Here is a 115343-nt window from a genome sequence, read left to right on the forward strand (position 1 = left end):
AAGAGCGACCAGCGCAAGCTCACCAAGCGCGCCCTGGATGGCAATAAGGGGGGCGGCATTCCGTTGGTCACCCAGCTGGTACAGGCTGCTGCGTTGAAGGCGGCATTATCAGTCGATTGAGTGCACTTATACATTTTGCCATGCACGGCAGGCGTTTTATTAGGATCAAATCGGGGCGGATATGGACAGCGTTTTTCAGGGTGCATTGAGTTGGCTTACGCCGATGGCCGATGTAGGCATCGGCGACTATGTCTTTTTCAAGCTGATCAATGACTACCTCAATAAGGAAATCGACACGTTCGGCATGGAACTCATCGGCCGTGCCATGACGTGGGTGAGCGTGATCGCCATGATTTTGGTCACGCTGTGGGTAATGATCGTTGGCTATCGGCTAGCGACCGGACAATCGCGCAACTCTGCGATGGAGACCATGGGTAAGGCCGCGAAGATCGTCTTTATCCTGAGTATCGCCACCGCAGTGGGAAGCAACGGCGCGATGCTGCACAAGACGATGACGCAGAACCTGGACAAGGAGATCCACGAACTGTTCACCGGCGAAAGCGGTACGTCAGCAGCCGATGCAATCGATGAAAATCTGGGCTACACGCAGCTTGCAATGGCCGCCGTAGATGTGGTGAACATCGACTCCGATGATCCGGAGGCGCTTCAAAAGAAGAGCAACGCCATGCTGCTTGCCGGATTCGGCACAGCAAGTCCCGCGATGGCGGCAGGCGCCATGCTGCTGCTGTTCAAGTTCACGATGGCTTTCCTGGTCGGTGTCGGCCCGATTTTCATCCTGGCATTGATGTTTGATGCCACCAAGGATCTGTTCAAGAAATGGCTGTTCTATGTGATCGGCACCTTGTTCTCGATGTCCATGCTCTCGGTGGTCTCGGCCATCGTGCTCAAGCTCGCCACCAAGGTCGCCATCGCGCTCTGGGTTGCCAAAGGCATCACCGGGCTGATGGGTAACAATACCGAAGGCCTGAGCTCGCAAGCCTTGCAGCAGGGCGGTATCGGCTTGCTGCTGACCACCCTCATCATCACCATGCCTACCGTTGCCGCAGCGCTATGGCAAAGCAGCATGGGAACCTTCATGGCGTACTCGGCATTTGGTAGCGCTGGTGCTAGCAGTGCTTCTCCTGGGCCACAGGGACAACCGCCTGGGTCTTATATGCCAGCCCGCACTGACGACGGGGCGAGATCTACTCCAGAATCTCGACCTGCAGACCTGAGTGCTGGTCGAGTTTCAGGATCTTCTGCTAGTAATGCTGCCACGGCTGCAGCTGGCTCACGCGGTTTAGCAAATTCAGGCACAGATAATCGAATAGCCTAAGAAGTAAATAGAGGCGACACCATGTTAAGACTATTATGCGTTGTGTTCCTAGCAATCCCTTTTTCCGCATCGACGGAACAAGGCTGCCCACCCGGACAATATCCAATTGGCGGGCAGGGCGCAGTCGCGTGTGCTCCTATACCTCAATCTACACAACAGCCGCAGCCGCGCCCAACAGGAAAATGGATTAAAACCTGGGGCGCTATTGCGCTAGGAACTATTGATGGAGTTCCGAATTACGGCGCGCCAACGGGATTACCTAATGAAGCTTCTGCGAAGAAAGAAGCTCTCGCAAGATGCGCAAAGTTAGGCGCAGACAACTGCCATGTTGTCACAACTTATCGCAACCAATGTACAGCAATAGGCGAACCTCAACGCGATGGACGGCCAGATCCGGATGGATATGTTCAGTTCGCACGACAACCAGGCAAGGAAAACGCGATTAAAGAAGCTTTAGAAAGTTGCGAAAGAAGAAATCCCACGATGCAATGCAAAGTTATTTACTCCGCATGTTCAGAACCCATATTTCAGGAGTTTTGAAGGCTGAATTAATTTGGCAGCGTAAAATCTATCCGAAGGCGTTAGCAGGCTGCTGAAATACTTCGAATGGGCCTTGGCAACTGCTCGAAGAAGGTTCAACAACGGTACTCCTGCGCGCGATATGCAGCTTTCTGTACATCTGTCGGAGGCTCAGAATTGGCAGAGAAGCTGCCCTTCTCCAGTCGGCAGGTCGAAATCGTAGTTCACCAGCCTGCTAGGCGGTACACGCGATCTCGTGCGTGACTACACCTATAAGGCACGCCTTGAAGAAATCTAAGTAAAATTCGCGCTGAGCAATCAGCGAGTGGATTCGAGATGACCCTGAGGCAACAAGCAGCGTCGCTCCGATTGGCTTTAGTCGTGGCGCTGAGCGAGCGCTAGGCTCCGCATGCTTTATCCACGAGCGAGGCATCTAGGACCGGGAAGATATGGTAATCAAGCGCGCAGCTAATGGCCTGATCGAGCATACCCAGGCCAAAACAGCGTACCCTCTATTGCTCGATGCGCACAGGCAGCGAAAGCATCTCCAATGAACCCCAAGATTATCGGCCGTTTCGCTTTCCTCCTCATGCCCTTTCTCCTTGCAGGATGCAAACCGATGACTACCCCGTCCTCAAAAGCTGATGCGACGACCAGCGATCCGACTTACCGGAAGAACCCGCATCCGACGCAAGCGTACCGGCTCACGATGACAATCGAGGATGCGCCCGGGCCGTTCGAGTGGATCTCGGGTACGGCGTTCTACCAGATGACCAACCACAAGCAATGCACACCAATCGAGCCTATTGCCGGCGTGTGGAACAAGTCTGATGAAGACGGCATCCCCATCCACTTTGAGAGGATAAATGCATCCACGTATGTTGGCACGATCTATGCCGATGGCATGGTAGATGCGGACTATTATGGCAAGGGGACGTGTTCTTTTGAGTTAGACGGGGTTGGGATCTCCCTGAAAGCGACCGAAAGGCATGAAGACACCCGCTTTCAGCCGGCCCTATTTAAGAACGAGATTTACAGCCAAGCTCCAAAGGTCACTTACTTTTGGAAGGGACGTTACCCAAAGGAAGATGTCGACAACTTCCCTGATAGCGGCAGATCAAGAATCGACCAATTTAATGACAATGCCCGCAATGAAGTCTTTAAAGTCACCCTGACTACTGAAAAGGTGACCCCATGAGCCTTACGAGCCAGCAATATGCCGCTCTCTCTGATGATGTTTATCAGGAGCCGCGAGAGACAGACCCGGTTAGTCGACCTGTAAATATTGGCGGCATTACTTATAAGCGCCTTGAGTATGTAGACAGCCCTTCAGGCTATCAAGGTATGGTCTATCAGCGGATCGACACCAACGAGATCATCGTCGCCCATCGCGGCACCGAGACTGAGCGTGAGCTTAAACAGGATGGTGTCTACACCGATGGCGGCATGGTCGCAGCACGTCACAATCGCCAGGCCGCTGAAGCAATTGAGTTGACCAAGCATGCGTTGGTCTACGCGCAAAAAATCGGCAAGGACGGCGAAGTCCCCGACGTCACCGTCACCGGCCACTCGCTTGGCGGCGACTTGGCCCAGGTGACCGCACACCACTTCGGCCTCAAAGGCGAGACCTTCAACGCCTATGGCGCGGTAAGCCTGGACCGGCGCATTTCCGAAGGCGGTCACGATGTCATCAACCATGTGATGGCTGGCGATGCGGTCAGCGCCGCCAGCAAGCACTATGGCCAGGTCAAGATCTACGCCACGCCACAAGAAGTCGCCACATTGCAGAAAGCCGGGTATGCCAACGACCGCAGTGTGCTGGATGACCGCAACCCTCTGGTCGCTGTGGAGTTGGGCGACTCGCATCGCATGCATAACTTTCTGCCCGTTGACGGCAATGGCAAACCAGATCGCTCGGTGCTGGAAGATCCCAGGTCGCAACAGCTGGCGCAGCAATACGCACCGATGATCGACAAGTACCGCGATGATGTAGCGTTGATGCGCGGCGGCCTGACCCTGGCATCGCGCAGCGCCCAATCGATGAACTTGCCCGATGCCATCAACCACCTACGTGGCACGCTGGCCCCTGGTGCCGGCGCGGCGGAGATGGCGGCCGAGCGCTGGAAGGAAACGCAACAGCGCATGGCGCGCGAAGATAAGCCGGTCTATGTGGCGCCTGGTTGGAAGCTGCCGCTGGGCAATACCCCAGAGCGCTGCGTAGATCCGGGCGCGGCGGCCATGTCCAATGATCCGTTGTACCGCCCCATCCATAGCAAGTTACCCGAAGGTACCTCCGATGCGATGGCCATGCATGCCACCGTCGAGGCCCAACGCGCTGGTATCGTCGACGTCAACCAGCTGCGCAGCGTGACCGTGCACGACGGCAATGCCTGGATCGTCGGCAATACGCCCGGTTTCCGCACCAAAGTGGATCTGGCGGCGGAGGCACCGCCGTTGCAAGAGAGCCAGCAACAGTTGCATGCGCTGGATGCGCAACCGGAGATGATCGCACAGACACCGACGCGTGTGATGTAGGACGATGACGCGGCTGATCGACAACGACGATGTCAGCCATACCTTACCGCCTGCCCATGGCTGGTGAGTTGCACACGAGAGTTAGCTACGTACGTTCCCAATACAGCCCGGAACCAGATCGCGCGTTTCAGCGCGCGATCTGGTCAGGTGGTTGTCTGCCAGAAGGTGGCACCTTGAGCAGCGAGTACCGTAATTACTTCTGTTGCGCAGGAATGAACTGCGTCTCCACCGCCTTGGCCAGCTGGTCCGGTGGCAGCAGGCCCTGGTCGAGCAGGAAGTTGTTGAAGGCCAGGCGGTCGAACTTCTTGCCCAGGGCCAGTTCGGTGCGCATGCGCAGTTCGAGGATGCGGGTGTAGCCGTAGAAATAGCTGCCGGCCTGGCCGGGGGCGCGGACGGTGTAGCGGTCCAGTTCCTGACGGGTCATGGCCGGCGACAGGCCGACGTCGTCTTCCAGTACCTGGCGCGCGCGTTCGCGGTCGATCAGGCCCAGGTTGAGCATCGGGTCGAGCATGGCGCGGGCGGCGCGCAGCAGGCGGAACTGCAGGGCGATGAGCTGGCCGTCGAGCGGTTCGTACGGCACCATCTCCGCTTCGGCATACAGCGCCCAGCCTTCGACGTTGACCGAGTTGAAGGCAAACATGCTGCGCGCCAGCGACACGCCGCGTTCGACCATGGCGGTGAACTGCAGTTCGTGGCCGGGGCGGCCTTCGTGGGCGCTGAGCGTCCAGGCGGCCGAGCCGAAGTTGAAGTCGTCGTACTGCTCTTTCTTGGCGCCATCGGCGGTCGGGTTGCCCAGCGGCAACACGAACTGGCCCTGCTGGCCGGTATTGCCGATCAGCGGGGCCGGCAGGAAATGCGGGGCCGGTTGCGCCGCGCTTTCGGCGGCGCTGCCCAGGCGCATCTGCATCGGGCGGTTGGGCACATCGACGATGCGCTGCTGGCGGATGATCGGGTCGATCTGATCGATCACGCCGCGGTAGTGGGTTTCCAGCTGGTCGTCGGCGATCTTGTTGCCCTTGAGCGCGCGGATCACCTGCACATAATCGCCGCCCTGCACGCCCTTGGCCACCAGCGGCGCCAGCTGGCGCATGGCCGAGCGGGTCTCCATGAACTCCAGTTGCGCGCGCTGGATCAGCTGCTGCGGGGCGATGTCGATGCCGACCTGCTTGAGCTGAAACGCGTAGAGCGGCTCGGGCAGACGGGTGTCCTTGCGCGCCTTGGGCAGCACGGTGCTGCGCGTCCAGGTGGCGTAGTCCTTCAGTTGCGTGGACATGGCCTTGAGCGCCTCGTCGGCGCCGGCGATCTTGTACTTGGCGAACAGCTCGCCGATCCCGGCGACGTAGGTGTCCACATTGGCCAGCGCCTGCTCCACTTCGCGCTGGGTGGGCTGCAGCAACGCGGTGTTGCCCAGCTTTTCCTCGTAGCGCTGGCGCGCCAGCGTGGTGGTGGGCGTGCTTCCCGGCACCAGGCCGACGTAGCGCTTGAGGCGATCCAGCGCCTTGGCGCGGCGCTCGGGCACGGTCTGGTCGGAGAGCAGCCCGTTGAGGCCACTGAAGACCACCTCGGGAGCGTCGCTCCAGGGCAACAGATAGCGCTCGTTGAGCTCGCTGCCTTCGATGTTCTGCTCGGCCGCACCGATCATGATCTGCAGGTCTTGGCGCACGTTGGCATCGCGCTCGGTGGCCAGCTTGGCTTGCAGCGTGGCGCGCGCCTTGCGCATGGCATCGCGATAACGCGCGGCGTTGTCCGGACCCAGGTCGACGACCTGATCGTCGTAGCCGGGCACGCCGAAGAAGCTGGCGTATTCGGGCTGGAACGGCGCCTGCGCGTTGAGCAGGATCTGCGCATAGCCGTTGCTGGTCTGTACCCAGGCCGGGCTGGCGGGTTGTGTCGGCGCAGTCTTGCCAGTCTGTGCCTGCAACGGCAACGAGGAACCGAGCGCCAGCGCAACGGCGAGAACGAGTGGCTTCATGAGGCAGATCCGCGAATTGAGTAGCGCGACCCTACCCATCTGCAACGGCCGCGGCAATCTGCCTTAGGTCATGGCAGGTAGGGCTGCGGTGGCGATGCCATGGCCGGCAACACATCGATCGGGCCTCATCAATGCCGGCGAAGGTCAGCGTCTGATAAGTCCAACGGCCATGCCTGCGCGCGGCCCCCACCTGCACGCGGCCCTTGCCGCGCGGGCCGGGCAGCCCGACGCTGAAATGCACCTCGCCGGTGGGACCGGAATAACGAATGCCGCCGTTGATCAAGACGTCTTCGTTGATTGGCGTGCCCAGCCGTTGCACGACCTGTGCATCGGTCCTGGCGATCTGCAGCGCGTCGCGATACACGTCGCTGGATTTCAACGCTGCAGTGATCACGCAGAGCACACCATCCATCGGCAGCGCCAGGCGCACAAGCAGCGTCACACCAATGCCAGGCACGGCCCGCGTCAGTGCCGGTTAGCACGCAGGCGTTGCGGTGCTGCTTGGGGAAGCGGTGGTGGCCCGGACATGGCACGCCTTATGCGAACGCTGGGAACGCGGGTGATCGGTACGGCGCATCGTTAACGACGCACAGCAGCTGACAACGACTGCACAGCCGCCAGGTAGGCGCGGTAATACTCGAAATTACCGCAGTACGGGTACGCTTCAGTTGCTGTGCGCTGTCCTCGCCCAGTTGGCCACTGCTGGCTACGCTTGCTAAGCCATTCTCAGTCCTGCGCCGGCATCAGGCAGCGCTGCAAGAACGCTTCGGCAGTCTTGTAACGATGCAGCGCCGTTGCACCCGACAACCCATGCTTCGCACCGGGATACGTCATCAATTCGAACGGGGTGCCGCGTTGCTGCAGCGCGCTCATCAGCGCGGTCGAATTGGTGAACAGCACGTTGTCGTCGGCCATGCCGTGGATCAGCAGCAGCTTGGCGCGCAGGCCATCCAGATGCGTGGCGATGCGTGCGTCGCGGTAGCCTGCGGCGTTGCGCGCCGGCAGGTCCATGTAACGCTCGGTGTAATGCGTGTCGTACAGGCCCCAATCGGTAACCGGTGCGCCGGCCACGCCACAGGCATAGGCGTCGCTTTGCTTGGCCAGCAGCATCAGGGTCATGTAGCCGCCGTTGGACCAGCCCTGCACGCCGATGCGCTTGGCATCCACCCAAGGCTGTTGCTTGAGCCAGGCCACGCCTTGCAACTGGTCGTCCACTTCCACCGTGCCCTGCCTGCCGTACAGCGCGCCACCGAACGCACGTCCGCGCCGCGGAGTGCCGCGGTTGTCCAGCGAAAACACCACGTACCCGCGCTGGGCCAGGTACTGGTCGAACAAGGCATCGCCGCGGCTGGGCCAGGCATCGAGCACGGTCTGCGCCGCCGGGCCACCGTACACGTAAACGATGACCGGGTGACGCTTGGCCGGATCGAAGTGCTCCGGCGTGGTCAGCCGGTAATGCAGCGATGTCTTGCCGTCGGCGGCGGTGAGCGTGCCGAATGCGATCGGGCGCTGCGCATCGCGGTAGGTGGCGTAAGGATGCTGCGGATCGCTCAGGTCGTTCTTCAGCAGCGTGGCGATCTTTTCGCCACTGGCGCGGAACAACTCGATCTGCGGCGGCGTGGTGGTGTTGGACCAGGTATCGACGTACACGCTGGCGTTGCTTGCGAAACTGGCCGCGTGCGTGCCGTTGGTGTTGGAGCGCTTTTCGATCGCGCCACCGGCCAGGGGGACGGCGTAAATATGGGTTTGGGTAGGCCCGTCCTTACTCGCGGCGAAATACACCGTGCCGGCCTGTTCGTCGACGGCGAGCAAGGCATCGACCACCCAGTTGCCGGAGGTCAAGGGCGTCAACGTGCGGCCGTCTTCGGATGCGAGATACAGATGCTCGTAGCCGCTGCGCTCGGAGTTCCAGAGAAAGCGGCCATCCTTGAGGAACCGCAGGTCGTTGCTGAGCGGCACCCAGCTGGGCGAGGTTTCGGTGATGAGCGCGCGCTGCGCGCCACTGCCCAGCGTGGTTTCGATCAACTCAAGGGTTTTCTGGTCGCGCGACTGCCGCTGGAAGGTCAGGCGCTGTGCATCGCGCCAGTCCACGCGCGCCAGATAGATGTCCGGGTTCTTGCCCAGGTCGATCCAGCGCGGGGTCGCCTTGGCGCGCGGTGCGATCACGCCCAGTTGCACCGCGACATTCGGCTGACCGGCCTGCGGATAGCGCTGGCTGATCACCTCGGTATGGTCGGCATACACTTCCGGGCGCTTTTGCACGGGCACCTGTGATTCGTCGATGCGCGCAAAGGCGATCGCCGAGTCGTCCGGCGCCCACCAATAGCCGGTGTGACGGTCCATTTCTTCATCGGCAACGAATTCGGCCACGCCATTGCCGATGGTCTCGCTACCATCGTGGGTCAGCTGCAGCGCGTTGCCGTTGGCCAACTCGATGACCCACACGTTGCGTTCGCGCACGAAGCTGACGAAACCGCCCTTGGGCGAGAGCTTGGCGTCGGTGGCAAAGCCTTCCCCGTGGGTGAGCTTGCGTACCGCGGCCGCGCCGGTCTTGCGCAGGTCGTACAGGTACAACTCGCCACCTAGCGGGAACAGCAGCGCTTGCGCATCCGGTGCCCATTGGTAATCGACGATGCCGGTGAATGCGGCGATGCGCTGACGTTCACGACGTGCTTTTTCGACATCGCTCAAGACCTCGGTGCCGGGCAACACGATTTTTGAATCGACCAACAGGCGCGTCTGGCCGCTGGCAATGTCGTATTCCCACAGATCCAGCTGATTGCGATCGCTGTCCTTGCCGCGCAGGAAGGTCACGCGCGAGCCGTCCGGCGCCACCTTGGGCTTCATCAACGTGGGACCGGAAAGCGGCAACGGGCCGGTGATGGCCTCCAGGGTGAGTTTTTCGGCGTGGGCCATGGGAATGGTGCTGAGCATGAGGGCAAGGGTGACCAACAGGGCGCGCATCGATGATCCTGTCTGACGATTGCGCACAGGATGCGGGGGCGTGCGCTATTTGAGAAGTGCAGCGGTCTTGTGTGTGGCAATTGAAAGACGGTGCGCACGATGCTGCGTTGTATCGCGGATGTTGTCGTGCACAGGCCAGCGTGGGTGCCGATAGACGTTTACGCGCGCTGCGGATCGACCATCGCGGGTTTGAGGTGGATCCGGTGATGGGTGAGTGCGGATTTGATGCGAGATCCGTACCCTCACCCCAACCCCTCTCCCGAGGGCAGAGGGGCTCTCGCTGGCTTTTTCTGCCGGGAGAAAGTGGCGCGTTGCGCCGGATGCGGGCGGGCGCCGCCTGTGTTGTGCGATTGAACCGCTGCGTAGTGCGGTGTCTGACTGCGTGACTGCATGAAGCGATGCAATGCAGTGCGACCACCTGCGCAGCAGACCCTGGCGCAGCCCCGACAGCACCGCGCTTCAGCACTCCGCTTCCGCACGCAGCCTCCGCCCCTGCCCAAGCCCTACGCCTCAGCGCTTGCCGAACAGGTGCTTGCGCTCTTCATCGCTGAGCGGCTTGCCGGCATTGGGATTGACCTGCTCCTTGAGCGCATAGGCGCGCTGGGTGGCCGGGCGGGCGGCGATGGCGTCGTGCCAGCGCTTGAGATGCGGAAAGGCGGCGTAGTCCGGCTTGAGGTCGCCATACACTTCGATCCACGGATAGCTGGCCATGTCGGCGATGCCGTAGTCATCTCCCGCCAGGAAGGCGTGGTCGGCCAGGCGCTTGTCGAGCACGCCATGCAGGCGACGCACCTCGGCGTTGTAGCGCTCGATCGCGTAAGCAATCTTTTCCGGTGCGTAGACGTTGAAGTGACCCATCTGGCCGCTCATCGGGCCCAGCCCGCCCATCTGCCAGAACAGCCATTCCAGTGCAGCGATCCGGCCGCGGGCATCGCGCGGCAGGAAGCAGCCGGTCTTCTCGGCCAGATACAGCAGGATCGCGCCGGACTCGAACACGCTCTGCGCACCGCCGCCATCGGCCGGTGCATGGTCGACGATGGCCGGCATCTTGTTGTTGGGCGAAATCTGCAGGAATGCAGGTTCGAATTGCTCGCCCTTGCCGATGTCCACCGGCTTGAGGGCGTACTGCAGCCCGGCCTCTTCCAGAAACAGCGTGACTTTGTGCCCGTTGGGCGTAGGCCAGTAATACAGATCGATCATTGTGCGCTCCAGTCGAAGGTGGGGTCGTTGCGGCAGACCGAACTCAAGGCAACTGCCTGGCATGCACGCATCCGGCCGGCGACGCATTCGCCGCTGACCAACCCGCTTGCCAGGCGCGCATCCGAGGCGTGTGCCCGCGATATCGGTGCCATCGCCTATCGAGATACGTTGCCATCCAAGCGCGATGGTAAGGCCAAGCGTTTGCATCCGGCTGCATGACACGCCTCGCTCGGTGGAACGATGTGTGACGCGACAGGGTCGCGGCCGATGCTGCAGTGCAAATTGACTTTGTTAAGACCGCAATAACAAATGCTCGATTGTTCCATTGACCTTTGCCTGTCCCGCCTGGGGCCGGCCTTATCTTCTGTTTGGGGAAGCAACTACCGTGAGAGAGACTCGCACCCTGCCGCGCACGCGGCGCTTGACGTCTGCCCTGCTGTTCGCCTTGTCGACTCCGCTGGCCGCGCAGACCGCGCCGGCGCCGCAGTCGGCATCCACTGTCCCGGGTTCCAGTCAGGCCGATCCCGCCACCCTCGATACCGTCCAGGTCAGCGGTATTCGCGGCAGCCTTACCTCGTCGATGAACGTCAAACGCGATGCGCAAGGCATCGTCGACGGCATCGTGGCCGAAGACATCGGCAAGTTCCCCGATACCAACCTGGCCGAATCGTTGCAGCGCATCAGCGGTGTGTCGATCGACCGCTCGCTGGGCGAAGGCTCGCGCGTCACCGTGCGTGGCGTCGGCCCGGACTTCAACCTGGTGCTGTTGAACGGCCGCCAGATGCCGGGCGCCAGCATCGAAGAATCCAATGCTTCCAACTCGCGCGCGTTCGACTTCGCCAACCTGGCGTCCGAGTCGATCTCCGGCATCGAGGTGTTCAAGACCAGCCGTGCCAGCACGCCTACCGGCGGTATCGGCGCGACCATCAACATCAAGACCGCCCGGCCGCTGGATAACCCCGGCATGCATGCCAACGTGGGCCTCAAGGGTGTGCATGATTCTTCCAACGAGAATCTGCCCGGCCGCTTGCAGGGCGATTCGCTGACGCCGGAAATTTCCGGCATTTTCAGCAACACCTCGGCCGACGGGCGCTTCGGCGTGTCGCTGAGCGGCAGCTACCAGGAACGCGACTTCGGCTACAGCCAGGTCGGCGTGCCCAATGGCTGGCGCGCATTCCGTGGCGATTCCACCGCCTACGGCACCATTCCGCAGCCCGGTGCACCGGGTTCGGAAAACATCGTCAACCGCCCCGGGCCGAACGATATCTATTCGGTGCCGCAGAACCTCAACTACCGCGTGGTCGGCGTCGAACGCCAGCGCACCAACGGCCAGTTGGTGCTGCAGTACAAGCCGCTGGACAACATCACCACCACGCTGGATTACACCTACTCGGAAAACGAGATCCAGCAGCAGCGCAACGAGATGTCGGTGTGGTTCAACTACGGACCGTCCGCCAGCTCCTGGACCAAGGGACCGGTCGCAGGCCCGATTACCTATTCGGAAATCGTCAATCCGCCCACCAGCGATCTGGCCACCGCCGGCTCCAATGCGGCCACGCGCAACCAGAACAAGTCGCTGGGTTTCAACGTGGATTGGGCGGTGAACGACCAGTTCAAGCTCAACTTCGACATCCACCGCTCCACTGCCGAAGCCGGCGCGGACAGCCCGTACGGGTCGAGCAACTCGCTGGGCGTGTCCGGTTTCTACCGCGGCACCTCGGTGGTGGATTTCAGCAAGGATTTCCCGGTGCTGCAGCAGCAGCTGGGCTTCGGGCTCAATGGCCTGGATCCGTCGCGCACGCTGGTCACCGGCTCGGCGTTCCGCAATAGCTACATGAAGTCGGAAATCGATCAGGCGCAGGTCAACGGCGACTTCACCTTCGAAAACTATTCGCAGTTGAAGTTCGGCATCGGCAGCACCGAGGTCAAGAACCGCTCGGCGTTTTCCAATGTGCAGCGCGACACCTGGGGCGGCAACGGCACGGCAGCCGACTATCCGGACGACCTGTGGATTCCCAGCTCGTTTGCGCAGTACTTCGATGCGATCGACGGCAGCGGCAATCCGGCACAGTTCAACCAGCTGTTCCTGTTCGACTTCGAGCGCGCGCGCCAGGCCGCTGCGCAAGCCGCTGGCGATGAGTCGCTGTACCGTATCTCGCCGGTGTTCACCACCGACCGCCGCGTGACCGAAAAATCCAAGAACGCCTACCTGCAGTGGGGCAATAGCTGGGACGATCTGCGCGTGCCGATCAGCCTGGCCGCCGGCGTGCGTTACGAGGAAACCAAGGTGGAAGCGCGGGCGCTGGTACCGGTGGCCGTGGGCATCGACTGGGTCGCCAACAACGAGCTGCCGATCCGGCTGGCCGACTCGGCGTTCTCCGGTTGCAGCGGCAAGTACGAATACTGGCTGCCCAGCCTGGACCTGAGCTTCAAGCTACGCGAAGACCTGGTACTGCGCGGCAGCTATGGCGAAACCATCGGCCGACCCGGCTGGGGCGACATCCAGGGCGGGCAGACGCTCAACCAGATCGGCCGCATCGAAGGCGGCTCCGGCCAGGAAGGCAATCCCGGCCTCAAGCCATTGCTGTCGCACAACATCGACCTGTCGCTGGAGTGGTACTACGGCGACGCGAGCTACGCCTCGGTGGGCTTCTTCCGCAAGAACATCGACAACTATGTCGGCGTCACCACCCGCAACGACACCTCGCTCGGCCTGCACACGCCGGTGGGCGGCGCCTACTGGAACCAGGCGCTGGCCAATGGCTGCGCCACTGCCGACCTGACCTGCATCCGCAACTACATCTTCCGCAACTTCGCCGGCCAGCCGGGCGTGGTCCGCGGAACCGACGACACCAATGGCAATGCCACCGGTACGATCAGCGGTCAGCCGGGCGACCCGGTCGCCAACTTCTCCATCACCGCGCCGGCCAACCAGCGTTCGGCCTCGCTGGATGGTTGGGAATTCAACGTGCAGCACATGTTCGGCCAGAGCGGTTTCGGCGTGTCGGCCAACTACACCAAGGTCGATTCCGGGCTGACCTACAACAACTACGTGATCGGCGAGCAGTTCGCGCTGGAAGGGTTGAGCGATTCGGCCAACCTGGTCGGTTTCTACGACAAGGGACAATGGCAGGTGCGTGCGGCCTACAACTGGCGCGACGAGTTCCTGGCCGCGCGTTTTGACGGCAGTGGCCTGCCCAACCCGGTCTACACCGAAGCCTATGGTCAGCTGGATCTGAGCATCGGCTACCAGTGGACCGATAACCTGTCGCTGAGCCTGGAAGCGATCAACCTCACCAACGAAATACAGCGCCAGCACGGCCGGCAGAAGAACGAGATCATCTATGCCACCCAGACCGGCCCGCGCTACATGCTGGGGCTGCGCTACAAGTTCTGGTGATGCCGCTGTGGCGATGCAGGACTGACTGCATCGCCACAGCAAGCCGCACGTTCCCCGGCAGCTTGACCGCCGGGGAACGTACACGGCCGTTGCACACTCCCGAGGACGTGAAGGCATCCGGGGCTTGCCGTGCAATGGCGATTCGTTGAAGCATGGGCCACGCGCCCCGCGTGCTGTGCCGATCCCCATGACCAATGCTGTGTTGTTGAACAATCTCGATCACCGCGATCTGCGTGTGATCACCGCGCACGGCGCCGTCTACGGCGATGACGTGATGTCGGCGGCGACCTTTCCGCAGGAATTTCGCCAGGTGCAGGCGCAATACCCCATCGTGTTCCATCGCAGCGGCGAGCGCAGTTTCCAGCCGCTGGCATTGCTGGGATTACGCCTGGGCGAAAACCTGTTCCTGGATGGCGCGCACTGGGATGCGCCCTATATCCCGCTGGCGATTGAGCGCCAGCCGTTCCTGATCGGCGAGCAGCCCGATGGGCCGATGGTGCATGTGGACCTGGACAGCCCACGCATCAGCCGCACCGAGGGCGAACCGCTGTTTCGCGAACACGGCGGCACCACCGAATTTCTCGACCGCATCAGCCAGGTGCTGCGCACGCTGCACGATGGCCTGGTGGCCAGCACGGGCTTTGTCGAACGTGCGCTGCGTTACGACCTGCTCGAGCCCTTCGTGTTCCAAGCCACCTTGAACAACGGCCTGGAATGTCGCCTGGCCGGGCTGTATGTCGTGCACGAAGAACGCCTGCGCGCACTCGATGATGCGGCGCTGCTCGAACTGCACCGTCACGGCGATCTGGAACCGCTGTACATGGCGGTGGCCTCGATTGCGCAATTGCGCCATCTGCTCGAACGCATGAACCGCCGTCATGCCGGCTGAGCCACGCGCCATCGAAGAACGCCACGGCCTGGACCCGCAACAGCTGGACCCGGCCATCCTTCGCTCCACCACGCCGCTGGTGCTGCGCGGGCTGGTACGCGACTGGCCGCTGGCCCGCGCCGGCGCCAGTTCTGCGCAGGCCGCTGCCACTTACCTGCGTGGTTTCGACCGCGGCGAGGCAGTGGTGGCGCAAGTTGGGCCACCGGAGATCGGTGGGCGCTTTTTCTACAACGCGGACATGAGCGGCTTCAATTTCCGCCCCGAACGCGTGCCGTTGGGCGTGGTGCTGGACACCTTGCTGCGCGACCTGGACAACGCGCAGCCGCCGGCCATCTATGTCGGCTCCACCACGCTGGACACCTACCTGCCCGGCCTGCGTGCAGCCAACCCGATCGCGCTGCCGCAGGCCGCGCCGCTGGCCAGCATCTGGATCGGCAACCGCACCCGGATCGCCGCCCATCAGGACCTGCCGGACAACCTGGCCTGCGTGGTCGCCGGGCGACGCCGGTTTACGCTGTTCCCGCCCGATCAGCTGGCCAATCTCTACATCGGCCCGCTGGATCTCACCCCGGCCGGGCAGCCGGTCAGCCTGGTGGATATCGCCGCACCGGACCTGCAGCGTTTTCCGCGCTATGCGCAGGCGCTGGACCACGCCCTGGTCGCCGAGCTGGCGCCGGGCGATGCGCTGTTCATTCCCAGCATGTGGTGGCATCACGTCGAGGCGCTGGAGAGCTTCAACGTATTGGTGAACTTCTGGTGGCGGCAGAGCCCGGCCTACATGGATTCGCCGATGAACGCGCTGATGCTGGCACTGCTGACCATCCGCGACCTGCCGGCCGAACAACGCGCCACCTGGCAGGAAGTGTTTCGTCACTATGTCTTCGAGTCCGACGACAGCACCGCCGCGCATCTTCCCGATGCCGCGCGCGGTGTGCTGGCCCCGATGGACGACGCCAGCGCGCGCAGCCTGCGTGCGCGGCTGTTGCAACGCTTGAATCGCTGAGGATTTGACCATGCCCGACACCACGCCTTCGGACCCGCAACAGCGCCCGGTACGCCACGTCGTCATCGCCGGTGGCGGCACGGCCGGCTGGATGGCGGCGGCAGCGCTGTCGAAATTGCTGGGCCGGCACCTGCAGATCACCCTGGTGGAGTCCGACGAGATCGGCACGGTGGGGGTAGGCGAAGCCACCATCCCCAGCCTGGTTACCTTCCACCGCTTGCTGGAAATCGACGAAGCCGCGTTCATGGCCGCCACCCAGGCCACCATCAAGCTCGGCATCGCCTTCGAACACTGGCGCGATGTGGACCAGCACTACATCCATTCCTTCGGGCATGCCGGGACCGACCACTGGAGCGCCGGGTTCCAGCATTTCTGGTTGAAGGGGCGCCAGCGCGGGGTGGCACGCGACTTCGGCGACTACTGCTTGGAACTGCGTGCGGCGCAGGAAGGCCGTTTTGCGCACCTGCCCAATGGCGGGATGAATTACGCCTACCACCTGGACGCCGGGCTGTACGCGCGCTTCCTGCGCCGCTTCAGCGAAGGCTTCGGGGTGCAGCGCATCGAGGGGCGTATCGGCCAGGTCGAGACCGACCCGGAGAGCGGCTTCCTCACCGCGCTGACCCTGCACAACGGCGCCCGCGTGGAAGGCGATCTGTTCATCGACTGCACCGGCTTTGCCGGCCTGCTGATCGGCAAGACGCTGGGCGTGGGCAGCGACGATTGGTCGCGCTGGTTGTTCGCCGACAGCGCGCTGGCGGTGCAGACCGAGTCGGTGGGTCCGCCGGTGACCTACACCCGTTCGCGCGCCGATCAGGCCGGCTGGATGTGGCGCATTCCGCTGCAGCACCGGGTGGGGAACGGCATCGTGTATTCCAGCCGCTACATGGATCAGGATGGCGCCCGTGCGGTGCTGGAACGCAACCTCACCGGGCGCGCGCTCACCGAACCGCGGCCGCTGCGCTTCACGCCCAACCAGCGCCACCGCGTGTGGGAGAAGAACTGCGTGGCGCTGGGCCTGGCAAGCGGGTTCCTAGAGCCGCTGGAATCGACCAACATCCATCTGATCCAGCGCGGCATCATCCGCCTGCTGCAGACCTTTCCGCAGGTGATCAACGCGGTCGACATCGCCGAGTACAACCGTCAGGCGGCCCAGGAGATCACCCACATCCGGGATTTCGTGATCCTGCACTACCACGCCACCGATCGCCGCGACACGCCGTTCTGGCGCGACTGCGCGGCCATGGACATCCCCGATTCGCTGCGCCACCGGGTGGAGTTGTTCCGCCAGAGCGGGCGGGTCTTCCATCAGGCCAACGAGCTGTTCGCGGAGAACTCCTGGGTGCAGGTGATGCTGGGCCAGGGCATCGTGCCGCAACAGCACCATCCGGTGGCCGACCTGATGGGCGGTGCGGAGCTGGGCCGCTTTCTGGAGACCATCCGCACCCGGGTGGAGGCGGCGCTGGTACGGTTGCCCGCGCACGCGGATTTCCTGCAGCGCTACTGCCCTGCCCCGCCGCTGCCCGAACCGGCCGCGCGCGCACCGGCCCCGCACGTCATGGCGACCCCGGCCGGATAAATTTCGGCGATCTGCAGCGCAACCCTTGGCTTAGACCGCCCCAGCAATGCTAGATTGCGGCATTGCCGTCCATTGCGGGAACAATGGCCGGCGCTCGCCGCAGCAACGTTATCTTTCGCACTCGGGGTAAGGGGGACGCATGTTGGATCTGACACAGGGCCGTATGGCACGCCGGATCGCGCCGGTCATTTTGCTGGTGGGCCTGGCCGCCTGCTCCAAGCAGGAAGACAAGGCCGCCACCACCACGCCGGCGACCGGCGCCACACCGGCGGCAACGGCACCCACGCCGGCCACGGCGGTCTCGCCGCAGGTGCAGTCGATGGCTGCCGAACAATTGCGCGAATCTGCCACCAAGGCGCTGCAGGACAACCGCATGTACGCCCCGGCCGGCGACAACGCGGTGGAGTACTACCTGGCCTTGCGCGAGAAGCAGCCGCAGGACGCCACCGTCAACAGCGCGCTGACCGATCTGCTTCCCTATACCCTGATCGCTGCCGAACAAGGCATTAGCCGCGAAGAATTTCCCGAAGCGCAGCGCTTGATCGCGTTGATCGAGAAGGTCGACCCGCAGGCACCGGCATTGCCGCGCCTGAAGAGCGGCCTGGAAACGGGAATGAAGACCGCTGCCAACCGCTCCGAGCAGGATGCCGAGCAGGCCAAGAAGCAGGTCGAGGACAAGGCCAAGCAGGCGGCCGAGCAGAAGCGTCTGGCCGAGCAGCAGAGCCGTGAGGCCGCCGCTGCCCAGCAGATTGCCGCCCAGCAGGAAGCGGCCCGCCAGCAGACCGCCGAGGCCGAGCGCCAGGCCGCTGCACGGCGCCAGGCCGAAGCGCCGGCACCCACGCCGGCGGCACCGCGCCCGGCGCCAGCCGCCGCCGCTGCAGCCGCGCCGGCCGCGCAGTCGCTGCGTCCGATCAGCACCCCGGCCCCGCGCTACCCCGCCGAAGCACTGCGCTCGGGTACCTCGGGCGAGGTGCTGGTGGAACTGACGGTCGGCACCGACGGCTCGATCACCGCCTCGCGCGTGCTGCGCGCCAATCCGCCGCGCGTTTTCGACCGCGAAGCCCTCAACGCGGTCAAGCGTTGGCGCTTCGAACCGGTGGCCGCACCGGTGACCACGCGGCGTACGCTGTCGTTCAATCCGGGCGATTGATCGCCGGGTCGTTGATGACATGGAAACGCAAAAGCCCGCAGCGATGCGGGCTTTTGCGTTGTGGTGGTGCGTTGTGGCGGTGGTGTGTTGCCGCGGCAATGCAACGTCGGTGTTGCGCGTTGCAGGGTGCCGCCGGGACTTGCCGCAAACACCCACCACAACACCCTCAGCCCGAAATCGCCAGACGCTCCTGGTGATAGCGGCGCACCGCCGCATACCACAGCAATGCCGCCACCCCGAAACCGGCCAGCAGATACACCGCCCAGGTCTGCAGGTTGATGGTCTCGTGACGGATCACCTTCAACAGCATCTGGTTCTGCGCCAGAAACGGCACCGCGAAATGCCACAGCTGCGTCTTCAGCGGATAGGCCATCAACGCGTAGCCCGGCAGCATCGGCAGCAGCAGCAACCAGGTCATGTGCGCCTGCGCTTCCTTCATGCTCTTGGCCGCGGCGGCCAGATAGGTCAGCAGCGAGGTGCCGACAAACAGCATCGGCACCAGGATGAAGAGCATCTGCAGCATCGGCATGAAACCGACATTGAGCTGGCGGCCCAGGTTGGATGTGGAGAGCTGCGCGCTCAGCTTGAATGCCAGCAAGGTGAGCAACAGCGACACCATGCCGATCACGCAGGCCGCAGTGATCTTGCCGCTGACGATGGCGCTGCGCGGCGCAGGCGTGGCCAGCAACGGCTCCAGCGACTGGCGTTCGCGCTCGCCGGCGGTGGCGTCCAGAATCAACGACGCGCCACCCAGAAACGAGGTGATCACCAGCAACACCGGCAGCAGCATCGCCATCATCTGGCCGCGCTTGGCTTCGGCCGTGGCCAGGTCTTGCGCGGCCACTTCCAGGGGCCTGGAAACCTGCGCGTCGATACCGCGCGCCAGCAGCCGCAGTGCGCCGACCTGCTGGCTGTAGCCGGTGAGCGCGGCCTGCAGGCGCATGCTCGGCACATCGGCCTCGCGGCGGGTGCTGTCCTTGATGATCTCCACCAGCGCCGGCCGACCTTCGCGCCAATCCTCGGCGTAGCTGTCGCTGATGCGCAGCGCCACATCCACATCCTGGTTGCGAATCGCCGCGGTCAGGTCGGCTGGCGCATCCACGGCATTGAGCCCTTGGGCGGCCAGAAATCGCACCAGATTCGGGGCATTGCTGCGCCCGAGCGTGGGGATCTCCAACGGCTTGTCGATTTGGGTGCGCACGCGGCTTTCGCTCAGGGCCCCCATGCCCAGGATCAGGATCGGGTACAGCAACGGCGATAACAGCAACGCCAATGCCAGCGTGCGCCGGTCGCACGAGATGTCGCGCAACTCCTTGCGCAGCACCGTCCACAACGTGGACAACAACGATGTAGTGCTCATGCGTGCAGTCCCTCGTCCGAACCGATCGCCTTGACGAAGGCGTCTTCCAGATTGTGTTCACCGGTGGCAGCGCGCAGTTCGTCGGCGCTGCCGGATGCGACCACCTTGCCCTTGGCGATGATGACGATGCGGTCGCACAGCGCGGCGACCTCCTGCATGATGTGGCTGGAAAAGATCACGCAGCGCCCCTCCGCACGCAGCTGCTGCAGGAAACCGCGCATGGCGCGGGTGGTCATCACGTCCAGGCCGTTGGTGGGCTCGTCCAGGATCACGTTGCGCGGGTCGTGCACCAGGGCGCGCGCAATCGCGGTCTTGGTGCGCTGGCCCTGGCTGAAGCCTTCGGTCTGGCGGTCGAGAATGTCGTCCATGTCCAACGCGCTGGCCAGCAGCTGCGTGCGCTGCGCGATCTGCGCACGCGAGAGGCCATGCAACTGGCCGAAGTAGGCAATGTTCTCGCGTGCGGTCAGCCGCTTGTAGACGCCGCGTGCGTCCGGCAACACCCCGAGTGCACGGCGCACCGTTACCGGGTCGCGGGCGGCATCCACGCCATCCACAGCCACGCTGCCCTGGTCGGGCGCCATCAACGTGTAGAGCATGCGCAAGGAGGTGGTCTTGCCGGCGCCATTGGGGCCGAGCAGGCCGGTGATCTGGCCATCGGCGGCGCTGAAGCTGACCCCGTCGACGGCTTTCACCAGCCCGGTCTTGGTCTTGAACGACTTGTGCAGGGTATCGACGACGATCATGCAAGCGCCTCCGTGGCGTGGTCGATGCGGCTCATGGTTCCCATCCGTTGAACGAGGTGAAGGCGGGCACGGTGTTGAGGCTGGCAACGCAGGTGGTATCCAGCGCCTTGGCATCGGCGGTCTGCATGAACTGGCTCAGCACCTTGGGCATGCAGCCCAGCCGGAACACGCCATGCCCCTGCCCGGGCGCGATCACATGCCGGCCGTTGGGCAGGCCCTGCAGCACGCGCTCGGCGTAGCGTGGTGGTGTGACCGGGTCCAGCTGACCGGAGAGCAGCAGCACCGGCAACGTGGAGCGGAACGGCGCGCTCGCGGCGGCCGGCGCCGGCTTGGACGGCCACACCTTGCACGGTGCGAAGAACATCTCGGCCACCTCGTTGCCCAGCAAGGTGGTGGCCTGGTGTGTGGGTGGGCGATAGCGCCCGGCATCTTCGCTGCACAACACCGACCATTGCATCAGGCGATTCATCTGATCGGACATGCCCGATGCGCTCATCTGCGCCAAGGCCATCAACGAGGCATACCGGCCTGCGGCAGCTTCGTCGAGCACCAGCGGCAACAGCGACGCGGTTTCCGGCGCATACGAGAAACCGAACGCCAGGCCGGCGACGGTGTCGGCAGTGACCTGTTCGTGGCGTAAGCCACCGGTGCGCGGGTCGCGGTAGTCCACCGCCACCGGTGCCTGCCGCAACCGCTCCACCACCTGGCGCAACTGGGTGGCGGTATCGACCGGAAAGCGCTTGGCGCATGCAGGCTGCTGCCGGCATTGCGCAGACTGCAACGCAATCGCATCTTCGAAGGTGCGCGCGAACTCGCCGCCGATCACCAGATCGTTCGGCGCCACGCCATCGATCACCACGGTGCGCGTGTGCTGCGGATAACGTGCGGCATAGTGCTGCGCCACACGCGTGCCGTACGAGGCACCGATCAGGTTCAGCGTCTGCACGCCCAGTGCTGCGCGTACCGCATCCAGGTCGCCGATGGCTTCGCTGGTGGTGTAGTAGCGCGGGTCGGCGTCGTTGCGCAAACCATCGGCACATCGGGCCGCATACGCAGTCAATTGCTCGGCGGTGGCCTGGCTGCTGTTCTCCAGCGCCAGCGGCTTGCCGGCCGCGTCGCGACACGCCAGCGGATGCGAGCCACCGGTGCCGCGCTGATCGACCAGAAAGATGTCGCGCTGCTTGCGCACTTCGTGCAGGCCCATGTCCACGATCGCCGCGACTTCGGTGGCCGATTGCCCCGGCCCACCGGCAATGAAGAACACCGGGTCCGGCGTGCTGCCGCCGCCGGCGTCGCTTTCCAGCCAGGCAATCTTCAACGCGATGCTGCGCCCGCTCGGTGCGGCCGGATTTTCCGGCACGCGCAGGCTTGCGCACTGCGCTTCGATATTGCCGGCAGCACCGCCGGCGCTCAGCGTGCACGGGGTGAACAGCAACGTGCCGTAACGATTGCCTGCGGCATTGCCGGGTGGGGTGTGTGCAACAGGCTGCCGCGCAGCCGTACCCGGCGCTGTCGCGGTGGATCTTGCCGCAACGTCCGTTGCTGCGGCCGGCGCTGCAGCGCGCTGGCATCCGGCCGCCAGCATCGCGATCAATGCTGCCGCCACCATTGTGGATTGCTTGACCATCGTCATCCTATCTCCTGGTAGTGCCTGTCCCCTGACGTTGCCTGCGGCCACACGTGACCGCGGCAACTACTGCCCGTCTTCGAAAAGAAACACCTGCTCGATCGCTTCGCCAAACAAGCGTGCGATCCGGAACGCCAACGGCAGGCTGGGATCGTATTTGCCGGTTTCCAGCGCATTGATCGTCTGCCGCGACACACCCAGCCGTTCGCCGAGTTCCCCTTGCGACCACCCGTTGGCCTCGCGCAATTCGCGCACGCGGCTATTCATTCAAAACGACGCGCGTGGATGCTTTTGGTGATGCCGTAGATGACGCACAGCAAGGGAAACACCCACAGCATCGCCGCGCTCGCCGGAACATCGATCAGCTCGGCAGCCTGCAGAAATCCGGCCGTCATGTACGCACCGCTGATCAGCCCGGCGGCAATGGCGATCGCTTCCAGCTCGATCCGCCGTTGCATCTCGTCCGAATGGCGCACGTAGCGCGCCACTGCACGAATGACCAGTACCACCAGCACCGCCGGCAGCAGGGCGATCAACACCCGCGCCCAGTGCGGCCCGACATGCCCGAGCAGATAGCGCCAGAACAGCATCACCAACGCGTACAACAGCATCGGGATGCCGAATTCGCGGTAGTAACGGCGCGCCAACGCCGGGCGGGTGCTATCGCGCAGATCGCCGCGCGCCAGCCAGATCGGCACCGACAGCAGCATGCACGAGCCACCAATGCCGGCACTGACCCCGGCAAGGTAGTTGCTTAACGGCAGCACGTGCCACAGGCCGAGCAGCCCAATGCCGAGGAAGACCAGCCCCACGCAGAACACCAGCAGCGCCTTGCGCTTGCAGGAAGTCATCGCACGGCCTCGGCAACGCCATGACGCGCGCTGTGGGCACGTGCGGCAACCGTGCACACAGCGCATCGCGTTGCACGGTGATGCCTGCATTCCATTTGCCTGTGCTGCCGCCGCATCCCAGTCGCCTGTCAAGTACGCTTGACAGGCAAGATGCGCCCACTGGACGTTGCTGTCAAGCACCCTTTACACATTCGAATGCGGCTTTCTGGATCGGCCTTCATTGCTGGGCCCAAGCGACGAACGCCCGTGGCGGGACGTCGGCAGGCAAGACAGACGACACGCAGCCGCCGCAGCGTACGCGCGGCACATGCCGATGCCGATGCCGCGTTCGCATGGCGGCTGCCCAGCGGTGTGGTTGGCCTCGCTGCATCACCCTGCATGTCGGCAGTGGTCTGCCGCGCATGCGGTAGGCTGCCGGCTGGAACTTCAGCAGGAGCGACGATGCGTTCACCTGTCTTGTTGGCAGCGGCGCTGTGCTGCATGACGCCCTCTGCACCGGCGCAGCACGCGGCGCCGCGCACGATCCAGCTGGATCTGGCCACCGCTGGCGCGCCGGTCGATCGTTTTTACGACCTGTCGGTCGGCTCGGATTTCCCCGGCACCTTGATTCGCAGCGACACGCAGGCGCATCTGCTGCCTGTAGTGCAGGAGTTGGGGTTTCGCTACATCCGCTTCCACGATGTGTTTCATGACGTACTCGGTACCGTCAAACAGGTCGACGGCAACCTGGTATACGACTGGACCAAGCTGGATCAGTTGTACGACGCGCTGCTGGCCAAGCGGATTCGCCCGTTCGTCGAATTGGGCTTTACCCCAAGCGCAATGAAAACCTCGGAACAGACGTTGTTCTACTGGAAGGGCAACACCTCGCATCCGGATCCTGCCAAGTGGACGCAGTTGATCGATGCGTATGTGCGCCACATCCGCGCGCGTTACGGTGCCGAGGAAGTGCGCCAGTGGTATTTCGAAGTCTGGAACGAGCCCAATCTGAAGGATTTCTGGGAGAACGCCGACCAGCAGGCCTACTTCGATCTGTATGCGAACACGGCGCGCACCATCAAGGCGATCGACCCGCAACTGCGCGTCGGCGGTCCATCGACGGCAGGCGCCGCCTGGGTACCCGAGTTACTGGCCTTCGTCGCCAACAACACGCTGCCGATCGATTTCGTCACGACACATACCTATGGCGTGGATGGCGGGTTTCTCGATGAAAACGGCAAGCAGGACACCAAGCTGTCCGCATCGCCGGATGCCATCGTCGGCGATGTGCGACGCGTGCGCGCACAGATCCAGGCCTCGCCATTTCCCAACCTGCCGCTGTACTTCACCGAGTGGAGCAGCAGCTATACACCGCGCGATTTCGTGCACGACAGTTACATCAGCGCGCCCTATCTGCTGACCAAGCTCAAACAGGTGCGCGGCGTGGTGCAAGGCATGAGTTACTGGACCTATACCGATCTGTTCGAAGAACCCGGCCCACCGCCCACGCCGTTCCACGGCGGGTTTGGGCTGATGAATCGCGAAGGCATTCGCAAGCCGGCCTGGTTCGCTTACAAATACTTGCATGCGCTCAAGGGCCGCGATGTGCCGCTGAGCGACACACATTCCCTGGCCGCAGTGGACGGCACGCGTGTCGCCGCGCTGGTGTGGGATTGGCAGCAACCCGTGCAGGCAGTGAGCAATACGCCGTTCTACACCAGGCAGGTGCCCGCCACCGATAGCGCACCGTTGCAGATGCGCATGACCCACGTGCCTGCCGGCACGTACCAATTGCAGGTGCGCAGGACCGGCTACCGGCGCAACGACCCCTTGTCGCTGTATATCGACATGGGCATGCCCAAGGCGCTTGCGCCGCGTCAGTTGACGCAGTTGCAACAGGCAACGCGCGATGTGCCCGAACAGGACCGGCGTATCCGTGTGGGCACCGATGGCGTGCTTGACATCGCGGTGCCGATGCGCAGCAACGATGTGGTGCTGCTGACGCTGGAGCCGGCCGCGCGCTGACGGCAGACGCTCAGGATGGCTGCGCGTTGGAACGATGGGGCGCAGCACGCCCATGCAGACCGTCGCGCGCAATTATCTGCCGACGGCGCTTACTTCAAATAGGTCTTGAGGATCGCCGTGATGTCATCCACTGCGCGCTCGCGCTCGTCCAGGGCGTGGGGTGCGGCAACATGGTGCTTGAGGTGCTCGCTGAGCAGCTCGACCATCAAACCCTGCGCCGCGCCGCGAAATGCGGCGACCTGGGTCAGTAGCGCAGTGCATTCCACGTCCTGCGTCAGGGCTTTTTCCAGCCCTTCCACCTGCCCGCGGATCCTGCGCACGCGCGCGAGCAGTTTCGTCTTGTCCTGATTGAGATGCGTCATGCCATATACCCCCCAGGGGTATTTAGGATACCCTGTGGGGGTACCTTAGCCAGGGCCATCGCCGATGTCGACCACGCACGCCGCGCCGCATTGCGCGCAGTCGCACACCTTTGCCAGCACCAACCCGCTCGCCGAGCGCAGCACCGGCAAGGCGGTGATGCTGACCGTGCTCATGATGGTGGTGGAGATCGTGGGCGGTTGGATGCTCAATTCCATGGCCCTGCTCGCCGACGGCTGGCATATGAGCTCGCACGCGTTGGCGCTGGGACTGGCGTTGTTCGCCTATCGCTTCGCGCGGCAACATGCCGCAGACGTGCGCTTCACCTTCGGTACGTGGAAGGTCGAGGTGCTGGGTGGTTACACCAGCGCGATCCTGTTGTTGGGCGTTGCCGCGCTGATGGCGTTCCAGTCGGTGGAACGGTTGTTCACGCCCAAGCCCATCCAGTATCAGGAAGCAACCGTGATTGCGGTGATCGGCCTGCTGGTGAATTTGATTTGCGCGTGGTGGCTGCGCGATTCGCATGGGCATGCTCACTCCCACGGGCATCGCAGCCACGGCCATGCGCACACGCACGAAGGTCATGGTCATGGTCATGGTCATGGTCATGGTCATGGTCATGGTCATGGTCATGGTCATGGTCATGGTCATGGTCATGGTCATGGTCATCACCAGGATGCGCACAGCGATCTCAATCTGCGCGCGGCGTATCTGCACGTGGTGGCCGATGCCGCGACCTCGGTGCTCGCCATCGTCGCGCTGGTCGCCGGCATGCACTGGGGCATGTCCTGGCTGGACCCGCTCATGGGTCTCGTCGGCGCGGTGCTGGTTACCGTCTGGGCCTGGGGGTTGCTGCGCAGCACCGGCAGCGTGTTGCTGGATGCGGAGATGGACGCGCCGGTGGTGGCCGAAGTGAAGCAGGTGATCGCCGAGCTTGGGCATGCGATCGACATCGCCGACCTGCATGTGTGGCGGGTCGGCAGCGAGCGGTATGCCTGCGTCATCAGCCTGGTCACCACGGCCGACATCGATGCGGAGCGGGTGCGGCGCGCGCTGCAGATCCATGAAGAACTGGTGCATGTCACGGTGGAGCTGCAGCAGCGCCCGGCGCTACTGAACGCTACGGCCTAGAACCGCAGCAGCTCGGCGCCACACGCCGCAGGCCACAGCACGCCTGCCGGCACAGGCGGCATGTACGCGCCGCCTACACGCAATCTCAGGCCTTGGGCGGCGTGGAGCTGACGTATTTTTCGCGGCGAATCTGCGCACTCGGCAGGCCGGCGGCTTTGAGCGCGTCCAGGCAGGTGTCCACCATGTCCGGGTTTCCGCACAGGTAGGCGATGTCGTGCGCGGCATCGGGCGCGAACTCGGCCAGGTGCTGCTGCACGTAACCGTGCCGCACATCGGCGTGCGGCTGGGCGGGCAATTCGCGCGAGAAGCACGGCACGTAGCGGAATTGCGGATGCGCATCGGCAAACGCGCGGAAGTCCTCGCCGTACAGCAGCTCGGTCGGGGTGCGTGCACCTTGCAGCAACACCACCTGCACACCGCGGGTGGCGATCGCTTCGGCCAGCAGCGGCAGCATCGAGCGGTACGGGGTGACGCCGGTGCCGGTGGCGATCAGCACGTAACGCCGGTTGTGGTCGCCCGGCTGCAGGCAAAAGCGCCCGTAGGGGCCGCTTGCCTGCAACTGGTCGCCAATCTCCAGGCCTTCGAACAAGGCCGTGGCCGAGCCGCCGGGCACGAAGCTCACCGCGATCTCCACTGCCTCGCCCGGCCCCAGCGCATGATCGTGGATGGTCGCCAGCGAATAGCTGCGCTTGGTCGGCGTGCCATCGGCGTAGTCGAAATGGATCTGGATGAACTGCCCGGGCTGGAAATCCAGCGGCTGGCCGTCGTCACGGACGAACTGGCAGTGGGCCACGGTGGGCGCAATCATGCGCCGGTCGACAAGCTTGAGGGGGAATTGAACGGGCACGAACGTATTTGGGACAGTCTGTGATCGGGGCAAACCCCAACGGGCTTCTATAATAACGGGCTGCAACTCGCTGCGCCGTCACCCTGGCGCGAAGGACCCGGCTTGAATTCCCCATCTCCCCGTGCGCCCGCCCTGCGCGTGTGCGATCTGCGCAAGACCTACGACAACGGCACCCAGGCGCTCAAGGGCGTCTCGCTGGACGTGGCGCCAGGCGATTTCTTCGCCCTGCTCGGCCCCAACGGGGCGGGCAAGTCCACCCTGATCGGCATCATCAGCTCGCTGGTGAACCTGTCCGGCGGCCAGGTGGAAGTGTTCGGCACCGACCTGGTGGCCCACCGCAGCGATGCGATGCGCCTGATCGGCCTGGTGCCGCAGGAAATCAACTTCAACCTGTTCGAGAAGCCGTTCGACATCCTGGTCAACTACGCCGGCTTCTACGGCATGCCGCGCAGCCAGGCGCAGGCGCTGGCCGAAGTGGAACTACGCCGCGCCCACCTGTGGGAGAAGGCCCAGGTAATGAGCCGCACGCTCTCCGGCGGCATGAAGCGCCGGCTGATGATCGCCCGCGCCATGATGACCCAGCCGCGCCTGCTGATCCTGGACGAACCCACCGCCGGTGTGGATATCGAAATCCGCCGCGACATGTGGCGCGTGCTCAAGGACATCAACGCCGCCGGCACCACGATCATCCTGACCACGCATTACCTGGAAGAAGCCGAGCACCTGTGCCGCAACCTGGCCATCATCAACCACGGCCAGATCGTCACCCAGGGGCCGATGCGCGAACTGCTGGCCAAGCTCGACGTGGAAGGGTTCCTGTTCGATATCGACGGTGAGCTGCCCGCGCAGTTGCCGGTGATCGAAGGCACCACGCTCACCGCCATCGACGGCCACACGCTGGATCTGGACATGCCGCGTGCGATGGACCTCAACCGCGTGTTCGCCACCCTGGGCGATGCCGGCATCCGGGTGCGCTCGATGCGCACCAAGAGCAACCGGCTGGAAGAATTGTTCGTTCGCCTGACCGGGCCCGGCGAGACCGTCGCCGCCCCGGCTCCTGCCGCAGCGGCGCCCGTGCGCCCGGCAGGCCACCCATGAGTCCCTCGGAGCCGTCGATGTCCGCCACGCCCGCCACACCCCGCCAACGCAACTGGATTGCGCTGGGCACCATCGTGCGCCGCGAAGTGCAGCGCATCCTGCGCATCTGGGGCCAGACCCTGGTGCCGCCGGCCATCACCATGACGCTGTACTTTTTGATCTTCGGCGGGCTGATCGGCTCGCGCGTAGGCGAGATGGGCGGCTACAGCTACATGCAGTTCATCGTGCCCGGCCTGGTGATGATGAGCGTGATCCAGAACAGCTACGGCAACATCTCTTCGAGCTTCTTCGGCGCCAAGTTCGGCCGCCACGTCGAAGAGCTGCTGGTCAGCCCGATGCCCAACTGGGTGATCCTGTGGGGCTATGTGTCCGGCGCGGTGCTGCGCGGGGTGATGGTCGGGGCGATCGTGCTGATCATCGCGATGTTCTTCACCCCGGTGCGGATCCCGCATCCATTGGTCACGCTGACCACGGTGTTGCTGGGCGCGACCATCTTCTCGCTGGCCGGCTTCGTCAACGCGGTCTACGCCAAGAAGTTCGACGACGTGGCGATCGTGCCCACCTTCATCCTGACCCCGCTGACCTACCTGGGCGGCGTGTTCTATTCGGTGAAGCTGCTGCCCGGCTGGGCCGAGGCGGCCACCCATGCCAACCCGATCTTCTACATGGTCAACGCGTTCCGCTACGGCCTGCTCGGCAGCTCAGACGTGCCGATCTGGGTGGCCTATGCACTGATGCTGGGCTTTGTCGCCGTGCTCAGCGCCCTGGCGTTGTGGCTGCTGCGGCGGGGTGTGGGGTTGCGGAGCTAGTCCAAGGCACTCATGAAAACTGGCTGCCATAAGGAAGTGGCAGATGCCTTCATTTTTTCTTCTAGTTTTATGAGGTCAACTTTGGCTCCTTTAATGGCCAAGCTGAGATGAGAAGAAATATCGCGCGCTGCATCTGCTAGGTGGAAAAGCTCATTGTAGGTAGGGTCTCGTAGTAGTTGCTCCTTCAGCAAAGTGTGTGCCATTCCGTGATTTCTGAGTTCGCGCAAGAATCGTCGCGTTGATCTACCCTTCGCGCATGAAACCTCGCTTCGATAAATCTCAATGGCCGAAGAAATTGCATTTTTACAGCAGGCGACGTGCTCTTCCTTCAATGCCTCAGATGCATTTTTTCCAGCTTCCTTCGCTTGATTAATTAGTGCTTTTGTGCAGCGCTTTTGCTTCACCAACCGAATTAACAAAGGAATTGACGCGGCATCCCGCCTGTTGACCGGCATCCTACGAGACCCCTGATCGAACACTCTCGCAAGGCTCAGTGCAAAATTGAGAGTCATACTTTGCTTTACCGAATTGTAAGCCGCCGCATTTGGTGGAATTTGAATCGGTGCACTCGATTTAAATTTCCTAACCATGTCGTTAGCAACAGCTAACGTTGCTTCTGCTCTAAGGGCTGTTTGAACATCATGATGATCATATCAATCATTCGATTGATCCTTAAAACGGCCTCATCCCTGGTGATCGAAATTCTCTTTTTTGGATCTACGCGACGTCATTTACCTTCTCTCGAACAACCTAGGAACGATTCTATGAGGTTACTCATCCTCGGCGCCGGCGGCACCGGCGGTTATTTCGGCGGGCGGCTGGCGCAGGCCGGCGTGGACGTCACCTTCCTGGTCCGCGAGGCACGTGCGGCGCAGCTGCAGGCCGACGGCTTGCGCATCCGCAGCCCGCTGGGCGATGCCGATCTGCAGGTGGCGCATGTCACCGCGCAGGACTTGCCGGCGCGGGTGGCGCAGCGGCCGTTCGACCTGGTGATCCTCAGCTGCAAGGCCTACGACCTGGACAGCGCGATCGAGGCGATTGCGCCAGCGGTGGGCGAGCACACCACGGTGTTGCCCATCCTCAACGGGCTGCGCCATTACGCGGCATTGGACGAGCGCTTCGGCTCAGCGCGGGTGCTGGGCGGGCTGTGCTTCATCAGCGCCACCAAGGGCGAGCACGGCGAGATTCTGCACCTGGGCAAGCCGGCAGCGATCACCTTCGGCGAGCGTAGCGGTGACGCGCAATCGGCGCGGGTGCAGGCATTTGCCGCCGCTTGCGCGCAGGCCGACATCACCTATGTGGCCAGCGAGCAGATCGCGCAGGAACAGTGGATCAAGTACAGCTTTCTCACCGCACTGGCCGCGGCCACCTGCCTGATGCGTGCGCCGGTAGGCGCGATCGTGGCCACCGATGACGGCCGCGCGTTGATCAACGGCATGTACAACGAGTGTCTGTGGGCCGCCGATGCGGCCGGGCAATCGATTCCCGAGCCAGCACGCGCCAACGCGTTGCAAACGCTGCTACAGGTGGATTCGCCGCTCAAGGCCTCGATGCTGCGCGACCTGGAAGCCGGCCAGGACGTGGAAGCAGCACAGATCGTTGGCGACATGCTGGCGCGCGTGCGCGAGACCGGGCGCAATGCCCCGCTGCTGATGGCCGCCAATGTGCATCTGCAGGCGTATCAGGTGTTGCGGCATAGCTGATGGGAATGCAGGCGGCTGTGCGCGTGCGACGCATGCATCGCCCCATCCGCCCTTCGGGCACCTTCCCCCGCAGGCGGGAGAAGGAAGCGGCTTGGGGAACAGTGGCTACCGTTGCATCAATGCGCGACGACCCCCAGCACCACTTCCAACAGATCCCTTCTCCCGCTCGCGGGAGAAGGTGGCGCAACGCGCCGGATGAGGGCGCGCCGGGTTAGCGCAGCCTTCGCGCTGCAACGACGCAGTGCACACGATGCTCTGCTTCCCATCGCCCACTTCGCCCCTGATGAAAGCGCTCAGCCACCTGTTTCGTGCCGGTCATTTCGTGATCCTGGCGTTCTTCGTACTGTGTGCGGCGGGCCTGGTGACGATGGCCGGGCTGGAGCTGTGGCACGGCTTCACACCCGGCGGCCACATGGTGGTGCGCGACCGCTTTAACGTCGTGCTCGAAGCAGTCGGCCTGCTGACAGTGGCGCTGGTCACGCTCGAACTGGGCCAGACCATCTTCGAAGAAGAGATCCTGCGCGACGTCAAGGTCAGTGGCCCCACGCGCGTACGGCGGTATTTGTCGCGCTTTTTCGTGGTGATCGTGATCGCGCTGGCGATCGAGACGCTGGTGTCGATCTTCGAGCTGATGCATGCCGACCCGGCCAAGCTACCCTACGCTGCTGCCGTCGGCTCATGCGCGGCCTTGCTGCTGATCGCCTGGGGCGTGTTCGTCAAGCTCAATCGCAGCGCCGAGGAGCTGGAACCGGAGGCGATGGAAGAAACCAAGCGCGAAGACCGCGAAGTGCAGGAATAAGCGCGGCAGACAGAACGTCGCTGGCGGTTGTCAGATAAGCGCGCGCGTTGCGGAGCAACGCAGTGGATACGCGGCACTTGTCCATTTTCGACGGCTAGCCGCGTTTTTTCGCAGCGGCGCAATCGTTTGCTTGTCAGCCGCTGTCCACCTGGTCAGTGTCAGCCAGTAGTTGTTGGCAGCGGCGGCACCGCCGTCGGCTTGCCATCGGCATCGAGCGCAATCATCACGAACTGCCCGCGCGTGCACAGCTCGCGCGCGCCGCTAAGCAGGTCTTCGGCGATCAATTCCACTTCCACCGTGATCGAGCTACGCCCCACCGATACCACGCGCGCGATGGTTTCCACCATCTGGCCCTGGCGGATCGGCAGCTTGAAATCCACCTGATCCGAACGCGCCGTCACCACGGTGCGGCGCGCATAGCGCGAGGCGGCGAGAAACGCGGCCTTGTCCATCCACGCCAGCGCCTGCCCACCGAACAACGTGCCCAGATGATTGGTGTGATTGGGAAACACGATCTCGGCCATGCGGGCTTCGGTCGGTGCAACGGGCGTGGAACTGGTCATGAAGAAGTGCCGTATGAGGAAGAAAGGCCGGCCCGATCAACTGCGCAGCGTCGGCAGGAAACTCAGGTCGATGTGGTACCGCGACGGCCGTTGCGGATCGACGAAGATGCGCAGCGATTGTCCATCGCGCAGGAACGGCTGCGGATCGGTCCACAGGTTGTCGCTGCGGTACTCGGTCAGGGTGTTGTGCGCGCGGTCATGGCGATGGGCCAGGATACGGAACGGGTGCACGCCATTGACCTGCAAAGACGCATTGCGTTCAACGCACACCAAGCGCGCCTCCACCACCGTGCCATGCTGGCGCAACCACGCCGCACGGCGCGCATGCCAGACACGATAGCCGAGGATGCCGCCACCCACGCCGCCGAATACCACGCCCAGCAGCAACAAGATCCAGCGGGCCTGATCCGGCAGCAGCGCCGCACCGGTCAACAGGCCCAGCCCCGCCAGCAGGAAGCTCCAGGCGACGATGGTGACGGTGGTGTTCATCGCCGGGCGCCTTGCATCGACCAAGCGCCGGCCACTCTCACAGGCCGCTGCGGACCGCCGCTTCCACCTGCGCCGGCGACTGGAAGCCCGGCAAGCGCGCCACTTCGGCACCGTCCTTGAACAAGGCAAGAGTCGGCGTCTGCCGCAGGCCCAGACCACGGAAAAACTCCTCGCCCACCACTTCCAGCTTCACCTTGAGCAGTGCGATGCCTGCGGCGTCCTCGCTCGCGGCGAACTTGGTCAGCGACATGTCGAGCATCTTGCAACCAGGGCAATTGTCCTTGTAATAGTCGACCAGTAAGCGCGGATGCGCGGCCAGGGCAGCGGCGTAGTCGTCAGGGGTGGTGGCGTGGAGCGTCTGCATGGGGGGTGTTCTCGAACGGTGTATCGGTGAGGGCAAGAATGTGGTCGGTCCAGCTTTGGATCTTGGTGGCGTCGCGTTCGCCGTGGGGCATTTGTTCGATCTCCAGCCGCGGGTAGCGCGTACCGAAAAACGCGGCCATGCGCCGGGCCGCACCGCAGTAGTTCTCCTCGCCCCACTGCGTCTCTCCGGTGCCGAATACTGCCAGACGTTCCGGTTTACCGACCGCGTCAACGAGCTGTTCGATGAAGCGCTTCATCTCCGGCGGCGTCCGCCCGGCGTTGATGCTCCAGCTGCCGAGGATGTAGAGATCGTGCTCGGCGCCGTTCGGGCATGCCTGCGCAAGCGTCTGGATGTCGGCATCGATCCAGGTCACCGCATGACCCAGTTCCTCACACCGCGCGCAGATCGCGCGCGCAACGTCGCGCGTATTGCCGCTGAGCGAGGTGTGGGCGAGGAGGATGCGCATTTCGGTAAAGCAATTACTCAATAACGAGTTTCAATTCTTCAAGACGAATGGCCATTGCTTCGATGCTGACTCCAAAAGACTCGGACAACGATGCGAAGTGGGAGCCATTGTAATAAATCGAACTCGCAAGCCTCCTAGAGACGTGACGGAGAGTCGGGAGAACCTCGATCACTTCGAAAATAGGCTTACTGAATAGCGCAAATGCAGTCTGCTCATTCAGGGTAAAAATACCAAGAAATCGAGATTTAAATTCTTCGGTTAGAAGTTTATCTGGCAGCAAGAAGTAAGTAGCGAATTTGTCTGCCTCGAGCTCGGTTCGACTGCGCGCTTGACGAATTCCGCTCAATGGCTGATCCCGATGCAAACCAGTTTGATCCGGATGAAGAATTGCGTGGCCGATCTCGTGGGCCGCAGTGAAACGCATGACTCTCGGGTCAGCATCCGTTGCAATTTGGATGGATCGATTCGATTGATTGATCAGACCTGCAACCGAAACTCGGCGGCGGCCACTGGTCATCCAGCCAAGACTGGAATGAAACGTAAGTTCGAAGCCCAGCAACTCAGCGGCAAGCCGCGGGTCTAAAACGTCAATCGGGTGCACGTTCTTACTCAACCCGAGATCTGTCCGCTTCTTCCAAATCGCGCGTTGTAACTCTTTAGCCCGTGCCTCAATCGACTCAAAACTGTGACTTTTCTTTGCAGAGAACGCCTCCCCTTCTGATCTCGCAAAGCGATAACGATTCTGATCGTTACCCGCCTGCCAGCACTCTTCAAGTTCTTCCATGTGCGCGTACGGGTTCTGAAGCCACATGCGACTAGACGAGATGCGTGGATCCAATCGCTTACTCATGGTGCCCCCGTATTAGATGGAAGTATTGAGAGGTGTTGATATTTCCGCGTCAGAGATCGTCGAACCCGTTATCCGAATTCGTCTTCTTGTACGACGCATTGCGCATCTCGAAGAAGTCGGTCTTGGTTTCGGTGAAGTTGTCGGCGTAGGCCTTGATCCACGGCATCACGTTGTCGTTGGCGCCCTCGTACAGCTTCTCGATGCCGAGCATGCCGGCCATCTTGTTGGCGCGGTACTTCACGTAGCGGATCATCTCGTCCACGTCGATGCCGTCGATGCCGTCCAGCACTTCGGCGGTCCACTGGGTTTCCAGGTCGATCGCGTGCTCGAAGGCCTTGTGCACGTAGTCGGTGAGCTCATCGCCCTGCAGCGCCTGATTCTCGCCGATGATGGCGCGAATCAGCTCGCTGATGAACTTCGAATGCGCCAGTTCATCGCGGTTGATGAAGCTGATGATCTTGCCGGTACCGGTCATGCGATTCTGGCGCACCAGATTGTAGAAATACGCAAAGCCGGAATAGAAGTTGATGCCTTCCAGGATCGAGGACTGGATCAGCGAACGGATCAGCGTTTCGGCCGTCTTCTCGCGCATGAAGTCTTCGTAGGCGCCCATGATCGGCGCGTTGCGCTTGATGATGGTCGGGTGCGTGCGCGCGATTTCGAACACGCGGTTCTGGTCGGCCAGGCCGGTGATCGAGGCCAGCACGTAGCTGTAGCTCTCGTTATGGATCACCTCCTGCTGGCCGATGATGGCGGCATTGGCATGCGCGGCCGGGTCGGTGATGTATTCGGCCACGTTGTAGATGAAACGCGTCTGCGGCGAATCCAGCGTGGCCAGCAAGCCGATGATCGAATCGTAGGCATTCTTTTCGCGCGCCGACAGCTCGTTGTACTGGCGCGCATCGCCCTTCATGTCCACCTCGTCGGGGATCCAGAAGTTGGTCGACAGTTCCTTGTACGCCCGATAGAAGGACGGGTACGGGATGTCGTTCCAGTTGAGGATGCCGGAGGTCTGACCGTTGATGATGCCGGTCGAACGGTTGGGGTTGCGCGGCTCAAGGATCTTGATGCGGTCGAGCGGTGTTGCGGACATGGGTTTCTACTCGTGTTTCAGGCGTCGCGCGTACAAGACAGCAACGGCGCAACAAATCGATCTGGAGGAAAGCCCCCTGAGTCAGGGGGCGCGCCAAAGGCGCGGGGTGTGGGAGCTGGTGAAGCAGGGTCCACGGTTCGCGACGCGAACCGTGGAAGCGAAGCGCGAATGCGCTTAGCTACTGCACCACTCGCACTCACTGATGTCGATGTCGTTGGAGCGCACGTAGTACGTGGTCTTCAAACCTTCGCGCCAGGCGGTCATGTGCAGGTCCAGCAGCGTGCTGGCACGGATGGTGCTGGGCACGTAGAAGTTGAAGCTGATCGACTGGTCCACGTGACGCTGGCGACGCGCGTTCTGGCGCACGCTGGCGAACTGGTCGACCTTGTAGGCGCCCTTTTCGTAGTACGGCCAGGTGTCCAGCGACAGGCCAGGCGCGGCGACCGGGCGACGGAAGTCCTTCTTTTCTTCGTAGTAGAACGCGCTGTAGATCGGGTCGATGGAGGCGGTGGAGCCGGCGATCTGCGCGGTGCTCATGTTCGGTGCAACTGCCAGCATCCACGCATTGCGCACGCCATTGACCGCCACCTGCGCCGACAGCTCCAGCCATTGCGGGCTGTTGTAGTCGCGCGCACGGAAGTACTCGCCGTTGTGCCAGTCGCTGCCGCGGAACACGCTGTAGGTGCCCTTTTCCTTGGCCAGCTCCATGCTCGCCTGGATGGTCAGGTAGTTGATGCGCTCGTACAGCTCGTCGCTGTAGTCCTCGGCTTCCTTGGCATTCCAGTGGATGGACTTCTGCGCCAGCAGATGATGCCAACCGAAGGTGCCAAGACCGATGGCGCGGTACTTCTGGTTGGTGATGGTGGCCTGCGGCACCGGCAGCTGATTCAGGTCGATCACGTTGTCGAGCATGCGTACCTGGATCGGGATCAAGCGCTCCAGCACGTCGGCACCCAGCAGATCGGCCTGGTCGGCCTGCACGGTGATCGCGCGGCCCAGGTTGATCGAGGACAGGTTGCACACGACGAAGTCGCCCGCCTTCTTGGTGGTGACGATCTGATTGCCGCTGATGATCTCCTGCATCATCCGCGTCGGGCTCATGTTCTGCAGGATCTCGGTGCACAGGTTGGACGAATAGACCATGCCCTCGTGCTTGTTCGGGTTCTTGCGATTGACTTCATCGCGATAGAACATGAACGGATTGCCGGTTTCCAGCTGGCTGACCATGATGCGCTTGAAGATCTCGATCGCCTTGACGGTCTTGCGCGTGATGCGCTCGTCGGCGACGACTTCTTCGTACTTGCGACGGAAGCTGCCGTTGGCGTCGCCCTTCTTCTCGTCATAGAAGTCCTGCAGGTACCAGCCCTTGACCCGCTTCACTTCGTGCGGGTCGAACAGATACCAGTCGCCGCGGCGCTCGACCGCTTCCATGAACAGGTCGGGGATGCATACCGAGGTAAACACGTCGTGCGCGCGCAGGCGCTGGTCGCCGTTGTTCAGGCGCAGGTCCAGGAACGCTTCGATATCGCGGTGGAAGATGTCCAGATAGACCGCGATGGCGCCCTTGCGCTGGCCCAGCTGGTCCACCGACACGGCGGTGTTGTTGAGCTGCTTGATCCACGGCACCACGCCGCCGGACGAGTTGGACACGCCACGGATCGCCGAACCGGACGAACGCACATAGCCCAGGTAGGCGCCCACGCCGCCGCCGTGCTTGGACACGCGCGCCACGTCGGTATTGGAGTCGTAGATGCCCTGCAGACTGTCGTCGACGGTGTCGATGAAGCAGCTCGACAGTTGCCCGCCGACCTTGCCGGCATTGGCCAGCGTCGGGGTGGCCACGGTCATGTACAGGTTGGACAGCGCCCAGTAGGCCTCGCCGACCAGCTGCATGCGGCGCTCGCGGCTGCCCTTGCCGGTGCCGATCTCGTCCTGCATCAGGTACAGCGCAATGGTCAGCCAGCGCTCCTGCGGCAGTTCGAACACGCCGCGCGAGCTATCGGTGGCCAGGTAGCGCGTCGCCAGCAGGTACAGGCCGTTGTAGGCGAACAGCTTGTCGCGCTCGGGCTCGATCATCTTGCCGGCTTCGATCAGCTCGTCCTTGGAGTAGCGGCGCAGGATGTCGTTGGAATAGACATTGCGGTCGGCCAGGCTTTCCTGCAGGCCGACGAACGAGCCGTACTTCTGGCTGGCGTCGTAGAAACGGTTGCGGCTGGCGCGCTTGTACAGGCGGCGCAGGTACAGACGCGCAGCGAAGTGCTCCCACTCCGGGGTGGTCAGATCGACGCGGGCTTCGGCCTCGCGGATCAGGTGGTCGACCAGGTCGTCGGCGTTGACGCTGTCCTTGCGCTCGACGAACCCGAACACCGAGCGCTTGTAGTCGGCCACGTCCAGCTGCGGGAACTCGGCATGGATCTGGTCGATGGCGCGCTCCAGGCGCTCCGGCTCGAACGGAATCTTGCGATTGCCCGCTTCTTTCGTGATCCAGGTGGAGACGTTTTGTTCTTCGATGGTCTGTGCGTGCATTGCAATGGCTTGGCGGGGAGGCGGCACGATGTCCGACGGGTCGGTCAATTCCGGCGCGCCACAGGCGGGCGCGGCAACGCTGGCAGGAACGCTGGTGGGTGTTGCGGTACCGGCGGCGATCGCGGAAAGGGTGTCGTTGGTGGTCATGCGTCCTCCATGCGTAGGCACACGAACCTGCCGGAGCAGGCAACGACCGAGCGGCGTCCAGGGTGCATTGGCGACACAGGACGCACAGCGCGCAGGCCATGGCCTGCGGCGGCATCACCCACCAATTTCCCTGAACTCCCACGGCCGCCATCACGCGGTGTGCTGTCGCATGATGGTGTTCGGTGGCAACGCGCTGCCGTCATAGGGCCGGAAGCGACCGCGGCAATGCCGGGGCGCGTACAGGTCGCTGAGATGGGAGCCGCAGGCAATGTCGCGCTTGCGCATCGCCTTCGTCTCATTGGTGCCACTTGGGGGCGGTCACCACCGAACCACAAGATAGTGGGGTCCCCCCAGGGGGTCAACACCAAATGTGCTCAGACTGCGGCGAGCCTTGCGCCACAACGGGCTGCGCTGACGAGCGGTCGTCTCGCGCGGCGGGAGGACGAATCCAACTGCGCAGGTCAAGTCGGGAGGGTCCTGATTCGCTCGCCGCACTCACCCGCCGTCAACACCAAGCGTGCTATCGGTCGCGTTTTTTTACTCGCTCGGCGACCAGGCGCCGCCAGCCATTCAGCGGATGCGCAAGCTCGCCGGTGCTCGCTCAAATCTCGGTCGGCCCAAGATGGTGGCGCTTGCGGTAGCGGATCGAGGACCACACCGAGGCGGCGATGAAGGCCACGCCGATCAGGCCGGTCAGCACCTCCGGCACGTGGTAGACCGTGCCCACCAGCATGATGATCGCCAGCACGCCGATGGCGTAGTGCGCGCCGTGCTCCAGGAACACGAACTCGTCCAGGGTGCCCTTGTGCACCAGGTAGACCGTCATCGAGCGCACGAACATCGCGCCGATCGCCAGGCCCAGCATGATGATCACCACGTCGCGGGTGATGGCGAAGGCGCCGATCACGCCATCGAACGAGAACGAGGCGTCCAGCACTTCCAGATACAGGAAGGCGGCGATGCCCGAACGCTTGGCCGGGCCCATGCTGCCGTCTTCGCTCTCTTCTGCTTCGAACAGCGCATCCACGCTGCCGACCAGCAGATACAGCAGGATGCCGCCCAGGCCTGCGAACAGCACGCTCTGGAAGATGCCGGCCGGCAGAAACAACTTGGTGCCCAGCAGCACCGACAACGCCACGATCACCGACATCGCATCGGCCTTGCCCAGCTTGCCGACCAGCCGCTCCACCGGGCCCAGCCAGTGAAGCTTGCGCTCCTGGTCGAACAGGAAATTCAGGAATACCAGCAGCAGGAACATGCCACCGAAGGCAGCAATGGACGGGTAGTTGTCGGTCAGCACCTGGCTGTAGCGGTCCGGCTCCTTCAGCGCCATCTGCATCACCGGCACCAAGCCCATGCCGGTGGCTACCGACACGATCACGATCGGGAACACCAGGCGCATGCCGAACACGGCGATCAGGATGCCCACGGTGAGGAACAGTTTTTGCCAGAACGCGTTCATGTGCTTGAGCACGCCGGCGTTGACCACCGCGTTGTCGAACGACAACGACACTTCCAGCACGCTCAGCACCAGGCATAGCCACAGCGCCTGCCAGATCCCCATCGATGAGGTATGGCCCCACCACGCAGCCAGGCCCAGGCAGATGGCGGTGACCACGAACGACATTCTGAAATCGCGAAACATTGACACTCCCAGGCGGGCCGAGACGACAGCCGGAGCAATAGGCCAGATCGAGGCCTGGCAGTCCGGCGTGCGGTGGAGGATGGGGGACCGCGGCGTGACGCAGGGTCAGGCCGGGCGCGGCTCGCCCATTATAGGGAGTGTCACCGCCATCAGGGTCGCATCGTCCGGATCCGGGCGCACGCCAAAGCCCAGGCTCTGGCACATCGCCAACATGGTGCGGTTCTCGCGCAGCACCTGGCCTTCGATCTGTTTGAGGCCCAGCCAGCGCGCGTACTCGATCATGATGCGCATCAGCTGCCAGCCGATGCCGTGGCCCTTGAGGTCCGAGCGGATCAGGATGCCGTACTCGCCGCGCTGGTAATCGGCATCAGCGTGCAGGCGCACCGCGCCGAGCATGTCGCCGGTCTTGGGGTCGATGGCCACCAGCGCGATGGAGCGGGCGTAATCGAGCTGGGTCAGCCGGGCAATGAATTCATGGCTGAAATGCTTCACCGACTGGAAGAAGCGCAGGCGCAGGTCCTCGTCGGTGACGCGGGCGAAGAACGCGCGGAACAGCGCGTCGTCTTCCGGGCGCACCGGGCGCACCAGCGCATGGGTGCCATCGCCCAGGCCGATCTGGCGTTCCCATTCCTTGGGGTACGGGAAAATCGCAAAGCGCGGATGGCCGCGGCCCTTGTGCAGCTTGCGCGCCGGCGCCACCGCCACGCGCGCGTCCAGCGCAATCACGCCATCGCGGTCGGCCAGCAGCGGGTTGATGTCCAGCTCGGTAATTTCGGGGATGTCGGCAGCCAGCTGCGCCAGCTTGACCAGCACCAGCGCCACCGCGCGCTCGTCGGCGGCCGGCACGTCGCGGTAGGCCTTGAGGATGCGCGAGACGCGGGTGCGGCCGATCAGTTCGTGGGCCAGGCGCAGGTCCAGCGGCGGCAGGGCCAGCTCGCGGTCGTTGATGACCTCCACCGCGGTGCCGCCGCGCCCGAACACGATCGCCGGGCCGAACACCGGGTCGTCGGCAATGCCGGCGATCAGTTCGCGCGCCTTGGGCCGCAGCACGGTGGGCTGCACGATCACCCCTTCGATCACTGCACTGGGATGCGCAGCGCGCGCCAGGATGCCGGTGGCCGCTTCGCGCACCGCCGCCACGCTGGACAGGTTCAGGCGCACACCGTCCACGTCGGACTTGTGCGCGATCTCGCTGGACAACACTTTTAAGGTCACCGTGCGGCCGACCGCCAGTAACGGGTCTGCCAGCAATGCGGCCTCGTTGGCGGTGGCGGCCACCTGCAGCGGCACGATCGGGATGCCGTAGGCCGCCAGCAGGCGATTGGTGGCGACCGGATCCAGCCAGCGCCGGCCGGCCGCCAGGGCCTCTTCCACCAGCGTGCGCGCGATGCCGGCATCCACCACGAAGTCTTCCGGCAGGCTGGGCGGGGTCTCCATCAGCGCCGCCTGCGCCTCGCGGTAACGCACCAGGTGGGTAAAGCCGCGCACCGCATCCGATTCGGTGGCATAGGTGGGCACGCGCGCGGCATTGAGCGCGGCAATCGCCGCATCGTCCTGGCCCAGCCACACCGCAAATACCGGTTTGTCGCGCTGATAGCGGTTGCGCTGGTCCAGCGCGCGGGTCAGCGCCTTGGCCGCATCGGCCGAGGAGGTGAACGCGGTGGGCACGTTGACCACCAGCAGCGCGTCGTTTTCCGGATCGTCCAGCAGCGCTTCGATCGCGGCGGCATAGCGCGCGCCGTCGGCGTCGACAATGATGTCCACCGGGTTGCTGCGCGACCAGCCTTCCGGCAGCGATTGATCGAGTTTTTCCAGCGTCTTGGGCGATAAATCGGCCAGGGTGCCGCCACGCAGCACCAGCTGATCTACCGCCAGCTGCCCCACCCCGCCGCCGTTGCTCAGAATGGCCAGGCGCCGACCGGGGAAACTGCCGAGCCGGCCCAGGGTTTCGGCGGCGGCGAACAGCTCGTCCAGCGCGCCCACCCGCAACAGGCCGGCACGTGCAAACGCGGCGCCGTACACCGCGTCCGAACCGGCCAGCGCCTGCGCGTGGGTGTCGGCATTGGGATTGATGCGGTACTGGCGGCCGGATTTGACCACCACCACCGGCTTGGCGCGCGCGGCGGCACGCGCGGCCGACATGAACTTGCGCGCATCGCCGATGCGTTCGACGTACAGCAGAATCGCGCGGGTGCGGTAGTCGGTGGCGAAGTAGTCGAGCAGGTCGCCGAAATCCACATCCAGCGTATCGCCCAGCGACACCACCGCCGAAAACCCGACCGAGCGCGCCACGCCCCACTCCACCAGCGCGGCGGCAATGGCGCTGGATTCGGAGATCAACGCCAGATCGCCGGCCTGCGGGCAGTGCGCGGCGATGCTGGCATTGAGCCGCGCATGCGGGGCGATCACGCCCAGGCAGTGCGGGCCGAGGATGCGCATGCCTTTGGCGCGCGCGGCCGCTTCCATGCGCGCGGCCGGCGATCCTGGGCCGCTGCCCAGGCCGGCGGTGAGGATGATCGCGGCAGCCACACCACGCCGCGCGGCGATGGAGACGATGCGCGGCACGATGCGCGCCGGCGCAGTGATCACCACCAGGTCGGGCACCCACGGCAGATCGGTCAGCCGCGCCACCGTGCGCACACCGTCGATCTCGCTATAGCGCGGGCTGACCCAGCCGATCTGGCCGGGAAACCCGGCCGCGCGCAGGTTGCGCACCACCGCCCGCCCGGCCGAGCGATCACGCGGGCTGCCGCCCACCACCGCCACGGTGCTGGGACGAAAGACCTGTTGCAGGTGGTACGTACTCATCGGGCGGGGGACGCGAATGCCATCGCGCTACGGTACACGTACTGGCGTTTCAGGGTATGGATGACGGATGCATGCATGCGCACATGCATGCATCCGTGATTGCCCGGGCGCGAGACCGCTACAACAGCGTGCCGCTCAAGATCAGCGCGGCGATGCTGAAATAGATCACCAGACCGGTGACGTCCACCAGCGTGGCCACGAACGGCGCCGAGGCGCTGGCCGGGTCGAAGCCGAAGCGTTGCAGCACGAATGGCAGCATCGAGCCGGACAGCGAACCGAAGGTGACGATGCCGATCAGCGCCGCACCGATGGTCAGCGCCACCATCTGCCAGTGTGGGCCATAGTCGTACAGGCCGGCGGTCTGCCAGATGGTGATACGCACGATCGCCAGCACGCCCAGGATCGCGCCCAGGGTCAGGCCGGTGGGCAGTTCGCGCAGCGCCACTTTCCACCAGTCGCGCAGGCGGATTTCGCGCAGCGCCAGCGAGCGGATCAGCAGCGAGGTGGCCTGCGAGCCGGAGTTGCCGCCCGAGCTCATGATCAACGGAATGAACAAGGTCAGCACCACGGCCTTGGACAGCTCGTCCTCGAAGTGCTGCATCGCGCTGGCGGTGAGCATTTCGCCCAGGAACAGCACGCTCAGCCAACCGGCGCGCTTCTTGATCATCTGGCCGAAGCCAATCTGCATGTACGGCTTGTCCAGCGCTTCCATGCCGCCGAACTTGTGCACGTCCTCGGTGGATTCGGCGATGAGCGCATCGAGCACATCGTCCACGGTGACAATGCCGAGCACGTGGCCGCGCGCATCCACCACCGGGATCGCCAGCAGGTCGTGGCGACGGATCAGTCGCGCCACTTCTTCCTGGTCCAGTGCCGGGTCCACGGTGACCGGGGGGTTGACCTGCGCCACCTCCAGGATCGGTGCCTCCGGCGCGCCGGTGATCAGGCGGCGCATGGTCACCACCTGCTGCAGCACGCGGGTCTGCGGGTCGAGCAGATAGATCGCGTAGACGGTCTCGCGGCTGCGCTCCACTTCGCGGATGTGCTGCAGGGTGCGGCCCACCGTCCAGTCCGACGGCACGGCCACGAACTCGGTGGTCATCAGCGCGCCGGCGGTGTTGGGCGGGTAGCGCATCAGCGCCTGGATCGACAGCCGCGCCTCGGCGCTGAGCAGCCACAGCAGCGGCTGGCGCTGCTCGGCATCCAGGCCATGGAAGATGTCGGTGGCGCGGTCGTCGGCCATCTGCCCGAGCAGCGAGGCGGCCTGCTCGGCCGGCAGCGACGCCACCAGCGTGCTGGCATCGCGCAGCTCGGGTTGTTCGAGCAGTTTTACCGCCCGTGCTGACGGCAACGCGGCCAGCACCTGCGCTGCGTCGTCGCGGTCCAGGGTGTTGAGATATTCCACCGCATCGGCCGTGTTGAGCTCGGCCAGGGGTGCGGTCAGTGCATCGACGCCTTCGGCAAGGCGCAGGGTTTGCTCGTACATGGGGGTTCGCCTGGTGACGACCGTCGTCGATGACAGCCGGCGAACCTGGGCCTCAGGCGCGCGCCAGCTGGGTCATCGACCCGGGTCTAGGGTGACTGTCGCTGGACATGGGTAAGGGCTCCAAAGGTGCGTACCGACCGGTGATCCGGGCGATGGCGCGGCGCAGTCTGCGCGCCTGAGTCGGCTTGGTCAATGCCCTGCGTGTCGGTCGCTTAAGTGGGCTTCCCGAAGCCCGGCGGCGCAGGCCTGCACCCGCCCGGCGCTTGGTCAACACGCCAGCAGGGCAGCACGTGGGGCGTACCGACGCACGGGGCGTTGCGCAGCGCTGAAGCCAGGCTGGGGACGCTCGCGCGGCGATACCCCAACGCCTGGCGGACAGGCGGGTTGCCAGGTGCCGACGCGCCGCTGCGGTGGCGCCGCTGGCCGTCGAGATGGCGCCGCACAACCGCCCGTCGCCGGGCCATGCTGGACGTCACAGTTCATTGCTACAGTCCGCTTCCCGCAACGCCCGGCGCGTTGCCTTTCCGCCATGGCATCGGCCATTGCATTCCACGCAACGCGTTTTCTTCCGGAGTTTTGTGCATGCCCGCTTCTAGGTCGCTTCTGTTACGTCGCATCAGCCCGCTGTGCCTGTGCATCGCCGCCGGCTGGGGCGCGGTGGGCATGGCGCAAACCGCACTGCCCGAGAGCACGCCGGTGCAGGCGCACGAGACCGCGCCGCACAGCGGGCACGAATGGGGCTATACCGGTCCGGAAGGTGCCGAGCATTGGGCCGAGCTGGCCAAGGAAAATGCGCTGTGCGGCAATGGCCAGCAAAACAGCCCCATCGATCTGAAAGGCGCCATCGACGCCAACCTGGGCACGCTGCTGCTGAGCTACAGCGCCGTGCCGCTGGTGGTGCGCAACACCGGCCATTCCATCCAGCTGGATCTGCACGACGGCGGCACCATGGCGACCGGCGGCAAGCAGTATCAAGCGTTGCAACTGCACTTCCATCACTCCAGCGAGCACCTGTTGAACGGCCGGCGTTTCCCGATGGAAGCGCACCTGGTGCATCAGGGCCCGGACGGCACGCTGGGCGTGCTGGCGATCTTCTTCGAAACCGGCAAGGCCAACCCGGCGTTCCAGCGGGTGCTCGATGCCATGCCCAAGGACAAGGACCAGACCCGTCAGGTCGCCAACGCAACGGTCAGCGCCGAGGCGTTTCTTCCGCCGAGCAATCAACGCAGCTTCTATCGCTACGAAGGCTCGCTGACCACTCCGCCATGCAGCGAAACGGTGGACTGGGTGGTGCTCAGCCAGCCGGTGCAGGTGTCGGAGGCACAGATCAATGCGTTCGAACGCGTGTACCCGTTCAATGCACGCCCGCTGCAGCCGCTGGATCGGCGCTTTCTGCTGAAAAGCCATTGATCGCTCGTACGGTGTGTCGACCATGTCCGGCACGCCACGCAGCGCCCGCGCACTGACGGTGCAGGCGCAGGCCGCGCCGGACTGATCCGCACCCACTGCGCGGACAGGTGCCGGGCCGTATCGCGCAGCCGCGCATCGCCGCCGTGCAGATGGCACATGCGTGCGCGCAGGCCAACGGACCTGCGCGGCATAATGCGTCCCTCAACGGAGAGTACGCATGCATAGCGGTGGTCTGGAACTGGCCTTGGTGCTGATGCTGGCCGCCATCGTGGCAGTGCCGGTGTTCAAGCGCTTCGGCCTGGGGGCGGTATTGGCCTACCTGGTCGCCGGCGTGGTGCTCGGCCCCGACGGCGTGGGTGTGGTGCAGGATGCCGAACGCATCAGCGGCGCGGCCGAGATCGGCGTGGTGATGCTGCTGTTCGTGATCGGGCTGGAGCTGTCGCCGGCGCGCCTGAAGGTGATGCGCCATTCGGTGTTCGGCGCTGGCGCCACCCAGGTGCTGGTGACGGCGGTGATCCTAGGCGGCTTGTTGATGGCAGCCCAGCTGGGCTGGAAGAGCGCGTTGATCGTCGGCGTGGCGCTGGCGCTCTCCTCCACGGCGGTGGGGCTGCAATTGCTGGCCGAACGCAAGGCCCTGAGCAGCGACTACGGGCGGCTGGCGTTTGCCATCTTGCTGTTCCAGGATTTGATTGCGATCCCGTTGCTGGCGGCCATCCCGCTGCTCGGCGGCAGCAAGAACGCAACGCTTCAATGGCAGGACGTGGCCAAGGCGATGGCGGCCCTGGCGCTGGTGATCGTGTGCGGGCGCTTCGTGTTGCGTCACCTGTTCAACGTGGTGGCGCGCACGCGCATGCCGGAAGTGTTCACCGCCAGCGCCTTGCTGGTGGTGCTGGGCACCGCCTGGATCATGCAGGAGGCCGGATTGAGCGCCAGCCTGGGCGCCTTCATCGCCGGCGTGTTGCTGGCCGATTCGGAATTCCGCCACGAACTGGAATCGCAGATCGAACCGTTCGAAGGCTTGCTGCTGGGCCTGTTCTTCATCTCGGTAGGCATGGGGATCGATCTCCACCGCGTGGCGGCCGAGCCATGGCTGATCGCAGCGGGCGTGGCGATATTGCTGGTGGTGAAGTTCTCGCTGCTGGTCGGTATCGGCAGCGTGGCCAAGCTGCCGCTGCGCAGCAGCCTGATGCTGGGTAGCGTGCTGTGGCTGGGCGGCGAATTCGCCTTCGTGGTGTTCAACGAAGCCGACCGCGTGGGCCTGCTGGAACCTGCCAATCACGACCGGCTGGTGGCCATCGTGGGCGTGTCGATGGCATTGACCCCGCTGTTGCTGCTCGGCATGCAGCGCATCCTCAACGGGCCGCTGCGCGTGCGCGCGCCCAAGCCCGATCGCCCGTTCGACACCATCGATGCGCAAACGCCCAAGGTGCTGGTCGCCGGCATGGGTCGCTTCGGCCAGGTGGTCGCGCGCCTGCTCACCGCACGGCATGTGCCGTTCGTGGCGCTGGAACACAACCCCGACACGGTGGAAGACCTGCGCCGCTTCGGCAGCCAGCTGTACTACGGCGACCCCACCCGTCCCGAGCTGCTGCGCGCTGCCGGTGCCGAGCGCATCAAGGTGTTCGTGATCGCGGTGGATGACCCGGACACCAACATCAAGACGGTGCGACTGATCCGTCGCCTGTACCCGCAAGCCACCGTGCTGGCGCGCGCACGCAACCGCCAACACGCCTGGAAATTGATGGACCTGGGCGCAGAACCGTTCCGCGAGGTCTTCGCCTCCAGCCTGGAACTGAGCGAACGCGTCCTCACCTCGCTCGGCCTCGGTGAAGCGCTCGCACACGATCACGTCAAACGCTTCCGCCAGCACGACGAAGACCTGCTGCGCCGCCAGCATTTGGTCTACGACGACGAAGCCAAGGTGATCCAGACATCACGCGATGCACGTGCCGACCTGATGAATCTGTTCGAAGCAGACGTCAAGGCGGATGTGGAACCGGCACCCACCACGCAGGACGGCTGAGCCCTTCCGTAGGAGCGCGCCTGCGCGCGAACAGGCGTTTGCGCGTAGGGCCCCGTCGCGCGCGGGCGCCCTCCTACGTGGATGTGGTGCATCGTTCGTCAGCGGTAACGACGCAGTCGTTGCCTCGGCGGCGCCCTAAACGCGAGCGGCCGATTGCGTCCAAGTCATACGCCGATGGGATGGCGAGCCCCCACCAACCACCCACAATCGCTGCGCTGTTCGTAGGAGCGTGCCTGCGCGCGATACGGGCATGACCGGTAACGCCCGTGTCGCGCGCAGGCACGCTCCTACATGGAGTTGCGGAGGCTGTCGGCCGCTCGCCTCCATCAGCGGCGCGTGCGCGCCACGGTCTTGCTGGCCGACTTCTTCGCTGCGCCCTTGCCTGCCGCGGTCTTGCCGGCGGCCTTTGCGACCTTGCTGGTTGCGCGTTTGCGCACCGTTTTCTTGGCCGCGCCGCCAGACGACGTGGCCGCATCCTGCGAGGGCTTCGCTGCGGCGGATGCGCGTCTGGCGGACGCACTGGCGAGCTTTTTGGCCGGCGCCTTGCCGACCTTGCGTGCCGTCTTCTTGGCAGCCTTCTTCACCGGCGTCGCAGCACCAGCGCGCACTTCCGGCGGACGGCGCGGCGGGGGTTTGCGCCCTGGGGTGAGTGCGCGCCAGGCGTGTCCGCCGTTCATTGCCAGCAATGCGTCGGCGGCCGAGGGGCCGGCGCTGCCTGCGGCGTAATTGGGGAAGTCGCTGGGCGGTTGTTTCCATGCGTCCAGGATCGGCTGCACGATGCGCCATGCGCCCTCCACCATCGCCGCATCCTGGAACAGGCCGGCCTCGCCGTTCATGCAGTCCTGCAGCAGGCGCTCGTAGCCCACCGTGTATTCCTTAGGGAACCAGTCGCGGTAACGAAAGTCCATGCGCACCGGCGCCAGTGCCACCTGCGCGCCCGGGCGCTTGACGTCGAACTGCAGCGAGATGCCCTCGTCCGGCTGGATATGCAGCACCAGCCAATCGGGGCCGTAGCCGCCCACCTCGGTGCTGCGGAACGGCGCCAGCGGCGCGGGCTTGAAGCGGATCGCGATCTCGGTGGTGCGTTCGCGCAGGCGCTTGCCGGTGCGCAGGTAGAACGGCACGCCGGCCCAGCGCCAGGTATCCACCTGCAGCTTCATCGCCACGTAGGTTTCGGTGTCCGAATCGTCGGGTACGGTGTCTTCTTCGCGGTAGCCCGGCACCGCATTGCGATTGACCGCGCCGGAGGCATATTGCCCGCGCACCACGTCTTCGGGCTTGATCGGGCGCACCGCCTCGATCACTTCGGCGCGACGGCGATGCATCGCCTCGGTGGTGAATGCCGCTGGCGGTTCCATCGCAATCATCGCCAGCAGCTGGAACAGATGGTTCGGCACCATGTCGCGCAGGCAGCCGGTGGGGTCGTAGAACCGTCCACGCCCTTCCACGCCGATGGTTTCGGCCGCGGTGATCTGCACATGGTCGATGCGATCGCGATTCCACACCGGCTCGAACAAGCCATTGGCGAAGCGGAACGCGAGAATGTTCTGCACGGTTTCCTTGCCCAGGAAATGATCGATGCGGAACACCTGATCTTCGTGCAGCACCCTGGCGACCGTGGCATTGAGATGCTGGGCGCTGGGCAGATCGTGGCCGAAGGGTTTTTCCACGATCACCCGGCGCCAGCCTTCGCCTTCGCGTTGCCTGACCAGGCCAGCCTCGCCCAGGTTGAGCAATACCGGCTCGAAGAAGCGCGCGGCGGTGGCCAGATAGAACAGCACATTGCCCTGCGTGCCGTAGCGCTTGTGCAACTTGTCCAGCACCCCGCCCAGCGATCGGTAGGCGCCCTGATCGGTGAAGTCGCCACGCAGGTAATGCATGCGCTCGCGCAACCAGTCCCAGGTGGCGGTGTCGAATTGATCGGTCTGGAATTCGGCATCGCGACTGCTGAGCAGCTGCGTCATCGACTGACCCATGTTGGTCCGCCACGCGCGCTCGCTGATGTCGCCATGGTCCATGCCGACAATGGCGAACTCATCGCCCAGCGCACCGGAACGGCGCAGGTTGTACAGCGCCGGCATGACCAGGCGCTTGGTCAGATCGCCGCGTGCGCCGAACACCACGATGATGCACGGCGGTGTGGTTGCTTGCTCACTCATGGATGCGTTTCCTTTTCGCCCATGCGTCCGTGCAGGCGCAATGCCGCATTGACCAGGGCCACGTGGGAATACCCTTGCGGGAAGTTGCCGAGCATGCGTTTGCTGCGCGGGTCGTATTCTTCGGCGAGCAGACCGACGTCGTTGCACAGCCCGAGCAGGCGTTCGAGCAGCGCACGCGCCTGGTCGGTGCGGCCGAGCAATGCGTAGTTTTCCACCAGCCAGAAACTGCAGGCCAGGAAGGTGCCTTCGCCGGCCGGCAAGCCATCGGCGCTGTCGTCGGCGCGATAGCGCTCGACCAGGCCGTCGATGGTCAGATCGCGTGCGATCGCATCGGCAGTGGCGGCGATGCGTGGATCGTCCGGCGGCAGGAAGCCCACGATGGGAATCAGCAGCAGCGAGGCATCCAGCCGATCCGAACCATAGCTCTGCACGAAGTGGCCATCCGGGTGCACGCCCTTTTCCAGTACCTCGGCGTGGATTTGCTCGGCAATGCGGCCCCAGTGCGCGCGTTTCTCGGCATCTGCATTGGTGATGCCGTCGCGCGCGCCGCAGTCGAAGGCCAGCCATGCCATCACCTTGGAGTGCACGAAGTGGCGGCGCTCGTCGCGGATTTCCCAGATGCCTTCATCCGGTTCGCACCACAGGGTTTCCAGGGTTTCCAGAATCTTTTCCAGCAGCGATGCAGACGAACCGTCGTCGTCGGACGGCAGGCCCACGCCCTTTTCGCGGGCGTAATGGAACGCACCGATCAACTCGCCATACACATCGAGCTGGAACTGATCCACCGCGCCATTGCCGATGCGCACCGGGCCGGAATGTTCATAACCGGGCAGCCAGTGCGCTTCCCATTCTTGCAAGCGGCGTTCGCCGGCAATGCCGTACAGCGCCTGCAATTGATCCGGCGAACCGGCAATGGTGCGTTGGACCCAATCGCGAAAGGCTGCCGCTTCGTCGCGGTACCCGGCCTGCAACAACGCGATCAGCGTGAACACCGAATCGCGCAGCCAGCAATAGCGGTAATCCCAGTTGCGCGTGCCGCCCAGATGCTCCGGTAACGAGGCAGTGGGCGCGGCGACGATGCCGCCGGTGGGCAGATAACTCAGCCCCTTCAACACCACCAGCGAGCGACGCACCTGCTCGGTCCACGGCCCCACATCGGTACAGCGGCGCGCCCAGCCGTGCCAGAACGCGGTGGTGCGTTGCAGCGCCTGTTCGGCGTCGATCAAGGGCGGCGTGGCCTGATGCGAGGCGCCGTGACTGAGCAGGAACCAGGTGCTTTGCCCTTCGCGCAAGGTGAAGTCGGTTTCGGTTCCCATGTCCTGGCCGCGCAGCGTTTGCGGCGAACGCAACGCAAGTTGATCGGGGCCGGCGATGGCGCGGATACCATCGACGATGCGCGTCACCCATGGCACCGTGCGGCCGTAGTTGAAGCGGAAGGTCAGGCGCATGTGCATCGGCACGCTGCCCTGCACGCAGCGCACGATGCGCACCAGATGCTGATGGACTTCGCCGTTTTCGCTGGCGACCATGAAGTCGATCAGCTCCACCGTGCCGCTGTCGGTGATCATGCGCGTGCACAGCACCAGACTATCGTCCTGGTAGGCGCGCTCGGTGCGGAAGTCGGCGGCCGGCGACAATGCCCATTGCCCGTGTTGTTCGTCGCCCAGCAGCGAAGCAAACACCGCATCGGAATCGAAGCGTGGCAGGCACAGCCAGCCGATGGTGCCGCGGTGGTCGACCAGGGCCGCGCTGTGGCAGTTGCCCAGCATTGCGTGGTCCTCGATACGCACGCTCATTGGTTGGGCGCTTCCTTCCGGCGAAAGAACCCGCAGTCTTGCATGGGCCGTGTCGGGATCAGGTTACGACTGCGCCGGTAAACCCAGCAGCGGTGGCACCGTGTGTTCCAGGCGGCGTACCGGTGCCCGATCCATAGACGCATTGTCACGTTGAATCTGCAGGCAGATCACCCGGCAGTGGCGCAAATGCGCGCCGAAGCGTTGCGCAGCAGCAGATGGCGCCGTTCCATCACCAGCACTACCTCTGCCTGCTGCAACGGCTCCGGGGTGATCTGCACGTGCGCATCGGCGGCCAGCCCGGCCGATTGCGCCTGCACGCCGGGCCAGTCGGCGAAGACGCGCGCGCCGCGCTGGCTCAGCGGCCTTCGCGCAGGAAGCGTGCCATCGAGGAGACGCCCGGCAGCGCCGGTTCGAACTGGCCGGCCACGTCGATGAAGCCGCGCATGATGGCGATCTCGCGCGGGGTGCGGTTGAGCGCATCGCGGCGGTCGGCATCGGCACCGGCGCGCAGCAGGCGCTGCACCAGCAGCGGCAGGCCGTGCAGTGCAGCCAGATGCAGCGGGCCGAAGCCGCGTTGGTCGGCCACATCCAGCGAGACATCTTCGTCGAGCAGGCGTTCGACGCCGGCCAGCACCACCTGCTCGTCGCAGGAGGTGCCCGGCTCGGCACGCGCGCCCAGCAACAGCAGCAACGGGCTGACCCGGCCACCGGCCAGGGAGTCCGGGTCGGCGCCGGCCAGCAGCAAGGTGTCCAACAGAGCCAACAGGCGGTTCTTGTCGCGCGCGGTGAAACCGTACAACGCCGCGCAATGCAACGGCGCCAGCCCCTGATTGTCGGTGGCGTGCACGTCGGCCGCGGCGGTGAGCAGGCGCGCCACGATGTCCGGCAGGCCCAGTGCGCAGGCCAGCATCAGCACGGTCACCCCGCCTGGCAGGCGGTGTTCGATCTGCGCACCGGCGTGCAGCAAGGCGGCCACGATCTCGGTCTGGCGCATGCTCACCGCCGCCGACAACGGCGTGGCGCCGCTGTTGGCCGCGCGCTGCGGATCGGCGCCGCGGCCAAGCAGGTGCGTGACCACGCCAAGATGGCCACCACCGGCGGCACGCAGCAGCGCGGTGCAGCCTTGCGCGTCGACGGCATCGACGGTGAGGCCGAGATCGATCAGGCGACGCACCGCATCGGTATCGCCGGTCATCGCGGCGGCCGGCACATCCGCTTCGCGCAGTGTGCGGCGCGGCAGCGACCAGATGCGCCAGTCCAGCCAGTCGGCCAGATCGCGGCGGCCGATCGACAGCGCCACGCCCAGCGGGGTCTGCCCGTCGGCAGCGCGCGCTTCCGGCGAAGCGCCCTGCTTGACCAGCAGTTTCAGCGAGGCATCGCGGCCCAGCGCGGTGGCCAGATGCAGCGCCGTCATGCCGTGGCTGTCGCGCGCTTCGCGGTCTACACCATGTTCCAGCAACCACTGCTGCAGGCGCAGCCAGCCCAGTCGCACCGCCAGCGACAACGGCGGATCGCCTGCGGCCGACGGCGCGAAGGGGTCGGCGCCGCGTTCGAGCAGTTCCAGCGCGAACTGTTCCAGCCCACGCGATGCCGCATCGTGCTGCACGCAGGCACTCAGCAACCGGGTCAGGCCACCGGCGCCAGCCGGCGAGACGCCATGCCGCAACAACGCCTGCAGCGCCGGTACCGCCTCCACGCCGCGCGAGAGCAGCGCAAACATCGGCACATCGCCGCAGGCGTCGCGCACCTCGGCGTCGGCGCCATGGCGCAGCAGCCAGTCGACCGCCTCGGCGTTCAAGGCCAGATGCGCGTCGTGCAACAGGCCGCCCAGTTCTTCCGGGGCGCATAGCCGCGCCAGCGCGACCAGGCCGTCGCGCTGGCCGAGCTGCAGGCCTTCGCGCAACAACACCAGCGGCGGGCGGTCGGGCAGCACGGCAACACCAGGCGCCTCGCCCTGCGCGTCGCTGACCGCGGCCGGCAACGGGTAAGCGGGATCGAGCAGTTGCACGATCGCCCAACGTCCGGCCTCGGCGGCCACATCCACCGCGCGACGGCCGTGCGCATCCACGCTGTCGGCAGGCACCTGCAGGTCCAGCAGGCGGCGGATCAGCGCCGGCGAGACGTTGTCGGCAGCGCAGGCCAGCAGCAAGGCGTTGCGGCCGTCGCCATCGATGGCCAGCACATCGGCCTTGCGCGCGACCAGGCGTTCGAGCACGGCGCTGCGTGCCTGGCGCGCGGCATCCAGCCACGGCGTACGGCCCAGCAGATCGCGCGCTTCCAGATTCGCCCCGGCCGACAACAGCGCCTCGACGATGTCGCCGTGACCGGCCAGTGCGGCTTCGTGCAGCGCACTGCGCCGCTGGCGGTCGCGCGCGTCCACACGCGCCTTGTGCTTGAGCAGCAACTGCACGCCGGCCGGGTCGTCTTCTTCGGTACCGGCTGCCGCCAGCAGCACCGGGGCGCCGCCTTCGGGCTCGGACTGTGCGCCGCGCTCCAGCAGGAATTTGGCCAGCCGCCAGTTGCCGACCTGGCAGGCCATCGCCAATGGCGAATGGCCTTCGTTGTTGAGCGCGTCGAGCTCGGCGGCGGCATCGCGCAACAGCGCGGCCACACCCGGGTCGGAACTGCGCACGGCATGATGCAAGGGGGTGTTGCCGTCGTTGTCGCTGGCGCGCGGGTCGGCGCCATTGGCCAGCAAGGTCATCACCGCATCCGGGCGGCCGTGCCAGCTGTCGCGGGTGGCGGCCAGCAACGGGGTCATGCCGCGATGCGGTTGATTGACGTCGACGCGGCGCACGATCAACTCACGCAGCAGGCGCAAGTCCGGCAGCACCGCCGCCAGCGCCGGCAGGCTGCGCTGATCGCGCCATTCCGGCAGCGGCAGCGCCTGCGGGTCGGCACCGGCCTCGAGCAATTGCAGTGCGCGGTCCACCCGGCCACTGCGCGCGGCCTCGAAGAGTTCGGGTACCAGCTGATGCCGGGCCACCGGTTCCAGCGGGCGCGGTTCGGCGGCGGCTTCGGAGAAGAAATCGGCGGCCTGGCGCGTGTGCGGCACATCGCTGCGCATGGGCGCGGCGGTGCGTTGCAGCAGCAGATGGGCCACCGGCAACAGCACACCGGCAGCCACCGCCAGACCCCAGCGCAGGCCGCCGGACAACCAGCCCGGCCAGGCCAGCACCACGGCCAGCGTGCACATCGCCAGCACCAGTGCGGCCGCCAGCAGGCCGCGCCAGGCATGCAATTCCTGCGCGGCCAGCGCCTGCCAGCGTGGCGCCAGCGCGCCACCGTCGCGTTCCACCTCGCCCCACAACGGCCAGGTCCGCCACAGCCCCAGCAAGGCCGCGCTGACTGCGACGCTCAGCGCCAGCGCGGCCGCCAGGCTGCCGCTGTCGCGCAGGGCGGTCAGCGGCCAGCTGATCAGCGCCGCCAGTGCCAGCAGGCCCACGCCCCAGATGGCCAGCAACGGCGGCAGCGCCTGCGCGATCGCACGCGGCTGGCCCGGCACTGCGCGCGTCCCACGTGCCCACGACACCGCCAGCGCGAACGCCGGCTGCGCCAGCCACAGGCTCAGTGCAGCGACCACGCCGCCAAGGCCGCCGAGCAGGCAGAGCGCCACGCCAGCCGCACCGGCCAGCGCTGCGGCGCGCATCCGTGCGCCACGCACAGGCTCAGTCATGGTCGCACTCGCCGGCGAGCACGATGGTCTTGGGCAATTGCAGATAGAAGCCGTGCTTGCCCAGCGCCTCGCGCACCGTGGCCGCATCGGCCTGCGCCAACCGGCGCTCGGGCGTCAACGCCACATCCAGCACGAACGTAAACGGCGCCAGCTGCGCCTGCACGGCGGCAGGAAGACCGGAGAAATCGTCACGTGCGGCGAGATAGACGAAGGTGTCCTGCTTGCGTTGGCTTTTATAGACGTAGGCGTGCATGCGCGCGTGGTCGCGCTCTGAAGAGAGATGTGTCGCGTCGATTGTGTCGCAATTGCGGCGACGGCGAAAGCGCGGCCTGTGCGAAAAATCCCAGCCGCGTCAGCCACATGACGGTGACGTTCAGTTGCGCCGTCCACGGGACCCACGCGCGCCATCGATATACTGACCGCACTTTTTGCCAGCCAGACCATCGTGAGCCAAGCGCAGCATTCGTCCCAGATGGCCCCGGTTGCCGTCACCGCGTTCACTTCCACCACCGCGCTCGGTGCCGGGCTTGCCGCCCAGGCCGCCGCGTTGACCGCCCGACGCAGCGGCCTGCGTCGCAACGATTTCGGCGCGCAACCGCTGCTGCCATGCTGGGTTGGCCGCGTCGATGGCGTTGAAGACGTTGTACTGCCCGATTCCCTGCAAGCGTGGGATTGCCGCAACAACCGCCTGGCCTGGCTGGCCCTGCAGCAGGACGGGATGGCGCAGGCCGTGCAGGCCGCTGCGCAGCGCTACGGCGCCGAGCGCGTGGCGGTGATCATCGGCACCTCCACCTCCAGCATCGGCGCCAGCGAAGAAGCCTATACGCGGCTGGTCGACGACGCCGACGGCGCGCGCTTCCCCGAGGATCTGAATCGCCCGATCGTGCACACCCCGCATTCGCTGGGCGACTTCGTGCAGCACGCCACCGGCCTGCGTGGCCCGTGCGCCACCGTGGCCACGGCCTGTTCGTCCAGCGCCAAGGTGTTCGCCCAGGCGGCGCGGCTGATGGAGGCCGGCGTGATCGACGCGGCGCTGGTCGGCGGTGTGGACACCTTGTGCGGCAGCGTGCTGTTCGGCTTCAACTCGCTGCAGGTGGTGGCGCCGGAGATGTGCCAGCCGTTCGATGCACGCCGGGTCGGCCTGAGCCTGGGCGAGGCCGGCGGCTTTGCGCTGCTCGAACGCCCGGCCGCCGCACCGGATGCCGCGCTGTGGCTGTACGGCTACGGCGAATCCAGCGATGCCCACCACATGTCGGCGCCGCATCCGCAAGGGCTGGGCGCGCAGCTGGCGATGCGCGGTGCGCTCGACCGCGCCGGTCTGGAGCCGGCCGCAGTGGGTTATCTGAACCTGCACGGCACCGCCACGCCGGCCAACGACAGCGTGGAAGCCGCCGCAGTGGCTGCGATCTTCCCCGGCACCTTGCACGCCAGTTCGACCAAGGCCTGGACCGGCCACACCCTGGGCGCGGCCGGCATCGTCGAATCGGTGATCGCCCTGCTCGCGCTGCGCGACGACGTGCTGCCCGGCACGCTGAACAGCGACATCCCCGACCCGGCCTGTGGCCCGCAAATCCGCTTCGACAACGCGCATGCCCGCATCGACTACGCCATGAACAACTCCTTCGGTTTTGGCGGCAACAACTGTTCGCTGCTGTTCGGGCGGGCCCGCTGATGCTGACCGCGACCATCGAAGGAATCGGCTTCTGGACCCAGGGCCTGCCCAGCTGGGAAGCTGCCGGCGCCTTCGCGCGCGGCGGCGCGCTGCAGGACACTCCCGCCCGCCCGGCGCCGCAGCTGCTGGCTGCCAACGAACGCCGGCGTGCGCCGGACACGGTGGCGGTGTCGCTGGACGCTGCGTTGGCCGCCTGTAGCGCCGCAGGCCGCGACCCGGCCAGCCTGCCGTCGATCTTTACCTCGACCTACGGCGACCTGGCCATCTCCGACTACATGTGCACCACGCTGGCCAGCGATCCGTTGGCGATTTCGCCAACCAAGTTTCACAACTCGGTGCATAACGCCGCCGCCGGCTACTGGACCATCGGCGCCGGTGCGATGACCCCGGCCACGGCGATGAGCGCCGGCCTGGGCAGCTTCGCGCAGGGCTTGCTGGAGGCGCTGGTGCAACGCGCTGCCGGCGCGCAGGCCGTGCTGCTGGCCAGCTACGACGCCCGCTCGGTCGGGCCGCTCGGGCGCGTCGCCCCCAGCCAGGGGCTGCTGGGTAGCGCGCTGGTGCTGGGCATGCCCGGCCAGGCCGGCAAGCCGCAGTTGCAGGCACATTTGGACGACGGCGCGCCCTCGCCCGGCGCTGGCGCGCTGGCGCGCCACATCGCCGACAATGCCATGGCGCCGATGCTGCCGCTGCTGGACCTGTTGGCCGGCGATGGCGGCAGCGTGGCGCTGTATGCCGCGCCGGGCCGGGTGCTGCGCGTGGAGGTCCGGCAATGAGCCGGCAACCGCTGAGCCGGGAGGACACCGCCATCCTGGTGCCGGCCTTGAACGAGGCGCTGCGCATCCGCGAAGTGGTCACCGACGCGCTGGCCTATTGCGCGCACGTCATCGTGATCGACGACGGTTCGGACGACGGCACCGCCGAGTGCATCGCCGGCATGCCGGTCACGCTGATCCGTCACCCGCAGCGCATGGGCAAGGGCGCGGCACTGCGCAGTGGCTTTGCCGAAGCACAGCGGCTTGGCATGCGCGCGGTGATGACCATGGACGGCGATGGCCAGCACAAGGCGGCCGATTTCCCGCGCCTGCTGGCTGCCGCCAACCGCCACCCGGGCTGCGTGATCATCGGTGCGCGCATGCGCAAGCGCGCCACCCAGCCCACCATCCGCCGCATCGGCAACGATTTCGGCGACTGGGGCATTGCCTGGGGGTGCGGCTTCCGCCTGATCGACAGCCAAAGCGGACAACGGCTGTATCCGGCCTCGGTGTTCACCCTGCCAAACGTGCCCGGCGAGGGCTTCGTGTTCGAAGCGCAGCTGCTGATTTCGGCCGCACGCCAGGCTGGCGCACGCGTGGTCGCCGTGCCGATCGAGACCCGCTACGCCGGCACCTCGCCGGGCACCTTCCGCAAGAGCCACTTCCGGCTGGTGCGCGACCTGTGGAATATCACCTCGCACGTGGTCAAACAGGTGTGGGCATACGGCCATGTGTGGCGCGAATATCGCCGCGTGCGCGCCAACCCGGTGATCGTTGACGATCCCGACGGCGAATTTGCTACTGTCCCCGCGGTCACCAAGAGCAACCACTCCTCATGAATGCACAGCGCGCCGATGTCGTGATCACCGGAGGTGGCCTGGCCGGGCTGAGCCTGGCCCTGCAACTGAAGCAGCGCGATCCGGAGCTTGCCATCACCGTGCTGGAACGACGCGCGCATCCGGTCCGCGAGGCCGCGTTCAAGGTCGGCGAATCCACGGTGGAAATCGGCGCGCATTATTTCGCCGACGTGCTGGGCCTGCGCGAGCATCTGGAAACCGAGCAGATCCGCAAGTTCGGGTTCCGGTTCTTCTTCTCCGACAAGCGCGAAGACATCGACCGCTGCACCGAACTGGGCGTGAGCAAGATCCTGCCTACGCCGTCGTGGCAGATTGACCGCGGCCGCTTCGAAAATTTTCTGGGCGAACGTGCACGCGCGCAGGGCATCGCCTTCATCGACAGCTGCAGCGTCAAGGGCGTGGACCTGTCCGAAGACGACACCGACCACGCCGTGCGCTTCGAACGCGACGGCACGCCAGGCACGCTGGCTGCACGCTGGGTGGTGGATGCCAGTGGCCGTGCCGGCCTGCTCAAGCGCAAGCTCGGCCTGGCGCAGGACAACGAGCACAACGCCAATGCAGTGTGGTGGCGCGTGGAAGGCCTGATCGACCCCAACGGCTGGTCGCAGGACAGCAACTGGCTGCAACGCTGCACGCCGCCGGACCGCTGGCGTTCGACCAATCACATGTGCGGGCCGGGCTACTGGTTCTGGTTGATTCCACTGTCGTCGGGAGCGCATTCGCTGGGCATCGTCTGCGATGCAGACCTGCATCCGCTGGAGAGCATGAACACCCACGAGAAGGCGATGACCTGGCTGCGCACGCATCAGCCGCAGGTGGCCGCCACGCTCGACCAGGCCGACTACCGGCTGCAGGACTTCCTGTTCCTGCGCAACTTCTCGTACGGCTGCAAGCAGGTGTTCTCGTCGCAGCGCTGGGCACTGACCGGCGAAGCGGGCGTGTTCCTGGACCCGTTCTATTCGCCGGGCAGCGACTTCATCGCCATCTCCAACACTTACATCTGTGAATTGATCGGCCGCGACCGCGCCGGCAAGTCGCTCAGCCCGTACGTGGAGCTGTACCAGCAGCTGTATTTCTCGTTCTACGAAAACACGCTGACGCTGTATCAGGATCAGTACGCGCTGTTCGGCGACGAGCAGGTCATGCCGGTCAAGGTGATCTGGGATTACACCTACTACTGGTCGTTGCTGGCGCCGCTGTTCTGCAGCGGGCGCATCGCCCATCTCAGCTTGCTCTCGCGCATGAAGAACGACTTCCTGCACGCGCGCGACATGAACCTGGCAATGCAGCAAGTGCTGCATGCATGGGGCGTGCGCAATACCGCCCAGGGCATCGCCGCCGGCAGCGGACGGCTGCTGGACCAATACCTGATCGGCTGGTTCAACGAACTCAATGGCGCCTTGAACGACACACTCGACGATGATGCGTTTGTCGCGCGCATCCACGGCAATGTCGCGCAGATGGCAGTGCTGGCGCGCGAGATCCTGCAACAGGCACGCCAACGCTACCCCGACCTGCCCGACCACGGCCTGGATGCGCTAACGGCCGATGCCAGCGGCGAGGCGATTCTTACGGCGCCGTGGTATGCCGACGCGGCGTGAGGCTGTCGAACGCGCCAACCCTGGCGCTTTTCCCTAGAAACGCATGTTCTTGAGCGGCACGTGCTTCACGCAGGCGCGCTCTGATCATGAAGAGAAGAGGAGTCGGCGGCCGAGCCGGCATGCCTTGCTCGCAGTCGTGCATACCGACACTTTCGACTGGTGCTCGCCGGCCCACCGCAGCGCGACCTGACGCGGCATCGACACCACGGGAGAGCTACAGGGACATATTGGCAGCCTGTCCCGCCATGATGGGCAAGCAAGAACCAGCAGCAAACGCACGGCGTCGAGCGCGCGGTGCCCTCACCGCTCGCGGGACACGCCGTAAACCCGTCCATGGGGGCTCGTTGGCGGCATCCATGCCGCCAACGGTCCCGCAATCGGCAAGGACACCGCACCAAACAATTGGCTGGTGGTTTTGTTGAAAAGCGAGGACACCGCGTCGCGCGGTTTGATGCTCGCTTGTTGAAACCTGCGCGCACCAACCATCCCAACTGGTCCTTGCCCGCTCACCGTCGCGGGACCTTTGGCGGCATGGATGCCGCCAAAGAGCTTACAAGGACGTACTTGCAGCGTGTCCTGCGATGGTGAGCGGGCAAGGGCCCTGCAGCAACTCAAAGCTTCGAGTACACGGTGCTCTCAACTGCCAGCCTGGCCGTGTACTGATAGCGACCCCAAAGCAGGCCGCGTCCGACTGGCACTGCGCACTTGTTTTGTTGGTCGCCCTCAGCCCATCCCACCATTGACGCCAATCACTTGGCCATTGATGTAACCGGCCGGTTCCGAGCACAGAAAGGCGACCAGCGCGGCCACTTCATCGGGTTTGCCGACGCGGCCGGCCGGCACCAATTGCTTGATCACCTCCGGCGCAAAACTGTCGCCGACCATGTCGCTTTCGATCACGCCCGGCGCGACCACATTCACTGCAATGCCGCGGCTGGCCATTTCGCGCGAAAGCGACTTGCTGGCGCCGTGCAAGGCCGCCTTTGCGGCGGCGTAGTTGGTCTGCCCGCGATTGCCCAACACGGCCGCCACCGACGACACGCTGACGATGCGGCCCCAACGCGTGCGCGCCATCGGCAGCAGCAAGGGCTGGGTGACGTTGAAAAAACCGTGCAGCGACACGTCGATGACGCGGTGCCACTGCTCGGCATTCATGCCTGCCATCGGCGCGTCGTCATGGATGCCGGCATTGTTGACCACGATCTGGATCGGGCCAGCTTCCAGCAAACGCTCCAGCGCCGCCGCACTTGCCTGCGCGTCGGCCACATCGAAGGCCACTGCCTGTGCGCTCCCGCCATCGGCCACGATCGCGGCAACCACCTCGTCCGCACGCGTCAGGTTGCGGTTGGCGTGCACGATGACATGCCGGCCCTGCGCAGCCAGGTGCCGGCAGATCGCACCGCCAAGATCGCCGCTGCCGCCGGTAACCAGTGCGCGTCGTGCAGCTGAGTTCATAAGCCACGAACCATATGAGCAGGGAAGGAGCGTTATCGTAGACCAACCCGCCTGCGCGCAGACAGACACGTGCATCGAAGCAAGCGGCGGTGGCGCATTTTCTCGACTAGGCCGCACATCGGACAGTGGGCGCTTGAGCGCCATCGCGTCGGATTGCTAGCGTTTGGACATGCGCGATCGTGCGCGGCGACAAGGAGCGGCACCACATGAGCGCAGTGACCCTGATCGAACTGGGCAAGCAGGGCGAGGATGCGATGAACGCGTGGCTGCAGTTACATGGCTTCAGTTATGTGGCCATCTGCCAGGCGCCGGAGACCTTCGCGCCGTTGTTCGGCACAGCGGTCAAACGGCCGGATTTCCTGCTGCTGCTGGAGTCGATCGGCTTGATCGCCATCGACGTCAAGAACCGCAACAGGTACAAGAACACCTGCTACAGCCTGCCCTATGAGGATGAACTCAGACGCGCGGTGGCATTCGAGCGGCTGTTCCGCATTCCGGTCTGGTACGCCTATTTCAATCGCGAAGACGCTGGCCAGTCCTTCCATTGGATCAGCGCCTTGAAGGCACTCGAAGTCGGCGAGATCAAAACGCCGCACGATGGCAGTGCGGAATTCCTGTCGATCGGTCTGGAGCATTTCGAGCATCTGCACAGCGGCGGCGACATCGCGCGGCTGTATGCGCATCGCCTGCCCGGCGTCGGCAATCTGAGCGCGCTGATCGCGGCGAAGACACCCGTCAATCCCTGAGCGCAGGCCTCAGGCGGCGCCCAGCATCACGGTGGCGCGTCCTTCGGCAAGCAATTGCTCGCCGTGGGTCAGGCGAAAACTGTATTGCTGGCTGTCTTCGCCCTGCATCAACACCTGCGCCTGGCAGTCGATCGCATCCGGCAAGGTGTCCAGATATGCCACGTGCAATTCCACGCTACGCAGCGCGACCAGCATGCCCGGGCGTACCGGCTTGCCGGATGCGCGACCCAGCAACCCACCATGCACGGCCATGGCCTGCGCGCCGTATTCGCACAGATGCAGCGCGCGCAGGCGCCCATTGCACCGCAACGGATGGGTATCGCTGCGGTGCGCGTGACTGCGCAGCACGATGCGCTGCGCATCCCACTCGATCACCTCTTCCCACAGGCACATGCTGCCCTGGTGCGGAATCAGCGCGGCGATTGCGTCACGTCCCTGCATGCGGCTCTCCGTTCGCGGTGCGTTCCAGCGCCGGTTCGCGCGACACCAGCAAGGCCAGAATGAAATTGAACAACACGCCCAACGCCACCGTGCTGCCGATCGCACGCAAGACCGGGATACTGGAGGCGGCCAACAGCGCAAACACCAGCAGCGTCATCAGGCTGCAGACGATCAACGCATGCAGCGTACGCAGCTGGTCGGCGTGATCGTCGCCGGCGTGATCGAAGAACAGCGCGTAATCCAGGCCCAGACCGGCGGCCAGGATCAGCGCGATCAGATGGAACAGATTGAGCTCCACCCCGGTGCCGCGCAGGATCGCCAGGATCAGCACCGTGGTCAGCGCCATCGGCAGCAGCACCCGCACGATGCGGCGCGGGCTGCGCAATGCAATCGCCACGGTCACTGCCAGCAGCAATGCGGCAAGGACCAGCGCACCGAGCACGCGTCCGCGGTAGGCGGCCACCAACGATTCGGAGGCGTCCTTCAGATCCAGCAATTGCGCGCCGCTGCCTTGCACGGCGGCCGCCAACACTGCCGGATCGCGCAGGCCGGTCAAGGACACCAGCGCGATGCTGCGATCGCCACGGCCGAGCAGCAGGCCACCGACCGAGGTCGCCAGCGGCGAGCCGCTCAGATCCTTCGGCAGCAGCGGTGCGGCACGCTTGGCGGCATCCAGATCCTGCAGGAATGGCGCAAACACATCGCTCCGGAACGGCGTGGTAGCCACGGCACGCTCGGTCAACGCGCGCGCCTGCGCGGCGTCGGGCAATGCGGCCTGTCGCGCACGCTGGGTCTTGGCACTGGGCAGATAGCGTGCCGCCATGTCGTAACCGAGCAACGCACCATCGCGCACCAAGGCATCCAGGCGCGGACGCAACTGCTCGCTGGCCTGCAATGCCGCCTCATCGCTGGCTGCCGGCAGCGCCAGCACGTAACGCACATCCGGCGCGCCCAGTTCCTGACGCAGATGGGTGTCCTGCGCCAAGGCCTTGGGCGGCACCGGGGTCAGCTTGGACAGATCGTTCTGCCAGAATTGCCCCGGCGCGAACACGATCACCGCCATGCCGATCACGGCCATCACCGCCAGGCTGATGCGCGGCCTGGGCAGGCGCGCAATGCCGCGCCACAGCACCGCCAGCAGGCGCGAGTCCGCGTAATCGCGCGGGGCCGGGTCGATCAAGGCCGGCAACAGCCAGCGCGTGGTGACCGCAGCAGTGGCAAGGCCGGCGATGGTGAACACCGCCAGCTGCCGCAGGCCGTCCACGCCGGAAAACAGGAAGGTCACATAGGCAATGCAGGTGGAGACCACGCCGGTGGCCAGCGTCGGCCACAGATGCCGTGCGTTCTCGCGCGGATCCAGACCGGGGCGCTGATGACTGAACAGGTGGATCGGGTAATCCTGCACCACGCCGATCAGCGTGAAGCCGAATGCCACGGTGATGCCGTGCACGCCGTCGAACAGCAGCGCCACCGCACCCAGGCCGGCCAGACCGGCGCTGGCCAGCGGCAGCACGCCAAGCACCGGAATCTTCCAGCTGCGGTAGGCCACCAGCAGCAGCAGCACCAGGCCGACCGTATCCAGCGTGCCGATCCACTGCGCCTCGCCCTGCGTGCGCGCGGTGATTTCCACGGCGAATGCGCCCGGCCCGGTCAGCGTCAGCCGAGTGGCGGTGCCTTTGCTGACCTTCGCGAACGCCGCTTGCACGGCGTCGTAGGCCAGTTGCTGGCCGGTGGGGTCGAAGCCTGCCGCGCGGGTCTGCACGATCAACAGTGCCGACGTGCCGGCGCGATCGAACCACACGTCATTGCGCGTGCGCGGCATCGCCGCCGGCTGCAGGGTTTCGGCCAGATGCAGGATTTCCATCGTGGGGTCGCGCGGCAGCAATGGCTCCACCATGGCCGCCGCCGGCGAGCCCAGATCCTGCACGCGCGCCTGCAACGCCGCTTCCAGCGTCGGCGCGTCGAGCGGGGTCTTGTCGAAGCTGTCGCTGAGCAGATAGCGGTACGGCAGCAAGCGCTTGGGAATCGCCTCCAACCCGGCATTGCCGCCATTGCTGACCAGTTCGAACAGCTCCGGCTGCGCGGACAGCGCTTGGTGCAGTTGCTGCGACTGCTCGGCCAAGGTGACCGGATCGTTGTTGGACAACGCCATCAGCAGCAACCGCGATCCAGGGCCTTCGCCAAGTTCTTCGATCAGCAATTTTTGCGCCGGCGTGCGCGGGGCGGGCATGAACTTGCGCAGATCGCCAGTGACCTTGAGCGTCTCGCTCAACCAGAATCCGGCCACCGCCAGCAACGCCAGCCACAGCAGCGCCAGGCCGATGCGGCGGTTTGCGTTCAATTCAAGCGCCATGGAATGGATGTCCTGCTGCAGCGGCCGAACGCTCACCGGCCGCGCGCGCGGCATCGGGCTGCAACGACGCGTCGTTTTTTCTGAGGGCGGGCATGAACTTGCGCAGATCGCCGGTGACCTTGAGCGTCTCGCTCAACCAGAATCCGGCCACCGCCAGCAACGCCAGCCACAGCAGCGCCAGGCCGATGCGGCGGTTTGCGTTCAATTCAAGCGCCATGGAATGGATGTCCTGCGGCAGCGGCCGAACGCCCACCGGCCGCGCGCGCGGCATCGGGCTGCAACGACGCGTCGTTTTTGCTGAGGGCGGGCATGAACTTGCGCAGATCGCCAGTGACCTTGAGCGTCTCGCTCAACCAGAATCCGGCCACCGCCAGCAACGCCAGCCACAGCAGCGCCAGGCCGATGCGGCGGTTTGCGTTCAATTCAAGCGCCATGGAATGGATGTCCTGCTGCAGCGGCCGAACGCTCACCGGCCGCGCGCGCGGCATCGGGCTGCAACGACGCGTCGTTTTTTCTGAGGGCGGGCATGAACTTGCGCAGATCGCCGGTGACCTTGAGCGTCTCGCTCAACCAGAATCCGGCCACCGCCAGCAACGCCAGCCACAGCAGCGCCAGGCCGATGCGGCGGTTTGCGTTCAATTCAAGCGCCATGGAATGGATGTCCTGCGGCAGCGGCCGAACGCCCACCGGCCGCGCGCGCGGCATCGGGCTGCAACGACGCGTCGTTTTTGCTGAGGGCGGGCATGAACTTGCGCAGATCGCCAGTGACCTTGAGCGTCTCGCTCAACCAGAATCCGGCCACCGCCAGCAACGCCAGCCACAGCAGCGCCAAGCCGATGCGGCGGTTTGCGTTCAATTCAAGCGCCATGGGATGCATGTCCTGCGGCAGCGGCCGAACGCCCACCGGCCGCGCGCGCGGCATCGGGCGTTATCGGCGATGTGCGCTTTTCCGCGGCGAATGCTGTGATGTTTCTGGAGACGACCGGCGCAACCATCCAGCGCGCGGTCACGCGCCCGAACCGTGGCAGAGCGTGGTCAGCGCGGCGGCATCGGTCACGCCGGCAGCCGCGCGCGCGGCACTGCCCAGCAGCGTGCGCTGCATGTCGCCCTTGGCTGGCACGCTTTCGATACACCGCAGTTCGTCGTTGCGTCCGTACAGCCGCAACGCGTGCACCTGCTTGGCCACGGCAGCGTCCTTGGGCTGCAGCGTGAGTTGCCAGGCCTGCGGCTGGCCCTGGCCACTCACACTGTAGTGCTGTTCCAGCAGCGCGCGGTCGCCGGACAGCAACGCGCCGAAGCCGGACTTCAAGCCGGCCAGCTCGGGCACGCGGCTCAACGAGAAACGGCGTGGCGATTTGCCTTCGCGTTCCAGCACGCCTTCGTCGCCGGTCAGCGTGGTGGTTTCGTGATACGGCGCACTGACCTCGCGCACCAGCGTCTGGGCGTCCGGGCGGCGGTAGTGGCCCTCCACGCGCAATGGCGTCTTCAGCAAGGCCGAGCCGCGCAATTCGACGAATTCGGTGCTGACCGGTGCGGGGCGCGCCAGGCGCTGCAGCACCTGCCCGACGTCCAGCGTCTCAGGCGGTGCGGCGCATAGCGGTGCGGCGCTGAACAGCAGTATCAGCATCCACGGCAGGGTGCGGCACATCGGCATGGTGGGTGTTCCAGAAATCGTAGAAGTTGAACCAGTTGTACGGCGCGTAGCAGGTGTAATGTTCCAGCCTGGCAGCGTAATCGCGCATGAGTACCGCAAGCACCGGGGCGCGCTGACGACGCGGCACGTCCAATCCTTCGCTGAAGGTTTCGAACGCAAGCTCGTAGTGATTGCCGCCGTGATACAGGCCGAACGCCAGCACCACCGGCACCTTGAGCGCAGCGGCGATCAGCCACGGCGAAGTCGGGAACATCGCATTGCGACCAAGGAACATCGCCGGCAGCGCCGGGTCGCCTTCGCGCGGGCGATCGATCAGCAGCGCCACCAGCGCACCGGCATCGGTGGCTTCCTTGATCGCCATGACGATCGAGGTCGCGTCCATGCCGGCATCGATGATGTTGGCGGCCAGCTGCGGGTTGAGCGCCCCCAGCAGGTCGGTCATGGCGCGGTTGTGCGCCTTGTCCAGCACCACCTTGACCTGCACGTCCGGGCGCTCGGTGGCCAGCACGCGCAGCGCATCGAAGCTGCCCAGGTGCGAGCCGAAGATCAGCACGCCGCGGCCGCGATCCATTTGCGTGTGCAGTTGATCCAGGCCGGTGATGTCCACGCGGAAGCGCTGCATCTGCCCGCACAGCATGTACACCCGGTCCAGGATGGTCGAGGCGAAGGTGTGGATGTGCCGCGCCACATCGCGCAGCGTGGCCGGGCGGCCCAGCACCCGCCCCAGATAGGCACGCGAGGCGGCGCGCTCTGGGCCACGCACCAGCAGGAAGTACAGGGTGATCGGGTACAGCAGCGCACGCCCCACCGCACGTCCGGCGTGCCGGGCGATGCCGCGAATCAGCCACAACGCAAAGCGCCCGCCACCTTCCGGACGCTGTTTCCAGTGCTTGCTCATGCCGCTGCCTCGGCCACCAGTTCGCCGCTGACCAGCAACGCCTCGTCGCGTTGCACGCGAAAGCGCCAGCGCGGTCCATCGCCTTCCAGCGTGACCGAGGCGGTCTGGCCGGGCAGCAAGGGCTGCACGAATTTCACCTGCGGCAGGCGCATGGCCGCGCGCGGACCATGCAGGGCTTCCACCGCCTGCAGCACATGGTCGAGCACGACCACGCCAGGCACCACGGGACGGCCCGGGAAATGTCCGGGCAGGCAGGGATGATCATGCGGCACAACGAAATCCATAAGCGCAGAACTCAGATCCTGGGTTGAAGCATTGCAGCCACGGCCTTGTGTGCCTGCTCGGTCAATTGTTGGCGATCGGGCGCATCCGGCCCGGTCACCGCGATCGGCGCACCGATCCGCACGCGGATGATGCCCGGCCTCACCCTGAACAGGCCATCGATCGGCAAGACCTTGCCGCAGCCATCCAGCGCCACCGGAACCACCTGCACGCCAGCATCGATAGCGGCCTGCAGTAGCCCGGCCTTGAATGGCAATAATGCGCCGGTGCGGCTGCGGGTGCCTTCGGGAAACAGACACAACTGTTTGCCCTCGCGCAGCAGTGCGGCAGCCTGGCGCCGCACCAGTGCCCCTGCCCTGCGGCTGTCGCGGTCCAGAAACAGCATGCCGGCGGCGCGCGCATACCAGTTCACGAACGGCACCTTGCGCATTTCCTGCTTGAGCAAAAAGCGCAGCGGCACCGGCAAGGCATGGAACAGCGCACAGATGTCGATGATCGACTGGTGGTTGCTCACGAACAGATAGTTCTTGGACCAATCCACCCGCTCGCGTCCTTCCACGATGACGGTGGCGCCCGCGCCACGGAACAGCACCGGCGCCCACATCCAGCTGCCCATGCGCAGCAGGCGGTCGGCATCGCGGGTGATCGCCAGCACCACCAATGCATAGACGATGCCGCCAGCGGTAAAGGCCAGCGTGAACGCCAATTGCAACAGGTTGAACACAGCCCACGCCAGGCGCGACGGCATCCTTGCCAACGGCATTTTTGTCTTGTCCCCGAAAATATGCACGTCCGTCGCTGCCCCAGGCCACGCACTCAGCGCAGCAGATCGCGCCAGAAATCCGGCCCGAGCCGCGCCATCTGACGCAAGAAGTCTGGCAGATTACGATAGGGGCGCTGTGGAAACCAGCGACCACGCAATAGATATTCCCCAACGAAGAAGCCGCCAATCACGCCATAGGCAAGCAGATTGGCGAACAACGAGGCGCGCGCGTCGCTGATCGGCAGCGGCGAGGCATGCCCCAGCTGCGCGAGCACGCCGCTGGGCTCGGCGCACAGACCCAGCACCAGATTGGCCAGGGTCAGGCCGCACAGCAGCACGGCCCAGGCCAGCGTGAGGCGGCGCGTATAGCGGCGTTGTTCGGGCGTGATCAGCATGCCGGCCTGGCCGTACAGGCCTTCAACAATGCGCGTGATCAGTGGCGTGCTTCCGGCGCGCAGGCTGCGCCCGAAAAACCAGGCCACCCAACCGGTAAACACCACTGGCGGCGCCGCCAGCACCAACATCGCGTAGGGCGAATGCCACAGCGCACCCAGCCCGGCAAGCAGCAGCAGCGCCAACGCCCAGGCCCAGGGCCGGCGCGCAACCATCGGTTCGATCAACACCATCAGCACCAGCAAACCACCGGCGATGACGGCCAATTCCGGTCGATGACTGGCATTGGCCCAATGCGCCAACGGCGAATACGCCACCGCCAGCAGAACGCCCAGCCCCAGCACCCACGCGGGTGCGTCGGGGGATGGCGCAGTTGGCAGGTCAGACGGTCTTGTTGGCTTGGACATGCGCCGACAGTGCGCGCAGCGACGCGAAGATGCGACGGTTTTCGTCGTTGTCAGAGCGCAGCTGGAAGCCGTAGCGCTTGCTGATCGCCAGCGCCAGTTCCAGCGCGTCGATCGAGTCCAGCCCCAGCCCGGTATTGAACAACGGCGCCTCCGGATCGATGTCGGCGGGTTGGACGTCCTCCAGGTTCAGACTTTCGACCAGGAGTTCGGCCAGTTCACGTTCGGCAGCGGTTTGCGAGGACATCCAGGATTTCCACAGGTCAGGGTCGGGCAACATGAGTGAGAACAAGCAAGAGCAGCGCGGGCGGCCATCGGCATGCATGAGCGTCGCGTCGGGCCGTAGTGTACGTTGCCGCCGCTGCCAATCCGAGCATCTGCCGCGCAGCCTGGCCGGCGCCTGCGCCTGCTGCCGGTCGTTCTTCACCGATGAATCGGCGCGCCGCAAGCTGGGCGGGCCGCCGGTCAGGCTATCATGACTGCTTGACGCTCGCCCGCCGCAGGTTCGTTCCAGGATGACTTCCACCGCTGTTCGCCCCACCCCGACCGCCATGCCGGCAGCCGGGCCGGCTCCCGGACCGGAGTGTCCGGATGTCCTGATCGTCGGCGGCGGCCCGGCTGGCTGCACCGCGGCCATCGCACTTGCCGAGCTCGGTTGGTCCGTGACCCTGCTCGAGAAGGCGCAGCACCCGCGCTTTCATATCGGCGAGTCCTTGCTGCCGATGAACATGCCGATTCTGGAGCGCCTGGGCGTGCTGGAAGAGGTGCGCGCCATCGGCGTGCTGAAGCGTGGGGCAGATTTTCCCAACGACAGCGGCGGCTACAACACGTTCCGTTTCTCCCACGCGCTCGATGCCAAGGCCGACTTCGCCTTTCAGGTGCCGCGTGCGCAATTCGACCACGTGCTGTTCCAGCGTGCGCGTGCGGTGGGGGTGGATGCACGCGAGCAGGTCTGCGTGGAGCAAGTCCTGTTCGAGGGCGGACGACCGGTGCTGCAGGCACGCACGGCAGATGGTGGCGTGCAGCAGTTCCGCCCGCGCTATCTGCTCGATGCCAGCGGCCGCGACACCTTTCTGGGCAACCGCCTCAAGCTCAAACGCGCCAATGCAAAGCATCAGTCGGCCGCGGTGTTCAGCCATTTCCGCGGCGTGACACGACGCCCGGGCGAGGATGCCGGCAACATCAGCATCTACCGGCATGCGCACGGCTGGATGTGGCTGATTCCGCTGCCGGACGACATCATGAGCGTGGGCGCGGTCTGCTACCCGGACTACATGAAGACCCGCAAGGGCGACAGCGAGGGCTTCTTGATGCGCACGCTGGCGCTCAACGCCGAGCTCAACGCGCGCATGCTTGGGGCCGAGCGCGTGGCACCGGTGCATGCCACCGGCAATTACGCCTACGAATGCACGCGCATGGCCGGGCCGCGCTGGTTGATGCTGGGCGATGCCTACACCTTCGTCGACCCGATGTTTTCCTCTGGCGTATTCCTGGCCATGCACAGCGCCGAACGCGGCGCGGCGATGGTGGATGCGGCACTGCGCGCACCGCACTCGGAGGCGAAACTGCAGCGCGAGCTGCAGCGCGAACTCACACGCGGCGTGGATGAATTCAAGTGGTTCATCTACCGCTTCACCTCGCCCACCATGCGCGCCTTGTTCGCGCACCCGCAAAACACCTGGCAGGTGGAACAGGCAGTGGTGGCGATGCTGGCCGGCGATGTGTTCGACGCCCCCAAAGTCCGCATCCGCCTGCGCGCCTTTCGCGCCCTGTACGCACTCACCACCTTGTCGATGATGCCGCGCGCCTGGCAGTCGTGGCGCCATCGCCGACGTCAGGCCAAGCTCGGCTTCGACGGCGACACCTTGCAACGCGACACGCAACAACGAGACGCTCAATGACCGCTTCCCAGGCCCAGACCACGCACGCCGTGCGCCATCCCCGGCTGCAGGTCGACTATGTCGACCAGGCCGACCCTGCCGTGCTGCTGGCCGACCCGCAGGTGCTGGCCGCGTTCGGCTTCGGCGATGCGGCGCCGCGCCTGCACGACCCGCGCTATCTGCGCGTGCCGCTGCAGCCGTACCAGGCCAGCGTGCTGGAAGTGTGGCGCACCGATGCGCAGGTAAGCAGCGGCCGCGAGGGCAACATCGCCTGGTCCAGCGATGGGCACCTGCAGTTCGGCGTGATCGAGATCGACGAGCAGGATGTGGATATCGAAGAAGCCGCCGCCAGGGCGTACGCGGAAATCACCGCCTTCGTCAGCAACGGCCAGACGCCACGGTTGCTGCGGATCTGGAATTACCTCGACGCCATCACCCTGGGGAGCGGCGATCGGGAACGTTACCGGCAATTCTGCGTGGGCCGTGCACGCGGGTTGGGCGCATTCGACACCGCGCAATTGCCGGCCGCCACCGCCGTGGGCCGTTGCGATGCCGAGCGCATCATCCAGATCTACTGGCTGGCCGCCGCCAATGCCGGCACGCCGCTGGAAAACCCGCGCCAGGTCAGTGCCTACCACTACCCGCGTCAGTACGGCCCGCAGCCACCCAGTTTCGCCCGTGCCATGCTGCCGCCGGCCGGCAGCGACATGCCGCTGCTGCTGTCGGGCACCGCTGCGGTGGTGGGCCACGCCTCGATGCATACCGGCCAATTGCTGGCGCAGCTGGAAGAAACCTTCGCCAATTTCGATGCGCTGCTCGGTGCCGCGCGTCAGCATGCGCCTGCGTTACCCGCGCAGTTCGGCGCCGGCACGCGCCTGAAAGTCTATGTGCGCGAACACGACGACCTGCCCAGGGTTGCGCAGGCACTGGATGCGCGCTTCGGCGATGCGGTCCCGCGCCTGCTGCTGCACGCGGTGATCTGCCGCGATGAGCTGGCGGTGGAGATCGATGGTGTGCATGGCTGACTGATGCCGTGCGTGCGGAGGCCGCAGCCCGGGACGACCTGCGAGCCGCTATCCACTGACATGCGCATTGCCGTATGCGGCATGCGCCAGGCAGAGACGATCATCATTGCGCCAGATGCTGATCTATCTCGTCGCCGACCATGCCGGGCCCAGGCACTGGCCGGCGATATCTCCCGGTCTGATCGTGTGCGCTTTCGGCAAGACCACGTTCTCAAGGAGGCAAAGTGCTTGCTCTGGCAATCCTCCTGGCCGCCGCGCCTGCCACAACGCAGATATTGCAGGCAACGTCGCGACCAAGGGCTCGGTCCCCAGGTCGGACATTTCATGATGGCACAAGCACTCAATGCTCAACCCAAGGCCGTATACACGACTGCAACCGATCCGCTTCGCCCATCAACGATCACGCTGTGCGCTATTGCAATGTGAGTCCATACATGAGTTGTTAACTGACAGCCGTGGAACGTGATTCTTCGATCAAATAGTTTGCAAAAGCTGTGCAGGCAACGAGCATGAACTTTGAGTCTGCGAATGTGAGTGACGGTTCGTCGAGCATTGCGTGACGAATGCCGCTGGAATCTGAGGTATACCCGTATAGCTTGGATAGAGCAGATTTTAGCGCCGGATGAAGTAGCCCCTTATCTTCTAGCGGCTTGAGGGCTTGGCCAAGTGTTGCGGATGGATCTTTGGTCAGTTCTTTGCAGATCGCCTCGACACCGCTTATTGACTCTTTGATCGAGTTTCTATGGTCCGGAGCTTTTCGGTCGGACAGCATTTGGAGAGCAAGCTTGAAATGCGCAGTCGCGCCAGCATTCACAGCTGGATTGCCAAGGGCCTGCTGGATGCTTTCTATCTCTTCCGAGTTTGTTATGGGAGTCACTTTCCAATCAACTATTCGGTAACCGGAAATGTGCTCTTGGAGGACGACGTTAGCAAATTTCGTCAGCGCCTTGGCGAGATCGTCAGGTGCATAGGTAACGCAGAACTCAAGCAGGTCGTAACATTCATTCCAATCGCAGCCGAAATGGAATTGGCGCACTTGTTCGACAGCATCACCTATATAGTCAGGCGCTTTGTCGATAGGGAGGTTGAAGAAGCGATGCCACAGTTGAAAGATCAGCATTTCAACATTTGATCCCGACACGTGTCCGTACCGCACAAGATTCTTCGCCTTTGACCATACGCATAAATGCAGGGCATCCCACAGGGCATTTCTTAACGGAGTGTCCATTCCGTCAGCCTGGATTAGTTCCCTAATGGGCTTCAGGCCCATGCGCTGTGAAAACGACATTTTTTCCCCTGTCAGGTAACGCTTGAATTAAACCGAGTTGCGAAGCACCTTCGGCTTGAATGAGTTGTAGGCCAGTGAGTGGCCGCGAAGGTTGGATGGTGCAACTATGCTCCCCAGCACTGCCGCCTGGGCCGAGTTTGCCACAGCTTGCGAGATGGAGCTTGCCCAGCGACGCCCCCGTGCGGGGTGCCAACAAAGCCAATGCAATGAGCGCAGCACGGCAATGACGTACAAGTGCGAAGCAACGAACTTACCGCAACCCAGCAACGGTAATGACCACTCCCCCGAAGCCGACCGCATGCATGCCATCGAACCGACCGAAGTAGGACCCACCAACTGAATTGCTCCACCGCAGCCTATCTCTGCGCCCACCCAGCGCCTGACCAGTGAGCCATCCGCTCACCCGGCCGGCGTGAGCGACCTGCAGACGGGCTTACCCAGCCTCACTCACCCTTGAGCAGTCCCAGCACCACATCGCGCGGCAGTTTGCCGGTTTCATTGCGTGGCAATGCCGCGACTTTGCGCAGGCGGCGCGGCAGGAACACCGGATCCACGCTGACGCGCAGTGCGGCCAGCACCTGGGCTTCGTCCAGGGTGGGCGCGACCACCAGCGCGGCGATGCGGCCGACCGCTTGGCCGGGATCGGGCACGAGTTGCACGATGGTGCCGTCGACCACGCCGGGAATGGCGAGCAGACGCCGGGTGAGGTCGGCCAGCGATGCGCGTTTTCCGGCAATTTCCAGCAGATCGGCCTGACGGCCGCGCACCTGGAAACGGCCGTCGTCGGCCACGTCCATCATGTCGGCCAGCAGCACCGGCGTGGCCAGATGCGGCGCATGCACCAGCGTGCCTGCGGCCTGCGTTTCCAGGCGTACGCCGGGCAAGGGCGTCCACGCCGCTTCCAATGCGGTGCGACGCACAGCGAACACGCAGGTTTCGGTGGAGCCGAACATCTCGCGCACTTCACCGCCGAAACGCGCTTCAGCCGCAACGGCGATTTCCGGAGCCAGCGGTGCAGTGGCCGACACGATGCCAGCCAGCGGCGGCAATGCGACACCGGATTCGACCAACGCACGCAGATGCACCGGCGTGGTCACCAAGACACGCGGCGCGGGAATATCTGCCAGCGCACGCACCACATCGTCCGGAAAGAACGGGCGCCCGGCGTGTACTGCCAGGGTGGTCACCATCGGCAGCAGCACCGACAACTCCATGCCATACATGTGCTGCGGCGGCACCGTGGCGACCACGTGCGGCACGGCGTCGGTGTGCGCCCACAGGCTTTCCAGCGCGACCAGGTCCTGGCGCGTGCTGGTCAAGAAACTGCCCCACGTCTTGGGATTGGGTTGCGGGCTGCCAGTGCTGCCGGAGGTGAAACCGATCGCCACCAGTGCGTCGTCGGCCAGTTGCGGAATCGGGCCCTTGGCCTGCGGCAATTCGGCCGGCAGCTGCCAATACCGCGGCGGCGCGAGCTCCAAGTCCAGATCGCCCAGGCAATACGCATCGGCGTGGCGCGCCTGTACTTCGCCCACCACCGCCGGTGCGCGCGACGATGGCAGCAGCGACACCTGCCCGCGCAGCGCACACGCGTAGAACGCCACCATGAACCGGTAGCGGTCCTCGCACAGATTTACCGCATGACGACCTTCGGGCAGCTGCTGCGCCAGCCCGTGCACATGCGCGATGAAGGTGGCCAGATCGACCGACTGCCCCGCGCGCCAGGCCAGCGGCCGGTCGAGCGCACCAACAGCCATCGGATGGGACATAGCGGGAGCAGGCTGGCTGGACATGAAAACCGACGGTCGCAAAAGCGCGCTAGCTTGGCCGCCACCCGCGCTGCTGGCAAGTCGGGAGGTTCCCGCTGCAAGCCGCATCGATCGGCGCGAGCGCCTGGCAATTGGGCGGCCGGCGCAGTTGCGTGTGCGGCGCGTGCCTTGTGCGGCACGGCAAATCCCCTGCTCGCGGGCCGAGATCCTACCTCGGCATGGCAGCGCCGGGCGCTGCGATGCGGCCATTCGCGCCCGCTGTGAATGGCTGTCGTGCGATACCTGTGCACAACGACGTTTTCCATATTCCTGCGAAATTTCTCCCGGATTCGTCTGCGTTTGTGCCAGCCCGGCACGCGCACGCCTGGCTTCGTCAGCCCAGTCGCGTTGAAGAGTTCATTGCTTGGCTGGCGTCTCGCGCCTCGCTGATGCCATGCACTGCTGTCGCCTGTCGCTGCATGCCTTGCGCAGCGCTCGGCACGGTCGCGGCCGCTAATCACGAGCGGTTAGTTGTTGCGCGCTGCACGCAGCCACGCACGCATGACCTGTGGCCCAGCCCGCGGCGAAGGCGAACTGCTAGGCTTGCGCGCTCTCCTTTGCGTCCAGCCGTGTCCGATGCCTAGATTGTTGCCGTTGACCCTTCTGCTGCTGGCCACCACTGCGCATGCGCAGTCTGCCGCCCCGCTCACCATCGAACAGGCGATGGCCGACCCGGACTGGATCGGGCCGTCGGTGGACCAGGCCTGGTGGCAATGGGATGGCAAACAGGTGCAATACCTGCTCAAGCGCAATGGCAGCCCGGTACGCGACACCTATCGCCAGAGCATCGGCGGCGGCACCGCCGAACGTGTGGCCGACACCGCGCGCGCCGGCCTGGATGCGGCAAACCCCAGTTACGATGCCACCCGTCAGCGCATGCTGTTCGCACGTAACGGCGACATCTTCCTGCGAGACCTGCGCACAGGTGCGCTGACCCAGCTGACCCGCAGCAACGAGACCGAATCGCGTCCGCAGTTCGCCAGCGACGGCGGTGCGATCTGGCGCGCGGGCAACAACTGGTACCACTGGCGCGCCGACGGCGGCACCGCGCAGGTGGCGGTGGTCAAGGCCGAGCGCGATCCCAACGCCGCTCCCAAGGCCGATGTGCTGCGCGAGCAGCAACTGGCGACGCTGGCCACCTTGCGCCGCGACAAGGAGCAACGCGACGCGCTACGCACGCAGGAAGATGCCTGGCGCCGCGCCGATGCCACGCGTGCGGCAGCGCCGGTGTATCTGGGCGATGAGGTGGAAATTGTCGATAGCGCCTTGTCGCCGGACGGCCGCCATCTGCTGGTGGTCACACAGGCCAAGAACGCCGACGAAGGCCAGGCCGGCAAGATGCCCAAATACGTGACCGAATCCGGTTACGAAGAATTCCAGGAAGTGCGTACCCGTGTCGGCCGCAACGCACCGACCGCGCATGCGCTGTGGCTGGTGGATGTCGGCGCGGGCACGGCCAAATCGCTGTCGTTCGATCCGCTCCCCGGCATCGCCACCGACCCATTGGCGGCCTTGCGCAAGGCCGCCAAGCGTGACCCTCTCAAGGGCAACCGCGCAGTGCGCGTGGAAAGCGATGGCGACGGCAGCGGGCCGGCCGTGCACTGGAGCGACGACGGCCGCAATGTGGCGGTGGAAATTCGCGCGGTGGACAACAAGGACCGCTGGATCGCCAGCGTGGACCTGGACAACGCCAAGCTGCAGCCGCGTCACCGTTTGAGCGACAGCGCGTGGATCAACTGGGACTTCAACGATTTCGGCTGGCTGCCCGACAACCGCACGCTGTGGCTGCTGTCGGAAGAATCCGGCTATTCGCAGCTGTATACCGTGGACGGCAACGGCAAGCCGCGCCAGCGCACGCGCGGCAAGTGGGAAGTGTCGATGCCGGTGCCCAGCGCCGATGGCAGCGGCATGTTCTTCCTGTGCAACCAGAAATGGCCGGGCGATTACGAAGTCTGCAAGCTCGATCTGCGCAACGATCAGCTCACCGAGATCACTGCGTTGAACGGCGTGGAAGGCTTCAGCCTGTCGCCCGACGGCCAGCAGTTGCTGGTGCGCTACTCCGGCAGCTATCTACCGACCCAACTGGCCGTGGTGCCGGCCACCGGCGGCCAAACCACCGTGCTCACCGACACCCGTACGCCCGCCTTCAAGGCGCAGCCGTGGATTGCGCCGCAGTACGTGCAAATCCCGTCCAAGCACGGCGCCGGCACGGTCTGGGGCAAGTATTACGGGCCCAGGACACCCGAGCCGGGCAAGCAGTATCCGATCGTGATGTTCGTGCACGGCGCCGGATATCTGCAGAATGTCTCCGAACGCTATACCCCGTATTTCCGCGAGCAGATGTTCCACAACCTGCTGGTGCAGCAGGGCTATATCGTGCTGGACCTGGACTATCGCGCCTCCGAAGGCTACGGCCGCGATTGGCGCACGGCGATCTATCGCAACATGGGCCACCCCGAGCTGGAAGATTATCTGGATGGCCTGGACTGGCTGGTGGCCACCAAGCAGGGCGATCGCGCACGCGCCGGCATCTATGGCGGCTCGTACGGCGGCTTCATGACCTACATGGCGTTGTTCCGCAGCCCTGGCACGTTCAAGGCCGGAGCGGCGCTGCGCCCGGTCGGCGACTGGATGCAGTACAACCACGAGTACACCTCCAACATCCTCAACACGCCCGAGCTCGATCCGGAGGCCTACAAGACGTCCTCGCCGATCAACTACGCCGAGGGCTTGCGCGATCATCTGCTGATCGCGCACGGCATGATCGACGACAATGTGTTCTTCAAGGACTCGGTCGACATGACCCAGAAGTTGATGGAGCTGCACAAGGACAACTGGCAGGTGGCGCCGTACCCGCTGGAACGCCACGGCTTTACGCGCGCCGATTCGTGGCTGGACGAGTACAAGCGCATCCTCAAGCTGTTCAACGAGCAGGTGAAGCCTTAGGGAAACTCTGAACAATCCATCGTGATCTGCCACAATCGATCAACGACCCGAGTAGACGATTTCGATGCAGCTGACCTTCGGCGACGCGGAGTACAACGGCAAGCGCAAGCGGACGCGGCGTGAGGTGTTCTTGGCCGAGATGGACCAGGTCGTGCCGTGGAAGGACCTGCTGGCGCTGATCGAGCCGCACTACCCGAAGTCGGGGCAGCCGGGGCGACAGCCGTATCGGCTGGAGACCATGCTGCGCATCCACTTTTTGCAGCAGTGGTATGCACTGAGCGATCCATCGGCGGAAGAAGCGCTGTACGACACGGTGTCGATGCGCCGTTTCGCCAAGATCGGCGGGCTGGATGAGGTGCCGGACGAGACGACGATTCTCAACTTCCGCCATCTGTTGGAGCAGCACGATTTGGCGCGCAAGCTGTTCAATCGGGTCAACGCGCACCTGTCGCGCAAGGGGCAGAGCTTGCGCGGCGGGACGATCGTGGACGCCACGATCATCGCTGCGCCCAGCTCGACCAAGAACAAGGATGGCGAGCGCGATCCGGAGATGCACCAAACCAAGAAGGGCAACCAGTACTACTTCGGGATGAAGGCGCACATCGGGGTGGACGATGACTCCGGGCTGGTGCACCACGTGGAGTGCACGGCGGCCAACGTGGCCGATATCACACAAGCGCACAAGCTGCTGCACGGCAAGGAGGACACGCTGTGCGCGGACAGCGGCTACACCGGGCTTGAGAAACGCGAGGAGATGAAGCGCAAGCGCAAACTGCGCTACCTGATCGCGGAGAAGCCCTCGAAGCTGAAGCAGATTAAGAACAAGCGCGAACTGAAGTTGGCCAAGCGCTGGGAGCACACAAAAGCCAGCCTGCGTGCAAAGGTGGAACACCCGTTTCGGGTGATCAAGCGCCAGTTTGGCTACGTCAAGGTGCGCTATCGCGGTTTGGCGAAGAACACCGCACAGATGCTGATGCTGTTTGCGCTGTCGAATCTGTGGCTGAAGCGCAAAGAGTTCATTACCGCCGCGGGGTAGGTGCGCCCGTAATCGGGACGATACCCCGAAAAAGCGCCAAAAACGGCGAAAAACCGAGGATCTGAGCGCGGTCACCGCGACCGATATGGCTTACCACATCCTCCGATCGCGTTGTTCAGACCTTCCCTAACTGTAAATTTATCTCTACATGGCTGGGAGGTTGCAGTGCCAAAAATAATATTTTGGAATGCGGAGCATCTTTCGCCGAATGCGGCAGATATCGCTGAGCGGGCGCTTAGGCGCGAGAAAAAATCGGCTGAGCGCGCTAAGATAATGGCGTCTAAATGTAAAAAAGACGAGCCAACACGCGCCACAACCCGAAGATCCATCAAAGACGTCATGAATGCGGGCAACCGATATGAGCGAGCGGAGGCGCGTGCATTCAAGAGTCTTGACGTTGCTGCGAAGAAGTCAGCTCGTCTGAGGAATAAGTTGCTTCTCTCAGAGGATCTAACCGTTTCCGCTTCTCGTGTATTTTTTTGCGAAGTTTTGATTGATCATCCAGATGTCCGCAGCCCGTTGTTGGGAGGGTTGCCCGCTGGCGGAGCGACTCTATGTTATGCACACTATAACGGAGACTTGAGCAGTGATTTTACAAACTGCGCAATAACTGATGGATGGTACGTCGGTCCCGCGCTGCCGCCGATGCCTCGCGTGCCACGTGGAGTATTAATCAACGTGAGCCGCGGAGTGGCTGCGGGACAAGCGGTAAGGTGTTGCTTTTGGCATGCCCCATCGGGGAACGATGGAACAATCGTGGCACAGATGGCGAACGGTCTTCATGCGGCAGGGCAGCCTTTCGTTCTCTTTGGCGACCTTAACGCTGAGCCAAAAGACTACAGCGCCACTCTCGCCGTGGGGGTCGTCATTCTTGAGCCTCCAGGGGGCACCCGGATATCGGGTAGAATCTTGGATTATGCCATCACAAATCAGCCAGATTTTTTTAATTCTTGTCGACCGCTTTATTCAGGGGATCAGAATTTTAAAATTAAGGAGCGGACGGGTTCCGATCACATGGTTATGGTGCTTGACATGAAATAGGTACAAGCTAAACCAAACAAAGGGGTCCAAAGGGGTCGGAGTGATTTACAAATATCATTTGCAGAAGCAAAGGCAGGAACAAGGGAGTCAAAGCGATTTGCGGTTAGTGAGTTATCCATGACCTATTACACCTACTGCAGGGACCCATCACAGCCCACCATTGCGGCCGTTAAAACCTTACATTCGTAGGTCGCAGTAAGCAGTTGGAATGGCGAAGTTCGGCGTTGCGGATCGCGGTGAATATATATTCATTTTACTAATGCGTTATCCGTTAGCTTTAGGGAAGGTCTGAACAACGCGATCGGAGGATGTGGTAAGCCATATCGGTCGCGGTGACCGCGCTCAGATCCTCGGTTTTTCGCCGTTTTTGGCGCTTTTTCGGGGTATCGTCCCGATTACGGGCGCACCTACCCCGCGGCGGTAATGAACTCTTTGCGCTTCAGCCACAGATTCGACAGCGCAAACAGCATCAGCATCTGTGCGGTGTTCTTCGCCAAACCGCGATAGCGCACCTTGACGTAGCCAAACTGGCGCTTGATCACCCGAAACGGGTGTTCCACCTTTGCACGCAGGCTGGCTTTTGTGTGCTCCCAGCGCTTGGCCAACTTCAGTTCGCGCTTGTTCTTAATCTGCTTCAGCTTCGAGGGCTTCTCCGCGATCAGGTAGCGCAGTTTGCGCTTGCGCTTCATCTCCTCGCGTTTCTCAAGCCCGGTGTAGCCGCTGTCCGCGCACAGCGTGTCCTCCTTGCCGTGCAGCAGCTTGTGCGCTTGTGTGATATCGGCCACGTTGGCCGCCGTGCACTCCACGTGGTGCACCAGCCCGGAGTCATCGTCCACCCCGATGTGCGCCTTCATCCCGAAGTAGTACTGGTTGCCCTTCTTGGTTTGGTGCATCTCCGGATCGCGCTCGCCATCCTTGTTCTTGGTCGAGCTGGGCGCAGCGATGATCGTGGCGTCCACGATCGTCCCGCCGCGCAAGCTCTGCCCCTTGCGCGACAGGTGCGCGTTGACCCGATTGAACAGCTTGCGCGCCAAATCGTGCTGCTCCAACAGATGGCGGAAGTTGAGAATCGTCGTCTCGTCCGGCACCTCATCCAGCCCGCCGATCTTGGCGAAACGGCGCATCGACACCGTGTCGTACAGCGCTTCTTCCGCCGATGGATCGCTCAGTGCATACCACTGCTGCAAAAAGTGGATGCGCAGCATGGTCTCCAGCCGATACGGCTGTCGCCCCGGCTGCCCCGACTTCGGGTAGTGCGGCTCGATCAGCGCCAGCAGGTCCTTCCACGGCACGACCTGGTCCATCTCGGCCAAGAACACCTCACGCCGCGTCCGCTTGCGCTTGCCGTTGTACTCCGCGTCGCCGAAGGTCAGCTGCATCGAAATCGTCTACTCGGGTCGTTGATCGATTGTGGCAGATCACGATGGATTGTTCAGAGTTTCCTTAGGGGTATAGAGATGAGTCTGGTGGTCGCGGTCTGGTCAGAAGGCGCCACGCGCTCGGCGAATGAGACGGTGCATGCAAGATTGACTCGCCTGCACAAACAGGTGACGTTGGTGCTGCGGCGAACATCGCCGACGTTCATGGTATTCATGGCTTCAGAGTTCCTGTTTATGCACGCGCATCCGGCAGGGGCGGGGTTGCGCTGGTACAGCAAGAACGAGCGCGATGAAGCGCTCCGAGGTATCGCCGCGACATCGCGCCTGTTCGGCAGGCTGCTGCTGGTCGGTGGAAGCATCTGCTGGGCCAAGCCGGTAAGCCATGTCTTTGGCAAGACGGAATGGCGCGTGCGCAACCAAGTGCCGGTCTGCTATGGAGGCAAACTGATCTCCTTGTATGGGAAGCGTCTGGAGGGGCGAGGTCTATCCAGGGGATGCACTCCGCATTCACCAGATCCGGCGAGGAGCGTTTAACCAGGATATGTACGAGCGCGGCGAAGATGACATCTCCGGAAATCGCCAGTACAGGATCGTGCAAGCTACGGGAAATCTTCGGGATAACGGCGTCAGATTGACTTATCGTTCGACACAGCGACTTGCAATACCGACGAGCCGCTCAATGCCCCCAAAAAAAAGATGCCTCGACGGCCGCAGTGTTTGCGTGTCGGCGGAAACTGCAGTTTTTTGCGTTTCCGCCGCCGTCTGGACCTGTCTCAGGCACAACAAAGGGTGCATGCGACATTGGTGAGCGAGCACTGTGCGTCCGCTTGACGCTGCTATCGGCAATGTGTCGGTTTTGTGGCGGTCCAAGCCTGCCGTTAACAAGCCGCCAAGCGCGCTTTACCCATCTTCGTCACCAAAGAACAGAACGCGTGCTCCAAGAGACAACGCTTCGCCTCCTACTATCGGTAAGCTATGCCGTCTAGGAGGGGGATAATGAAAAGAAGTCTTGCGATAGTGATGTGCATGCTGGCATTGCCGGCAGCGGCGCAGTCGGCCTACAAGTGCAGCGATGCGAAGCTGGGAACCGTTTACCAGTCCACGCCGTGCGCCGACGGCGCCGAGCAGAAGCGTTGGAACAAGCAAGCCGCGCCGGCCCCGACGGCGACAGCCACAGCTGCGCAGGCGGGTACGCAAGCAGCGTCCGGCAATAACCAGGAATCAAACCTGGGCTTACACCTGATCAGTTACGAGCGCCAGCCGAGCCCAGAGGCGTGTACGCGCGCCACCCATGTGCGCGACAGCGCACGCGCCGACACTACGATGCGTGGCGATCCGGATTTCATGCAGGCTGTCGAGCGAGCAGTCGTGCAGGCCTGTCGCTAGACAGTGCGTTTCAAGTTGAGTCTCTGCAATCAATGCATGCCAAGGACGATCGATGCAAGAACGTGAAGGAGCGTCTGCGGGATGGGGCGAGTTATTGCTCGTGGTGACGATTGCGTTCGGGCTTTCGATCTGGTCCAGCATTTCGGCAGTGGCGCGCGATGCCGTCGAGCCGGTCTTCTCCGACGCGAGCCTGTGGGGCATGGTGTTCTACGAACTGCTCATTCTGGCGATTTTGTTGCCAGTGTTGTGGTTCCGCGGATGGAGGCCGCAGTCATTGGGGCTGCAGTGGCAGCGGCGCGATTTGGCGGCGGGGCTCGGCTTGCTGGCGGTGTGCCTGTTGGTCACCTATCCACTGACGCTGTTGAACTGGAGCTCGGGGATCAACACGGATCCATTCGATGCGATGGTTGCCGGGCGGCTATCGATCACGGCTGTGCTGGCGATCTCGCTGATCAATCCGATCTTCGAGGAAGTGTTCGTGTGCGGTTACGTCATCCGCGCCCTGGAGCCGCGGCATGGGCGGGCGGTCGCGGTGAATGTGAGCGTGGCGATCCGCACCTCGTATCGTAAGCTCCCCCGTCAAGCAGACAGTCCAAAAGTAGACCTTCTGGCGTGTTGGTTGCGGTACTCGGTCGGCGTTAGGCCGCCGAGCGCGTCATGGGGCCGCTGTTCGTTGTAATCGATCATCCACCAATGGGTAGCTTCGCGGATATCGTCGAGGCGGGTGAAGAGGTGCTGGTCGAGCACTTCTTCCCGGAAGGTGCGGTTGAAACGTTCGATGAAGGCGTTCTGGTTCGGCTTGCCGGGCTGGATGTACTGGATCGCCACGCCATTGACCTTCAGCCAGCTGGTAAATGCGTCGCCCAGAAACTCTGGTCCGTTGTCGGAACGCACGACCTGCGGCAGGCCATGATCGTGCTTGATCTGCTCGAACACGCGCACCAGACGATGCGAGTTGATCGACGTATCCACCTCGATGTGGAGCACCTCGCGGTTGAAGTCGTCGACCACGTTGAAGGTGCGGAAGCGTCGGCCGCACGCCAGAGCGTCGCTCATGAAGTCGACCGACCAGACGGTATCAGGCAACCTTGGGACATACAGCGCGACACGCTCGCGCTTGGGAAGCCGCCGCTTCGCAGCGCGGCGCAGGTTGAGCCGCATGGCCTTGTACACGCGATAGATTCGCTTCGGGTTCCAGTCAGGTCGCGTCCTGCGCAGTACGTCGCTGCATTTCCAAAAGCCGCGACTGGGGCGGTCTTCGACGACACGTGCGATCGCCGCGATCAACTCGGCATCGCGTACTGTCCAGTCGAGCGGTGGCGCATACCACGCCGCACGTGCAAGCCCGACGCATGCACAGGACCGACGCAGCGGCCGCGCGTGTACCTCGATCAGGTACCGCACGGCCTCGCGCTTGCGCGCCGGCCCTAGAGTTTTTTTGCGATGAGATCCTTCATGGCCGCATTGTCGAGCGCCAACTCGGCGTACATCCGCTTGAGCTTGGCGTTCTCCGACTCAAGCTCCTTGACCCGCCGCAGCTCCGAAGCCTCCAGGCCTCCGTACTTACTCTTCCACTGGTAGTACGTCGCTGTGCTGATACCAACCTGGCGACAGACGTCCTTGACCGGCACGCCGGCGTCGGCCTGCTTGAGCGTCGCGACGATCTGCGTCTCGGTGAACTTTGAGGTGCGCATAGAACCTCCTGGCTGAGGTAACGATGCCAGAAATATCCACTTATGCGGTGTCTGTCAGGCTGGGGAGCTTACGGTATCACCTGTATCAGGGTCCGATTGGCGCCATCAGCATCTTGATGCTCGGGCTGATCCTGGGGTGGTGGATGGCCCGACGCGGGCGACTGTGGCCGGCGATCCTGGCGCATGGCGTGCTGGATCTGCTGGGGTTGATGGTCTACACCTGACTGGCCTGGCGCAGCCGCGATGCCGCACACTTGCTGCTTGGTCGAACAGGACGAAGCAATGGCACGGCGATATGGATGGTGCGGGATACTGGTGTGGCTGGCGGCGTTCGGCGCGATGGCGGCCGGTCCAACGCCCGGCGAATACGGCACCAAGCAAGGTTGGGGCAGCCTGCAGGTCAGCGACAAGGGTGGGGCGCGCCACTTCGAGATTCTCGCGGTGGGCGCCAACGGCCACACGTGTTCGCTGGAGGGCACGCTGCAGGGCGAAAAAGCAGAAGTGAGCGATGCCAGCGACGCGCCATGCAGGCTGTCGTTCAAGCCGGTGGCAGGTGGCTTCAGCATTGCCGCACTGACGCAGGACAGCTGCCGCGATTACTGCGGCATGCGCGCCAGCTTCGAAGGCGACTATCTGCAATTGCCGGCCGGCTGCACCTCCGCCGCTAGCAGCCGACGACGTGAAGCGTATCTGCGCGACTATCGCGGCAAGCGCTATACCGAAGCGCTCGCCGGTATGCAGGCGTTCGCGAGCGAGTGCGGCGAGTTCCTGAACTGGCTCGATCGCGACCGTTTCGCCAACGACCGCGCGCTCACCCTGCTGCGCCTGAATCGCCCGAAAGAGTGCCTGGCGGCGTTGGACGAGACCATGGCCGGTCGCAGCCGCGATGAGGCCTCATTCCAGGCGGAGCTGGACAAGAACAGCACGATGCTGCCGCCCAGCGACTGGGATGCGTACCTGCCCATTGCCAGGTCCACCTGGTTCAATCGCAAGCTCTGCGAGGCGGCCCAGCGTTGAATGGGAGATGGCTTGCGTTGATAAGCGTAAGCAGCCCCCTGGGTGCGGCGGCATGCCGATGGGCGTTTGTGCGTAACCGAGATGACGCTAGAACGCTGGCCGTCATTGCGTTTCCAAGTGATTAAAGCCGCGTTACCGCAGGCGACCGCGCGATGGATGCCGACGCAGGAAAATAGTCAGCGTGATCTGCAAACACCAGGGTCAATGATTTACAGCAGGATGAACTCTGACCGCGTCGTCTTTCTGGGAATCGATGGAATGGCGCTCGGGAGTTGCCGGCTCCCGAGCGCTGTTGCACTCACAGCGACGGGTGCAGGTTGCGGACCGGGCTGACGCTTTCCAGCAGCGCGGCGACATGCAGGATGGTGGATTCGGCCTGCCACTTGCCGACGATCTGTACGTTGATGGGCAGGCCTTCCTTGCTGGTGCCGAATCGCATCGCTACGCCAGGCAGGCCGGCGACGTTGAGCGGCACCGTTGCGCCCTGAAGATAGGTGGCGTCCACGGTCTGGCCGTCGATGGTGAATTCCGCGACGCCGTGCTTGTGGGCGGGGATGGGTAGGACGTGGGTGATGAGGGCGTCGTAGCGGCTGAAGTAGTCGGCATAGCCGTCGCGGATGCGCTCGGCCGCCTGCTCTGCGGCGATGTAGTCGGTGAGCGAGGTGTCGGCGATCGACAGCATCGTCTTGGACATCTTGAACATCAGATCTTCATGGCCCGCAACTGCCTCGGCAAACGCCGGCTTCATCTCCATGACGTGCAACTTGTTGAAGACATCGAGTGCGAAATCGCGTTCCAGTGCCGGGATGCGCACCTCTTCGACGAAGATGCCGATGTCCTTCAGCGCATCGGCCGCCGCGCGCACGGTCGCTTGCACTTCCGGGTCGACCGGGCCGTAGCCGGGGCCGATCATCCAGCCCACCCGCAGCGGTCGGTAGGGTTGGCGGCCGATGCCGGCGTCGAACGGCACGGCACTACTGGAAAAGGCGTCCTTGCCATCGGGACCGGCAAGCTGTGCGAAGGCGAGCGCGATGTCGCGGACCGAGCGGGCCATCGGCCCGACATGCCAGAAGCGGCGAGGCGCACGCGGCCAAATGCCGGTCATCGGAATGCGGCCGTGAGTCGCCTTGATCGAGGTAATGCCGGTCTGCGCTGCCGGGCCACGCACCGAGATGGCCAGATCGGTGCCGAGACCGATCGGCGACATGCCCGCGGCGATGGCCGCCGATTCACCGCCACTCGATCCACCCGAGGTACGGCTGACATCCCACGGATTGCTGGTCGGGCCGGTGAGCAGGTTGTCGCTTTCGATCCAGTACGAGAACTCCGGCAGGTTGGTCTTCGCCAGCAGGATGCCGCCTGCTTTCTTCATGCGTGCCACGCTGGTTGCATCGGTGTCTGGACGGCGCCCCTTGAAAATCGGCGACCCGCGCTGGGTGAGCACGCCGACGGTGTCGATGGAGTCCTTCACCGTAAAGGGCACGCCATGCAGCGGGCCGAGCGCATCGCCTGCAAGCACCGCGGCCTCGGCTGCCTTGGCTGCGCTGAGCGCGCTATCGGCCAGATTGACGATGGCATTGATCTGGGGATTCACCGCCTCAATGCGGTCCAGGTGCGCCTGCACGACCTCGCCCGGGGAGATCTCCTTGGTGCGGATCAGTTCTGCCAGCTGGGTGGCATCTTGATAAAAAAGTTCGCTGCGCATGGGTCGCCTCTCAAAGGAAAGTTGGATGGCAAACGCGGCTCGGCATCAACTACCTAACGTTTGTTAGGTAACACGATGCGCGCTATACTGCGCGCTGTCAACACCTGTCGAAGGCGGACGTGTGAAGAAGCAGGAAAGTACGAATTCCAGCGACAAGATCCTGATGGCGGCGACCAGGATCGCGCAGGCGCACGGCTACAGCGGTTTGAACGTGCGCAGCCTTGCGGAGGATGTGGGCATCAAGGCGGCCAGCCTCTATCACCACTTCCCGAGCAAGGCGGACCTCGCCGCCGCCGTCGCCAAACGCTATTGGGAAGATTCGGCCGCCACATTGGACGCCTTGTCAGCGGAAACGAAAGAGCCGATGAAGGCGTTGCGCCGCTATCCGGAGACCTTCCGTCGCTCGCTGGAAAACGGAAATCGCATCTGCCTGTGCAGCTTCATGGCTGCCGAGTACGACGACCTTCCGGACATAGTGAAAGACGAGGTTCAAGCCTTTGCCGATGTGAACATCGCATGGCTTTCCAAGATGCTGGTTGCGGCAGAGGTTGTGGGTGCCAAGGACGCCAAGAAGCGCGCTCGCGCCATCTTTGCCGCAATCGGCGGCGCGCAGCTGATGGCTCGCGGTCGATCCGACATCAAGCTCTTCGATGCGTTGATCGAAAGTTACCAAGCAAGTGGGCTGTTGCCGAAATGAGCGTGCCCCCGTCGCGGTGGGGCCTCTGGTGTCGTCTCAGCCTGCAGGCGCCTCTGAGCAAGGGGCGCTCGGCGTGATGGATGGACATCGGTTGGATGAAGCAACTGGCGGCCAGCGCGGCCGAGTCGGCACCTTTTGGCTGAGGATCGCGTTGATCTGAGCCAAGCAGCTGGGCTGTACGCGAAGGCCTGAGCAAGCGATCACCGGGTCATCCTCGTGTCCTGGCCGGGGTGGCCGATGCGGGCTTGCCATGCGGCGATCCGGCACCCGGTGCAGCGCTTAGATCCCGGCGACCATCACGAGCACAGCCTCTTGGTAGACGCGGCCTGTCCGACGCGGCAAGGACAGCACGGCGTCTTGCATGCCGTGCTGTCCGCTGTGTCCGCAAGAGTGCAAGCGCTCTGTCAATTCTTCCGGTAAATCACCCCAAGCTTGTCGATGGCATCGCCGGCGCGGCCGGTGAAGCCGGCGATATGCCAGCCGGCGGGGGCGGTAAGGGTGTAGCGCTCGCTGGTCGGGGTGCCGGCGGCGATGCTGCGGCCCTGGTTGGTGGTCAGGCTCAGCGAGAACAGCCGGGTGCGGCCGTTGTACTGGCCCACCGTGAGGGTCGCCGAGGTCAGTTGTTCGCCGGTCGCCAAGGCCAGGGTGGTGGCGGTTCCGCCGCTGCCGCCGTGGGCCAGGGTGACGCCGTTGTCCAGGCTGGCGGCCACCGCATCCAGACGCGCGTCACCGCGCAGGGTGACGCTGCGCAGTTGGCGTTGGTGGGCGCCGCCGGCCACGTCGTTGAACGGTACGCCATGCGGTCCGCCGAAACTGTCGCTGGTGCGCACGTCGGTGCCCACCGCCCAACCGAATTGCGCATACAGCGGATAGTGGTCCGACAGCGGCTTGCCGGCGCTGTCGTAGAAGTTGCCTGGATCGAGCTGGTAGCGGTTGGCGGCCAGGGTCAGCTGCGGCGCGGCGCGGTACAGGATCTTGTCGACGACCTCGCAGGGATTGGTCGGCGGGGTGCCGCACAGCAGCGGCGCCGCGCCGGCGGCCGGGGCGTTGCCCTTGATCAGTTCCACCCACGGATCAATCAGGTTGTTGCTGGCGATGAGCTCGCGGATGTTGTCTTCGCTGCGGGTGTAGCGAGTGTTGGAATCCATCATCACCAGCACGGCGTTGCCGGCCGACCAGGTGGTGATGAACTGCGACAGCTGGCTGATGTTGGCGCGGCGGGCGGCCAGATCGGCGCTTGCGTCACCGGCATTGGGATGGGCGTTGTAGACGTCCAGCAGCACGCCGTTGTCCAACCGCAGCTGCATGTAGCTGAAGCCCTTCGGCGTCAGGCAGTCGGTGCCGTTGCACTTGTCCCACTTCACCCGGGTGAGGTCGTTGAAGGGGTAGTTGCTCAGCGTGTTGAGGCCATCGCCGATGGCGGCGCCACCGCTGGTGGGGGTGCGGTAAGGGTGGTTGTCGCCGGCATAGAGCGCGGCGTGATAGTTGAAGTCCTCCTGCACGTTGACCAGCGCGTACGGCGCCAGCTTGGGTGCGAGCAGCGGCGTGTTGGTGGCGGGATTGCTGCTGGAGATGCCTTCGGGCAGGCCAGCGACGTTGTAGGTGAGCACGTCGAGGACGCCGACGCTGGATTGCGCGTGGGCGACGCCGGCGCAGGCCAGGGTCAAGCCGATTCCGACACTGAGCAGAGAACGAAGATGCTGGAGCATGGTGACCTCGTGCGGTTGGGGAACAGCGAATGGACGCGACGCGTTGGGCCCAGCGCGCCGCGTAGGGGATCAGTGGTCCATGGCGAGCGGATCGAGGGCGGCCTGGACGAGGTGGGCGAACTGCGGCAGTGGGCAGTCGTAGGCCGGCGTGGCGGTGCTGCAGCCGGGAATGAAGATGGCCGCGCTCGGCGGCGGTGCCTGTAGCGTCAATGGCTGTCGTTCGCGCAGCTGCGTCAGGCTCTGCGCGGTGTAGCGCAGGCGGATGACGCGCTGGCCGTCCGCACGTCGCCAGCGCTCGAACACTAGCGCGCCGCCGGGCACCGTCTGGTCCGCCTGGTAGCCTGGCAACTGCCAATGCAGATCGAACATGCCAGCCAGCAGGGTCAGCGTGCCGTCGTGGCCGGACACCACCACCAGACGCGCATCGCCGCCGATGGCGTCGGCAGAAGAGGCTGCATCGCTACCTTGCTGCAGCGTCGCCAGCAGGCGTGCGGCCAGCGGCGTGCTGGCCAGGCGGGCGACGGTGGGCGTGCGCAGACGTAGGGCGAATTCGGCCTGGTGCGGGGCGAACACGCGCAGCAGCGTGGCTTCGTCCAGGCCTTGCCAGCCGAGTGCAGCGAAGTCCTGCCCATCGGCCCAGCCCATCAGCAGGCTTTCGGTGATGCCTGAAGCGGCGGCAGCCGGACCATCGATACCGGGAATCGACGGGCCGGCATCGTCCAGCCCGGCCGGTACCGTGGTCAGGCGCAGCTTGCCGGGCGCAGCCTGCGGCGGGCAGGGGCGTTGGGCGCATTGCAGCAGCAGGTGTTCGAGCGTGTCGATTGCATCGGCCTGTGCGGCGTTCCAGGCGCGGGCGTCACCGCCGATGCGGCCGGCGATGGCCGCCTGCATGCGCGCACGCGCGTCGGGCTGACGCAGCGCGGCGGTGCCATCGAACAACACATCGGAACGGCCGGCGGCCACGCTGTGCACCGGGTTGGCGCAGCCAGGCGTCAACGTGCTGGCCAGCGCCTCGGCCGAGGCGATGGTGCGTTGGGTGCGGTTGGCCCAGTAATAGGCCTGGCCGCAGCCATCGCCGGTCAACAGGCCCAGGGCGGTGTAGCGCGCGCGGTAGTAATCGCCGAACAGGCGCTCCAGCTGCGCGCCGTTGGCGGTGAGGTGACCGGCCGGCACGGCGAAGCGCGGCCATGGGTGCAGCGAATAGCGGCCGAGCTGTTCGGGGCTGGACATCGCCGCACGCACGCCATGGCGCTTGAGAATCAGCACCTTTTCCAGCGTGTCGGGCGCCGCGTCGGTGGCGTGGGCGGGGCAGAGCGGTACGAGCGCGAGCCCGAGAAGGGCGGCAGCGCGTCGGCAAAAACGCAGAAGCATCGGCAGATCCAGTGCGAATGAAGCGGTGGGACGAAACCATCGGCGCAGGGCGCTGGCGGCCGCGCGCGAACGCGGCGACCGCCACGTAAGGCATGCAGGCGCGCTTAGAAACGCGCGCGCAGACCCAGCGACCAGGTGCGGCCGTAGTCGGTATAGCCGCCGAACAGGTGGTCGCCGACGTATTGCCGCTGCACCTGGCCGGTGAGGTTGATGGCGTTGACGAACACCGACAGGGTGTCGTTGACCTTCCAGGCGACATTGGCGTCCAGGCTGCCGAAGGCATCGCTGTTGAGCGTGGCGACGTTGGCGGTACCGACCGCGTTGACGATGTTGTCGCTCCAGCTGTAGCTGGCGCGCGCCATCAGCGGGCCCTTCTCGTAGAACAGCACGGCGTTGTAGGTGTTCTTGGCTACGCCTTCCAGGCTGTCGGTGAAGCGGCGGTCGCCATCGCGGTAGGTCGCCTCGCTGTCGGTGAAGGTGTAGTTGAGCTGCATGCCCAGGCCGTCCAGCGGCGCCGGCAGGCCGGTGAACACCTGCTGGTAGGCCAGTTCCACGCCTTTGACGCTGGCCTGGCTGCCGTTGGTCTTGGACGAGAGCAGATAGGTCTGGCCCTGATAGTCCAGGTACGACAGCTGGGTCTGGATGAAGCTGGAGATGTCCTTGTAGAACACGCCACCGGTCAGCGCCGAGGTGCCGTCGATGTACCACTCGAAGGTCAGGTCGTACTGCCACGCCTCGAACGGCCGCAGCGCCGGGTTGCCGCCGCTGGCGGTCAGCACTTCGCCACTGGAGTTGAAGGTGAGCTTGGACGACAGGTCGGTGAGATCCGGGCGGGTGATCACCTTGGCCGCCGAGGTCCGCAGCACCATGTCCTCGCGCACGTCCCAGGCCGCATTGAACGACGGCAACGCGTTGGTATAGCTGCGCTCGAAATGCACCGGCTGGGCAGCGCCGTCGAGGTCGGCGTGACCGTCGGTGGTCTGCTCGGTGCGCACCAGCCGTACGCCCAGGTTGCCGCGCAGCTCGCGTCCGGCCAGGTTGCCGCCGAAGTCGGTCATCGCATACGCCGAGCCGATCTTCTCGCGCACCTCGTAGGAGTTCTGCAGGTCGGCGCTGTTGGGCGTGTCGCTCAGATCGGCGGCGGTCGGCCAGTTGCCCCAGAACGGCGCTTCGATCGGCGCCAGCCAATGCCGCGGCAGCGTGCCCTTGCCATCGACCAGCATGTCGCTCACCGGCAGTGCGGTGAAATAGCTGGCCGGAAACTGCACGCCGGCGATGCGGTTGAACAGCAGGTCGGCGCGATCGTAGGTGCGCGAGCGCTGGCGGTACTTGGCGCCGAACTTGATGTCGCGCAGCCAGCCATCGCCGAGCGTGCGCTTGGCGTCCAGCTGCAGCGCGTCTTCCTTGTCGCGCGCGTCGATCTCGCGCCATTCCAGCCTGCGCCCGCTGACGCTGGCCGGGTTGGTCGGATCGAAGCCGTTGGTGAAGCTCCAGTTCGGCACGTTGTCGTCGTCGGCCTGCGGCATCTCCACCCGCATCGACAGGTTGCTGGCGCTGCGCAGGCGCGTGCGGCGGATCGGGTCGGAGTCGTAGCTGTGTGCTTGCGAGTGGAATGCCACTGCACCGAGCGTCCACAGATCGCCATTCCAGGTGCTGGACAGGCGTGCGCTGCGGTTGTCGTCGGTGATGCCGGAGGTTTCGCGCGAGACCTGCACCTGGCCATTGCGATAGTCGAAGCCGGTCACCCCGCCGTGGTCCACGCTCAGGTTGCTCATCTTGGACACGCCGTCGAAGCCCACGCCCAGGCTGTATTCGTCGTAGTGCACCGTCTGCTTGGCATACAGCAGGTCCAGGTTGGTTTCCCAGGCCGCGCTGGGGCGCCATTGCAGCGAAGCGGCCACGCCGGTGCGCTCGCGCTCTTCCAATTCCAGCGTCGGGCGCAGCCCGGTGGGCAGGTAGGACGCACCCGGCGCACCAGGCACGCCGTTGGGGTAATAATCCCAACTCACTTCGTTGACGCGGTCCTGGCGCAGGCTGCGCTGTGCGTAGGCGCCGGACACCAGCATGCCGAAGGTGCCATCGGCATTGACCCAGTTGAACAGGCCGGACACGCGCGGGTCGTTGGCATGCGTGCGTTGCGCCTGGCTGGACTCCAGCGAGGTGTTGAGCAAGGTCTTGCCCAATTCCAGCGGGCGGAAGGTGCGCACGTTGACGATGCCGCCGATGGCACCTTCGTCCAGATCGGCGGTGGGGCTCTTGATCACATCCAGGCCGGAGACCAGTTCTGCCGGCAAGGTGTCGTAGCGAAACTGGCGGCCGGTCTGGCCGGAGGTGCGCACGTTCTCGTTGACCGCCATGGTCTGGCCGTTGAGCGTGGTCACCTGAAAATTCGGACCCAGGCCGCGCACGCGCACATACACGCCTTCGCCGCGGTCGCGCACGATCGACACGCCCGGCACGCGCTGCAAGGCTTCGGCCACGTTCTGCGCCGGCAGCTTGCCGATGTCTTCGGCGGCGATCACGTCGACCACGCTGTCGGCATAGCGTTTCTCGCGCAGCGCGGCGCTGAGGCTACCGGCATAGCTGCCCAGCACCTGGATGCTATCCAGTTCGCGCACCGGCGCACCGGCGGCGGCTGGGGTGGCGGTGGTGGTAGCGGCGGCAGGCGGCGTGGCAGCGGGCGCATCGCTCACCGTTTCGGCCGGTTCGATGGTCACCGTGGTCGGGGTCAGATAGCGATAGCGCAATCCGGTGCCCTGCAACAGTTGCTGCAAGGCCTGTTCGGGTGCGGCGCCGGCAGCGGTGCCGCGGCTTTGCAGCGTGCCGCCGACGCTGGCCGCATAGACGAATTGCAGGCCGGTCTGGCGCGACAGCGTATTGAGCGCGCGTGACAGCGGTTGCGCGGGAATGGCGTCGACTGCGACGGGTGGCGTCTGGGCACCGGCAGCGCCGGCATGCAGGGCGAGGGCAACGGACAGGAACAGGCAGCGGCGCATCATCACTTCCAGGCAGAGGGAGAGGGGGCACCGCATCGATCCACGCGGATCGAAGCGGCGACTACCCCCTCTACGAGGCGCGAGGAGCCAAGTCGGGCACCGTTTTTCGATGAATTTTCTGTGACACGTGCGCAGGCGATGACGTGCGCGTGCCGTGGAGTGCACGCAGGCCAGTGGTGCGTGGGGAAAAGCACGTTGCCGGTTCGATCGCCGATTGCGTCGATCGTTGCGTGACGCGGCACCATGCAGCGCAACGCGCACGCCGAGCTCCAATGCATCGGTCCCGATGGAAGGCGGGCGTTGCGCAGATGCGTCAGCGCCGATACGCGATACGAACAGGCATGGCAGTGCGACACCGCGGCGTGTTTGCCGATCGCATGCACACACCGGGCAATGCCTTGCTGTCTGCAGTGCCGATTCCTGCACGCACGTGAGCGTCAGCGTGTTGGCCGCACTCGCCGCGCGCGCTACCGGTGGGTGGTCGCCTGTGGTGCACGGCTGACGATGTGCAGCGCATCGGCGTGTTGTTCGAGCCGCAGGCCGGGCTGCCGTGCGAGAAACGCCTGCAGGCCGGCGAGATCGTCGCTACGCAGATTGCCGGTCAGGCGCATCGCGCCGGCGCGCGCATCGTCGATGTGCAGCTGGATGCGATTGAGGCGATTGAAGTCTTCGGCCACGTTGCGCAACGGCTCGTCGCGGAACACGATGCGCTGCTGCTGCCATGCATGCATGGTGGCGATATCTTCATTGCTCACTTCGACCTGGCCGGCCTCGTCGATGCGCGCGCTTTGTCCTGCGCCCAGGTTGGCCAGCATCGGCTGCGCCGGGTGGTCGGCGCGCCAGACATGCACGCGACCGGCAGACACGTCGACGCGTGCCTGCTGCCCATGCAGCGCAATGTCGAACGCGGTGCCGATGTCTTCCACGCGCAGGCCCAGTGCCCGTACCTGCAGCCGACGCCGGTCCGCTGCGACATCGAAGCTTGCCTGGCCCTGCAGCAACTGCAGGCGGCGCGACCATGGCGTCATCGTGGCCTGGATGCGCGTATCCGCATTGAGGAACACCACGCTGCGGTCGGCCAGCTGCACGCGGCGTTGTTCGCCATGCGCGGTGGCATACGTGGTGGTGCGCGGCCAGGCCCAGCTGCCGACGATGGTGATCAGGGCGAGCATCGCGGCCAGGCCGATCTGCCAGCGCGGCCGGCGTGCCAGCGACCGCGGCCGACGGGTCTGGGGTGCTGCGTCCGCTGCGCGCCGCGGCGGCAACGGCAGTGCGATCACGTTGCGCGCCGTCCCGGTGTCGCGTTGGCGCTCGGCCTGCAGCAGCGCCTCGACATCCAGCGCCATTGCATCCAATGCCTCACCGAGCGCACCGGCCACCTGCGTCACTGCCAGGTATTCGCGCACATGCGCCGGCGAGGCGGTCAGCCAGTCCATGAAACGCGCCTGCTGGTCGGCATCCAGCGGCTGCATGCGTTGCAGCGCATGCCAGTGTGCCGCTTCCTCGGTCAGGCGGCGTGCTGCCGCTGGCGATGCGCGCATCACCAGTGCGCTCCCTCGTCGGCCAAGGCCAGCCTGCAGGCCGACAGGCCACGCACCACGTATTTCTTGACCATGTGCGAAGACACCCCCAGGCGCTGGGCGATCTGCTTGTAGCTCAGGCCGTCGCGGTACTGCATCACCAAGACCGCGCGGACGCGTTCGGGCAACCCGGCCAGCACGGCCTGCAGGCGTTGCTGGCGCTGTTGCCGCTGGGCGCTGTCTTCGACATCGTCGCCGGCCACCAGCCGTTGCGCGAACTGTTCCATGTCCTCGATACGCAGCGGCGCCTGCCTGCGCCGCACCGCCTGCTCGCGCGCCAGATTGACCGCCACCGTATAGAGGTACGCTTCCGGGTTGGCGATGGCCTGGCCAGGCTGCTGATGCGCACGCAGCAGGCGCAGATAGGTTTCCTGGACCAGGTCTTCGGCGTCCTCGTTTGCTCCGCGGCGCACGAAGAAGCCGCGCAGCACCGGGCCATGCTCGGTGAACAGACGTGCCCAGGCGCGCTTTGGATGTGCGGACACCCGAACCTCCCACCCTTTGGAGGGGCGCAGGCTAGCGGCGTCGTATGACGTCGCGGTGACGCGGTCGCTGCCGATGACGTGACGGCAGGCACGCAAGACCGGCACCAGGCCCGTGCTTGCCCGCGCAGCCGCTGCGACCCGATACCGCGGCATCCTGGGGCCGTGTTCTGCCGGGGACAGGCTGGGCGTGCTTGGAATGGCCCCGGCTGCCGGCGACACCTTGCTACCTGCCTGGGCTGCTCCGCGGTCGGGGCGCGGTGATCGGGGATTCAAATGATTACCGGCGGCGTGTTCCGCGCTGGCGCCAATGCGGGATACTGCGTGTCCACGCAGGCGAGATGGGCTTGGATGTCCGAGCTGCCGATCACCGAGTTGTTGCAGGCCTGGCAGCGCGACGAACCCGGCGCGGGCGACGCTTTGGCGCGCCACGTCTATGACGTGCTGCGCGCCACCGCCATGCGCGAGCTGCGTCGCGACGGGCGCGCTGGATTGCAGGCGACCGAGCTGGTGCACGAGGCGTGGATGCGGCTGGAACAGGGCCAGCAGGGTTTCCGTTCGCGGGCGCATTTCTATTCGGTGGCCGCCCTGCAGATGCGCCACCTGTTGGTGGACCTGGCGCGCCAGCAGGCCAGCGCCAAACGGTTGGGGCAGGCGGTGACGCTGACCATCAGCCTGTCCGACGGCGCCGCACGGCCGGAGGCATTGATGCTGGTGGCCGATGCCTTCGACAAGCTGGCCCAGGTGGACGAGCGCAAGGCCCGTGCCTTCGCGTTGACCGAGCTGGTGGGTTTCAGCGTGGCCGAGGCCGCCGAACAGCTGGAGGTCTCGGTGCCGACGCTGGAGCGCGATCTGCGCTTTGCCAGGGTGTGGCTGGCGGCGCAGCTGTGAGCCTGGCCGCCACCGCGTGGCAACGCCTGGAAGCCCTGTTCCACCAGGCCTGCCAGTTGCCTGCTGCCGAGCGCGAGGCATTTGCGCGCGCGCAGGCCGGCGACGACGCCAGCGTGCGCGACCAATTGCTGGCGATGCTGGCGGTGGAATCGCAGGCCACCTTGCGCGTGCGGGCGCCGTTGAAACAGGCCGCCGCCGCATTGCGTGCGCCGTTACCGGAGCTGCCGGCCGGCACGCGCTTCGGTGCGTGGGCGATCGACCGCCTGATCGGCGCCGGCGGCATGGGCCAGGTGTATCTGGGTCACCGTGCCGATGGCGCGTACGAGCGCGAGGTGGCGATCAAGCTGGTGGCCGCCGATGCGCTGGATGCGCAGGGCCGTGCGCTGTTCGAATTCGAGTGCCGGCTGCTGGCGCAGATGGTGCACCCGGCGATCGCGCAGATCCACGACGTGGGTACCGATGCCCATGGCCAGCCGTATCTGGTGATGGAGTACCTGCGCGGCGAGCCGATCACCTGGTGGTGCGACGAACACCGCCTGTCGCTGCATGCGCGCGTGTTGCTGATGCTGCGCGTCAGCGAGGCAGTCCAGCACGCGCATCAGAAGGGCGTGATCCATCGCGACCTCAAACCCAGCAACGTGCTGGTCAGCGAGATCGACGGGCGGCCGATGCCGGGGGTGATCGATTTCGGCATCGCCATCGATGCGACCAACCCGGGCACGACCTGTGCGCACGATCGCGGCACGCCCGGTTACATGAGCCCGGAGCAGGCACGCGGCGCGCAGGATGTGGACGCACGCAGCGACATCTATGCGTTGGGAGCGATGTTCTACGAATTGAGTTGCGGGCTGGCGCCGGTGGCCGGGCGCGACGGGGTGCCGCAGCCGCCGTCGCAGCGGGTGGCTGCCGTGCCGGCCGATGCGCGTGCACGCATCTGCGCGGCGCGCGCGACCACCTACCAGAAATTGCACGAGGCGCTGCGCGACGGGCTGGATGCGATCGTGCTGCGCGCGCTGGAACCGCAACCGGGTGCGCGCTACGCATCGGTGTCCGCGCTGCTGGACGATCTGCATCGCTGGCTGGACGGTTACCCGCCGCGCGCCCTGCAGGCGAGCCGCTGGCTGCGGCTGCGCAAATTCACCCAGCGTCACCGCAGCGGCGTCGTTGCCGCCGGCCTGGCCGCGATTGCCGTGGTCGCCGGCCTGGGTGCCACGCTGTGGTCGCTGCAGCAGGCCGCGCGCGATGCGCAACGCGCGCAGGTCACCGGCGATTTCATGAGTTCGGTGTTGTCCAGCGTGGACCCCGGTGTGGCGCGCGGCCTGGACAAGACCCTGATGCTGCGCGTGCTGCAGCAGGCCTCGCAGCGTGCGGCGCGCGAGCTGGCCGACCAACCCGATGCGCGCACCCAGGTGGAACTGACGCTGGGCCGCACGCTCATTGCGCTGGCCAATTTTCCGCAGGCCGTGGAGCATCTGCGCATCGCACAGACCCTGGCACAGCAGACCGAGGGCGCGGGCAGCCTGCCGGCGTTGAAGGCGGTTTCCATGCTGGGTCAGGCGCTCACTGGCGACGGCAAGCCCGGCGACGCCGAGCGTGTCTTGCGCCAGGGCATTGCGCAGGCAGCACGCGGCGATGCGCAACAGCAGGCCATGGGCAACGAGCTGCGTGCCTGGTTGGCATGGGCCCTGCGCGAACAGGGCCGCATGCGCGATGCGTTGGCAGAGAGCCGGCATGCCTATGTCGCTGCGCTGGCCAATGCCTCCAGCAGCGCGGACCAGCGGATCGACGCCGGCAACAGCTACGCTGCCATGCTGGCCGAGAACGGCCAGCTGGTACCGGCGATCGCCTTGCAGCGCAGCCTGCTGCGCGAGCGCATGGCCATGCGCGGGCCCGAGCATCCGTTGGTGGTGTCGATGCGCAACAGCCTGGCGGTGTTCCTGCTGATGCAGCGCGACTTTGCCGGTGCCGAAGCCGAACTCGTGCCGCTGCTGCAGGTCACACGCAGGTTGTATGGCGAGAGCGCCGCCGACACCTTGATGGTCGAAGGCAACCTGGCCGGCGCGTTACGGCAGCAGGGCAAGCTGGCCGAAGCCGGGCCGTACTACCGCAGCGTGCTGGAGCGCGCGCGCGCGGCCTTCGGCAAGGATGCACCGGCCACCATCGCCTATCGCAGCAACCATGCGTTCTGGCTGCTGGATGACGGCCAGGTGGAGGCGTCGCTGGCCGAACAGCGCGCCGCGCTCGCGGCCTCCGAGCGTGTGCTGGGGCGCGCGCATCCGCAAACGGCCGAGATCCTGCGCGGCATGTCCGAAGCCGAGCGCAGGCTGGGCCAGACCGTGGCCGCGCGCGACCACGCGCAGCAGGCGTTGCAGATTCTTGCCGGCATGTTCGGCAATGCAGACGCGCCACTGCGTGCCGCGCGCCAGACCCTGGCGTTGGCGTTGGCGAAACCGTCGCCCGACACCCGTGAGGCAGAGACCACCACCTCGGTGGCGCAACGCTGAGACGAATTGTCGGGTGACCGCTGCGGCCTGGCTGGATAGTGCCGTGCATGGCCACTCCCCAAGCGTGCCGATGCAACCTGCCGCGCGCCTGACCGATTTGCATGTCTGCCCCATGGTGACCGGGGTGGTGCCGCATGTGGGCGGGCCGATCGTCAGCCCCGGCGCGCCAACGGTATTGATCGGCGGCCTGCCGGCGGCGCGGCTGGGCGACATGGCGGTCTGCGTCGGCCCGCCGGACAGCATCGTGGCCGGCGCACCGACCGTGTTGATCGCAGGCCAGCCGGCTGCGCGTCTGGGCGACAGCACCGCGCATGGCGGGGTGATCACCCTGGGCTGCTTCACCGTGCTGATCGGGTGAGTGGTGCGTTGGGGGCGGATGACCGGTGGCAGGCCGCCGCCCGTTGGCTGCCATCGCGCCCCTGCGCAGGTACTCCAGCCTGCCAGCGCCCGCAGCGATTCCAGGCGGTGGCCGCCCCGGCGCATCAGCACCACGGTCGTGGTGCTGGCCGCGCGTTGCAGACGTGATGCCGTGCGGCTGCGCGCTCACGTTCGTGTCCGCACCACCGGTTGCCGTGTCCTTGGAGAAGCTCATGCAAATTGCGACCCAGCCACACCCCGACGCCCTGCAGCAGGCGATCGCCGCGCACCGCAGTGGCCAACTCGAACATGCCGCGCAGCTGTACACGCAGCTGCTGGACGATCAACCCGAACATGCCGACGCGCTGCATTACCAGGGCATCCTGCTGCACCAGCGCGGCAATAGCGCCGCAGCGGTGGCCTCCATCACCCAGGCGTTGACGCTGGCGCCCGCGCAACCGGATGCCTGCAACAACCTGGGCAATGTGCACCGCGAATGCGGCCGCCTGCGCGATGCCGAACACTGCTATCGCCGCGCACTGGCGCTGGCGCCTGCGCATGCCGATGCACTGGCGAATCTGGCAGCGGTGCTGGAAGCGCAGCGGCGCGGCGAAGAAGCCTTCGTCACCTATGCGGCGTTGTTGCACACCTATCCGCAGTCTGCGCATGCGCATTACCTGCTCGGCCTGTTCCTGCGCAATCACGCGCAGGACACCGAGCATCTGCAGCAATCGGTGCAATGCCTGCAGCAGGCCTGCACACTGGCGCCGGACAACCTGCACGCCCGCGAGGCGCTGGGCACCGGGCTCTACCTGTTGGGCGAGCATGCGCAGGCGCAAGCGGTGTATCGCGACTGGCTCGCGCTTGCGCCGGGCAACGCGGTGGCGACGCATATGCTGGCCGCCTGTGGCGGCGCCGAGCCGCCGCCGCGTGCCGGCGATACCTATGTGCGTGAACTGTTCGATGGCTTTGCCGACAGCTTCGACGAACAGTTGCTGCATCACCTGGAGTACCGCGCGCCGCAACGGCTGACCGAGGCATTGGCGGCCTGCCTTGCGCCACCGCATGCAGGCTTGCGCATGCTCGATGCCGGCTGCGGCACCGGGCTGTGTGCGCCGCTGTGGCGCCCGTATGCACGGCAACTGGTGGGCGTGGACCTGTCGCCTGGCATGGTCGCCAAGGCACGCCAACGCGGTGGCTACGATCGGCTGGAGGTGGCCGAACTCACCGCATACCTGCACGCGCAGCACGCGCAATGGGACGTGATCGGTTCGGCCGACACATTGGTGTACTTCAGCGCGCTGCAGCCGGTGCTCGTTGCCGCTGCCGGCGCGCTCACGCCAGGGGGCGTGCTGGGCTTCACGGTCGAAGCGCTGGACGCGCGGGACGACCGGGTCGAACTGGATGCCAGCGGGCGCTATCGGCATAGCCAGGCGCATGTGCGCGCCGCGTTGCATAGCGCCGGTTTACAGCCGATCGCGTTGGAATTGGACGTGCTGCGCAGCGAACGCGGCCAGCCCGTGCACGGCTGGGTCGTGACCGCGCGCACGCCTGGGCCGGGCTGAGACGAAATGTCGGCTTTGCCGCACGCACGCATGTGAGCATGCGCGTGACGGTTGCCGTGCCTTTCGCCGCCTGCCGTTGCACGCGGGCGCAACGCAGCGCCGTCGGTCAGCGCAACGTGCGTTGCCCCATCACCTGTGGATGCTTCGATGCCGCGCACCATCACGCTGCACTCCGACCTTGGCGAGCGCCTGCTGCTGCACCGCATGCAGGCCAGCGAAGCGTTGGGGCAGCTGTTCGACTACCGCATCGATGCGTTGTGCAGCGAGCTGCAGCCCAGCCTGCGTGATCTGCTTGGCACGCCAGTGGCGGTGCAACTGGCCGATGGCGAGGGCGAACAGCGCTGGTATCACGGCATGGTGGCCAGTTGCGCGCACAACGGCTACACCGTGGTTGATGCGCTCGATTACGCCGTGCTGGAATTGCAGGTGGTGCCCAGGCCCTGGCTGCTGACCCAACGCCGCGATTGCCGCATCTATCAGGACATGAGCGTGCCGGAGATCGTCACCAGCGTACTGGGCGACATCGGCTACGGCGATGTGCAGCAGCAGCTGAGCGCGCAATACGCCAAGCGCACCTACTGCGTGCAATACCGCGAGGACGATTTCAGCTTCATCAGCCGGCTGCTGGAACTCGAAGGCATCTATTACTACTTCACCCATACCCGCAGTGCGCATACGTTAGTGCTGGCCGATGCGCTGGGTGCGCATGCAGCGAAAAACGGCGTGGACAGCTTGCCTTACGTGCCGCCGGGAACCGACGACCGGCGCGTGATGCGCTCGGTGGTGAGCCATTGGCGCAGTGCGCGCGGCGTACATTCCAGCCAGCACGGCAGCACCGACTACGACCCGCTGCAGCCGCGGGCATCGCTGGCCGCCGAGGCCGACGCCAGCGGCGAACAGTTGCACGCCGTCGACGGGCTGATCGCCTTCGATTACCCAGGTACGCACGCCGTGCAGGCCGACGGTAGCCGCTACGTGCAGGTGCGCACCGAGGCGCACAACGTGCAGCGCGCCAGCCATGCGGCCACCACCAATGCCTGCGGTCTGATGGTCGGTGCGTTGTTTCGCTTGCGCGGGTTTCCGCGTGCCGAAGTCAACCAGGAATATCTGGTGCTGTCGGCGCACACCACGCTGGCCGCGCCCGAACACGGCGGCGGCGAGCCGCCGTTTTCCAGCAGCGTGCAGGTGATGGAAAGCCGGCTGCCGTACCGTAGCCCGCAACGCACCGCAAAGCCGACCATTGCCGGCCTGCAGACGGCGGTGGTGACCGGCGACGCCGACGAGGACATTGTGGTGGATGCGCATGGCCGCGTGCAGGTGACCTTCCACTGGGCCACTGCGGCACGCCCGCATGCCGCGCCATCGTGCTGGGTGCGCGTGGCCTCGATGTGGGCCGGCAAGGGCTGGGGCGCAATGAGCCTGCCGCGCGTGGGGCAGGAAGTGGTGGTGAGCTTTCTGGAGGGCGACCCGGACCGCCCGTTGATCGTGGGCAGCGTCTACAACGGCGACCATGCCCCGCCGTTTTCCTTGCCCGACAACAAGACCCAAAGCGGCGTGCGCAGCCGCAGCCTGCTGGGCGGCACCGCCGATTTCAACGAGCTGCGTTTCGAAGACAAGGCCGGCGCGGAAGAGCTCTACCTGCGTGCGCAGCGCGATCTGCGCGAAGAGGTGCAGCACGACCACACCAGCACCATCGACAACGATCGGGTGCTGACGGTCAAGCACGACCGCAGTGCGCGCATCGACAACAACGACAGCGTGGATGTGGGCAAGAAGCTGCTGCTGAAAGCCGGCGAAGAAATCGAATTGGTGACCGGCAACGCGCGGCTGGTGATGAAACAGAACGGCGAGATCGTGTTGAGCGGCATCAAGATCCTGATCGATGCCAGCTCGGAAGCCAAGGTCACCTCCACCGCTATCAAGCTGCTGGCCAATGCACAGCTGCAGGCCAAGTCGCCGGCCACCGAGGTGGCTGGCGATGCCACGCTCAAACTGACCTCCGGCGGCATGCTCAGTGCCGAAGCCGGTGCCTCGGCCACGCTCAAGGGCCCGTTGGTCAGCATCAAGGCCGACGCCTTGGTGCAGGTCGGCGGCGGCCTGATTATGATCGGATGAGCGCGCCCACGCTCTCGCTGGCGCAGGCCTGTGCGCAGATGCAGTTGTCTGCGCCTGCCTGCGCGCAGCTGCGTACGCCGATGGCGCCGCAGGCGGCGGTCAGCGCGCTGCTGGCCAGCGGTCATGGCGAAGATGCCATCAAGCTGCTCGCGCGCCTGCTACCCAAGCGCTACGCCGTGGCCTGGCTGTGCCAATGCGTGCGCGGCGAAACCCTGGACGAGGAAGACCGTGCCGGCGCGGCACTGGCCGAGAAGTGGGTGCGCGAGCCCAGCGAGGCGCATCGTCGCGCGGCGCAGGCATTCGCGCATGCCGGCGATTATGTCTCCCTGGGCGCGTGGCTGGCTGCGGCAGTGGCCTGGTCCGGCGGCAGCCTGGCGCCGCCGCACCAGGCCACCCCCGTGCCGCCGGCCGACCACCTTACGGCGCGCGCGGTGGCCGCCGCCATCACCTTGCTGGCCGCGCGCGAACCGGCGCAGCTGGAGGCGCGGCGCAGCGACTATGCAGCGCATGCGATGGAGTTGCTGACCAGTGTGGGGGCGCCATGAAGCCGCCTGATCGCCGAAGTAGCGATCCGCGCGGGGTACATCGTGGGCGCGGCATCGGCGCCAACTGCGCGAGACCCAGCTGGTGTTTCAAAGCATGGTTGGATGCGGCGCACACGCCAGGCTGCCGCACCAGAAGAAGCCTCGGTGCCGAACCGACAGCGCGGGCGCGCACGGCGATCAGCACTTGCGAATGTGCTCCAGCGCAGGCGATGTCCGTCTGCTGCATGCACTCCACCGGCAACGCTGCACGCAGCGTTTTCTGCCGACATGCACGAATGCCAGTCGCACCTACCGATCACCGTTTGCAGGAGTCCATGGCGTGTCCAGTTCGCAGTTGATCCTCACCGTCAGCGGCGCGCAGGCCGCGCAGTTCGGCGCCAGCGCGCAGAAGCGCTTTGCCGGCACCGGCGGCAGCATCGGCCGCTCCGACGAAAGCGATTGGGTCCTGGCCGCGCCCGGCGTCTCGCGTACGCACGCAGTGGTGCGCTTCCTCAACGGGATGTATTTCATCGAAGACCGCAGCACCAACGGCATGTCGCTCAACGGCACTGCGTTGACGCGTGCGGACCCGTCCGCGCTCAGCGATGGCGACCGCCTGCAGCTGGACAGCTTCGAAATCCAGGTACAGGTGCAGGCGCTGGCCGCAGCCTCGACGCCGGCGCCAGTGTTCGACCCGCTGCCAGATGCGATGGACGACCGCACCCAGGTGGCGCCGCCGCCGTCGGCGCTGCGTGCCCCCTCCGTCACGGCGGGCTTTGACCTGCTGGAGTTCGGCACACCGCCTGCGGCACGGCCTGCGGTGGACGGGTCGTTGGACGATTTGCTGCTGAGCGGCACGCCCCGCGAGCTGGATCCATTGCGCCTGCTCGACCCGTTGCCTGCGCCGGCGCGCGATGCCAGCCGCAGCGCATGGAATCAGAGCAACGCCGGCCACGACCATTTCCGTCCACCGGCCAGTGCCGATGCACGCGCCACCTTGCCGGAAAACTGGGACATGACGCTTGGCGATTTTGCGCCGTCCGCGCCATCGCCTGCGTTATCGCCCACGGCCGCGCCGGTGGCTTCGCCATGCACGCCGCCGGCGGCGGTGCCGGTTGCAGCCGCAGCGTCGGCGGCAACAACCGTGCCGGCAGAGCTGGAGCGCATCTTCGCCATCGTGGTCGATGGCGTCATGGACGTGCTGCGTGCACGCGCCGAGATCAAGAACACCTTCCGGCTGCCGGTCACGGTGATCCAGCGCTCGGAAAACAATCCGCTCAAGTTCGCCGCCACCGCCGAAGATGCGCTGCAGAAGTTGCTCGCACCGCCAAGCGCGTCGTTTCTGTCCGGGGTGCCGGCATTCGAAGATGCCTTCGACGATATCCGCTGCCATCAGATGGCGATGCTGGCCGACATGCGCGCCGCTTTCGACGCCATGCTGTTCCACTTCAGCCCGGACCGCCTGGAGCAGGAAGCCGATGCCGGCGGCAAGCGCCTGGGTTTCGGTGGCAAGGGGCGTTACTGGGAACGCTATCGCGACAACTTCGAGCAGCTGCGCAGCGACCCGGACGAATGCTTCCGTCGCCTGTTCGGCGACGAGTTCGCGCGTGCCTACGAAGCGCAACTGGCGCGCTTGAAATCGGCACGGCGGCCGCCGGCGGGGCGCGGAATCTAGCACGCTTCGCTGAATCGCGTGCCGTCTGCACTGCATGCCGGCAGCGTTGCCGACGCGCTCAGTCAGGCAGGTTCTTGACGAACTCGATGAAGGCGCGCAGCGCCGGCGGTGTGAGGGTGCGATTGGGGTAGTACAGGTACGGGCCCTGGAATGGCTGCCACCACGGGCGCAGGATGGGTTCAAGCGCACCTGTGTCGAACTGCGGCTGCAGCCATTGTTCGAACAGATGCAGGATGCCGCTTCCGGCGATGGCCGCCTGGATCGCCAGCTCGATTCCGCCGCCGATCTCCACCAGCAATTGCCCTTGCGGCACGATGGTGACCACTTCACCGTCGCGCTCGAACTCCCACTCTGCAACAACGCCGCTTGGGAAGCGCCCGCGGATGCAGTCGTGGGCAACGAGTTGCCGCGGGTGGGTGGGGCGTCCGCGCCGGTCCAGGTAGCCTGGCGCGGCCGCCGTGGCGATGCGCTGCACGCGCGGGCCGATCGGGATGGCCACCATGTCCTGCTGCAGCCGTTCGCCATAGCGGATGCCGGCGTCGCAGCGTGCGGCGATCACGTCGACAAAACTTTCTTCGGTCAGGATCTCCAGCGTGATGTCCGGGTACGCCGCCATAAACGCCGGCACAATCCTTGGCAGCACCAGGCGCGCGGCACTGACCGGCACGTTCAGCCGCAGCGTGCCGGTCGGCGTATCACGAAAGGCGCTGACCACCTCCCTGGCGTTCTCCAGTTCCAGCAAGGCGGGCGCGATGCGTGCCAACAACGCCTTGCCTGCATCGGTCAGCACGACGCTGCGTGTGGTGCGGTTGAACAGGCGCACGCCAAGCGAGGCCTCCATGCGCTTGATCGCATCGCTATAGGTCGAGGCGCTCACGCCCGCGCTCTTGGCGGCGTCTCGAAACCCTCCTGCGCGCGCCACGCGTACGAAGGCCTCCATATCTGAGAGGTGACCGCTCATTGTTCGGCAATCCGTACGACCTGTCCGCTTTGTACCCGATTGTCGCACAGGGGGTGCCTACGTACAGTTCCATTGCGCTGCGGCAGCGACCACGTCGTTGCCCCACGCGCCTCCCGCGTTGCTTCCTGTTTCCTGGAGCCACGCAAAAGATCCCGTCGCACTCCCGTCGTGCCCAACACGCGCAGCGGTGACGCACGCCACCTGCCTCCATACCAACAGGATTCCCCATGAATAGCGGCAAGCCCTTGGGCGGCACATTGACCCTGCCCGGCACCACCCTTGGCATCAAGCGGATCGGCTACGGAACCATGCAGTTGCCCGGACCGCATGTCTGGGGAGCGCCGCGCGACAAGGCCTCGGCGTTGTCTGTGCTGCGCGAAGCAATCGCCTTGGGCGCCAACCACATCGACACCGCGCAGTTCTACGGGCCTGGTGTGTCCAACGCACTCATCCGCGAAGCACTGCATCCCTATCGCAGCGATCTGGTCATCGTGACCAAGATCGGTTTCAGCCGCGGCCCCGATGCCTCCTGGAATATCGATGTGTCGCCTGCAAGCCTGAGGCGGCAGGTGCATGACAACCTGCAGAGCCTTGGCCTGGAAACACTGGATGTGGTCAACCTGAGACTGGGCACGGCAATGGACACCGACGAGCGTTCGGTCGCCGAGCCGGTCGCGTGCCTGGCCGAGCTGCAACGCGAGGGCCTCGTACGCCATATCGGCTTGAGCAACGTCACGGCGCGCCAGTTCGAACAAGCGCAAACACTGGCCAACATCGTCTGCGTTCAAAACCAGTACAACCTGGTCAAGCGCGACGATGACGCCTTGATCGAGATGCTCGCGCAACAGGGGGTGGCCTATGTTCCGTTCTTTCCGCTCGGCGGCTTTTCGCCCGTGCAGTCGGAGCTGCTGTCGGGCGTTGCCAGACAGGTAGGCGCCACGCCCAAGCAGGTTGCACTTGCATGGTTGCTGCAGCGCTCGCCCAACATCCTGGTCATCGCTGGCACATCGTCGGTGCCGCACCTGCGCGAGAACTTCGCATCCGCCGAGCTGAGCCTGTCGGCCGCGCAAGTCGCAACGCTCGATGGCATCGCTGCCGAGGCCGGTGGCGCTCGGTAGGCAGCTTGGCAACACCGCGCCGATGCAGATCGGCTCACCCGTCTGCACGCAATCGCCAGGCGGGTGCTTGCGTACCAGCCAGGCCGAGCAGACGACTGGCGAGGTCGTGTTGTCCGCTCCACGACGCGCCCGCAGCATCGATATCGCTGGCCTGCTCGCACGCCCGCGTTCCACAGCCCAACGCCTGGCCGAATGACCGCACCGTGATCGGCTGACGGCAGCGGCACGGGCGTTGGCGGCTGCCCAACGGGGCACGGCGGCTGAGACGTTTTGACGGGTGAGCAGCTTGGGTGCGCCGCAGAATTGCGCCACCGACACGCATCGGCGGTGCGGGGCTTGCGTCGTCAATGACCGCCGGGCGTACAGCGTGCAACACAGCTCAATGCACCCGACAACGCAGCGCGCAGACGTTCCTGCAGGCGTGCCTGGCAGGTCGCACGCGACGCGGTGTGGACGCCTGTGCGCTGCATCGGTGGCCGACCTTTTCTCAGCGAGCGGATCATGCACAACAACAAGGTCGTGTGGAGCGAAGGGCTGTTTCTGCGCCCGCAGCATCTGCAGCAGCAGGAACGCTACCTGGAGCGCTACGTCGACCTGCGTGCCGCGCGGCTGCGGCCGCATGCCTGGGGCGTGAGCGAGCTTGAATGGGAGACCGATCTGCTGGCGGTCGGCAAGCTGGGCCTGCGCCGTGCGCGTGGCGTGTTCGCCGACGGCACGCCCTTCGCAATGCCGGGCGACGACCCGCTGCCGGTGGCGTTGGAGGTGGAACCTAACTGCCGCGACCAGATCGTCTATCTCACCGTGCCGCTGCGGGTGCCGGCGCAACCCGAACTCGGGCGCCCGGAATCGCCGGCCGATCAGCTGTTTCGCTACCGCGTGCGCGAGACCGAAAGCAACGACGCCTCCGGCAGCACCAGCGAAGCGGTGTTGATGGAGGTCGGCGGCTTGAGCACGCGGTTGCTGCCGCACTCGCAGCCGTTGGAAGGTCTGGACCGCATCGCGGTGGCGCGCATCATCGAGACGCGCGCCGACCGTCAGGTGGTGCTGGACCCGCAGTTCATTCCCAGCGCGATGGTGTGCCAGGCGGCGCCGCGCTTGACCACCTTTCTGACCGAGTTGCTCGGCCTGCTGCACCAGCGCGGCGAAGCACTGGCATCGCGCGTGACGCTGACCGATCGCGGCGGCGCCGCCGATATCGCCGATTTCCTGCTGCTGCAGCTGGTCAACCGTTGGCAGCCACAGATGGCGCACTGGGCCGCCGCGCCATTGGCGCACCCGGAAGAACTGTTCCGTGCCTTGGTGGCGCTGGCCGGCGAATTGAGCACCTTCACTGCGGCCGGCAAGCGCCCCCCTGCCTGGCCCGCCTATCGGCACGAAGCGCAGCAGGAGAGTTTCGAGCCGGTGATCGCCGCCTTGCGCAGCAGTCTGAGCGCGGTGCTCGAACAGACCGCCACGCCGCTGCCGATCCAGGCGCGCAAGTTCGGCGTGTGGGTGGCGATGGTACCGGACCCGGGCCTGCTCGACAGCGCGGCGTTCGTGCTCGCGGCCAAGGCCGACATGCCCAGCGAAGAGTTGCGTCGGCAATTGCCTGCGCACGCCAAGATCGGGCCGGTGGAGCAGATCCGCGACCTGGTCAATCTGCAGTTGCCCGGCATCGTGGCCACGCCCATGCCGGTGGCACCGCGACAGATCCCGTATCACGCCGGCTATCTGTATTTCGAATTCGACAAGAGCGCAGCGTTGTGGCGAACGCTGAAGACGTCCGGCAGTATCGCATTCCACTTCGGCAGCGAATTCGCCGGGCTGGATCTGCAGCTGTGGGCGATCCGGAGCTGAGCATGAGCCGACCCATTGCCGATCTGGCGCCTGCCTACACCGCACCGCTGCCGGCCGCAGGGGGCAACGGCGTGCCCAGCGAAGACACCGACATCAGCGAACTGCTGGGCCGCAGCGTCAACCCGTTGGTGCAGGCCGCCACGCCGCTGCTGCTGTTGGCAGTGCAGTTGCGCCACAGTGCGCAAGCTCCCGATGTGGCCCGCCTGCGCGAGCAGGTGATGGAGCAGGTGCGCCGCTTCGAACAACGTGCGCGCGATGGCGGTGCGCCGGTGGAGGCAGTCACCGCCGCGCGCTACGTGTTGTGCGCACTGCTCGACGAAGCGGTGCTCAATGCGCCGTGGGGCGAGCGCAGCGGCTGGTCGCAGAAGACCTTGCTGGTGACCTTCCATAGCGAATCGTACGGCGGCGCCAAGTTCTTCCAGATCCTGGAGCGCTTGTGCGCCGATGTGCCACGGCATCTGGACTTGATCGAGCTGATGTACCTGTGCCTGGCGCTCGGGTTTGTCGGCCGCTACCAGATCGAGTCCGGCGGCATGGTGACGCTGGCGGCCATCCAGGACGATGTCTACCGCCGCATCCCTGCGGCGCGCGGCCCGGCGCCGGACAGCCTGGCGCCGCGTTGGCGCGGGGTGGAAGACCGCCGCCGGCTGGGCCGTTATCTGCCGGTGTGGGCGGCGGCGTTGCTGGGATTGAGCGTGGTGGTGGTGGCGTTCGTGTGGTTGCAGGCGCGGTTGAACAGCCTGTCCGCACCGATCAGTGCGCAGGCCGCCCAATGGGGCATTGCGCCGGCCACGCCGCCGGACGCTGCACCCGTGCCGCCGCCGCCGGTGCGGCTCAAGCAGCTGCTCTCCGCGCAGGAACGGGCCGGGTTGTTGCGCGTGGACGAACAGGCCGACGGGCAGACGCGCGTGCGCCTCAGCAGCGCGGCGATGTTCGCCTCCGGCGGGGTGGAGGTGGAGCCGCAGCAGCGCGGCTTGATCGCGCAGATCGCTGCGGCGATCGAGCAATTGCCGGGGCGGGTGATCGTGGTCGGGCACACCGATGACGTACCGGTGCGCTCGCTGCGCTTCCAGGACAACTACGCCTTGTCGGCCGCGCGTGCGCAGGCGCTTGCGCAGGTGTTGCAGGCGCAGCTGAGTACGCCGGGGCGGGTGGACGCCATCGGCGCCGGCGATTCGCAACCGATCGCACAGCCAGCGCAATTGCCGGCCAACCGCGCGCGCAACCGCCGTGTGGAAATCCTGTTCCAGCCTGGGGAATGACGATGAAGACGCTGTTGTCCAAGCTGAGCGCAACGGTGGTGGTCAGTGTGCTGGCGCTGTGCCTGCTGTCGGTGCTGCTGTGGGTGGGCGGGCCATATGTGGCGCTGGCCGGCTGGAGTCCGCTGAGCAGCGTGGCGGCGCGGCTGCTGGCGATCGTGTTGCTGGTGGTGGTGTGGGCGGGCGTGCTGGCGCTGCGCCGCTGGCGCACGCAGGCACGTGCGGCAACCTTGTCCAGCGCGCTGGCGGCGCCGGGCCGCGACGACGACCGCGAGCTGCGCAGCGGGCAGGAGCGGGTGCAGTTGCAGGCGCGCTTCCAGCAGGCGATCCAGTTGCTGCGCAAGCGGCGCGGCGGCGCCGATCTGTACACGCTGCCGTGGTATGCGCTGATCGGCCCGCCCGGTTCGGGCAAGAGCACCTTGCTGCAGCATTCGGGCCTGCAGTTTCCGCTGGCTGCGCGCATGGGCGATGCGGCCTTGCGCGGCGTCGGCGGCACCCGCGATTGCGAATGGTGGTTCACCGATGAAGCGGTGTTCCTGGACACTGCCGGGCGCTACACCACGCAGGATTCGGACCAGGCGGTGGATGCCGGCGCATGGCGCGATTTCCTGCGCCTGCTGCGGCGCTATCGCCCGCGCCGCCCGCTCAACGGCGTGTTGGTGACGATGAGCATGGCGGACCTGTTGCTGCTCGACGATGCCGAGCGCGACACGCACATGCAGGCGATCCGCCGCCGCCTGGACGAACTGGCCGAGCAGTTGCAGGCCAGCGTGCCGGTGTATCTGATCTTTACCAAATGCGATCTGATCGGCGGCTTTGGCGAGTTCTTCGATGATCTGACACCGGCGCAGCGCAACCAGGTGTGGGGCATGACATTTGCGTTGGCGCAGACCCTGGACGGGCACGCGGCGCGCAGGTTCGCCGACGAGTTCGGCGTGCTGCAGCAGCAGCTGAGCGCACGCCTGTTCGAACGCCTGAATCTGGAGCGCGACCGTCTGCGACGCGCGGCGATCCTGTCGTTTCCGCAGCAGGTTGCCGCACTCGGCGAGCGTGCGCGGCAATTTGTCGAAGGCACCTTCGCCGGCAATGCGTATGGCCCGGCGCCGTTGCTGCGCGGGGTGTACTTCACCTCCGGCACGCAGGACGGTACGCCGATCGACCGCATGCTGGGCGCGGTGGCACGCACCTTCGGCCTGGAAGAAGCGCGCGTGCAGGCACCGGGCGCGCAGCGGCGCACCTTTTTCGTCGAGCGGCTGCTGCGCGAGGTGGTGCTGCGCGAATCCGGCCTGGCCAATACCCCGCCCACCCAGCAGCGCCGCAGGGCGTGGCTGCAGGCCGCCGCCTACGCGGGCGTGGCGTTGCTGACTGGCGCAGTGCTGGCCGGGTTGGGGCTCAGCTACCTGGGCAACCGGACGTACCTGCACCAGGTGCGCGTTGCGCTGGACGCGCGGCCGGCAGTGCCCGATCCCAATGCCGCCACCGGCATGCACGAGTACGTGGCGCGCACCCTGCAGCAAGCCGATGCCACGCAGGCGGTGGTGAAGGTGGCGCAGCAGTATCGCGCCGGCGCACCGTGGTCGTTGCGCATGGGGTTGTTCCAGGGCCAGGCGGTAGGCGAGCAAGTGCAGGCCGGCTATCTGCGTCAGCTCAACGCCACCTTGTTGCCAGCCTTGGCGGTGCGCTTGCGCACCGGTCTGGTCGATAACGCACAGGCACCGCAGGCGCTGTACTACACGCTCAAGGGCTATCTGATGCTGGGCCAGCCGCAGCATCTGGACCCGGCGCAACTTAGCGCGCTGGCCGCCATCGAAGCGGCAAAACTGTTCCCGCGCGAGCCGGCCTTGCAGCAGGCGCTGCGTGCGCATCTGCAGGCGGTGCTGGAGTCGCCCGCGCGCGTGCGGGCGCTGTCGCTGGACAACCAGCGCATCGCCCAGGCGCGCTCCAGCCTGCGCGCGGCCGATCTGTCGACACTGATCTACGGCAACCTGTTGCTGACCCCGCCGGACGGCACCCCGTTGCGGCTGGATAAAGCACTGGGCTTGCTGGCCGACACCTTCGTGCGCCGCAGTGGCGCGGCGTTGTCCACCCCGGTGCCGGCGCTGTACACCCAGCCGGTGTTCGCCGCCTTGCAACGCGATGGCATCGGCCAGGCGGTGGAACGCTTCGGCCGCGACGATTGGGTATTCGGCGGTGCGGCGCTGGACGCCTCCGCCAAGGCCACGCTTGTGCGCGAAGTGGGGCAGCGCTACACGGCCGATTACATCCGTTACTGGGATGGGTTGCTGGCCGACCTGCAACTGCGTCCCTCGGCCGATCTGGCCGGTGCCAGCGCCACGGCCGCCAAGCTGGCCGGGCCCAGTTCGCCGCTGCGGCTGCTGCTGGGCGTGGTCGGCGAGCACACCCAGGCAATGGACCGCGTACCGCCGGCAGACCCTGCGCAGCGCGCGCTGGCCGCTGCCGCCAACTCGGCAGGCGCCAAGGCCAATGCCGCCGCGGCCAAACTCCCCGGCGGGGCGGCGATGAGCGCGGCGCTGGCCACGCCGGCCGAGGGTGCCGCAGCTGCGGCGCCGGCAGCGGGTGCGGCGATCAGCGAGCATTTTCTGGCGCTCAACGCCTTGGCCGCCGGTGCCCCTGGCAGCACGCCGCTGGACCATCTGCTCAGCGTGCTCGATCAGCTCGGCAAGCAATTGCTGGTGATCTCCCAGGGCGGCGGCGATGCCGCGGCGGCCAACGCGCAACTGGCGTTGGCGCGGCAGGAAATGGCGCAACTGCCGCCGCCGGTGACCGACTGGCTGCAGAGCCTGGCCGGCAGCAGCGCCACCTTGATGACCCAGGGCGCACGCGCCGCGCTGGATGCGCAGGTCAGGCAATCGGTGGGCGAGGTGTGCACGGAATTCGTGCGCGGCCGCTACCCGTTCGATCCGCAGGCGCAGGTGGAGATCCCGCTGCAGAATTTCGGCGAGTTGTTCAGCAGCGGCGGGCGCCTCGAGACGCTCTACACCGGCACCGTCAAACCGCTGCTGGATACCCAGTCCCCGCAATGGCGCTGGAAGGATGGCCCGGACGCGGTCATCGGCGCGCCCGGTCTGCCGGTGCAACTGCAGCTGGCGCAACGGATCCGGCAGAAATATTTTCGCGGCGGGCCCACGCCGCAGATCGGCTTTACCGTGCTGGCGCCCACGTTGGGCGAAGGCGTGACCCGGCTGACGCTGGATATCGAAGGCCAGCGTTACGACTACCAGCCCGGCGCGGCGCAAAGCATGCCGATGACCTGGCCCGGGCCGGTGCCGGGGCATGTGTCCATCGCCGCGTTCGGCGCCGATGGCGTGGCGCTGGGAACGCTGGACTACCAGGGCGACTGGGCATTGTTTCGCGCGCTGCAGGCAGGACACCTGGAAAACCCGTCGGATCTGCGCTTTGTCGCCAGCTTCGCGCTTGGTGGCCACGACGTGCAGGTGCCGCTACGCGCCGGCAACCTGCGCCACCCGTTCCTGGACAGCGACGTCCAGCAGTTCGCGTGCGGCGGATGAGCATGCCGGCGAACGAACCACCCGGCTTCCACGGCAAGTTGCCTGGCGTGGGCGACTTCGTGCAGCGGCGCCTGCCGGCCAGCTTCGTGCGGCCGTGGGATACGCATTTCGCCAACTGCCTGGACACGGTGCGCCAGCAACTCGGGCAGCGCTGGCCAGGCGCGTATCGCAGCAGTGGCCTGCGCGCATTTGCGTTGGGGCCGGGCGTGTGCGGTGCGCAGGCCTGGGCCGGCCTGCTCGGCCCGCGCGAAGACCGCGTGGGGCGCTGTTTTCCGCTGACCGTGGCGATGCCGTTGCCGCACATGTGCCTGCCGTCGGCGGCA

At 65.3% G+C, this 115343-nt stretch carries 99 protein-coding genes and 1 pseudogene (2 of these 100 only partly in view); 48 read left to right on the forward strand and 52 right to left on the reverse strand.

The window, feature by feature from the left end:
* From ACCQ03_RS20060 to ACCQ03_RS20080, 5 genes are all read left to right on the forward strand, one after another.
* On the forward strand, positions 1-120 hold the final stretch of the coding sequence (locus ACCQ03_RS20060; RefSeq protein WP_335338814.1) for a hypothetical protein. The gene continues 807 nt to the left of window position 1, outside the view; 120 of the gene's 927 nt are visible here — the last part of the coding sequence; the start codon falls outside the window, past its left edge; it ends in the stop codon at positions 118-120.
* A 61-nt stretch (positions 121-181) separates the two neighbouring features.
* Positions 182-1336: a TrbL/VirB6 family protein gene (locus ACCQ03_RS20065; protein ID WP_209226081.1), complete on the forward strand. Its 1155-nt coding sequence runs from the start codon at positions 182-184 to the stop codon at positions 1334-1336.
* Between the two features lie 21 nt (positions 1337-1357).
* Positions 1358-1876, forward strand: a complete 519-nt coding sequence (locus tag ACCQ03_RS20070; RefSeq protein ID WP_209228342.1) for a DUF4189 domain-containing protein — start codon at positions 1358-1360, stop codon at positions 1874-1876.
* A gap of 529 nt (positions 1877-2405) precedes the next feature.
* Positions 2406-3053 carry a hypothetical protein gene (locus ACCQ03_RS20075; RefSeq protein ID WP_372359831.1) on the forward strand — a complete coding sequence of 216 codons (648 nt, stop codon included), beginning with the start codon at positions 2406-2408 and terminating at the stop codon, positions 3051-3053.
* Positions 3050-4390, forward strand: coding sequence for a Tle-like phospholipase domain-containing protein (locus ACCQ03_RS20080; RefSeq protein ID WP_209227889.1), 1341 nt, complete (start codon positions 3050-3052; stop codon positions 4388-4390). The genes ACCQ03_RS20075 and ACCQ03_RS20080 overlap by 4 nt, the downstream gene beginning before the upstream one ends.
* 193 nt (positions 4391-4583) lie before the next feature.
* Here ACCQ03_RS20080 and ACCQ03_RS20085 read toward each other — a convergent pair whose 3' ends face one another.
* The 4 genes from ACCQ03_RS20085 to ACCQ03_RS20100 all read right to left on the reverse strand — a co-directional run bounded on the left by ACCQ03_RS20085 (position 4584) and on the right by ACCQ03_RS20100 (position 10526).
* Entirely contained in the window at positions 4584-6362 is a 1779-nt protein-coding gene (locus ACCQ03_RS20085) for a DUF885 domain-containing protein (RefSeq protein WP_057687154.1), read from the reverse strand.
* 31 nt (positions 6363-6393) lie between these two features.
* The gene (locus tag ACCQ03_RS20090; protein ID WP_237377058.1) at positions 6394-6804 is read right to left on the reverse strand and encodes a cytochrome c oxidase assembly factor Coa1 family protein; all 411 of its coding nucleotides are present in this window, start codon (positions 6802-6804) and stop codon (positions 6394-6396) included.
* Between the two features lie 284 nt (positions 6805-7088).
* Positions 7089-9326 carry a S9 family peptidase gene (locus ACCQ03_RS20095; protein ID WP_057687155.1) on the reverse strand — a complete coding sequence of 746 codons (2238 nt, stop codon included), beginning with the start codon at positions 9324-9326 and terminating at the stop codon, positions 7089-7091.
* 510 nt (positions 9327-9836) lie between these two features.
* Positions 9837-10526, reverse strand: a complete 690-nt coding sequence (locus ACCQ03_RS20100) for a glutathione binding-like protein (protein ID WP_209227891.1) — start codon at positions 10524-10526, stop codon at positions 9837-9839.
* A gap of 27 nt (positions 10527-10553) precedes the next feature.
* On the opposite strand from ACCQ03_RS20100, the gene ACCQ03_RS20105 reads away from it, so the two are divergent.
* The 6 genes from ACCQ03_RS20105 (at position 10554) to ACCQ03_RS20130 (ending at position 18544) form a co-directional block, all read left to right on the forward strand.
* A complete protein-coding gene (locus ACCQ03_RS20105; RefSeq protein WP_057677603.1) occupies positions 10554-10745 on the forward strand; it encodes a hypothetical protein in 192 nt (63 codons plus the stop codon).
* Between the two features lie 166 nt (positions 10746-10911).
* Entirely contained in the window at positions 10912-13926 is a 3015-nt protein-coding gene (locus ACCQ03_RS20110; protein WP_209227894.1) for a TonB-dependent receptor, read from the forward strand.
* Positions 13927-14113: 187 nt separating this feature from the next.
* Positions 14114-14815 (forward strand): SapC family protein, encoded by a 702-nt coding sequence (locus ACCQ03_RS20115; protein ID WP_057677608.1) that lies wholly within the window; start codon positions 14114-14116, stop codon positions 14813-14815.
* Positions 14805-15818 (forward strand): cupin-like domain-containing protein, encoded by a 1014-nt coding sequence (locus ACCQ03_RS20120; RefSeq protein WP_057677605.1) that lies wholly within the window; start codon positions 14805-14807, stop codon positions 15816-15818. The genes ACCQ03_RS20115 and ACCQ03_RS20120 overlap by 11 nt, the downstream gene beginning before the upstream one ends.
* A 10-nt stretch (positions 15819-15828) precedes the next feature.
* Positions 15829-17394 (forward strand): tryptophan halogenase family protein, encoded by a 1566-nt coding sequence (locus ACCQ03_RS20125; protein ID WP_057677606.1) that lies wholly within the window; start codon positions 15829-15831, stop codon positions 17392-17394.
* A gap of 139 nt (positions 17395-17533) precedes the next feature.
* Positions 17534-18544, forward strand: coding sequence for an energy transducer TonB (locus tag ACCQ03_RS20130; protein ID WP_039574372.1), 1011 nt, complete (start codon positions 17534-17536; stop codon positions 18542-18544).
* 166 nt (positions 18545-18710) lie between these two features.
* Here the strand turns inward: ACCQ03_RS20130 and ACCQ03_RS20135 are convergent, their stop codons facing one another.
* The 5 genes from ACCQ03_RS20135 to ACCQ03_RS20155 are packed head-to-tail and all read right to left on the reverse strand — an operon-like array spanning position 18711 to position 23125.
* On the reverse strand, positions 18711-19904 hold the full coding sequence (locus tag ACCQ03_RS20135) for an ABC transporter permease (RefSeq protein ID WP_057678938.1): 1194 nt from the start codon (positions 19902-19904) through the stop codon (positions 18711-18713).
* A complete protein-coding gene (locus ACCQ03_RS20140) occupies positions 19901-20647 on the reverse strand; it encodes an ABC transporter ATP-binding protein (protein WP_057678939.1) in 747 nt (248 codons plus the stop codon). The genes ACCQ03_RS20135 and ACCQ03_RS20140 overlap by 4 nt, the downstream gene beginning before the upstream one ends.
* A 31-nt stretch (positions 20648-20678) precedes the next feature.
* Positions 20679-22280 (reverse strand): alpha/beta fold hydrolase, encoded by a 1602-nt coding sequence (locus ACCQ03_RS20145; RefSeq protein ID WP_209227896.1) that lies wholly within the window; start codon positions 22278-22280, stop codon positions 20679-20681.
* Between the two features lie 60 nt (positions 22281-22340).
* Positions 22341-22541, reverse strand: coding sequence for a helix-turn-helix transcriptional regulator (locus ACCQ03_RS20150; RefSeq protein ID WP_017156280.1), 201 nt, complete (start codon positions 22539-22541; stop codon positions 22341-22343).
* Positions 22538-23125, reverse strand: coding sequence for a hypothetical protein (locus ACCQ03_RS20155; RefSeq protein WP_209227898.1), 588 nt, complete (start codon positions 23123-23125; stop codon positions 22538-22540). Before ACCQ03_RS20155 ends, ACCQ03_RS20150 begins: the two co-directional genes overlap by 4 nt.
* A 441-nt stretch (positions 23126-23566) precedes the next feature.
* Here ACCQ03_RS20155 and ACCQ03_RS20160 point away from each other — a divergent pair, with 441 nt between their 5' ends.
* Positions 23567-25129, forward strand: a complete 1563-nt coding sequence (locus ACCQ03_RS20160) for a GH39 family glycosyl hydrolase (RefSeq protein WP_209227900.1) — start codon at positions 23567-23569, stop codon at positions 25127-25129.
* Between the two features lie 89 nt (positions 25130-25218).
* Here the strand turns inward: ACCQ03_RS20160 and ACCQ03_RS20165 are convergent, their stop codons facing one another.
* A complete protein-coding gene (locus ACCQ03_RS20165; protein WP_057678943.1) occupies positions 25219-25491 on the reverse strand; it encodes a metal/formaldehyde-sensitive transcriptional repressor in 273 nt (90 codons plus the stop codon).
* A gap of 64 nt (positions 25492-25555) precedes the next feature.
* On the opposite strand from ACCQ03_RS20165, the gene ACCQ03_RS20170 reads away from it, so the two are divergent.
* Complete coding sequence (locus ACCQ03_RS20170) at positions 25556-26620, forward strand: cation diffusion facilitator family transporter (RefSeq protein ID WP_209227987.1); 1065 nt, start codon at positions 25556-25558, stop codon at positions 26618-26620.
* Positions 26621-26705: 85 nt separating this feature from the next.
* Here the strand turns inward: ACCQ03_RS20170 and ACCQ03_RS20175 are convergent, their stop codons facing one another.
* The gene (locus ACCQ03_RS20175; protein ID WP_162267518.1) at positions 26706-27533 is read right to left on the reverse strand and encodes a ferredoxin--NADP reductase; all 828 of its coding nucleotides are present in this window, start codon (positions 27531-27533) and stop codon (positions 26706-26708) included.
* A gap of 36 nt (positions 27534-27569) precedes the next feature.
* Between ACCQ03_RS20175 and ACCQ03_RS20180 the strand changes: the two genes are divergently transcribed.
* On the forward strand, positions 27570-28565 hold the full coding sequence (locus ACCQ03_RS20180) for an ABC transporter ATP-binding protein (protein ID WP_017156286.1): 996 nt from the start codon (positions 27570-27572) through the stop codon (positions 28563-28565).
* A complete protein-coding gene (locus ACCQ03_RS20185) occupies positions 28562-29374 on the forward strand; it encodes an ABC transporter permease (protein WP_029820666.1) in 813 nt (270 codons plus the stop codon). Before ACCQ03_RS20180 ends, ACCQ03_RS20185 begins: the two co-directional genes overlap by 4 nt.
* On the opposite strand, the gene ACCQ03_RS20190 is transcribed toward ACCQ03_RS20185, so the two are convergent.
* Positions 29371-29964 carry an AbiU2 domain-containing protein gene (locus ACCQ03_RS20190; RefSeq protein WP_139790956.1) on the reverse strand — a complete coding sequence of 198 codons (594 nt, stop codon included), beginning with the start codon at positions 29962-29964 and terminating at the stop codon, positions 29371-29373. The two genes, ACCQ03_RS20185 and ACCQ03_RS20190, sit on opposite strands and share 4 nt — an antisense overlap.
* A 174-nt stretch (positions 29965-30138) precedes the next feature.
* Between ACCQ03_RS20190 and panE the strand changes: the two genes are divergently transcribed.
* Positions 30139-31077: a 2-dehydropantoate 2-reductase gene (gene panE / locus ACCQ03_RS20195; protein WP_209227904.1), complete on the forward strand. Its 939-nt coding sequence runs from the start codon at positions 30139-30141 to the stop codon at positions 31075-31077.
* A 283-nt stretch (positions 31078-31360) separates the two neighbouring features.
* Complete coding sequence (locus tag ACCQ03_RS20200) at positions 31361-31876, forward strand: hypothetical protein (RefSeq protein WP_057678947.1); 516 nt, start codon at positions 31361-31363, stop codon at positions 31874-31876.
* A 158-nt stretch (positions 31877-32034) separates the two neighbouring features.
* Here the strand turns inward: ACCQ03_RS20200 and ACCQ03_RS20205 are convergent, their stop codons facing one another.
* The 11 genes from ACCQ03_RS20205 to mgtE all read right to left on the reverse strand — a co-directional run bounded on the left by ACCQ03_RS20205 (position 32035) and on the right by mgtE (position 44313).
* Entirely contained in the window at positions 32035-32439 is a 405-nt protein-coding gene (locus ACCQ03_RS20205) for an acyl-CoA thioesterase (RefSeq protein WP_057678948.1), read from the reverse strand.
* A 36-nt stretch (positions 32440-32475) separates the two neighbouring features.
* Positions 32476-32928, reverse strand: a complete 453-nt coding sequence (locus tag ACCQ03_RS20210) for a DUF3592 domain-containing protein (protein WP_057678949.1) — start codon at positions 32926-32928, stop codon at positions 32476-32478.
* Positions 32929-32965: 37 nt separating this feature from the next.
* The gene (locus ACCQ03_RS20215; RefSeq protein WP_057678950.1) at positions 32966-33292 is read right to left on the reverse strand and encodes a thioredoxin family protein; all 327 of its coding nucleotides are present in this window, start codon (positions 33290-33292) and stop codon (positions 32966-32968) included.
* The gene (locus ACCQ03_RS20220) at positions 33264-33758 is read right to left on the reverse strand and encodes a flavodoxin (protein WP_057678951.1); all 495 of its coding nucleotides are present in this window, start codon (positions 33756-33758) and stop codon (positions 33264-33266) included. The genes ACCQ03_RS20215 and ACCQ03_RS20220 overlap by 29 nt, the downstream gene beginning before the upstream one ends.
* A 13-nt stretch (positions 33759-33771) precedes the next feature.
* A complete protein-coding gene (locus ACCQ03_RS20225) occupies positions 33772-34542 on the reverse strand; it encodes an ImmA/IrrE family metallo-endopeptidase (RefSeq protein WP_244664103.1) in 771 nt (256 codons plus the stop codon).
* A 115-nt stretch (positions 34543-34657) separates the two neighbouring features.
* The gene (locus ACCQ03_RS20230) at positions 34658-35701 is read right to left on the reverse strand and encodes a ribonucleotide-diphosphate reductase subunit beta (protein WP_005914812.1); all 1044 of its coding nucleotides are present in this window, start codon (positions 35699-35701) and stop codon (positions 34658-34660) included.
* A gap of 174 nt (positions 35702-35875) precedes the next feature.
* Positions 35876-38374, reverse strand: a complete 2499-nt coding sequence (locus tag ACCQ03_RS20235; RefSeq protein ID WP_209227908.1) for a ribonucleoside-diphosphate reductase subunit alpha — start codon at positions 38372-38374, stop codon at positions 35876-35878.
* Positions 38375-38524: 150 nt separating this feature from the next.
* Positions 38525-38659, reverse strand: coding sequence for a hypothetical protein (locus tag ACCQ03_RS20240; protein ID WP_280515232.1), 135 nt, complete (start codon positions 38657-38659; stop codon positions 38525-38527).
* A gap of 316 nt (positions 38660-38975) precedes the next feature.
* Positions 38976-40019: a DUF475 domain-containing protein gene (locus tag ACCQ03_RS20245; RefSeq protein WP_209227910.1), complete on the reverse strand. Its 1044-nt coding sequence runs from the start codon at positions 40017-40019 to the stop codon at positions 38976-38978.
* A gap of 105 nt (positions 40020-40124) precedes the next feature.
* A complete protein-coding gene (locus ACCQ03_RS20250) occupies positions 40125-42827 on the reverse strand; it encodes a bifunctional acetate--CoA ligase family protein/GNAT family N-acetyltransferase (RefSeq protein WP_209227912.1) in 2703 nt (900 codons plus the stop codon).
* A 118-nt stretch (positions 42828-42945) separates the two neighbouring features.
* Positions 42946-44313: a magnesium transporter gene (gene mgtE / locus ACCQ03_RS20255; protein ID WP_057680037.1), complete on the reverse strand. Its 1368-nt coding sequence runs from the start codon at positions 44311-44313 to the stop codon at positions 42946-42948.
* A gap of 582 nt (positions 44314-44895) precedes the next feature.
* Here mgtE and ACCQ03_RS20260 point away from each other — a divergent pair.
* Positions 44896-45723, forward strand: coding sequence for a carbonic anhydrase (locus tag ACCQ03_RS20260; RefSeq protein ID WP_057680036.1), 828 nt, complete (start codon positions 44896-44898; stop codon positions 45721-45723).
* A 217-nt stretch (positions 45724-45940) separates the two neighbouring features.
* Complete coding sequence (locus tag ACCQ03_RS20265; RefSeq protein ID WP_209227914.1) at positions 45941-47746, forward strand: monovalent cation:proton antiporter-2 (CPA2) family protein; 1806 nt, start codon at positions 45941-45943, stop codon at positions 47744-47746.
* Positions 47747-48072: 326 nt separating this feature from the next.
* On the opposite strand, the gene zwf is transcribed toward ACCQ03_RS20265, so the two are convergent.
* From zwf to ACCQ03_RS20290, 5 genes and pseudogenes are all read right to left on the reverse strand, one after another.
* Positions 48073-49905, reverse strand: coding sequence for a glucose-6-phosphate dehydrogenase (zwf, locus tag ACCQ03_RS20270; protein ID WP_057678316.1), 1833 nt, complete (start codon positions 49903-49905; stop codon positions 48073-48075).
* Complete coding sequence (locus ACCQ03_RS20275) at positions 49902-51701, reverse strand: glycoside hydrolase family 15 protein (protein WP_057678315.1); 1800 nt, start codon at positions 51699-51701, stop codon at positions 49902-49904. The genes zwf and ACCQ03_RS20275 overlap by 4 nt, the downstream gene beginning before the upstream one ends.
* Before the next feature lie 63 nt (positions 51702-51764).
* Positions 51765-52060: pseudogene (locus ACCQ03_RS20280) on the reverse strand (phosphotyrosine protein phosphatase).
* Positions 52057-55377, reverse strand: coding sequence for an ankyrin repeat domain-containing protein (locus tag ACCQ03_RS20285; protein WP_209227916.1), 3321 nt, complete (start codon positions 55375-55377; stop codon positions 52057-52059). Before ACCQ03_RS20285 ends, ACCQ03_RS20280 begins: the two are co-directional and overlap by 4 nt.
* Positions 55370-55630, reverse strand: coding sequence for a YcgL domain-containing protein (locus tag ACCQ03_RS20290; protein ID WP_017156303.1), 261 nt, complete (start codon positions 55628-55630; stop codon positions 55370-55372). The genes ACCQ03_RS20285 and ACCQ03_RS20290 overlap by 8 nt, the downstream gene beginning before the upstream one ends.
* A gap of 219 nt (positions 55631-55849) precedes the next feature.
* Between ACCQ03_RS20290 and ACCQ03_RS20295 the strand changes: the two genes are divergently transcribed.
* The 4 genes from ACCQ03_RS20295 to ACCQ03_RS20310 are packed head-to-tail and all read left to right on the forward strand — an operon-like array spanning position 55850 to position 60259.
* Positions 55850-57049 carry a beta-ketoacyl-[acyl-carrier-protein] synthase family protein gene (locus ACCQ03_RS20295; protein WP_150147212.1) on the forward strand — a complete coding sequence of 400 codons (1200 nt, stop codon included), beginning with the start codon at positions 55850-55852 and terminating at the stop codon, positions 57047-57049.
* Complete coding sequence (locus tag ACCQ03_RS20300; RefSeq protein WP_057678312.1) at positions 57049-57822, forward strand: beta-ketoacyl synthase chain length factor; 774 nt, start codon at positions 57049-57051, stop codon at positions 57820-57822. The genes ACCQ03_RS20295 and ACCQ03_RS20300 overlap by 1 nt, the downstream gene beginning before the upstream one ends.
* Positions 57819-58640, forward strand: a complete 822-nt coding sequence (locus ACCQ03_RS20305; RefSeq protein WP_039572116.1) for a glycosyltransferase family 2 protein — start codon at positions 57819-57821, stop codon at positions 58638-58640. The genes ACCQ03_RS20300 and ACCQ03_RS20305 overlap by 4 nt, the downstream gene beginning before the upstream one ends.
* Positions 58637-60259 (forward strand): NAD(P)/FAD-dependent oxidoreductase, encoded by a 1623-nt coding sequence (locus ACCQ03_RS20310; protein ID WP_039572115.1) that lies wholly within the window; start codon positions 58637-58639, stop codon positions 60257-60259. The genes ACCQ03_RS20305 and ACCQ03_RS20310 overlap by 4 nt, the downstream gene beginning before the upstream one ends.
* A gap of 723 nt (positions 60260-60982) precedes the next feature.
* Here the strand turns inward: ACCQ03_RS20310 and fabG are convergent.
* Positions 60983-61714: a 3-oxoacyl-ACP reductase FabG gene (gene fabG, locus ACCQ03_RS20315; protein WP_017156306.1), complete on the reverse strand. Its 732-nt coding sequence runs from the start codon at positions 61712-61714 to the stop codon at positions 60983-60985.
* A gap of 206 nt (positions 61715-61920) precedes the next feature.
* Between fabG and ACCQ03_RS20320 the strand changes: the two genes are divergently transcribed.
* Complete coding sequence (locus tag ACCQ03_RS20320; protein WP_022560281.1) at positions 61921-62460, forward strand: hypothetical protein; 540 nt, start codon at positions 61921-61923, stop codon at positions 62458-62460.
* 9 nt (positions 62461-62469) lie between these two features.
* Here the strand turns inward: ACCQ03_RS20320 and ACCQ03_RS20325 are convergent, their stop codons facing one another.
* From ACCQ03_RS20325 to xanC, 12 genes are all read right to left on the reverse strand, one after another.
* Positions 62470-62901, reverse strand: coding sequence for a hotdog family protein (locus tag ACCQ03_RS20325; protein ID WP_057680095.1), 432 nt, complete (start codon positions 62899-62901; stop codon positions 62470-62472).
* On the reverse strand, positions 62888-65254 hold the full coding sequence (locus ACCQ03_RS20330; protein ID WP_057687095.1) for an MMPL family transporter: 2367 nt from the start codon (positions 65252-65254) through the stop codon (positions 62888-62890). Before ACCQ03_RS20330 ends, ACCQ03_RS20325 begins: the two co-directional genes overlap by 14 nt.
* Entirely contained in the window at positions 65244-65525 is a 282-nt protein-coding gene (locus tag ACCQ03_RS20335; protein ID WP_209228379.1) for a hypothetical protein, read from the reverse strand. The genes ACCQ03_RS20330 and ACCQ03_RS20335 overlap by 11 nt, the downstream gene beginning before the upstream one ends.
* Complete coding sequence (locus ACCQ03_RS20340; protein WP_081023068.1) at positions 65461-65688, reverse strand: hypothetical protein; 228 nt, start codon at positions 65686-65688, stop codon at positions 65461-65463. Before ACCQ03_RS20340 ends, ACCQ03_RS20335 begins: the two co-directional genes overlap by 65 nt.
* The gene (locus ACCQ03_RS20345; protein WP_209228379.1) at positions 65678-65959 is read right to left on the reverse strand and encodes a hypothetical protein; all 282 of its coding nucleotides are present in this window, start codon (positions 65957-65959) and stop codon (positions 65678-65680) included. Before ACCQ03_RS20345 ends, ACCQ03_RS20340 begins: the two co-directional genes overlap by 11 nt.
* A complete protein-coding gene (locus ACCQ03_RS20350; RefSeq protein WP_081023068.1) occupies positions 65895-66122 on the reverse strand; it encodes a hypothetical protein in 228 nt (75 codons plus the stop codon). The genes ACCQ03_RS20345 and ACCQ03_RS20350 overlap by 65 nt, the downstream gene beginning before the upstream one ends.
* A 138-nt stretch (positions 66123-66260) precedes the next feature.
* Positions 66261-66908, reverse strand: a complete 648-nt coding sequence (locus ACCQ03_RS20355; protein WP_039569487.1) for a LolA-related protein — start codon at positions 66906-66908, stop codon at positions 66261-66263.
* Positions 66832-67806, reverse strand: coding sequence for a lysophospholipid acyltransferase family protein (locus ACCQ03_RS20360; RefSeq protein ID WP_017156312.1), 975 nt, complete (start codon positions 67804-67806; stop codon positions 66832-66834). The genes ACCQ03_RS20355 and ACCQ03_RS20360 overlap by 77 nt, the downstream gene beginning before the upstream one ends.
* Positions 67803-68090: an ApeI family dehydratase gene (locus tag ACCQ03_RS20365; protein WP_039569492.1), complete on the reverse strand. Its 288-nt coding sequence runs from the start codon at positions 68088-68090 to the stop codon at positions 67803-67805. Before ACCQ03_RS20365 ends, ACCQ03_RS20360 begins: the two co-directional genes overlap by 4 nt.
* An 11-nt stretch (positions 68091-68101) precedes the next feature.
* Entirely contained in the window at positions 68102-68851 is a 750-nt protein-coding gene (locus ACCQ03_RS20370; RefSeq protein ID WP_057680076.1) for a lysophospholipid acyltransferase family protein, read from the reverse strand.
* Between the two features lie 53 nt (positions 68852-68904).
* Positions 68905-69588 (reverse strand): COG4648 family protein, encoded by a 684-nt coding sequence (locus tag ACCQ03_RS20375; RefSeq protein WP_162267529.1) that lies wholly within the window; start codon positions 69586-69588, stop codon positions 68905-68907.
* 37 nt (positions 69589-69625) lie between these two features.
* Positions 69626-69895, reverse strand: a complete 270-nt coding sequence (gene xanC / locus ACCQ03_RS20380; RefSeq protein ID WP_005914783.1) for a xanthomonadin biosynthesis acyl carrier protein XanC — start codon at positions 69893-69895, stop codon at positions 69626-69628.
* A gap of 304 nt (positions 69896-70199) precedes the next feature.
* Here xanC and ACCQ03_RS20385 point away from each other — a divergent pair, with 304 nt between their 5' ends.
* A complete protein-coding gene (locus tag ACCQ03_RS20385; RefSeq protein WP_057680074.1) occupies positions 70200-71549 on the forward strand; it encodes an NAD(P)/FAD-dependent oxidoreductase in 1350 nt (449 codons plus the stop codon).
* Entirely contained in the window at positions 71546-72553 is a 1008-nt protein-coding gene (locus tag ACCQ03_RS20390) for a chorismate transformation FkbO/Hyg5 family protein (protein WP_057680073.1), read from the forward strand. Before ACCQ03_RS20385 ends, ACCQ03_RS20390 begins: the two co-directional genes overlap by 4 nt.
* Before the next feature lie 442 nt (positions 72554-72995).
* Here the strand turns inward: ACCQ03_RS20390 and ACCQ03_RS20395 are convergent, their stop codons facing one another.
* Together ACCQ03_RS20395 and ACCQ03_RS20400 are read right to left on the reverse strand one after the other, a co-directional pair.
* Positions 72996-73841 (reverse strand): AbiJ-NTD4 domain-containing protein, encoded by an 846-nt coding sequence (locus tag ACCQ03_RS20395; protein WP_158011198.1) that lies wholly within the window; start codon positions 73839-73841, stop codon positions 72996-72998.
* Positions 73842-74284: 443 nt separating this feature from the next.
* Positions 74285-75631, reverse strand: a complete 1347-nt coding sequence (locus tag ACCQ03_RS20400) for an AMP-binding protein (protein WP_170922295.1) — start codon at positions 75629-75631, stop codon at positions 74285-74287.
* 600 nt (positions 75632-76231) lie between these two features.
* Between ACCQ03_RS20400 and ACCQ03_RS20405 the strand changes: the two genes are divergently transcribed.
* From ACCQ03_RS20405 to ACCQ03_RS20415, 3 genes are all read left to right on the forward strand, one after another.
* Positions 76232-78592, forward strand: coding sequence for a S9 family peptidase (locus ACCQ03_RS20405; RefSeq protein ID WP_209227425.1), 2361 nt, complete (start codon positions 76232-76234; stop codon positions 78590-78592).
* A 64-nt stretch (positions 78593-78656) separates the two neighbouring features.
* Positions 78657-79628, forward strand: coding sequence for an IS5 family transposase (locus ACCQ03_RS20410; RefSeq protein WP_150147813.1), 972 nt, complete (start codon positions 78657-78659; stop codon positions 79626-79628).
* 111 nt (positions 79629-79739) lie between these two features.
* The gene (locus tag ACCQ03_RS20415) at positions 79740-80669 is read left to right on the forward strand and encodes a hypothetical protein (protein WP_209235776.1); all 930 of its coding nucleotides are present in this window, start codon (positions 79740-79742) and stop codon (positions 80667-80669) included.
* A gap of 407 nt (positions 80670-81076) precedes the next feature.
* On the opposite strand, the gene ACCQ03_RS20420 is transcribed toward ACCQ03_RS20415, so the two are convergent.
* Complete coding sequence (locus ACCQ03_RS20420; protein ID WP_150147813.1) at positions 81077-82048, reverse strand: IS5 family transposase; 972 nt, start codon at positions 82046-82048, stop codon at positions 81077-81079.
* A gap of 78 nt (positions 82049-82126) precedes the next feature.
* Here ACCQ03_RS20420 and ACCQ03_RS20425 point away from each other — a divergent pair, with 78 nt between their 5' ends.
* The 3 genes from ACCQ03_RS20425 to ACCQ03_RS20435 all read left to right on the forward strand — a co-directional run bounded on the left by ACCQ03_RS20425 (position 82127) and on the right by ACCQ03_RS20435 (position 84113).
* Complete coding sequence (locus tag ACCQ03_RS20425) at positions 82127-82582, forward strand: hypothetical protein (protein ID WP_209227971.1); 456 nt, start codon at positions 82127-82129, stop codon at positions 82580-82582.
* 462 nt (positions 82583-83044) lie between these two features.
* Entirely contained in the window at positions 83045-83434 is a 390-nt protein-coding gene (locus ACCQ03_RS20430) for a DUF4124 domain-containing protein (protein WP_057678523.1), read from the forward strand.
* A 52-nt stretch (positions 83435-83486) separates the two neighbouring features.
* A complete protein-coding gene (locus tag ACCQ03_RS20435) occupies positions 83487-84113 on the forward strand; it encodes a CPBP family intramembrane metalloprotease (protein WP_237377060.1) in 627 nt (208 codons plus the stop codon).
* Here ACCQ03_RS20435 and ACCQ03_RS20440 read toward each other — a convergent pair.
* Positions 84014-85128 (reverse strand): IS3 family transposase gene (locus tag ACCQ03_RS20440; protein ID WP_170922305.1). Its coding sequence is split into 2 segments (ribosomal slippage): positions 84014-84876 and positions 84876-85128, totalling 1116 coding nucleotides; the frame shifts between segments, so codons are not numbered across the junction. The genes ACCQ03_RS20435 and ACCQ03_RS20440 overlap by 100 nt on opposite strands.
* Positions 85129-85244: 116 nt before the next feature.
* On the opposite strand from ACCQ03_RS20440, the gene ACCQ03_RS20445 reads away from it, so the two are divergent.
* Both ACCQ03_RS20445 and ACCQ03_RS20450 read left to right on the forward strand, forming a co-directional pair.
* Positions 85245-85352 (forward strand): CPBP family glutamic-type intramembrane protease, encoded by a 108-nt coding sequence (locus ACCQ03_RS20445; RefSeq protein ID WP_240476547.1) that lies wholly within the window; start codon positions 85245-85247, stop codon positions 85350-85352.
* A gap of 58 nt (positions 85353-85410) precedes the next feature.
* Complete coding sequence (locus ACCQ03_RS20450; protein WP_057678470.1) at positions 85411-86145, forward strand: hypothetical protein; 735 nt, start codon at positions 85411-85413, stop codon at positions 86143-86145.
* A 298-nt stretch (positions 86146-86443) separates the two neighbouring features.
* Here ACCQ03_RS20450 and ACCQ03_RS20455 read toward each other — a convergent pair whose 3' ends face one another.
* Positions 86444-87850: an amidase gene (locus ACCQ03_RS20455; RefSeq protein ID WP_209227810.1), complete on the reverse strand. Its 1407-nt coding sequence runs from the start codon at positions 87848-87850 to the stop codon at positions 86444-86446.
* Positions 87851-87971: 121 nt separating this feature from the next.
* On the opposite strand from ACCQ03_RS20455, the gene ACCQ03_RS20460 reads away from it, so the two are divergent.
* Complete coding sequence (locus ACCQ03_RS20460; RefSeq protein WP_209227812.1) at positions 87972-88547, forward strand: TetR/AcrR family transcriptional regulator; 576 nt, start codon at positions 87972-87974, stop codon at positions 88545-88547.
* A 404-nt stretch (positions 88548-88951) separates the two neighbouring features.
* Here ACCQ03_RS20460 and ACCQ03_RS20465 read toward each other — a convergent pair whose 3' ends face one another.
* The 5 genes from ACCQ03_RS20465 to ACCQ03_RS20485 all read right to left on the reverse strand — a co-directional run bounded on the left by ACCQ03_RS20465 (position 88952) and on the right by ACCQ03_RS20485 (position 96688).
* Positions 88952-90256: a jacalin-like lectin gene (locus ACCQ03_RS20465; RefSeq protein WP_209227814.1), complete on the reverse strand. Its 1305-nt coding sequence runs from the start codon at positions 90254-90256 to the stop codon at positions 88952-88954.
* Positions 90257-90325: 69 nt separating this feature from the next.
* Positions 90326-91627, reverse strand: coding sequence for a histidine-type phosphatase (locus tag ACCQ03_RS20470; protein ID WP_209227816.1), 1302 nt, complete (start codon positions 91625-91627; stop codon positions 90326-90328).
* A 104-nt stretch (positions 91628-91731) separates the two neighbouring features.
* A complete protein-coding gene (locus ACCQ03_RS20475; protein ID WP_209227840.1) occupies positions 91732-94626 on the reverse strand; it encodes a TonB-dependent receptor in 2895 nt (964 codons plus the stop codon).
* 464 nt (positions 94627-95090) lie between these two features.
* The gene (locus tag ACCQ03_RS20480) at positions 95091-96164 is read right to left on the reverse strand and encodes a FecR family protein (RefSeq protein ID WP_209227818.1); all 1074 of its coding nucleotides are present in this window, start codon (positions 96162-96164) and stop codon (positions 95091-95093) included.
* Positions 96164-96688: an RNA polymerase sigma factor gene (locus tag ACCQ03_RS20485; RefSeq protein WP_057678461.1), complete on the reverse strand. Its 525-nt coding sequence runs from the start codon at positions 96686-96688 to the stop codon at positions 96164-96166. Before ACCQ03_RS20485 ends, ACCQ03_RS20480 begins: the two co-directional genes overlap by 1 nt.
* Before the next feature lie 348 nt (positions 96689-97036).
* Between ACCQ03_RS20485 and ecfK the strand changes: the two genes are divergently transcribed.
* From ecfK to tagH, 7 genes are all read left to right on the forward strand, one after another.
* On the forward strand, positions 97037-97576 hold the full coding sequence (ecfK, locus tag ACCQ03_RS20490; RefSeq protein ID WP_057678467.1) for an ECF-type sigma factor EcfK: 540 nt from the start codon (positions 97037-97039) through the stop codon (positions 97574-97576).
* Positions 97555-100080 (forward strand): protein kinase domain-containing protein, encoded by a 2526-nt coding sequence (locus ACCQ03_RS20495; protein WP_209227820.1) that lies wholly within the window; start codon positions 97555-97557, stop codon positions 100078-100080. Before ecfK ends, ACCQ03_RS20495 begins: the two co-directional genes overlap by 22 nt.
* A 43-nt stretch (positions 100081-100123) precedes the next feature.
* Positions 100124-100438 carry a PAAR domain-containing protein gene (locus ACCQ03_RS20500; protein ID WP_017156340.1) on the forward strand — a complete coding sequence of 105 codons (315 nt, stop codon included), beginning with the start codon at positions 100124-100126 and terminating at the stop codon, positions 100436-100438.
* 232 nt (positions 100439-100670) lie between these two features.
* Positions 100671-102002: a tetratricopeptide repeat protein gene (locus tag ACCQ03_RS20505; protein ID WP_150147238.1), complete on the forward strand. Its 1332-nt coding sequence runs from the start codon at positions 100671-100673 to the stop codon at positions 102000-102002.
* A 147-nt stretch (positions 102003-102149) separates the two neighbouring features.
* Positions 102150-104117 (forward strand): type VI secretion system Vgr family protein, encoded by a 1968-nt coding sequence (locus ACCQ03_RS20510; RefSeq protein WP_057678459.1) that lies wholly within the window; start codon positions 102150-102152, stop codon positions 104115-104117.
* Positions 104114-104662: a DUF6931 family protein gene (locus tag ACCQ03_RS20515; RefSeq protein WP_057678458.1), complete on the forward strand. Its 549-nt coding sequence runs from the start codon at positions 104114-104116 to the stop codon at positions 104660-104662. Before ACCQ03_RS20510 ends, ACCQ03_RS20515 begins: the two co-directional genes overlap by 4 nt.
* Before the next feature lie 319 nt (positions 104663-104981).
* On the forward strand, positions 104982-106316 hold the full coding sequence (gene tagH, locus ACCQ03_RS20520) for a type VI secretion system-associated FHA domain protein TagH (protein WP_209227822.1): 1335 nt from the start codon (positions 104982-104984) through the stop codon (positions 106314-106316).
* Between the two features lie 58 nt (positions 106317-106374).
* Here the strand turns inward: tagH and ACCQ03_RS20525 are convergent, their stop codons facing one another.
* On the reverse strand, positions 106375-107256 hold the full coding sequence (locus ACCQ03_RS20525; protein ID WP_057678456.1) for a LysR family transcriptional regulator: 882 nt from the start codon (positions 107254-107256) through the stop codon (positions 106375-106377).
* Positions 107257-107504: 248 nt separating this feature from the next.
* Between ACCQ03_RS20525 and ACCQ03_RS20530 the strand changes: the two genes are divergently transcribed.
* The 6 genes from ACCQ03_RS20530 to tagF form a co-directional block, all read left to right on the forward strand.
* Positions 107505-108395: an aldo/keto reductase family oxidoreductase gene (locus tag ACCQ03_RS20530; protein ID WP_057678455.1), complete on the forward strand. Its 891-nt coding sequence runs from the start codon at positions 107505-107507 to the stop codon at positions 108393-108395.
* Between the two features lie 67 nt (positions 108396-108462).
* The gene (locus ACCQ03_RS20535) at positions 108463-108591 is read left to right on the forward strand and encodes a hypothetical protein (RefSeq protein ID WP_280514374.1); all 129 of its coding nucleotides are present in this window, start codon (positions 108463-108465) and stop codon (positions 108589-108591) included.
* Between the two features lie 305 nt (positions 108592-108896).
* The gene (gene tssK / locus ACCQ03_RS20540; protein ID WP_209227824.1) at positions 108897-110231 is read left to right on the forward strand and encodes a type VI secretion system baseplate subunit TssK; all 1335 of its coding nucleotides are present in this window, start codon (positions 108897-108899) and stop codon (positions 110229-110231) included.
* Entirely contained in the window at positions 110213-111493 is a 1281-nt protein-coding gene (gene icmH, locus ACCQ03_RS20545) for a type IVB secretion system protein IcmH/DotU (RefSeq protein ID WP_209227826.1), read from the forward strand. The genes tssK and icmH overlap by 19 nt, the downstream gene beginning before the upstream one ends.
* On the forward strand, positions 111490-115020 hold the full coding sequence (tssM, locus tag ACCQ03_RS20550; protein WP_209227828.1) for a type VI secretion system membrane subunit TssM: 3531 nt from the start codon (positions 111490-111492) through the stop codon (positions 115018-115020). The genes icmH and tssM overlap by 4 nt, the downstream gene beginning before the upstream one ends.
* Positions 115017-115343, forward strand: the 5' portion of a protein-coding gene (tagF, locus tag ACCQ03_RS20555; RefSeq protein WP_209227830.1) for a type VI secretion system-associated protein TagF. 249 nt of this gene lie beyond the right edge of the window; the window shows 327 of its 576 coding nt (coding positions 1-327); the start codon lies at positions 115017-115019; its stop codon lies off the right edge, out of view. Before tssM ends, tagF begins: the two co-directional genes overlap by 4 nt.

Source organism: Xanthomonas sp. NCPPB 3569 (assembly GCF_041475645.2).
Classification (GTDB): Bacteria; Pseudomonadota; Gammaproteobacteria; order Xanthomonadales; family Xanthomonadaceae; genus Xanthomonas; species Xanthomonas phaseoli.

What these genes read in the sequence shown, in the direction of transcription:
- ACCQ03_RS20065 (WP_209226081.1), top strand. Translation starts at nt 182, where the DNA reads ATGGACAGCGTTTTTCAGGGTGCATTGAGTTGGCTTACGCCGATGGCC.
- ACCQ03_RS20070 (WP_209228342.1), top strand. Translation starts at nt 1,358, where the DNA reads ATGTTAAGACTATTATGCGTTGTGTTCCTAGCAATCCCTTTTTCCGCA.
- ACCQ03_RS20075 (WP_372359831.1), top strand. Translation starts at nt 2,406, where the DNA reads ATGAACCCCAAGATTATCGGCCGTTTCGCTTTCCTCCTCATGCCCTTT.
- ACCQ03_RS20080 (WP_209227889.1), top strand. Translation starts at nt 3,050, where the DNA reads ATGAGCCTTACGAGCCAGCAATATGCCGCTCTCTCTGATGATGTTTAT.
- ACCQ03_RS20085 (WP_057687154.1), bottom strand. Translation starts at nt 6,362, where the DNA reads ATGAAGCCACTCGTTCTCGCCGTTGCGCTGGCGCTCGGTTCCTCGTTG.
- ACCQ03_RS20095 (WP_057687155.1), bottom strand. Translation starts at nt 9,326, where the DNA reads ATGCGCGCCCTGTTGGTCACCCTTGCCCTCATGCTCAGCACCATTCCC.
- ACCQ03_RS20100 (WP_209227891.1), bottom strand. Translation starts at nt 10,526, where the DNA reads ATGATCGATCTGTATTACTGGCCTACGCCCAACGGGCACAAAGTCACG.
- ACCQ03_RS20115 (WP_057677608.1), top strand. Translation starts at nt 14,114, where the DNA reads ATGACCAATGCTGTGTTGTTGAACAATCTCGATCACCGCGATCTGCGT.
- ACCQ03_RS20120 (WP_057677605.1), top strand. Translation starts at nt 14,805, where the DNA reads ATGCCGGCTGAGCCACGCGCCATCGAAGAACGCCACGGCCTGGACCCG.
- ACCQ03_RS20125 (WP_057677606.1), top strand. Translation starts at nt 15,829, where the DNA reads ATGCCCGACACCACGCCTTCGGACCCGCAACAGCGCCCGGTACGCCAC.
- ACCQ03_RS20130 (WP_039574372.1), top strand. Translation starts at nt 17,534, where the DNA reads ATGTTGGATCTGACACAGGGCCGTATGGCACGCCGGATCGCGCCGGTC.
- ACCQ03_RS20135 (WP_057678938.1), bottom strand. Translation starts at nt 19,904, where the DNA reads ATGAGCACTACATCGTTGTTGTCCACGTTGTGGACGGTGCTGCGCAAG.
- ACCQ03_RS20140 (WP_057678939.1), bottom strand. Translation starts at nt 20,647, where the DNA reads ATGATCGTCGTCGATACCCTGCACAAGTCGTTCAAGACCAAGACCGGG.
- ACCQ03_RS20145 (WP_209227896.1), bottom strand. Translation starts at nt 22,280, where the DNA reads ATGACGATGGTCAAGCAATCCACAATGGTGGCGGCAGCATTGATCGCG.
- ACCQ03_RS20150 (WP_017156280.1), bottom strand. Translation starts at nt 22,541, where the DNA reads ATGAATAGCCGCGTGCGCGAATTGCGCGAGGCCAACGGGTGGTCGCAA.
- ACCQ03_RS20155 (WP_209227898.1), bottom strand. Translation starts at nt 23,125, where the DNA reads ATGACTTCCTGCAAGCGCAAGGCGCTGCTGGTGTTCTGCGTGGGGCTG.
- ACCQ03_RS20160 (WP_209227900.1), top strand. Translation starts at nt 23,567, where the DNA reads ATGCGTTCACCTGTCTTGTTGGCAGCGGCGCTGTGCTGCATGACGCCC.
- ACCQ03_RS20165 (WP_057678943.1), bottom strand. Translation starts at nt 25,491, where the DNA reads ATGACGCATCTCAATCAGGACAAGACGAAACTGCTCGCGCGCGTGCGC.
- ACCQ03_RS20170 (WP_209227987.1), top strand. Translation starts at nt 25,556, where the DNA reads ATGTCGACCACGCACGCCGCGCCGCATTGCGCGCAGTCGCACACCTTT.
- ACCQ03_RS20185 (WP_029820666.1), top strand. Translation starts at nt 28,562, where the DNA reads ATGAGTCCCTCGGAGCCGTCGATGTCCGCCACGCCCGCCACACCCCGC.
- ACCQ03_RS20190 (WP_139790956.1), bottom strand. Translation starts at nt 29,964, where the DNA reads ATGGTTAGGAAATTTAAATCGAGTGCACCGATTCAAATTCCACCAAAT.
- panE (WP_209227904.1), top strand. Translation starts at nt 30,139, where the DNA reads ATGAGGTTACTCATCCTCGGCGCCGGCGGCACCGGCGGTTATTTCGGC.
- ACCQ03_RS20200 (WP_057678947.1), top strand. Translation starts at nt 31,361, where the DNA reads ATGAAAGCGCTCAGCCACCTGTTTCGTGCCGGTCATTTCGTGATCCTG.
- ACCQ03_RS20205 (WP_057678948.1), bottom strand. Translation starts at nt 32,439, where the DNA reads ATGACCAGTTCCACGCCCGTTGCACCGACCGAAGCCCGCATGGCCGAG.
- ACCQ03_RS20210 (WP_057678949.1), bottom strand. Translation starts at nt 32,928, where the DNA reads ATGAACACCACCGTCACCATCGTCGCCTGGAGCTTCCTGCTGGCGGGG.
- ACCQ03_RS20215 (WP_057678950.1), bottom strand. Translation starts at nt 33,292, where the DNA reads ATGCAGACGCTCCACGCCACCACCCCTGACGACTACGCCGCTGCCCTG.
- ACCQ03_RS20220 (WP_057678951.1), bottom strand. Translation starts at nt 33,758, where the DNA reads ATGCGCATCCTCCTCGCCCACACCTCGCTCAGCGGCAATACGCGCGAC.
- ACCQ03_RS20225 (WP_244664103.1), bottom strand. Translation starts at nt 34,542, where the DNA reads ATGGAAGAACTTGAAGAGTGCTGGCAGGCGGGTAACGATCAGAATCGT.
- ACCQ03_RS20230 (WP_005914812.1), bottom strand. Translation starts at nt 35,701, where the DNA reads ATGTCCGCAACACCGCTCGACCGCATCAAGATCCTTGAGCCGCGCAAC.
- ACCQ03_RS20235 (WP_209227908.1), bottom strand. Translation starts at nt 38,374, where the DNA reads ATGACCACCAACGACACCCTTTCCGCGATCGCCGCCGGTACCGCAACA.
- ACCQ03_RS20240 (WP_280515232.1), bottom strand. Translation starts at nt 38,659, where the DNA reads ATGCGCAAGCGCGACATTGCCTGCGGCTCCCATCTCAGCGACCTGTAC.
- ACCQ03_RS20245 (WP_209227910.1), bottom strand. Translation starts at nt 40,019, where the DNA reads ATGTTTCGCGATTTCAGAATGTCGTTCGTGGTCACCGCCATCTGCCTG.
- ACCQ03_RS20250 (WP_209227912.1), bottom strand. Translation starts at nt 42,827, where the DNA reads ATGAGTACGTACCACCTGCAACAGGTCTTTCGTCCCAGCACCGTGGCG.
- mgtE (WP_057680037.1), bottom strand. Translation starts at nt 44,313, where the DNA reads ATGTACGAGCAAACCCTGCGCCTTGCCGAAGGCGTCGATGCACTGACC.
- ACCQ03_RS20260 (WP_057680036.1), top strand. Translation starts at nt 44,896, where the DNA reads ATGCCCGCTTCTAGGTCGCTTCTGTTACGTCGCATCAGCCCGCTGTGC.
- ACCQ03_RS20265 (WP_209227914.1), top strand. Translation starts at nt 45,941, where the DNA reads ATGCATAGCGGTGGTCTGGAACTGGCCTTGGTGCTGATGCTGGCCGCC.
- zwf (WP_057678316.1), bottom strand. Translation starts at nt 49,905, where the DNA reads ATGAGTGAGCAAGCAACCACACCGCCGTGCATCATCGTGGTGTTCGGC.
- ACCQ03_RS20275 (WP_057678315.1), bottom strand. Translation starts at nt 51,701, where the DNA reads ATGAGCGTGCGTATCGAGGACCACGCAATGCTGGGCAACTGCCACAGC.
- ACCQ03_RS20285 (WP_209227916.1), bottom strand. Translation starts at nt 55,377, where the DNA reads ATGACTGAGCCTGTGCGTGGCGCACGGATGCGCGCCGCAGCGCTGGCC.
- ACCQ03_RS20290 (WP_017156303.1), bottom strand. Translation starts at nt 55,630, where the DNA reads ATGCACGCCTACGTCTATAAAAGCCAACGCAAGCAGGACACCTTCGTC.
- ACCQ03_RS20295 (WP_150147212.1), top strand. Translation starts at nt 55,850, where the DNA reads ATGGCCCCGGTTGCCGTCACCGCGTTCACTTCCACCACCGCGCTCGGT.
- ACCQ03_RS20300 (WP_057678312.1), top strand. Translation starts at nt 57,049, where the DNA reads ATGCTGACCGCGACCATCGAAGGAATCGGCTTCTGGACCCAGGGCCTG.
- ACCQ03_RS20305 (WP_039572116.1), top strand. Translation starts at nt 57,819, where the DNA reads ATGAGCCGGCAACCGCTGAGCCGGGAGGACACCGCCATCCTGGTGCCG.
- ACCQ03_RS20310 (WP_039572115.1), top strand. Translation starts at nt 58,637, where the DNA reads ATGAATGCACAGCGCGCCGATGTCGTGATCACCGGAGGTGGCCTGGCC.
- fabG (WP_017156306.1), bottom strand. Translation starts at nt 61,714, where the DNA reads ATGAACTCAGCTGCACGACGCGCACTGGTTACCGGCGGCAGCGGCGAT.
- ACCQ03_RS20320 (WP_022560281.1), top strand. Translation starts at nt 61,921, where the DNA reads ATGAGCGCAGTGACCCTGATCGAACTGGGCAAGCAGGGCGAGGATGCG.
- ACCQ03_RS20325 (WP_057680095.1), bottom strand. Translation starts at nt 62,901, where the DNA reads ATGCAGGGACGTGACGCAATCGCCGCGCTGATTCCGCACCAGGGCAGC.
- ACCQ03_RS20330 (WP_057687095.1), bottom strand. Translation starts at nt 65,254, where the DNA reads ATGGCGCTTGAATTGAACGCAAACCGCCGCATCGGCCTGGCGCTGCTG.
- ACCQ03_RS20335 (WP_209228379.1), bottom strand. Translation starts at nt 65,525, where the DNA reads ATGCCGCGCGCGCGGCCGGTGGGCGTTCGGCCGCTGCCGCAGGACATC.
- ACCQ03_RS20340 (WP_081023068.1), bottom strand. Translation starts at nt 65,688, where the DNA reads ATGGCGCTTGAATTGAACGCAAACCGCCGCATCGGCCTGGCGCTGCTG.
- ACCQ03_RS20345 (WP_209228379.1), bottom strand. Translation starts at nt 65,959, where the DNA reads ATGCCGCGCGCGCGGCCGGTGGGCGTTCGGCCGCTGCCGCAGGACATC.
- ACCQ03_RS20350 (WP_081023068.1), bottom strand. Translation starts at nt 66,122, where the DNA reads ATGGCGCTTGAATTGAACGCAAACCGCCGCATCGGCTTGGCGCTGCTG.
- ACCQ03_RS20355 (WP_039569487.1), bottom strand. Translation starts at nt 66,908, where the DNA reads ATGCCGATGTGCCGCACCCTGCCGTGGATGCTGATACTGCTGTTCAGC.
- ACCQ03_RS20360 (WP_017156312.1), bottom strand. Translation starts at nt 67,806, where the DNA reads ATGAGCAAGCACTGGAAACAGCGTCCGGAAGGTGGCGGGCGCTTTGCG.
- ACCQ03_RS20365 (WP_039569492.1), bottom strand. Translation starts at nt 68,090, where the DNA reads ATGGATTTCGTTGTGCCGCATGATCATCCCTGCCTGCCCGGACATTTC.
- ACCQ03_RS20370 (WP_057680076.1), bottom strand. Translation starts at nt 68,851, where the DNA reads ATGCCGTTGGCAAGGATGCCGTCGCGCCTGGCGTGGGCTGTGTTCAAC.
- xanC (WP_005914783.1), bottom strand. Translation starts at nt 69,895, where the DNA reads ATGTCCTCGCAAACCGCTGCCGAACGTGAACTGGCCGAACTCCTGGTC.
- ACCQ03_RS20385 (WP_057680074.1), top strand. Translation starts at nt 70,200, where the DNA reads ATGCCGGCAGCCGGGCCGGCTCCCGGACCGGAGTGTCCGGATGTCCTG.
- ACCQ03_RS20390 (WP_057680073.1), top strand. Translation starts at nt 71,546, where the DNA reads ATGACCGCTTCCCAGGCCCAGACCACGCACGCCGTGCGCCATCCCCGG.
- ACCQ03_RS20395 (WP_158011198.1), bottom strand. Translation starts at nt 73,841, where the DNA reads ATGTCGTTTTCACAGCGCATGGGCCTGAAGCCCATTAGGGAACTAATC.
- ACCQ03_RS20400 (WP_170922295.1), bottom strand. Translation starts at nt 75,631, where the DNA reads ATGTCCAGCCAGCCTGCTCCCGCTATGTCCCATCCGATGGCTGTTGGT.
- ACCQ03_RS20410 (WP_150147813.1), top strand. Translation starts at nt 78,657, where the DNA reads ATGCAGCTGACCTTCGGCGACGCGGAGTACAACGGCAAGCGCAAGCGG.
- ACCQ03_RS20420 (WP_150147813.1), bottom strand. Translation starts at nt 82,048, where the DNA reads ATGCAGCTGACCTTCGGCGACGCGGAGTACAACGGCAAGCGCAAGCGG.
- ACCQ03_RS20425 (WP_209227971.1), top strand. Translation starts at nt 82,127, where the DNA reads ATGAGTCTGGTGGTCGCGGTCTGGTCAGAAGGCGCCACGCGCTCGGCG.
- ACCQ03_RS20430 (WP_057678523.1), top strand. Translation starts at nt 83,045, where the DNA reads ATGAAAAGAAGTCTTGCGATAGTGATGTGCATGCTGGCATTGCCGGCA.
- ACCQ03_RS20435 (WP_237377060.1), top strand. Translation starts at nt 83,487, where the DNA reads ATGCAAGAACGTGAAGGAGCGTCTGCGGGATGGGGCGAGTTATTGCTC.
- ACCQ03_RS20445 (WP_240476547.1), top strand. Translation starts at nt 85,245, where the DNA reads ATGCTCGGGCTGATCCTGGGGTGGTGGATGGCCCGACGCGGGCGACTG.
- ACCQ03_RS20450 (WP_057678470.1), top strand. Translation starts at nt 85,411, where the DNA reads ATGGCACGGCGATATGGATGGTGCGGGATACTGGTGTGGCTGGCGGCG.
- ACCQ03_RS20455 (WP_209227810.1), bottom strand. Translation starts at nt 87,850, where the DNA reads ATGCGCAGCGAACTTTTTTATCAAGATGCCACCCAGCTGGCAGAACTG.
- ACCQ03_RS20465 (WP_209227814.1), bottom strand. Translation starts at nt 90,256, where the DNA reads ATGCTCCAGCATCTTCGTTCTCTGCTCAGTGTCGGAATCGGCTTGACC.
- ACCQ03_RS20470 (WP_209227816.1), bottom strand. Translation starts at nt 91,627, where the DNA reads ATGCTTCTGCGTTTTTGCCGACGCGCTGCCGCCCTTCTCGGGCTCGCG.
- ACCQ03_RS20475 (WP_209227840.1), bottom strand. Translation starts at nt 94,626, where the DNA reads ATGATGCGCCGCTGCCTGTTCCTGTCCGTTGCCCTCGCCCTGCATGCC.
- ACCQ03_RS20480 (WP_209227818.1), bottom strand. Translation starts at nt 96,164, where the DNA reads ATGCGCGCATCGCCAGCGGCAGCACGCCGCCTGACCGAGGAAGCGGCA.
- ecfK (WP_057678467.1), top strand. Translation starts at nt 97,037, where the DNA reads ATGTCCGAGCTGCCGATCACCGAGTTGTTGCAGGCCTGGCAGCGCGAC.
- ACCQ03_RS20505 (WP_150147238.1), top strand. Translation starts at nt 100,671, where the DNA reads ATGCAAATTGCGACCCAGCCACACCCCGACGCCCTGCAGCAGGCGATC.
- ACCQ03_RS20510 (WP_057678459.1), top strand. Translation starts at nt 102,150, where the DNA reads ATGCCGCGCACCATCACGCTGCACTCCGACCTTGGCGAGCGCCTGCTG.
- ACCQ03_RS20515 (WP_057678458.1), top strand. Translation starts at nt 104,114, where the DNA reads ATGAGCGCGCCCACGCTCTCGCTGGCGCAGGCCTGTGCGCAGATGCAG.
- ACCQ03_RS20525 (WP_057678456.1), bottom strand. Translation starts at nt 107,256, where the DNA reads ATGGAGGCCTTCGTACGCGTGGCGCGCGCAGGAGGGTTTCGAGACGCC.
- ACCQ03_RS20530 (WP_057678455.1), top strand. Translation starts at nt 107,505, where the DNA reads ATGAATAGCGGCAAGCCCTTGGGCGGCACATTGACCCTGCCCGGCACC.
- tssK (WP_209227824.1), top strand. Translation starts at nt 108,897, where the DNA reads ATGCACAACAACAAGGTCGTGTGGAGCGAAGGGCTGTTTCTGCGCCCG.
- tssM (WP_209227828.1), top strand. Translation starts at nt 111,490, where the DNA reads ATGACGATGAAGACGCTGTTGTCCAAGCTGAGCGCAACGGTGGTGGTC.